This window comes from Prochlorococcus sp. MIT 1303 (assembly GCF_001631965.1).
Taxonomy (GTDB): domain Bacteria; phylum Cyanobacteriota; class Cyanobacteriia; order PCC-6307; family Cyanobiaceae; genus Prochlorococcus; species Prochlorococcus marinus_D.
On record NZ_LVHK01000043.1, the window covers coordinates 56,321 to 167,345 of the forward strand.

Genomic DNA, 111,025 nt, shown 5'->3' on the forward strand with positions numbered 1-111,025 from the left:
AATTGCTCACAATCAATCTCTCTCTCTTTAAAAGCATCATGGATGGATTCAATTGTAGACTCCTTAATCCCAAATTTCTGACTACCAAACTGGTTGGCCATAGACTTCTCAGCCATAAGACAAGTCATGCTCAGAGCAAGCGCAAGCCTTATGCCTTGATTAAATATTTTCGGCCCCTTCGAATGATTCATGTCCAATACTTAAGCAAAGAATTTTACTGCCCCTACTATACACACAGCAACATTCTCAAGAGCATTTCGTTATCGATAATTTTCAAATTGAAGCGGCACATCTAAATCATCTTCCTTGCTTTTGACTAACTGAATCGCTGCTTGCAGATCATCCTTGTTTTTACCGGTGATCCGCAAACTCTCTCCTTGAATCGCCACGGTCACCTTCTTGAGCTCATCGCGCACGGACTTACTCAACTTCTTGGCGATCTCCTGGCTTAAACCCTTGCGCAGCTTCACTGCCTGCTTCACCCGGCTGCCACCAACCGCCTCCGGCGTCTGAAAATCGAAGATTTTGAGCGAGAGGTTTCGTTTGGTGGCCTTAGCTCGCAGCACGTCCTCCACCGCCTTCAACGTCATATCGCTGGCAGTGGTGATCAACACTTCGCTCTCTGTTAACTCGATCTCAGTATTTGAATCCTTAAGGTCGTAGCGCTGTCCAACATCCCGACGGACCTGATCCAACGCATTCACCAACTCCTGACGATCAAAATCCGAGACAACATCAAAGGAATAGGTCGCCATATCTAGAAACGGTTCTGAGCTCAACCTACCCAACATCTCAGCAAGACCAGGCCCAACTCGGACTGATCTTGCTCGTATGGGCGAAAGGCTCAGGATTCTTTGCGGTTTGCCCCGATAGCGAAGCCTGCAACCAAGCCAATTCCAGCGCCACCCATCCCAGTCATCAACGCAAAACGATGCTGATCGGTCATCTGGCCAACGAAGTGAACACCAGCGGCAATCACTCCAAGTCCGCAGGCAACCACGAGAACCACATTCAAATTCGCGGGCTTCTTGATCACAGATGAGCCTCCTTCGCTGACCCTGCGGACCTTGGCCTGCGCTTCATCAATCTCCTGCTGGAATTTTTCCAGATCTCTCTTTGGGTCGTCCATCTCAAATCAAGCGAAGGAGGCGTTGGCGCTGCGGAATTCCGATCGCCCCAGGGATTGCAAGAAGTGGATCAATCCCTTCACCACTGCCTGATACACAGTCCGCTTCTAAACAGAGAGGTCTCTACCATCAATCAACCCAATAACGGTATTGACACAGCCTCGAGAACCTTTGTGTTGAGGAACTCAGCATTTTCCTTAGCGCAACTCCCTCCTCACCGTTCACCCGGTCGTTCTCGGTTGCTTGGCCAACATCCAGGCGAAGCGCATTACTGCTGAGAGCGATGTTTAAAACATCTGCCAGAGATAAGAAAGCCTGAGAACTAAGCCCAACAAAACAGCTTTTGCATCCTTCAGCCAACTCAATTGAAGCGCTCGAGAATCCCCCAGTGATCAGCCTGAGGTTTCCATTCTCCTGGAACCGATTGATCCCCATCACCCGGCCACGCAAAGAGAGTAGTGACTATTTAGGGATCTGTCATGCGCAAAAACACTGCTCATGGGGCTTCTTTTGCCACTAAGGCAAGTAACAACTACTACATATGGAGATGGTGAGAACTCTCGAACAGGGAGGGTTGAATGGCCCCTCACGATCCAATAACGAGAAAAAGTCCCCTCACCAAGGCCCGGCTTCATCAGCAAGGTTTTTTTGTTGCTTCTCATGATTTAGATCCTGCAGCAAGGGATGGCTGCTCTGCTTAAAACTCAAGGCAACCAGCACGCACACTCACAAAACACAACCCTTTGAACCGCATGACCAATAACCCTGACCTAGCCGAATGATTGAGAGCTAAACCAGCTAGCTAACAGCCATACCAAACTCAGCCATCTGATTTCTGAAAAGCCTTGAGTGCCGAAAGCAAAGCAGCTGGGCTTTGAGGATCAACCATCAAGACACTTCCTCCTGGTGCAGCAGCCATCTGCTCGCCCATAGCCATCCATTCTTTAGCCAACAAAAGCCTCAAAGCCTCCTCCGCTCTGGGGCTGGCCTCCAAAGCCCGAGCAATCTCCAGGGCGGCTTCCGCCTTGGCGCGAGCAAGGGTTGACTGCTGCTTTGCCTGGGCGTCAGCTTCTAGTAACAGGGCTTCCTGCTGGGCGCGAGCATCTAATACCAAGGCTTCAGCCTGACCACGAGCCTCATTGAGCTGAGCCTCTTTCTCGCCCTCGGAACGAAGGATGGCAGCACGTTTTTCCCGCTCTGCTGTCATCTGCTGTTCCATCGCTTGCTGCACCCCTCGCGATGGAACAATATCTCGCATTTCCACTCGCGTGACTTTGACCCCCCAGGGATCTGTGGCCTCATCCAACTCCTTAAGAAGGCATTCGTTCACTTCTGTACGGGTGGTAAATGTCTGGTCAAGGTCAAGCTTGCCCATCTCGGCTCGGATCTGAGTAAGAACGAGATTCACCATCGCCGCCTGCAGATTATCCACAGAGTAATAAGCACGAGAGTGTTCAAGTAGCTGCCAATAAACCACCGCATCCACCTCTATCGACACGTTGTCACGAGTGATGCATTGCTGAGGAGGAATATCCAAAACTCTTTCCTTCAACGACTCGTAACTGACCACCTTTTCAACCATGGGGAGAACAAAAGAAAGGCCAGGCTGCAGTTCACGATCGAACTTGCCGAGCCGCTCCACCAAGCGCGAGCTTCCACCACTCGTAATTTTGACACTGCCACTTCCCAACAAGGCAACTAGCAAGAGAGCTGGCAAACCAAGAAACGCTTCCACAATGTTCTTCCTGTGTAGTCAAAACCTAGGTCCGTAAACGAACAACGGCAAAGCCCTTCCAAACAGCTTTCTCTTCTCCAAAGTAGATAGAGAAAGCCCTGCGCCCTATCCCTTGCCTTCTCCCACCTGGATTCCTCTGATCTGGCTCGCCGTAGCTGGCCTACTCCTAGCCATTGAGCTGGCTCAACCGAGCTTCGATGGCCTGATGTTCGCAGCGCTTGGGGCCTTAGTGGTATCGATTTTGACTGCAATCACTCCAATGCCACTGATTGTGCAGATGATCTTCTTCCTGCTGATCACGGTTTTAGGGACTCTCTGGCTAACTCGTTGGTCAGCCCGCCGCAACCCCAGTCCAGGTGGGCTTCGCCAACGCGAGGATATCGCCGAAGTTCTGACGCCAATCAAAGCTGGAGGAGATGGGCGTGTGCGTTGGCATGGGCAAAGCTGGGCCGCCAGTTCGATCGACCTGGAGACTCCAATAAACGCCGGTGATCAGGTCGTGGTGATGGGCCGTGAAGGCACACAACTACAGGTTCTGCCACTGCCGCGTCGCTGAACTCAATCAAAGAACAAAAGACTCACAACCTTGCCCATATCCTCAGCACTGCGACAACTGGTCAATAACGTCTCACTGTCATGGAAAGCAAAGCAAATCAATTGATCACAACGACTGATGATCTCCTGATTGCAAAGACTGCTAGCCATCGGTAACGACAGCTCATCGTGCTCAGGTTTTTCGATGAGATGAAGCACAGAGTCGAGCTGATCGCGAATCTCAGGGGCCTGACGATCAAGGCTCTGGGGAAGCAACACAGTGAGGCAAGAGGCATCCGCCTCCAATACCCCACGGATCACCGCGGCATTCACCCCCTGTGAACCGGAGGTGATCAGAGAATGACCCTCTTGAGCAAGGGAGCGCGCCATCAATTCAACAAGATGAATCGCTACCACCGGCACATGGCGACTGCCGAGCATGGCAATGCGGCGCTTGCCCTTGTCCTGCAAGAGGGCCAGCTCTTGGGCAAGGGTATCGACCCGATCAAGGTCAGGGAGATCCAGAGACTGACTCAAGGACATCCCCATGACGATGGATCGAAGCTAGCAGTGGTCATCGACCCTGCATAGGCAATCCCAAAACATCAAACAAACGGTCCAAGTCACAGTGTTCTTCTACCAATCGGAAGGAATAGGTTGCTTTAACGGCCTCATGCAGTCGCACATGACCAAAGGCCTGCTCAATCACTTCCACGGTAGACAGTGTGTCGTGATCCACCTTGAGTAAAGGAACCTCAAGTTCTTCTGCCCTACTAATCAACTGCGGCAAAGGTTGCCCTGCACCGGTGAGGATCAAGCACTGAGTCGAAGCCTCGAGGGCCGCCAACTGAATATCAGTGCGGTCAGCACCAGTCACCACAGCCATGTTGCGACGACGACGGAAAAATTCCATGGCGGAATTCACATTCATGGCACCGATACTGAGAGTCTCAACCAGAAGCTCAAGTCGCTCAGAGCAACAGATCACCCGGGCTCCTAGGCGCCTAACCAACTCACCCACAGTCACGCTGCGCAAGAGTGGCGAATGGGGCATCACTCCGAACACCGCCAGTCCAAGGGCCTCCAGGGCAGGCACCACATTGGTTTCTAGATCATCAATTTCATCTGGTTTTACCGCATTCAAAACGATGCCCACCAGATGATCTCCAAGCTGTTCCTTCGCCGCTAACAAAGCATCGACGCTGCGGCTGTCCTGCCAGAGATGCACCAGCACGACGCGGGCATCCAAGCCATGGGCCAGCTGACCAAGACTGAGACCGTAAAGAAGGCCTTCATGCAAGCTACCCGCTGCTTCAAGAATGGTGAGGCCCTGAGCATGCAGATCGAGCTGTTTGCATAGGTCCTCGAATCCTTTGCCAGCATCCATTTGAGACATCGCCAAACGGTGATCAGCCGTTGCCTTTGCCAAGAGATGCAACGAGGGAATCAGCTGATGCTCAGACAAACCCAGGGTTGCACCAACAAAACGAACATCATCATCAATTAAAGGTTCGGGCAGAGGGGAAACTGCGGGATCCCATTCCACACTCGTGGCCAGAGGCTTCCCAAAGCGAATGGGCTGATTCGCCGCTATCAACTGGCGAGCGAGACCAAGAACCAACGCCGATTTACCACTGAATGGCTCACAAGATCCAATCAGCAAGGTCTTGCCCATCAGTGGACTCCGTGTTCCTATAGCTGAGCAATTTAGGCGTCACCCACAGACTCTTCAGAACCCAACAGCAGCCACTTCCAGAATCGATTGGGCAGGTCTCCCTGATCACCAAACTCAGGCCAGTCCATCAACCAATCCACAAGTTGATGCGTAGACACATCAAAGGTGTAGGTCAAAGCTTGGATGTCTGGGAAACACAACTGACAAGAACACAGCTCCAGTGGCGACCTAGCTCCCTGCCAACGAAAAGTGAAGCGATGAACACGACCACCTTGAAGAGGTCGCTCTCCTTTCAATGAACTCTGAGCCAAGAGCCGCAGGGCACGCTGCAGAGCAGCCTGCCTGGAAAGACCACCGCAATAGGGTGCAAACAAGGCCAACTGGGCCGCTTCGGAGGGAATTGGCAACGTCAGTCAACTTGAAGCTCACACCAAAGGATGCCCCAAGCTGAAGAAATGGGACAGATCACAACTCTCAACAACCGCTGGTCAAACTGCCGTATCGGCATCACTGGAGCCAGTGGAAGTCTTGGCAGGGCCCTAACCCAAAAGCTGCGCTCCAGGGGGGCTGTTGTGATCGGATTGACCCATGGACCGATTCCCTCCGCAGAGCCATCAGACGATGCACCCCAGGAATGGGTGCAATGGAAGTGCAGCCAAGAAGCATCCCTCAAAAGCACCCTTGTGAGCCTTGACGTGCTCGTGCTCAATCACGGCATCAACCCGCAGGGACGTCAGACACCGAAAGACATCAAAGCGGCCTTAGAGGTGAATGCTCTGAGCAGCTGGCGCTTAATGGAACTCTTTGAAAGCCTCGCCCTCAACGCAGAACCATCCATACGCCCCCGCGAGCTATGGGTGAACACATCAGAAGCTGAAATCCAACCAGCCCTCAGCCCCACCTATGAAATCAGCAAGCGGTTGATCGGTCAGCTGGTCAGCCTGCGCTGGAACAACCTCACCTCGAATCAACGCAAAGTCTTCAAAATCCGCAAGCTTGTACTTGGCCCCTTCCGCTCAGAGCTCAATCCAATCGGATTAATGTCTGCTGATCTAGTAGCCAGCCAAATTGTTCAACAAGCCGACCTTGGCCTCAATCTGATCATCGTCACCCCCAACCCTCTCACTTATCTACTGATGCCCCTGACCGAACTAGGGCGAATGATTTATTCCCGATTGTTAGGTAGTGGATCCACAGACAATCAATAACAAGTCAACTCCAGCATTTAGTCGCCCCGATCAGTGAGGATTTCGCAGCCATCAGAGGTGACCACGATGGTGTGCTCCCACTGAGCCGAAAGACTGCCGTCTTGAGTCACAACAGTCCAGCGATCTTTAAGTGTGCGGCAAGCCTTACTGCCAGCATTGAGTATCGGCTCGACGGCCAAAGTCATCCCTGAACGCAAAGTGATGTTGGGTAGGTCATCCGTGCGGAAGTTGAAAACGGAAGGCTCTTCATGCAAGTTGCGACCCACACCGTGGCCGGTGTAATCCTCCACCACGCTGTAGCCATGAGCCTTGACATGATCCTCAACGGCTCCTGCGATATCAAGAAGAGTGTTGCCGGCTCGAATCTTAGAGAGCCCTGCCATCAAGGATTCTTGGGCCACGCGACTAAGTTTCTGCCCAGATTCAGGCACCTCCCCAACGCAGATGGTGATGCAACTGTCACCGTGATATCCCTCGTAGTAAGCCCCGGTGTCGACCTTGAGAAGATCACCGGACTTGATCACTCGCTTAGGGCCTGGAATGCCATGCACAACTTCATTGTTGATGCTCGCGCAGATCGAGGCAGGGAAGCCGTGATAGCCCTTGAAGCTAGGGGTTGCGCCCATCTCACGAATCCTGCGCTCGGCATAAACGTCAAGATCAGCAGTCGTCTGGCCAGGCTCGGCCATCTCCATGATCTCGCGCAGAACCGTGGCCACGATGTGGCTTGCCTTGCGCATGATCGCCAACTCCCTTGACGACTTGATTTCCACCCCTCGACGCTGTTGAATTCGAGGCCCTGTAGCCGTTGCGCGCGCCTCTGAAGTTGAGGCGAGCAGATCAGCGAAGAGGTTCATAGGGCTGAAGAAAAACTGATATAAAAAATCAAGTGAACGGTTATCGGCTCTGCCCGACTTCCATCTTTCCATTGGTCACGCTATCAATCTCTCTACTAGGAACGGCGCGAATGAACCGCTTCAAGCAACCCTGTTAGCCGCATCGCTGGCTTACTGGGTCCATGAGTGGTGATTTCTTTGCTGATCTCAAGATGACTTCATGAAGCACATATCCCATGTTGCGGCACTGGCCAGAGATGTCCGATAAACAAACTCATTGGCTAGGAATGACCACCTTGAATAAAGATGAATGGCCTGCTCCAAAGCTGAGCTAAAGGAGGTTCTACGCCATGCCCTTTGATTGCTATGGATGCTGATCACAGGCGCAAGAATGCTGCTGAAGGCTTCCTGACTAAGTGAAATTCCCAAAAAGCTTGTGAGCCATCGCAATCGCCAAGCATCGACTGAGGAGCTTTCACCGCAAAGCAATGGCAAAACTACTCAAGGCAAGAATGATCAGCAGGTAGAGTTGTTGTTTGGCTAGTTAACCCGCAGCTGGGATGACGGCGGATTCAAAAGACACCTCCATGAGCGAAGACAACACTGAAACGGCTACAACAATTGAGAACAGCTCAGCCATGGTGACTGATGTAACAAGCAAAAGTGCCACAAAAGTCAGGCTCAGCGCTGACGCCCTGATCCAAGAGTTCGAAGCCACACAGCAGAAAAGTGATTTAAATGACATCTACGTGGGAGACACCGTCCGAGTAGGAGTACGCATCAGTGAAGGCAATAAGGAACGGATCCAGCCCTATGAGGGTGTTGTTATTGCAAAGCGCCACGGCGGAATTCATGAAACCATCACCGTGCGCAGGATCTTCCAAGGCATCGGTGTCGAGCGTGTTTTCATGCTGCATAGCCCTCAGGTGGCCTCGATCAAGGTGGAGCGGCGAGGTAAAGTTCGTAGAGCGAAGCTTTTCTATCTGCGGGAACGGGTGGGTAAGGCCACCCGCGTGAAGCAGCGCTTCGACCGCTGAGGTTTCGGCCTCGTTCAATCCAAATGCCATCGCCTCTGTGATGGTCGACGGGTCCATCGCCTTGCGCCGTTAGTTCAGTTGGTAGAACGCAGGTCTCCAAAACCTGATGTCGGGGGTTCAAGTCCTCCACGGCGCGTCCGATGGCCCATCCTGCAGTTTCCTCGTTCCGAGAATGGAGTTAGATCTTCAACCTGGTGATGTCGTCAAAGTGCTCGAGTCAGCCGCTCTTGGTTGGGTTCGTGCACGCGTCATTCGAGTCAAATCTGGTGGTCGTGTGGTCGTGCAAAGCGATCAGGGACGCGAATTCACAGCCCGCGGGAACCAAGTACGCCTAATCGAACCCGCAGGATTCCGTCCCTAACCAGAGGGACAGTGATTCCAACCTCTCGATTTGCTCTCTATCTGAGTTCCCTACCTTCAACGCCACTAGGGATGTCTTTATTTCCACATCGAAAACAAGCGACCCAAAAAGCAGATCCGAAGTCTTCAATTTCATTGGAATCAATCCATCCTCAAAAGGATCACAAGACCAACGCCAGCGAGTTGACGGCAGGCAGGGCAGAGGTTGATACTTTCTTGGTCGCATAAGCGACACAGGTCAGCTTCCATGCGGCGAGCTCCCGACTAGACCTGAGCTCATCTGGGACCGTAGTTCAATTGGTTAGAGCACCGCCCTGTCACGGCGGAAGTTGCGGGTTCGAACCCCGTCGGTCCCGTTCTTATTCCTAATCCTGAGAGTCATTGTGAAGGTGCGCGTTCGGCTGGCCCCGAGTCCAACAGGCACACTTCACATCGGCACGGCAAGAACGGCAGTTTTCAACTGGCTCTTTGCACGCCATCAGGGGGGAGAATTCCTCGTGCGCATCGAGGACACCGACAAAGAACGATCCAAGCCTGAATTCACGACCAACATCCTCGAAGGTCTGAAGTGGCTTGGCCTCAACTGGGATGAACAGCCCATCATTCAAAGCCAGCATGTGGATGACCATCGCGCAGCAATCCAAAAGCTGCTCGATCTTGACTTGGCCTACCGCTGCTACGCCAGCGAGACTGAACTGGAGGCCATGCGAGAAACACAAAAGGCCCAGGGCCAGGCCCCTCGCTACGACAACCGTCACCGAGATCTCAATCCCGAGCAAGAAGCCGCCTTCCAATCTGAAGGTAGAAGTGCCGTGGTGCGCTTCCGTATCGATGATGATGCGGCCATCAGTTGGAAGGATCTGGTGCGCGGTCCAATGCACTGGAGGGGATCAGATTTGGGCGGCGATATGGTGATCTCACGTCGGGCTCCAGCCAAGGAAATTGGCGACCCGCTCTATAACCTTGTGGTGGTGGTTGATGACGCCGCCATGAGTATCTCGCATGTGATCCGCGGCGAAGATCACATCGCAAACACGGCCAAACAACTGCTGATCTATGAGGCCCTTGGATTACCAATACCTCAATTCGCCCATACCCCGCTCATTCTCAATTCTGAAGGACGCAAACTCTCCAAGCGGGATGGAGTGACCTCGATCAGTGACTTCCAAGCCATGGGATACACAGCCGAAGCTATGGCCAACTACATGACCCTGTTGGGCTGGTCAGTCCCCGAAGGGACTGACGAACGATTCACTCTTCAGCAAGCTGCAACCGTCTTCAGTTTTGACCGAGTCAATAAAGCAGGAGCAAAGTTTGACTGGGACAAACTCAACTGGCTCAACTCTCAAGTGCTACATGACTTGCCTAAAGATCAACTGTTGCATGAACTCAAACCCTTTTGGTCTGATGCTGGCTGGGCTCTGCCAGAAGAAAACTGGTGTTTGGATCTAGCCGAGCTGCTTGGTCCATCGCTGACACTGCTCAAGGATGGTGTCGATCAAGCCCGCCCTTTTTTCGAAGAACCAACGCTGCAAACTGATGGCCTGGAACAACTTGCCGTGGAAGGAGCCAAGGCAGGCCTTAGCAATCTTCTCGATCAGCTGGATAGCACTTCCTGGGACGGTTTTGATGTCAAGCAAGCACAACAACTGCTAACGAATGCTGCTCAGGCTGCCAACGTCAAAAAAGGTGTGATCATGAAAAGCCTCAGGGCTGCGCTTCTAGGCCGCCTACAAGGGCCAGACCTAATCACAACTTGGGGATTACTGGCCAGGATCGGGCAAGACTTGAACAGGCTGCGTCGTTGTCTCTGAGCAGTCGTCTTCGTTTGAATCTTCTGGAGCGATTAAACCCAGAGCCTTGGCCAGCGGCTGGGCCGTGAGGCCTTGAATGCCAACCGTCATCAGGATGGTGAGAAAGACCAAACCTTGCAACCGACCGGCTCCTAAAACCCCAGCCTGCTCAAGGCGAATCGCAAACAAAGAGGCCACTGCGGCCGTAACAATCCCACGTGGTGCAAGCCAACCAAGAAACAATCGCTGCCTGAAATCAAGAGGCAAGCCAATCGTCGCCAGGCTGACAGCAACAGGACGCACAACCAACATAAGTACGAGCACACAACTGACCCCCCCCCAGCCAAGCGGACTTAGCTCACCCCAAGAGACATCAGCAGCCAAAAGTGGAAATAACATTGTGATGGCAAGACGGGCCAGCTCCCGGATCAACTCATCGAGCTGATCGGACTGGGTAACAGGCCTGCGACCGACCACCACCCCCGCTGCTACAGAAGCCGGCAAGCCCGACTCCGGCAACAACCATTCACAAACTGCGTACAAGAGGAACAACACACCCAAGGTGAGCTGCAACCTCAGCCCTACCGAAGGGTCCGGTTTTAAACGTCGCAATCCCTCTGACAGAAGCCAACCAGCAGCAGCCCCCATCAACACGCCTCCACCCAGGCGGGCCAGCAGCCCGAAGGCAACCTCCCGCCAACCATGCAAATCGCCCAGCAATAACTCAAGCAAAAGCAAGGCCAGCACAGCACCCACTGGCTCAAGCACCAATCCCTCTGCCTCAAGGACATCCCCCAGAGGAGAAGCTAAACGGATCTGCTGCACCAACGGGGTCACAACAGTCGGACCAGTAGCCAGCACGATGGCGCTGTAAACCGCTGCCACTGACCAACCCAAACCAGCCAGCCAATGCGCCGCCAACAGACCCGCGGCCAGTGAAATCACTAGTCGGATCAGCAAGATGCGCAGCACAGTTGACTTGATGGTGTCGCCAGGGAGGCGCAGATTGAGACCACCGTCAAAGAGCACAAGGCTCACCAGCAGACCAACGATCGTCTCAAGTCCTTGACCAAGATCCAGCGGTTCAACCAAACCAAGGCCCGATCGACCAATCAGCAGACCAGATAGCAACAACAGCACCACACCAGGAAGGCCAGAGAGAGCAGACAAAATCCGAGCTCCGGCACCTGCAAAGACGGTGATCCCCCAAAGCAGGCCTAACCGCTCAGGTGTCATCGAGGGCTGCGAACCGAGGTTCCACTCTCACACCGATCACAGCCTCTGGACGCACCACCAGATACTCGCCATCGAGCTCGCTAAGCGGTACGTTCACGAACCCCCCACTGCCTGAGGCGTTGACGATGCCCTGATACCACTGCTGAAACGTCTCAAGAGTAGGGAAATGAACCTCTTCGGTCTGCCCCCCGGAGAGATGGAGGTACACCGCATAGCGGCGTGGGGTGCGTGTCATCAGTGAACCGTAATGCCAAGGTCCATCAACTCAGGATGGCCGATAGTTGCCCCACTTGCCCAATTGAATGGTCGAAGGACCTCTTTGCCAGGCATGTAAAGGGGATGGCAGGGGTGCCCCTCACGCGTCAAACCAAGCGAGAGAGGGCCGCGAGCATCAGGAATGTTCCTGATGCGGTTCTGGCGATGACGCTCCAACAAAGCCTGGACGGCAAGATCACGTCGACGCAAAGTTCCACCGCACCCCCAACCAAACCAAAGGTCCCAATTAGGGCTCTCAGACCACTGGCGTGCCCGAGTCAAAAGCTGATCATCATTTGCATCACCAATCGGATCAGCACAGTGCCTAAGCAGCTCTGGGGATTGACTGATCCGCGCAAATAGATTCACAACAAGAAGGTGTCCATAACCCCAGGAGCGGCAAAACCCCAGCAACCGCCGCAAGGTTGGATCATCCTCTGACGCTGTAGCCGTGGAGGGATTCAAGCCAATGAAAAGCAACGTGCGCTCGCATTGCCCAAGGCTGCGCTTCAACCACCAGCGGTAGTGACCGCAAGAACTAAAGGCAGCCTCAGACGCCCAGGAATGCACAACTTGCCTCAAGAATGCGACCGCTGGCCTTACCGTCGCCGAAGGGATTGACAGCACGTGCCATCGCCTCGTAGGCGCTTGAATCATCAAGCAAGGAAGCTGTCTCAGTCACGATCATCTCCGGATCGGTACCAACCAGCTTGGCCGTACCCGCTTCAACGGCCTCTGGTCGTTCGGTGGTCCGTCTCAAAACCAAAACTGGCTTACCCAGCGCAGGAGCTTCTTCTTGGAGCCCACCAGAATCTGTGAGCAGAAGCGTGCAGGCCCTCATCGCAGCAACCAAACGGTCGTAATCGAGAGGCTCGGTGAGTACCACCCTCGGATGGTTCCCCAAAAGTGCCTGCATTGGTTCTCGCACGGTTGGATTGCGATGCAAAGGCAGAAGTAAAGCAGTGTCGGGATGAAGGTCAAGAACCCTTTTCATACCCTCGGCAATGTCTTGAAGCCGATCTCCCCAATTCTCCCGTCGATGCACGGTGGCCAAAATGACGCGATGATGTGCCCAGTCGAGACCATCAAATTCGATAGGCGGCGCCTGCTCAGCCATCAACAAAAGAGCATCAATCACTGTGTTGCCCGTAACAAAGATCTGACCAACAACCCCTGAACTGGTCAGATTGGCCTGAGAGCGAGGCGTTGGAGCGAAGTGAAGCTGGGAGATCTGAGAAATCAGGCGCCGGTTTGCCTCTTCAGGAAACGGATCCAAGAGGTTGTCTGTGCGCAAACCAGCCTCAACATGACCAACCGGAATCTGCTCATAAAAAGCAGCAAGGGCAGCTGCAAATGCTGTCGTGGTATCTCCCTGGACAAGCACCAGCTGGGGAGGGTAGGCCTTGAATTCATCCTTTAGGCCTTGCAATGCTGCACAGGTGACGTGAGTGAGGGTCTGCAGAGGGGCCATCAGATCGAGATCATGATTGGCTGAAAGACCAAATAGATCCATGACCTGAGCAACCATCTCGCGGTGCTGGCCAGTAAGCACAACTCGAGTCGTCAAAGCGTGACAGGCCTGAAACGCCTGGATCACCGGTGCCAACTTGATCGCCTCTGGACGGGTGCCCAGCACGATCGTGACGCGGGGCAAGCCAGCCATAACAAAAGAAATCTTGAACGGATCCTAAGAGTGCTTGTTGATCACCAAAAGAGCGCGCGGACTTGCCAAAAGCTTCGCCGCGACGAAGCTGAAGAGAGCGGCCACTTCCCCTCGTGAGTCAACCGATCTTTCCGCCCAACTTCCCCCCTCAAGCACCAAAGACAGCCTCTGAGTCGACGGCACCGATATCAAGATCATCTACAGAGGGATTAACCCCATTCGCTGAAGCCTCGCCTGGGGTCTCTCCCAACTTGGAGGAGATCGTACGAATCGCCTATCAAAAAGGACATTCCGATGTACACCTAGGCGTTGGCGAAGTGCCCCGTTTCCGAGATCGCGGCGAAATGCGAAGCACAGATTGGCCTGTAACCGATCCAGAAAGATTTCAGGGTTGGTTGCAAGAGATCCTCTCTGCGAATCAGATCGATGAGTTCTTTAGAAGCAAAGAATTCGACGGCTCCCATACCTTCTCCTTCGTCAGGGTGAGAATCAATCTGCTGGATTCCCTGCGGGGACCAGCCATGGTGCTGCGGCTGATCCCCCAGAAAATCCTGACTCTGGAAGATCTGAAGCTGCCGGATGTGCTGCGGGAGATGGCGGCAAAGCCAAAGGGCCTGATCATGGTGACCGGGCCGACAGGCTCTGGGAAAAGCACCACCCTTGCGGCGATGATCGACTGGATCAACCGCAACGAGAACCGCCATATCCTCACCATTGAGGATCCCGTTGAGTTTGTGCATGAAAGCAAGCAATCGCTTGTAAGGCATAGGGAAGTGGGGCAGCACACCCTGAAGTTCCATCACGCCCTGCGCGCCGCCCTCAGAGAAGACCCAGATGTAATCCTGATCGGAGAGATCCGCGATCAGGAGACCCTGGCCACCGCCCTGGAAGCCTCCCAGACCGGCCATCTGGTCTTCGGCACCCTGCACACCAATTCAGCGGTAAAAACCGTGGAACGGGTTCTGGGGATGTATCCACCTGAAGAGCAGGAGAGTGTGAGGCGTTCCCTTTCCGAATCACTGCTGGGGGTGATCGCCCAGGGATTGCTGCGCACGACTGATAACAAAAGGGCCGCCTTTCATGACATCCTGATTAATACTGATGCTTGCAAGGACTACATCCAGCGAGGAGCCCTTGATGAAGTGGAGGAGATCATGGAGAAGAGTGGGTTTGATGGCATGGTGACCGCCAATCAGTCACTTCTAGCCCTGGTCGAACAGGGCAAGGTTGAGCCAGAACAAGCTGTATCGGTGAGTCTCAAGCCCAATGAACTAGCCCAAAGCATTCGTGGGCGGAATTAAACGACACCTAATTCAGCCAGGCTCTGCAATCAGCAGGCATCCCTAGACGCAACAACAACAACACGCTGATCCCAATAATCAATCCCGCCATTGCCATTCGACCATTCCAGATCTCGGCCTGTGGAGTGAACCCTCGCCGCCAAGCGTTTAGCTCTTCACTACTGACAGGTTCAGCAGAGGTGTTGGAATCAAGTGGAGATTCAGAAGCCATCGCTGCCTAGCTGACACGCTCAAGCTAATTCGCTTCTTCAAAATGGGGGAGGTGAATGGTACAAATCCTCGGCTTTGTCCAATGGCCATCGGGCTGCAACTCCCAACTCAAGAGAGCTGCAACCAACCCCAGAAACCAATCGCTGCAAGGCCGCTGCTCCAATCATGGCGGCATTATCCGTGCAGTATCGAAGCGGTGCCGTGTGCACTTCAATCCCCTGTTCTTGTCCACGTTTGCTCATCAGTTCTCTTAGGCGGCGGTTAGCAGCGACTCCTCCAACCATCACCACGGTTTTTAGGCCCTGGTCATTGGCGCAGAGCAAGCTGCGCTCGACCAAAACATCTGCAACCACTTGCTCAAAACTGGCAGCAAGATCTGCTCGGGGCAGGTCTTCACAAGTCTCTGAAAGAGCCTGAACCAGGCGCAGCATGGCGGTCTTCAATCCGCTAAACGAGAAATCGTAGGGATGAAATCCACCACCAGGCTTAGAGACCCGTCCTTTTGGCAAAGAAAATCTGCCAGAGTCTCCAGCCACGGCCAGCGACTGAATAGCCGGGCCACCTGGATAAGCCAAACCGAGTAAACGTCCGACTTTGTCAAAGGCCTCTCCCGCAGCATCATCATGGCTACGTCCAAGACGCACCATCTCACTCTCTACCCCGACCCGAATCAACTCAGTGTGTCCCCCGCTCACCAGTAGCACCAGATAAGGAGGGCGTGGAGGATGCTCCGCCAGGCGCACTGAAGCCAAATGTCCCTCCAGGTGATGAATGCCAAAAAAAGGCAGCGCATGGAGAGCAGCCAAAGATCTGCCTGTCACGGATCCCACCATCAGTGCTCCGGCCAGCCCAGGGGTCACCGTTGCAGCTACAGCATCAAAGCGAGCCATCGACTGTCCCGCCTCCTGCAAAACCTCCTCTACAAGATGAGGCAGAGCCTCCACATGCAAGCGAGAGGCAACTTCCGGTACCACGCCTCCCCACTGGGCATGTTTCTCAACCTGAGAAGCAATTCGGCTAGCGATAACCTGCAAACGCCCGTTATTTAGACGTAGGACTGCGGCAGCCGACTCGTCACAACTTGTTTCGAGGGCAAGCACCGTCGGCATAGTTGTGGGAAGCCTCATTTACATTTTACTTGTGACATCCTGCCGTTCCGGAGCAGGTCTTACAGGAATCGAAACCGATGCGTCGTCTCTTCGCCGTTGTGCTCTCGGCTCTGCTGGTTCTCGGCTTTGCACCCGTTGCTAAAGCTGACATAGCTGGCCTAACCCCTTGTGCTGAGAATGCCCGTTTTCAGCAGCGAGCCAGTGCTGCAGACACTCCACAGGCCATTGCCCGCTTTGACCGCTACAGCAAATCCTTGTGCGGTGATGACGGACTCCCACACGCTCTAATCCCAGCGCCAGTTGAGCCGTTTGCGATGCCCTTTATTCGCGGCCATGAAGGCGAAATCATGATCCCAGGGGTGATTTTCATCTATATCGCTGGAATCATCGGCTGGGCTGGTCGTTCTTATCTCCAGGCCATCAAAGCCAAAGGCCACAAAGCAGCCTTAGACAATGAGATCCATCTTGATATAACCCTGGCGTTCAATTGCATGCTGAGAGCTTCCGCCTGGCCGTGGCTCGCTCATATTGAAGGCCAAAATGGCAGCCTCCGTGAGAGCGACGACAAGATCACAGTTTCACCACGCTGAGCAATATTCTCCTCTTAACAACCACCTCATTTCCCCTTTATCAAGATGAGAAAATTCTTCGAAAGCTGGCCAATGGCTGCCGTTCTCTGGGTATGGCTCACAGCGGGAATCATTGTTGAATTCAACCGCTTCTACCCAGATCTTCTCTTCCACCCAATGGGTCTTTGAAGAGCTGAAGAGCATCAACAACTACAGCCAAGAAACACATTAGCTTCTTGGCTAAACTCCTTCAAAAGCCCTCTAAAGGGGCTTTTTTTATTGGCCTATGTTGTCAAATAACACTTTAAGGTCAGGAAAAGTCTTCGCATCAACAGCTCAAACCCATCAAAGACTCCAGCTCAATCACAGCAACCTGCAGGTTGTCATTAATCACGACAGCATCAAACTCCTGCTGAGCCATCAGTTCCTCCTTCGCCCTAGCTAAACGTCGCTGAATTGCCTCTTCAGGATCAGTGGCGCGTCCGCGAATGCGTCGTTCAAGCTCCTCAAAGCTGGGCGGTGCCAAAAAAATCTGAAAAGCTTCAGGGAAACTGCGCCGCACCTGTCGGGCCCCTTCCAGTTCAATCTCAAGCAAAACCGGACGGCCTAATGAAAGCTGCTGCTCAACAGGTTGGCGTGGGGTGCCATAGCGATTGCCTGCAAATTCAGCCCATTCAAGACAACCGCCAGCTTGAACCAGTGCTGCAAAGCGATCACGGTTCAAGAAGAAGTAATGATCACCCTCAATCTCGCCTTGCCTGGCTTCACGCGTTGTCGCCGAAATAGACAGCCAGATCTCTGGATGGAGCTCTAGGAGTTGCTTCACCAACGAACCCTTACCAACGCCACTGGGCCCAGTAATCACCGTGAGCTTTCCTTCAGCGGCGGATGGAGCCATTGATTGCATTGCATTGAATCGGATCGCAGAGTAGGAAGGCTGCGTGCAATCCAGGTCCCGACTGAATCGATGGCCCCTGCTGCCCTCCAGGTCATGGACCTCTCCAGCTTGCGCGCTGTACTTAGCGAGCTCCGCAAGGAGGTGCTGCCAAGCCGCTTCGAAAAGGTCCAACAACCAGAACCTCATACCCTCCAGCTCGGGCTGCGCACACTCAAAGGTCTTGTGTGGCTGGAACTCAGCTGGCGTGCTGATTGTCCCCGATTGGTCAAGATCACCCCTCCTCCTCGCCTAGGCAGCGGCAGCACTTTGGCCCAGCAGATTCAACATGGCCTTCGACAGATGGCGCTCATTGAACTGAAACAGACAGGATTTGATCGCGTGGTGGAATGCGGCCTCGCCCACCGCCCTGGCGAACCTATCGAGCGCACTCTGGTGCTGGAACTGATGGGACGCCACAGCAACCTGCTTCTGCTTGATCGTCAACGCCAGGTGATCACCCTTGGACGCCAGGTACGCAACCATCAATCAAGAGTGAGACCAATCGGAACTGCAGACATCTATGTCGCTCCACCGCCGATGCAAGGCAAAGAACCAAGCTCAAAGGAATCCCTAAAACGCTGGAAAGACATTCTCTGCCTTGTGCCAACCAAGCTGCGTAGCGCTCTACAGCAGTGTTACCAAGGCATCAGTCCTGCACTCGCTTTGCAGCTGGTTGACGACGATGCAAAAAAAGCACATGCCCTGCTGGAGCTTTCAGTACTTGAGATCACCGACGAGCAATGGCAAAACCTTTACCACCGCTGGAGTCGATGGCTGGACTGCCTTGAGAAAGAGCGCTTCACGATGAGGTTTGACGGTCCAAGCAGCTACCGCGTCTGGGACTGTGACAACTCAACCTCCTTCACCGATGGGCTCAGCCTCACTCTCGGGAGTTATTACCGAAGGCATCTTGAAACCCAGTCACTCAATCAACTAGCCGAAGACCTCCAGAAAAGACTGTCTCAGTGGCGACAACGAGAGGAGCAGGCCCTTGGCGAACAACAGGATCGACTCAACGAAACCAGTCAAAGCAATTCTCTTCAACAACAAGCCGACGCCATGCTTTGCCTGCCTTCGCCGAGCAAGGATCTAATCAACCAAACCCAAAAGCTCTACCGAAAAGCTCAAAAATTCCGCCGCTCAGTGCCCGTGCTTAAAACACGGATTGAACATCACCAGCAAAGGCTGCAACTGATCCAAGGCAGTGAAATGTTTCTGGAAGATCTGCTTGGAACCAGCTGGGAAGGACGGCGAGAACGGTCGATAAGGCTGCAGGAGTTGCGGCAGGAGCTGGACGAGTTGCTGATCTCTCAATCCCGCAATCGCCAGAAGCGGGGCCGTCGCAATCAACAACCCCCAAGCCCCCTCGAACTGACCACTCCTGGTGGACTCGTCGTTCAGGTTGGTCGCAACCACCGCCAAAACGATTGGATCAGCCTTCGCCAAGCTCGCCCTGGTGATCTTTGGTTTCATGCCCAGGAATGTCCTGGCAGCCATGTCGTTCTCAAGGCCTCCAATAGCCATGCTGAGGAGGCCGACCTGCAACTAGCTGCAGACCTGGCCGCTCACTTCAGTCGTGCTAGAGGCAATCAACGTGTACCCGTGGTGATGGTGCCCACAAGCAACTTGCAGCGAATCCCAGGAGCAGGCCCAGGGACCGTGCGATACCGGGACGGAAACCTTTGCTGGGCTGAACCAGATCGAGGGCTTCAACACCTCTCTGCCTCAGAACTCTTAGTCTGATGAAAACCAAGCGGCGCCTGTTCTGACCAGTCCCGATCAGCCCACAGGTTCGGTTCTTCCACCCCCTGCCCCGATTCACGTCGAGCAGGGAATCAAGCACACCGAACCACCCCACGACGTGGAAATGCCTCTGGTTGATCACCTGGAGGAATTACGGCAACGGGTGCTGCGCAGTCTGCTTGCTGTTGTTTTAGCGGCAGGTGCTTGCCTGCTCATGGTGAAGCCGCTCGTAAGGCTGTTGGAAGCTCCGGCTGGATCCATTCACTTTCTTCAGCTGGCCCCAGGAGAGTTTCTATTCGTCTCAATCAAGGTGGCAGGCTACGCAGGCTTAACACTTGCACTGCCCTATGTGCTCTACCAAGGGCTTGGATTTGTATTGCCTGGCCTCACCCAACGGGAACGACGTCTGATCGCTCCAGCAGTAGCTGGATCAGCGATCTTGTTTCTAGCCGGCCTTGCCTTCGCCTGGTGGGCCCTAGCACCAGCAGCTCTTAAGTTTCTGGTGAGTTATGGCGCCGATGTAGTCGAACCACTGTGGTCAATTGAGCGGTATCTCGATTTTGTGCTTCTGCTGATGCTGGCTACCGGCCTGGCCTTTCAGCTACCTGTGCTCCAGTTGATATTAGGCATTCTGGGCTTGTTGCACTGGCAACCCATGTTGAGTGCCTGGCGATGGGTCGTGCTTGGTGCCGCCTTGGCAGGAGCTGTATTGACCCCATCAACTGATCCAATCACCATGTTGCTGCTGGCTGGAGCCATTACAGCCCTTTTCCTGATTGGAGTAGGCCTAGTGGCGCTAACTGATCAATTCAGGCCAGACATGCCTGCAAGCGAAAGCGACCAGCCTCCTACAGCCACAAATTGAGAAGCTTGATCTTTCGGTTGTGCGAGCCAGCAATTCCCAGAGGACATCTACCAAGCCCAGTCGAATGACCGCCTAAAGCGCCTCGCCGAGATGATTGCGATCAGCCTGTTGATCCAGAACATAAAGATTACTGCTCAAATACGCCCAGATCACCTGCAAGTACAGACTCTGGCGGCACACCAGCAAGTGCCTGGCTTAGGAAGCTTGCCGACAATTCCTTAAGCAAGAAATTCCCTCTCCGAGCTCTAGAGGCAACAGAGCATCGTCAAGGATTAGGCAAAGCACAGAATGATGCGACGATTGCACTGAAAAGCCCAGTCTTTGCAAAGCGTGACGGGCCCTTCACAGTCCATAATGGTCTCCATTCTGCGCAGATCGAACATCCGTCATGACACAAATGACCTCGAGTGATGTGCCCGGGATGGGTCGTCGGCAGTTCATGAACCTGCTCACTTTCGGGTCAGTGACTGGCGTTGCGCTTGGATCCCTCTATCCAGTGGTGAAGTACTTCATTCCACCTCGTGCCTCCGGGAGCGGAGGTGGCACGAGCGCCAAGGATGAACTTGGCAATTCGGTCACAGCAAGCGGCTGGCTTGCAAACCATTCAGATGGTGACCGCAGCCTTGTCCAAGGGCTGAAAGGTGATCCTACCTACCTGATTGTTGAAGGTGATGATGCCATTGGCAGTTACGGAATCAACGCGATCTGCACCCACCTCGGCTGCGTGGTGCCTTGGAACAGCGGGGTCAATAAATTCGTCTGCCCGTGTCATGGCAGCCAATACAACTCCACTGGAAAGGTCGTAAGGGGGCCGGCACCCCTCTCTCTCGCATTGGCCAACATCGCTGTCGAGAACGACAACGTCTTTGTAAGCCAATGGACCGAGACAGACTTCCGCACGGGCGAGAAGCCCTGGTGGACCTGAATCTGACAACCAAACGCACCATCGTCGTTCCAGCTCTCCTATCCCCTCGCATCATGCGTCGCCTCATCCCCATCCTTCTCGGCTCACTGGTTCTTAGTTTGTCGATTCTTGTTGCTCCAGCTGCCAGCTGGGCCTATCCCTTCTGGGCTCAACAGAACTACGACAACCCCCGAGAAGCTACTGGCAAGATCGTCTGTGCAAACTGTCATCTGGCCCAAAAAACCACTCAGGCAGAAGTACCTCAATCAGTACTACCCGACAGCGTCTTCAAAGCAGTGGTAAAAATCCCCTACAAGAAAGACACAACAGAGATCAGCTCCGATGGCAGTGATGTGCCCCTCCAGGTGGGTGCCGTTGTCATGCTTCCTGATGGATTCAAGCTGGCCCCACAGGATCGCTGGAGCGAAGAGATAAAAGAAGAAACCAAAGGAGTCTTCTTTACTCAATACAGCGAAGAGAAGGAGAACATCCTCCTTGTTGGCCCGCTTCCTGGTGACAACAACAAAGAGATTGTTTTCCCAATACTTTCACCTGATCCTGCGACTGACAGCAGTATTCAATTCGGCAAATATTCCATCCACGTTGGAGGCAACCGTGGACGAGGCCAAATATTACCTACTGGTGAAAAAACCAATAACAACGCTTTCACAGCAACTGAAGCTGGCACGATTACATCTATTAAGGCTGGTAAAAATGGGGAAAGCGACATCAAGCTCAAAACTGACAGCGGAAAAGTTATCAGTGAAACCATTCCAGCTGGTCCAAGCCTGCTGGTAAAAGTAGATGACAAAGTAGAGGCTGGCGCCCCCTTAACTAGCGACCCAAATAGTGGTGGCTTCGGACAACTCGATACCGAGGTTGTGCTCCAGAATCCAGTTCGAATCTATGGACTCTTGGCATTCTTTGTAGCAGTTTCTCTCGCTCAGATCTTACTTGTATTGAAGAAGAAGCAAGTCGAAAAAGTTCAGGCTGCTGAGGGGATCTGATCCCCATTTATCTCAACTCAGTGGACGCATTCATCGCGACCTTTACCTCTCCAGGGCCCGAGCTCTTTCAGCTCGGGCCCTTTGCCTTGCGGTGGTATGGATTGCTGATTGCTATCGCCGTACTGATCGGCCTCAATCTGTCCAGCAGCCTGTCCCGTAAAAGAGGCCTTGAACAGGGCTTGATCAGTGATCTGCTGCCCATTCTCGTATTAACTGCCGTTGTTGGAGCACGCATCTACTACGTCGCATTTGAGTGGAGGAACTACAGCGGAGACAATTTTTGGAGCTCGATCAATATCTTTGGACTCGCCATACCAATCCCAAGTGCCGTGGAAATTTGGGGTGGAGGAATCGCTATTCATGGAGCACTGCTGGCTGGCACCCTTGCAGTGTTGATCTTCTGCCGTTGGCGTCGCCAAGCCTTCTGGGACGTTCTTGATGTGCTTGTACCATCCATTGCCCTTGGCCAGGCAATCGGACGCTGGGGAAATTTTTTCAATAACGAAGCTTTCGGTGTCCCAATCAAGGGTGACCTTGCTTGGAAATTGTTCATCCCATTCGTGAATCGTCCACTTAATTATGCCAATAACGAGTTTTTCCATCCCACATTCCTCTACGAATCAATTTGGAATCTTCTAGTCTTCACAGTGCTAATTGTTCTTTTTCAACGCAGCAACAAAGGTCTACTGAAGCTCCCCGCCGGTGCGTTGAGCTGCATCTACCTGATCACTTACAGCCTCGGCAGGGTCTGGATCGAAGCACTTCGAACTGATCCCCTCTGCCTAGGCGCCTTACCACCTTCCTGTGAAGGGGGCCTGCGTATTGCCCAGCTGATGAGTTTGGCGATGATGGCAGTTGGAGGTTTTGGCCTCTGGTGGCTCTATGGTCGCAAACGAAAGCTACCGGACCCAGGTAGGCCTAAGTCATTCGCTTGATGAGCAGAATCTCCATCGTTGGTGCAGGTCCAGGCGCGACTGATCTGCTAACACTTCGTGCCGCAGAACATCTCAAGCAGGCTGAGGTCCTTGTATGGACCGATTCACTGGTTTCACCAGATATTGCAGCATTGGCACCTGAATCCTGTGAACGAATCCGCACCAGCTCAATGACCCTCGAGGACGTTCTTCCGCTTCTGGTGAACAGGGCTCAAGCAGGCAAGCGGGTGGTCCGTCTTCACGACGGAGACCCCTGCCTTTATGGGGCCCTGTCGGAACAGATCTGTGGCCTTGCTGACGCAGGGATTGAAGTAGAGGTTGTGCCGGGTCTGAGTGCTTACCAAGCGACTGCCGCAGCCCTAAAAGCTGAACTCACCATCCCTGGCCTTGTCCAAACCATTGTTCTCAGCAGAGCAGGAGGACGCACGGGTGTTCCCGAGCGCGAAAACCTCCAACATCTGGCATCAATTGGAGCCTCTCTATGCCTCTACCTCAGTGCACGCCATGTGGAGGAAGTACAAGCCACACTGCTGCAGCACTATTCAGCTGAAACACCAGTAGCTATTGGCTACAGGGTGAGCTGGCCCGATCAATGGTTAAGCGTGGTGCCTTTGAAGCAAATGGCTACGACCTCCCGTGAACACGAGCTGATTCGCACCACCCTTTATGTCGTCAGTCCGGCCCTAGCTGCAGGACGCCAACGTTCGAAGCTGTATTCTCCAGACCACAAGCATCTCTTTCGCCAAAAGGGCTAAAGAGAGTGTTTTAAAATCCAGTAGTGCGGGCGATTAGCACAGTGGTAGCGCACTTCCTTCACACGGAAGGGGTCGTGGGTTCGAATCCCGCATCGCCCATAAGTTTTAATGCCAAGCATTTGCTTGATCTGCTCATCATCAAAACCAGGTAACCCCATAGACATGGGAACAAATGATGCCTGACAAGCTCAGTGCTTCCAACTAAGGTCAAATGCATGCAGGTCAACACTCCTCTTCCTTAATGCCGGAGCACCCTCAGGACTTCTTGAGTGACCAATCCCACTCAGAGCAAATCTCCACACCATTGATTCAAGTTGGCGCGTTGCTCAGAGAAGCCCGCGAAAAACGGGGGTTTTCAATAGCAGAAATTGCGGGAAGTCTTCGAATAGGCAAAGAGCAACTAATAGCCCTGGAGAATGGAAACAAAGACCTACTACCTGAGCCGGTTTTTATTAGAGCCATGGTGCGCCGGGTCGCCGAGCGACTCAACCTCGATGCGACTGCCCTTGTGCAACAAATTCAGGTCATCATTCCATCAAGCTCCGAAGCCCTACGCCAATCAAAGAGCAAAGCGTCTCGTCCAAACCTAAAAGTGATACCTGCATTGGCCTTTTTGGGAGGGTTGATTGGATTGACTGCAGCAGGACTAGCCATCACCTATTACATCAACCCCAACACCTTTATCCGCATCCAAACAAGCATCAACAACGCAATCATTTCAATCAACAACACCGCCGAAGGCATGATCTTTGGGTCTTCAACTCGTTCAAATGATGTAAAAGATGAGCCTAAGGACACTGAGCCAATCTCTCAGCCTGCAGATGCAACACCTAGCCAAAATTTGCCATCAACATCTCCATCAGGGCTAAAAAAACCAAATAATAATAATCAACCAGCTTCAACTGAACAGCCAAAAACACAGCCAGGTAGCAACCCCAACCCCCAACAGTGAAGCTGAGATTATTTTTGAAGGCACCCTTTGCGAGCCGCTTAGCTATCCACTAGAGGAAGACCTAGAAATCCATACAGGGCATCCTGATCTGATTCATGGAACTCATAATCGAAAACCGCCTACTGCTCTGGGCACAACCAGAAAGATCCGCTGGCATCAATTAACCAACAACAACAATCTAATGCTGAACTAAGTTCATTCCTCAACGACAACTTTCATGGTTACTCCGCTTGCTTCTTTCACAACCGAAGCACAGCTCTTCAAGCTCCATTGTTCAAGGCTGAGGTTCTGATTCAATTCTTCCGGCACGAGTTCAAAGACAACCTGATCATCATCAGCGGACTCCACTCTGATTGCAGCCACCACTGGCTCAGGACGGCGATCAATGGCTGCTGCTAATCGCAACAACAAAGCCATCTCGGCAACGAGACGACGATGCTCCCGGGTGGCTAAAGCCTGCCATTCCAGATGACGCTTCTTGGGAAGACTGCGGCGGTGATAGCGCGCAATAGCCGCAACCATCAAATGCTCCGCTTCCGAATAGCCGAGCAACTCGCCATGACGAATCAGATACCAGGAATGTTTGTGATAAGCACTGAGATTGATGTGCTGACCACAGGCATGCAACATTGCCGATGCCCAAAGCAGATCCCGACCACCTCCATCATCGTGATGAAGAACACCATGTGTGTGGTCGTAAAGGCTGAGTGCATGGCTGGCTACACGCTCTGCACGGCGGTGATTCACTGCAAAACGCTGCACCTGATGAATCACGGTGCGCTGACGAATACTGCTCTGAAAACTAAAGCGATCCTCCAGTAGGCCATGTCGCAGCATCCAGTCAACGATCAAACCCTCCCTCAGAGCCCTTTCACTCAGCACCAGCTCATCAGCAGCGAGCATCTGCATGGCGGTTTGAAGAATCAGCGCACCCGGAACGATGATTTCGGAACGGCGATCATTAATCGGCGTCTGGATGCGACGCTGCTCAGGCGTCATCGCTATCAGCTTCTCAACCAGGCCATCAAGCCGCTGCCGTGAGAATCGATAGCCATGCAATCTCAACGGAGGGCGATCGTCTTCGCTAGCCAACAAAGCACCGATGGCCATGGCGGTTCCACTAGTGGCAACCATCACAGGGCTCTCCCCAGGCTTGATGCGACGGCAGACCTTATCAACAGCTGGCTCTAAAGAACCCTGGATAAATGTCTGCAAAAAGGAACGCCGTTGAGGGGGGATTGGTTCATGCTTGACAAAATCCCTCTGTAGCCGCACTGCACCAACCCGCGTGCTTGTCAGAGCCCGAGCATCGCGACCATCCGCGAGTATGAGCTCTGTGGAACCGCCACCGATATCGAGCAAAAGATGGGGACACTCCCCAAAAGGCATGCCAGACAAAACACCCAAATAGATCAGTCGTGCTTCCTCAGCACCGCTCAACAGATCCACCTCAAGGCCGAGCTGATCCTGAATCCGTTGCAAAAAATCCCGCCCATTTGAAGCTTCACGTACTGCGCTAGTCGCCGACGCAACCACCTGCTCAACCTGATGGCTGGCAGCTAGCTCCTTAAAACGTTTGAGTGTTTCAAATACCCGCTCCATAGCAGGACCCGTAAGCTCTCCAGAATCAGGGTCTCGCTCACCCAGTCTTGTGGTTGATTTCTCTGCAAGATCAACGCTGAAGGTGTGCAGGGAAGGATCAACCGACGCCACCAGCAGATGGGTGGAATTGGTTCCAATATCAATCGCGGCAACGTTGCGGAGCTCTCGCTCAGAACGGAGCTGACCAGCACTGGCGTACCTGGCCTCCTCCCGCTCGACATCAACCACACCGAAAGGCAATGGCTCGACACCTGGCATGAAGAACAGGAGCCTGGAACGAGACCACTTTGCCATCAGCCAACGATGTCTAGAGGTCCCTCCCTAGGGTTCTTCAAACCCAGAAACCCGTGACCAGCAGATCCGTCTCTAATGGCTTAAGACAATGGCTAGAGCTGCTGCGATGGCACAAACCCAGTGGTCGGCTCATCCTTCTCGTGCCAGCAGGTTGGAGCCTTTGGCTTACTCCGGATGCACCTCCTTTAGCAGGGCTTGTGAGTTTGATCGTCGTTGGAGGTCTGATGGTGAGCGGCGCCGGTTGCATTGCCAACGATCTCTGGGATCGACGCATTGATCGCCAGGTGGAGCGCACGAGGGAACGGCCACTAGCGAAGGGCAGCATTCGAATTTCCACTGCTGTGGGCTTATTGATTGTGTTGTTGCTGCTCAGTCTTTTGGTCGTGGTCTCCCTGCCAACGCAAAGCCGGGGCCTATGCCTTGCTCTAGCCATCCTGGCCTTGCCACCGATCCTGCTCTATCCCTCGGCCAAGCGCTGGTTTGCCTATCCACAAGCGGTGCTTGCCCTCTGCTGGGGGTTTGCCGTACTGATCCCGTGGGCAGCAAGCCAGGCCAATCTCAACGGAGGCTGGCCACTGCTGGGCTGCTGGTTGGCCACTCTGATGTGGACGTTCGGCTTTGACACGGTTTACGCCATGGCGGATCGTCGTGACGACGCCAACCTGGCCTTAAAAAGCAGTGCTTTGAGCTTGGGGAGCCATGCACTTAAAACTGTCGCGTTTAGTTATGCACTGGCCTGCACCTTTCTGGCTAGTGCAGCAATGAGCGCAGGAGTGGGCTGGGCCTTTTGGCCCTTCTGGCTCATCGCCAGCATCGGCATGCAAAAAGAAACGTGGACCCTGCGAGGTTCCAATCAACCAATGACGACCTACGGGCAGCACTTTCAGCATCAAGTTCTGCTAGGCGCGATGTTGCTGATTGGCTTGATCCTGGGGCGCATCAGCTGAATCATGGTTCAGCTCCGATCTGACCTGCTCACACCAGCGCTTCAACGTGGCGACGAGGTGATCACAGTGGCTGCGAGTTCAGCGCTAGAGGATGAACAATCATTGCTCGAAGGCCTCAAAGTCCTTGAAGAATGGGGATTAGTCTGCCGGTCTCAGGAAGTGAGTGAACGCCGCTGGGGGTACCTGGCGGGCAATGATGCCAGCCGCCAGCGCGATCTAAATCCTGAGTCCCCTGCTGCTCTGCTGGCTTGTGCTCGCGGCGGCTGGGGGGCTGCACGTTTACTGGAACACAAGCAAACCTGGCAACCAGGCTGGCTAATGGGGTTTTCAGATGTCACCGCCCTGCTCTGGGCACGTTTGGCGGCCGGGTTCGACGGCTGCGTGCATGGCCCCTTACTCACCACACTTGCCAAGGAGCCAACCTGGAGCCAAGCCCGACTGCATGATCTTCTCTTCGGCAAACACATCCCAGACCTTGAAGGGCAGCCCTGGGTGGGTGGAGTGGCAAGCGGGCCATTGGTGGTCGCCAATCTCACTGTGGCCTCCCATTTGCTAGGCAGTAGCCATGTACCCGATCTCAACGGTGCAATCTTGATTCTGGAAGATGTTGAAGAAGCGCCCTATCGCATCGACCGCATGCTGACCCACTGGCGCCTCGCAGGCCTACTACAAAGACTGGCCGGCCTTGGATTCGGCAGCTTTGAGAGGTGTGAAGCACCTGAACAGATTCCTGGGGATAAAACCTTCCAACTTGAGGAAGTCCTCAAAGAACGCAGTGTTGACCTCGGAATTCCTGTCGTCGGCCAACTCCCAGTTGGTCATTGCTGCGGCAATGCTGCCTTACCACTTGGACGACAAGCCCAGCTTGACGGCAGCCATGGCCGGCTCAGCTTGCTGAGCTAAACAAAGCTATTTCAGCGAAATAATCAAGACAATAAACATCTGCCATTAGTCGAATGCCATTAATACTCAAGCCTAAAAAACAAGAGCATCGGCATTAAACTTTTAATTAAAAGAAGAGGAGGCCTAACGGATATCACCAACAAAATTATCAACCGCTAATCATAAAGTGCTATCCCAATTGAGCTTTCAATGAATCACACAAGAGCATCATTCTCTACTCCCCAAATCGCCTGAAGAGCAGCAATATCCGCATCAGAAAACCAGTAGTCCCAACCATCAGGGCTAATGTTGTATGACATCACGGTGTCATCTGTATTCCAGTTCCCATTAAATGGATCGTTATTAGGATGAGAAAGACCAAGGGCATGACCAATCTCATGAACTATAGTATTTCCATCCAAATCATTCAATGAAAGGAGCCCATCGGTATCCCTCCAGAGAACATCCCACCACGCTCCACCACCACCGGCCAATCTTCCACCCCTAGGGATAGCCTGTCCTACCATCGGCTGATCTCCCCAAGCACTAACGTAGTCAACTGAATAAAAATCTATCTCTGTACCGTAATTTGTATATCGCCTTCTAAAGTCTAGATCGATTAGAGGGTCAAGCCTATTGAAGACATACTCAATGAAGGCTATATCTGTTGTCGAATGACCAACACTGTGAATTGCAGTATCAATCCAACCATCAGCATTCTCTAGATAGTCCCAACCAAATGACTTATCTATATAGTAATCGAGGGTTTCATCACCATCATTTAAAAGTGCATCAACTGTGTGATCATATAAATGAAATCTAGGCAGTCCAGGGATTTCAGCCAGAAGCCCATCAGGAGAAAGCCTCCTTGCTAGAGGCATGCAAGTAGTGCAACTACAACTTCCCTCGGGAAGTCCAGCCACCTCAGTCAGAAGCGAATCTAATAGAAGAGTCATTTTTTTCTTTCCAACAACTTAGATCATTAGCTAACCTTAGACATTAGCGCATATCTTATAATGAAATCGCCAGCAGCAGGCTAGCCCCGAAACTACATGAATGCGCGCAATCTCTTTCGCATAGTTATTATTACTTACAGGAATATCTCGAGAAGGTTGGCCAGATCAAATTATAAAAGGAATTAATTCCCCTAGAGCGGTGGCGACTTTTTGTTTTCATCCTTCACCGCTATCAATAAATTCACTCAACCTCTTTGAAAACGCAGTGACCTTTTTCAATGCAAGCGGTGAGCTTGAACACAAGAATCAAGAGCATATGCATTTTCTCTACAAGTAGAACCAACAACTGACATGAAGGAAGACACCCGCGTTGGATGTCCTCAAGCCCAGGAAAGGTTTTCAGGGTTGCGACGTCCTCGAACTCCTGAACTAGGTCTAACCAGGCAGAAACAAAGCGTCAGTAAACAACATCAATGTTCCTTTTTATCACCCAGCTCCTAAGAAAACCAACCTCTTGCCTGTGCTGCTGAAAGATTCGTCCTACGCAGTTTTTTCTTTTTCTTTTTTTGACCCGAACTAATTGCCCCCTGCTCCCACCAGTAGCCCGAACCCCCCACGATTTTCACTAATTCGACAACTGTCAATTCTTCGTTAGTCATTAGATTGAAATGTCTATATATAAGACAAAAACACCTTCTCTCGAATCAATGGCTCATGCGATGACCTCTGTCACTCGCCTCTGTGAGGTTGATCACTCCGAAATCACAGTGCTTTGAGACAGATCTCCATCACGCCAAGATCTGCTGCACTAGGATTGAATGCTTAAAAGGTCACTCATGATCTGGGATGTTTTTGGTTGCAGCTATCAGGCTACCTCAACTGCAGCAATTGATCTCTCCAGGCCAACAACGACTTCCTTGGGATTGGGATGTAAGAGTCAATCAAATACCAGAAGAGTGGCATCAAGTTGCCATCAAATCCCTTAGAGCCAATGGCATTGAAAATGGTAATCTTCAGTTCAGCTTTTGTTGGTTAACCAAAGAGATATAGACATTTATTAGAGGTGGGAAATTAACTGCTTTTACAATGACAAGGAGCTTAGACCAAGTGAAACACCAACCCATTGAACAGCTAGCTTAGCAATTAAAAGTTTTTGCAGTTTTAATCTGTCTCAAGGCAATAAAAGCACAATCATTGACAGCCAATCCAATATTGAAGCCATCAGCTATTGATCACAAACAGATTCCTATTTTGCTCTCAGTGCAATCACTGCCTCGGCCACCGTGAGGTCAAACGGTGTAGTCACCTTGATATTGGCAGGGCTGGCCTCCAACACCTGCACCGGCCATCCCAGGCGTTCATAAAGCGAGGCATCGTCAGTCACTGTCCAACCCTTGGCCTGAGCCTCAGCATGACCTTGCTTGAGCTGCTCCACAGCAAAGCCCTGCGGAGTCTGGGCTGCCCAAAGTTCCGCACGATCCGGTGTGCCCGTAATGATCCCTTGACCATCAACGCGCTTGATCGTGTCGGTAACCGGAGTTGCAGCAATCACAGCTTCGCCAGCCACCACCGCCTCAGCGCAGCGATTGATCAAAGCCGCTTCAGCTAAACACCTAGCCCCATCATGAATAAGAACATGCTGCGCAACTGAAGGCAACGCCTGTAATCCACGCTCTACGGATTCCTGCCTTGTGCTGCCCCCCTCAATCCAAACAACGGGTTTGACTACCTCAGCCAACAACTCCATGATCATTGCTCGGTCCACAGGTTGGCCAACAATGCCAACCCAAGTGATCGAATCGGCTTCCATCACCGCATCAATCGTCCAAGCAAGAACAGGGCGTCCTGCCAGAGGCAAAAGCAATTTGTTGCGATCCGCTCCCATACGGCTTCCGCTTCCTGCAGCGACAATCAACAGATGCATATGCGCCTCCTGCCGCAAGCAGGCTGAAACCTCCTCCATACAATCAGCTCGCAACGCCTCTGCCTCTGGATCGATGCGTGTTCTCGCCCTCAGTCCGGGTCCTTTAATCCAACAACTTCAGAGGCTTCCAGCCCTAGCAGCAGCAGCCAACCAGCTGAAAGGCAAACTGCAGCTGGCCTGCGATCCCACCCATCAAGCCTTGTGGAGTCTGTTGCCAGCGATAGAAAAGGTAATCCCAATCGCCTTTAACTCCAGCCCATCCCTCGCTGACTGGACCAATCTGCTCGGATCTGTAAGAGAAGGCGATTTTCAAGTTTGCTTCAACTTCGCCCAAGGGCAACAAGTGAATTTGATGCTCTCAATGAGCCACATCCCCATCAGGATTGCGGAACAAGGCTTTGCACGCACAGCCCTCGTTGAGCCCAGCAAAGGTTGGCCTGCCCAACAATTGGACTGCTACCTCCAAGCGATTGGCCTCACTCTTGACGCCGACAGCTTCCGGCTGTTCCTGCCAGACGACAGCCTTCAGAAGGTTCGTGATCAACACCCCACTGGAGAGGGCCCCCTCCTACTGCTGGCTCCAAATGGCAACGATGGAGACTGGCCAACTCAGCAATGGTTAACCCTTCCAAATGCAATCAAAGGCAAATTACCCAATCTCAGAAGCATCACGCTGCCTTTAAAAGCACCCCTAATCCATCGCGCTGCCGAAGTGGCCTGCGCTGATGTCGTACTCAGCAGCTGTCCAATCACCCAACTGCTTGCCGTTTATACAGGTGTTCCCTTAGTTGCCCTAGGCACTCCAGCCGACGCCTTACCGAAACGAGATGAAATCCGTTGTCTGGGTGCCAGTCATGCAGACATCAACTCAATCAACCAGCAGGAGGTTCTCAACGCACTGGGCTTCCAATGAAAAGTTGGTGGTACCCATTTAGACGAGGTCCGCTTGCAAGCCTGCCGTTGCGAGTGCTCGCCAAACCCTGGCTAGGGCCAATCCTGGCCCTAGCCGTGGTGATCTTGGTAGGAGCCTTGGGCTATCGCCTCACCGAAGGATGGGACTGGGGAGATTGTCTCTGGATGGTGCTCATCACCATCAGCACCATCGGTTATGGAGAGGTGGAGCCGCTCTCGCAAGCTGGGCGACTGGTCACTGTGCTGATCATTGCCGGGGGGGTGGTCGTGGTTCAGCTCACGATTCAACGGGCACTACGGCTGACAGAATCCGGCTACTTCCGCCAGCTGCGGGAGCTGAGGTTTCGCAGGGTCTTGCGGCGTATGCGTGATCACGTCATCGTCTGCGGTTACGGCCGCATCGGCCAAGAAATCGCCTCAAAACTGCAACTCGAGCAGGTCCCAGTGCTTGTCGTGGAAATAGATCCAGCCAACAAACAAGCAGCAGAAGAACAAGGCCTAAACGTTTTACAAGCTGATGCCACCTTGGATGAAACGTTGCTTGAAGCTGGCTTAGACCATTGCCGCAGCCTGGTAGCTGCTTTACCCAGCAATGCAGCAAACCTCTATGTGGTCTTAAGTGCCAAAAGCATGCGACCCAACTGTCGACTGATCTCACGGGCCGATAGTGAAGAAGCTGCCGTCAAGCTGAAACTGGCAGGTGCCAGCGTGGTAGTGAGTCCCTATGTGGCCGCAGGCCGCACCATGGCTGCCACAGCTCTGCGCCCCCTAGCTGTGGACTTCATGGATCTGTTGGCTGGATCAGATTATGAAATCGAAGAATTCCAACTCAGCCAAGACCCACTCAAGTTCAACAAACTGAGCCAGCGCAGCCTGGCAAAACTTCAACTGGGCCGACGCAGTGGCGCAATGGTGCTGGCCATCCGAGACGGCTCATCCCTGATGGCCAACCCCAGTAGCGAAGTCGAACTGGCCCCAGGTCAATTACTTGTCGTCCTAGGCAGTAAAGCTCAACTCATCCGCTTACGTGAATTACTCGGCGAAGCATTGGACACCATCGAAAGGATGGCTAGTTGAGAAGAACTGCAATGGGTCCGTACGATCCTGCGAGAACGAATCACGCCATGACCTCTCCTCCTCCCCTAACTGGCCAAACCGCCCTAGTCACAGGAGCCAGTCGCGGGATCGGTCGTGCTGTAGCCCTTGCCCTCGCAGAGGCAGGAGCAGAAGTGGTCGTGAACTACTCAAGCTCAGCTGATGCAGCAGAAGAAGTTGTTCATACGATCACCAGCAACGGTGGCTCTGCCTATGCCATCAAAGCCAATGTGGCAGAAGAAGACGCCGTAGACCAACTGATCAAAACCGTGCTTGAACGCAGCAGCAGCCTGAATATTTTGATCAACAATGCAGGCATAACTCGCGATGGCCTGTTGATGCGAATGAAAACAGAAGACTGGCAAGCCGTGGTCAATCTCAACCTCACAGGAGTGTTTCTATGCACGCGGGCTGTTGCTCGCACGATGCTTAAGCAAAAAAGCGGCAGAATTATCAATATCACCTCCGTGGTGGGCCTCATGGGCAATGCAGGCCAAGCCAATTACGCAGCAGCCAAAGCTGGAGTGGTGGGCCTCACGAAAAGTACAGCCAAAGAATTTGCCAGCCGAGGAATCACTGTCAATGCAGTAGCCCCAGGCTTCATCACAACAGACATGACAAAAGAGTTGGATGCAGAACCGATTCTTGCCGCTATCCCCTTGGGATCCTTTGGCACCCCAGAGCAAGTCGCTGGAGCTGTGCGCTTCTTGGCAGCCGACCCTGCAGCGGCTTACATCACTGGACAAGTGCTACAAGTTGATGGCGGCATGCTGATGGGCTGAAAAGCTACTGCTGGATCAGACGTTCAGGATTCCAGCGGCTGTCCCAGTTCATCTCGCAAGCGCCGGATGCGCTGAAGGAGTCTTAAACGTCTGCTCCTGGCAGTGACTGTCAGGAAGAGACGCAAGGGCACATACACCATAGCCATGATTCCGGCCAGGCCGGCCATGATCACGAAAAACAGCGCCCCAGTGTCATTCATAGCTGGACCATACCCAGCCAATCCCCTGCAAGCACACCCATAACAACAAGGATTCGGCTTTCCCCACTTATGCCCCCTCGCCCGCGGTGAACGTCCTATGGGACATTGACGGACGGGTACCAGCAGACCATGGCCAAACTCCTCAGTTTTTCGGATGACTCCCGCAGTGCTCTTGAGCGCGGTGTCAATTCCCTAGCCGATGCCGTGCGCGTCACCATCGGCCCCCGTGGCCGCAACGTGGTGCTTGAGAAAAAATTTGGCGCCCCAGACATCGTTAATGACGGAGTCACCATCGCCAAAGAGATCGAACTTGACGATCCATTTGAAAACCTTGGTGCCAAGCTGATTCAACAGGTCGCATCCAAGACAAAAGACAAGGCAGGGGATGGCACCACTACCGCCACCGTGCTTGCCCAAGCGATGGTGCATGAAGGCTTACGCAATGTGGCCGCTGGCGCAAGTCCAATCGAACTGCGTCGTGGCATGGAAAAGGCCGTGGCCCAATTGGTAAAAGAGCTTGCCCAGCTCAGTCAAGCTGTTGGAGGTAATGCCATCCATCAGGTCGCCACTGTCAGCTCAGGGGGAGACCAGGAAGTGGGCAGGATGGTGTCTGAAGCCATGGACAAAGTAAGCGCCGATGGTGTGATCACCGTTGAGGAATCCAAATCTCTCGCCACCGAACTAGAAGTCACTGAAGGCATGGCCTTCGACCGCGGTTACAGCTCCCCTTATTTTGTTACCGATGCAGACCGTCAGATCTGCGAATTTGAGAATGCCCTGCTGTTGCTCACAGACCGCAAGATCAGTTCAGTTTCCGATCTTGTGCCCATCCTGGAAAGCCTGCAGAAAAGTGGCTCCCCTCTCGTCATCATTGCTGAGGAGGTAGAGGGTGAGGCCCTTGCCACCCTGGTCGTCAACAAAAACCGAGGTGTCTTGCAGGTAGCAGCTGTTCGTGCACCATCCTTCGGAGATCGCCGCAAAGCTGCCCTGGCCGACATCGCAGTTCTAACTGGTGGAACTGTCATTAGTGAAGACCGCGCCATGACCCTTGAGAAAGTCAGCCAAGACGATCTAGGGCAGGTCCGACGAATCACAATCAGCAAAGACAACACAACTATTGTCGCCAAGGATGAGAACCGCGATGCCGTGAATGCCCGCGTGGCCTCTATCAAAAGAGAATTAGATGAAACTGACTCCGAATACGACCGCGAGAAACTCAATGAACGCATTGCCAAGCTGGCCGGTGGTGTAGCCGTCATCAAGGTTGGGGCCCCTACCGAAACGGAACTCAAAAACCGCAAGCTGCGCATTGAGGATGCGCTCAACGCCACCCGTGCTGCAGTTGAAGAGGGGATTGTGGCAGGTGGTGGCACCACGCTCCTGCGATTAAGCAAAGGGCTGAGCAAACTGGCCGAACAGCTCAACGGCGATCAACGCACCGGCGTAGAAATTGTGCAGCGAGCACTCTCCGCACCTGCACGCCAGATTGCTATCAATGCTGGCGAGAATGGTGATGTAGTGATCTCTGAGATGCAACGCCTTAACAAGGGCTTTAACGCCATCTCCAGCACCTACGAAGACCTTTTGGAAGCAGGTATTCTCGATGCCACCAAGGTGGTGCGCCTGGCACTTCAGGACGCAGTCTCAATCGCTTCGATGATGGTGACCACAGAGCTCGTGATTGCAGACAAACCCGAGCCTCCTGCTCCCGCCGGCGATGGCGGTGGTGACCCGATGGGTGGAATGGGTGGAATGGGTGGAATGGGTGGAATGGGTGGAATGGGTGGAATGGGTGGAATGGGTGGAATGGGAATGCCAGGCATGATGTAGTCCGGCCCCAAAGCTTTTCCTAGGGCTAGAAAAAGAACGCCGCCACAACGCATGGACAAGTCTCATGCGTTGTGCATCTGCATCTGCCTGGACAAGTCACGACCCAAAGCACGTCCCACAGTTCAGTTGATGCCAAAAAGCTTTGGAAGTTAAGCCGCCAATGTTCGGCAATAGTTTTCCACCTGCAGGTCGACACCGGTAATCGCTGTACCGACTACCACCATGTCTGCACCTGAAGACAATGCTTCTAGTGCTATCTGAGGAGAATCAAGCCCGCCTTCGCAGATGAGCTTGACATCTGAATAAAGCTGCTGCCGCAACGGCCCCAACAAACACAAACCTGGAGGCCGCTTAACAGCAGTCACTTCGGTATAGCCATAAAGAGTGGTGCCCACAAAGCTGCAACCAAGCTCTGCTGCACGTAAACCATTCTCGATCGTATCGACATCTGCCATCAGAGGGGCTCCCAAATCTTCCCGAACCCGACTCACAAGCTGCTCAAGAGTGATCCCCCCTGGCCGATGACGCTGGGTAGCATCGAGAGCCACGACATCTGCTCCCGCCGACCAGACAGCCTGAACCTCCTCCCATCCTGGCGTGATGTAGACAGCACTATCAGGGAAGGAACGCTTCCAAAGCCCAATAATCAAGGCATCCGGACAACGGCGTCGAACGGCACCAATGTGTTCCGGACTTTCCAAACGCACCCCAACCGCGCCATTGCAAAGACTGGCTTCAGCCATGGCCGCAATTACCTGAGGATGACGCATCGGTGAACCCTCGGGCGCCTGAACAGAGACAATCAACCCCCGTCTGAGAGTTTCAAAAGCAGGCAAAGACATGCTCAGAATGCCTTCGACAGCTTTGCATTCGTGATTGGCGAGCAATGATGCGGCAAATGGTTTAGAGCAAAAGCAGGGGAAGGTAGAACTGACAACGAGTTCAGGACCGTCGGGGCTTGCTCCGACAGAGGCTCCTGCCCTTGAACGAAAACCTCTAAACAGTTCTGAAATTCAAAGAACCATTGCATCTGCCAAAGGCTCAGCAATGTCGTGACGCAATAGCGATACACCTGCTGGACGTCAGGCATGGCAAGCAGTGGAGTGGTGCACGAAATCAGGCGAGTTTACGGTTCAACAAAGGACGAATCATCAGGAACAAGCCAACGGTGACCACCATCAACACGGTCAAACATCCATAACCACTCACAGTCCCGTAAGGAGCATCAAGTAGAACGGCACCAAGATCAAGCGGACCGGCATAGGCAGCTCGTATGGGCTCAATCGCAAAAGTAAGTGGATTTAGGGCCGCAAGCCAGCCAAGCCAATCAGGCATAAAAGACAGCGGCGCCAGAGCCGTGCTCGCAAACAACAAAGGCAAATTGGCCACAAAGATCACCGCAATCAATTCAATGTGACCTGGCAGAGCAAAAGCCAGTCCAAGGCTCAAGGCAGTGAACGCAAAAACCAGCAACAACAAGGTGAACAACACCAAGACCAGTCCCGAAACACCTGGCCAGCCGTAACCCAGTAAGGCAGCCGTTGCCATGATCGCCAGGCTCTGCAGAAGACTTAGAGATGTGATGTAGATCACAGAAGCAAGCACGATCGAGCTGCGACTGCGCAGCGGAGCCACCAGAAGACGGTTTAAAAAACCAAATTCACGATCAAACATCACTGGCAATCCAGCATTGAGTGCACCACTGAACGCTGTGAACACAATCACACCAGCCCCTAAGAACCTCCCGTAGCTCATGCCTCCTGGCAACAAACCCTCCGGAGCATTAGAGAACAAAGCACCAAACAACACCAACCAGATCAAGGGCTGAAGGATGCCAGCAATCAAGGTCGACGGGCGTCGCAACAGCTGCAAGAAAAGTCTGCGCGTGAGGGCCAAAGTTTCCTGCATAAGATCAACCAATGGCCCCTGCTCTGCAGCACGGGTAGTAACAGCGGCAACAGGGCTAGTCATGGAGTGACTGTCAACAGAACGAATGAGAAAAGGGTGGATTAAGGCAGATCCAACTCAATAAAACGAACGAAAGGGATCAACGCATCGCTTTTTTACGCTCCAGCTTTGAGTCTCGTTGACCAGCTACAGCTAACTCAGCGTCCATCAGGGTTCGGCCAGTGGCCTGCAAATAAACATCATCCAAGCTCGGGCGACTATGAGCGAGGGCAAAGACAGGCAGCTGAGCACCATCAAGTTGCTCTCGCAAACGAGGCACAACCGCTTCATTCTCTACAACAAGATTGAGGGAAAAACCCTGTACCCGATTGACCACCACCTGGCGCACACCATCCACACCTTGGAGAAGCTGCCTGACCTGCTCGGCCTCACGATCATCGCTGAATTCCTTCACACGCAGAGTCACCCGATCACCTCCAAGTTGCTGCTTGAGCTGATCAGGAGTTCCCTCTGCGATCACTCGCCCGTCATCAATGATCGCCATCCGATCAGCAAGGGCCTCAACCTCCTCAAGGTAATGACTACTAAGGAGCACGGTGGTGCCTTGAGCCCTCAACTCACGCAACAATTGCCAAATCGCTGAACGACTCTCGATGTCCAAACCAACGGTGGGCTCATCCAACACCAGCAACTGTGGTTGATGCAACAAACCTGAGGCCAGGTCTATCCGGCGACGCATCCCGCCCGAATAGGTGCCGCAACGTCGATCAATCCAATCCTGCATGCCAAGGCAATCAATCAATTCAGCAATGCGTCCATCCCTATCGCTAGATCGCAAGTGATACAAATCCCCCTGCAACTGCAACAACTCCCGACCTGTGAGGATCTTGTCGATAGCAACCTCTTGTGCCACATAGCCCAATTCGAGCCGGACAGCACGAGGATCACTTAAAGCATTGAGGCCAGCCACGCTGACCGTGCCTGAATCAGGAGCCAGAAGGGTGCAAAGAATCCTGAGGGTGGTTGTTTTGCCTGCACCATTTGGTCCAAGCAAACCATAAAGACATCCCCGAGGCACCTTGAGGCTGAGACCTTTTAGGGCTTGAACCGTTCCATAGGACTTCTCAAGCTGCTTCAGTTCAATCATCGGCATCAAGAGGGAACGTCGTACAAGTCTTAAAAATCTAGGCAGCTCTATAGAGCTACCAGACCCTCCAGGGGGTCTCTAGTGACTTCTGTTTAGATGAACTGCCCGCTGCTCGCCATCTGCTGAAGCAAAGACCAGGCCTGAAGATCAAAATTAGCCGCCATAGGCAAACGACTAACCACCAGAAGAAGGCAGATACCAAACATATAGAAGATCGACCAACGGAAGAGCCCCTTAGCTCGATCAACATTCTCCGGAGCAGCACCTAGCTGATGAACCATTTGCAGCAGACGAGCATTGAAAGGGATCAACAAAAGTCCGTAGAGCAAGCCCCCCTCCGGCAAGGCCCAGACACCAAAACCGCTGAGTAGAACCGTGGCCCAGCCATAACGAGAAATGGCTCTGACGGTGACCACAGGGCCCTTAACAACAGGAAGCATGGGTATCCCAACAGCTCTGTAGTCGTCTCGCAGCAACAGGGCCAGTGCCCAAAAATGCGCTGGGGTCCAAAGCATGACCAGGGCAAACAACCACCATCCACTAAGGCCCACATGCCCGCTGGCCGCAGCCGCACCCACGAGAGGGGGGATCGCTCCGGCAACCCCTCCAATGACAATGTTTTGGGGAGTGCGGGGCTTCAAGATTGCCGTGTAAAGCAGCACGTAACTGCACAGACCAAGCAAAGACAGGCCAGCCGCAAGGCAGTTCACACCACTCACCAACAGAGCCGCTGCCGCCAAGGTGCAAGAGATGGCACCGATGAACGCCGCAGTTGGAGACAAGCGTCCTGAAGGCAAAGCCCTACCACTTGTGCGTTGCATGCGCCCATCAAGATCCTGTTCCCAAATGCAGTTGAGAACACCAGCAGCAGCAGCAGCCAGAGCCCCTCCTCCTAGGGTGCAGGCCAGCCTGAGAGAAGGTAAGGGCCAACCTTCGGATAGCGCCATCCCACCAAGGGTTGTGGCCAAAAGCAGTGGAATTAAGCGTGGTTTGGCAATCTCCAACCAAGCTGGCAGCTTGATCCGCTTGCGAGAAGGCACGATCTGCTCACGGGTCAGCCCCCCCTGGAGCATCTCTGGCGTTGAACTAACCATGACAATGGTCTATCGAGGATGCATCACCAACGGCAGACACCGCCAAAGGTGATCCTTCCGGATTACGGAAGGTAAGGGCGGCAAGCAAGGCCACAAGCAGAGTTGCAACTAGCTGATGGCAAACCGTCACTGCAGGCTGGGATAGTCCAAGCTGCAAGGTAAGAAATCCAAGGCCTACCTGGGTCACAACAAGTCCTAAAGCAGATATCAAAAAAGGCCACTGGCGTCGAGGCCAGCCACCGACCAAGAGAGCAGTGCCAACAAAGATCACTACGCATGCTGCAACGGGTATGGCAGAAATACGGTGCCAATCCAGCCATTGACAGGCCTGTCCGCCATTCAGGCAACGCTGGGCCGCCCAGGCCGTGGCCATACGACCACCAAGAAGACACTGACCTATCACTGCCAACAAGGAAGCTCCACCCATCAGGCGCCACCACAAAGGCGGTGACTCAACAGAAAAGGACAACAAGCCCTGAGCTAGAGCACTCACCGCCGCCACAAGTGTGAGCGCAAATGCCAGATGCGCCGTCACCACACCAGAAGGCAAAAGCTGCAAGACAGTCAGGGCTCCAAGAGCTCCCTGGACTAAAACTAAAACCACCAGGCCGCCGCAGACCCAGGGAAGCCAAGCGGGCAACTGAGAACGCCAAAAAAAAGCAGCCCCTAATTGCGCTAACAGGGCAAGGCCCACCACAAAGGCATCAAGGCGATGAAACCACTCAAGAAAAACCTGGACATTCATCTGACGCCCAGGCAGAAGAGAGCCATAACAGAGAGGCCAATCCGGACAAGCCAACCCTGCCTCCATCACACGCGTTGCGCCTCCGATCACAACCAGCGCAATCAGGGCAACGACAAGATGAACAGCCAACTGCGCAAGACGCCAGCGGACCCGAGGCAGAGACGACATCATGCTACTATGCTAGAATGAAAGGCTGTAAATCGATGGAGAGGCTTTAATCGCAAAGGTCAGGCTTGTTATCTCTGAGAATGTAGAGATTGAATCATTAGATTCACCTTGTCTAGACGACTGCAACATCACCACTGGTCGCCAAATCACCCATCCCTGACAGAAGCGCTCAGGCAAAAAAACCTAACCTCATCAGACACCTTGCAAAATAAGGATTTCTTGCAAAATTTGCGACGACTTAATAATCACTGCATGTTGCTTTGGAGCGATCTCCATAGCCTTAAAAGATCCAAATAGATTCTGTGCGGACTCCCTTTGCCATCCTGACGCTGGCGTTGGTCATTGCCCTTGTACTTGGAGGCCTATGGATTGGCCAAAACGTCAATCTGCTCCCTGTTGATGCAAGTGCGAATGCACCCGTATACGACGAACTCTTCCGAGTCCTTTTCAGCATCGGAGCAATCCTTTTTCTCGGCATTGTCGGGTTGGTTGTATTCAGCCTGATTAAGTTCCGCAGACGTCCTGGTCAATTGGAAGACGGCCTCGCCATCGAAGGCAATCTCCCTCTTGAAATCTTTTGGACAGCTGTACCTGCTGTGGTCGTGCTGTTTGTTGGTCTTTACAGCTTCGACATCTACGACCGCATGGGCGGAATGGTTCCATTAGCCCATGACGCCCATGACCATCAGATGATGGACATGAAGGAACAAATCTGGGGAGGGATCGGTTCTGTCGCCGATGCCTCCAGTGCTGAAAACAGCCTGGCCGCATTAGCGGTGGAAGTCACCGCAATGCAGTATGCCTTCCTGTTCCACTATCCCCAAGGCGACATCATTTCAGGCGAGTTGCACGTGCCTCTAGGCCAACCTGTGACACTGCGCATGGAATCCAAGGATGTCATCCATGCCTTCTGGGTTCCCGAATTCCGCATCAAGCAAGACATCATCCCTGGTCAGCCCACTCTCTTGAACTTCACAGCAACCAAGCCAGGTCGCTATCCAATCATCTGCGCCGAACTCTGCGGTCCATACCACGGGAACATGCATACGAAAGTGATTGTCGAAGCGCCCGGTGACTACGACACCTGGTTCAGCAACAACGCCAAAACAACGGTTTCAGAAGCATGACGGTTGCTATCTCTCCTCCTAGCAAAAAGCAATCAGATGGTCTTCAACCAACTGGCTGGTTGCGTTACTTCAGCTTCAGCCTTGACCACAAGGTCATCGGTCTGCAGTACTTGGTTTGCGGATTCATCTTCTACCTAATCGGTGGAGTGCTTGGTGGCGCCATCCGCATCGAACTCGCCAGCCCCATCGCCGACTTCATGGCCAGGGATGTCTACAACCAGGTGCTAACGCTGCACGGCACGGTGATGATCTTCCTGTGGATCGTGCCAGTCGTGAACGGTGCCTTCGGCAACTATCTCATTCCGTTTTACGTGGGAGCCCGTGATATGGCCTTCCCTCGACTCAATGCCGTGGCCTTCTGGATGATCCCTCCAGCTGGCCTGTTGCTGATCAGTAGCTACTTCATTACCGGTGCTGCTCAATCCGGCTGGACGGCCTATCCACCGCTGAGTATCACCACCCCCGCCGCAGGACAGATCTTATGGATTCTCAGTGTTCTCTTGCTTGGCGGTAGCTCAATCTTTGGTGGCATCAACTTCATCGCCACCATCCTCAAGCTGCGGCAGCCCGGGCTCAAGCTGATGCAACTACCCATGTACTGCTGGGCGATGCTCGGCACAAGCATCCTGGTGGTGCTCTCCACGCCAGTACTGGCTGGAACACTGGTTCTTTTAAGTTTCGACATCGTTGCCCATACAGGATTCTTCAACCCCAGCCTGGGAGGAAACGCAGTCGTCTACCAACATCTTTTCTGGTTTTATTCCCACCCAGCTGTATACATCATGGTGCTGCCAGCCTTCGGATTGGTCAGCGAAATCCTTCCTGTTCACTGCCGCAAACCACTTTTTGGCTACACCTCAATGGTGTATTCAATCATGACCATCGTGATCCTTGGCCTCGTGGTTTGGGCACATCACATGTTCACCAGTGGAACACCTCCTTGGATGCGCCTCTTTTTCACCATTGCCACATCCTTCATTGCCGTACCAACAGGAATTAAGTTCTTCAACTGGCTGGCAACACTCTGGGGAGGGCGCATCTCTCTAAACAGTGCTGTGCTTTTCTCCTGTGGCTTCATTGTCAACTTTGTGCTTGGCGGCATTACTGGCGTAGCACTTGCACAAGTTCCCTTCGACATTCACGTGCATGATACCTACTTTGTTGTTGCCCATTTTCACTACATCGTCTATGGAGGTTCGGTGTTTGTGATCTTTGCCTCTATTTATCACTGGTATCCAAAATTCACAGGGCGCATGCTCAATGAGTCTCTGGGGCGGTTTCATTTTTTAATCACTTTCATCGGCTTCAATCTCTGCTTTGCCCCACAGCATTGGCTAGGCCTGAACGGCATGCCCCGCCGTGTAGCGGAATACGACCCGCAATTCACCGTAATCAATCAAATCAGCAGTGTTGGGGCCTTGCTGATGGCCATCAGCACGCTGCCCTTTCTCTGGAACGTCGTGCAGAGTGCATTGAGCGGCCCCATTGCCGGAGACAACCCCTGGAGGGCGCTTACTCCTGAATGGCTCACCAGTTCCCCACCACCAGTGGAAAACTGGAGCGGCAAAGCCCCTCTGGTAACAGAGCCCTATGGCTATGGCATACCTGAGGAGAAGCTCAACCCAGAAAAAACCAGCAATCTTGATAGTGATCTAGGGAGCAAAAGCCAATGACATCCCTTCCAACGATCGACCATGACTATGAGGAGCAGCCTGATCTAGCAGATGAACATGCTGAGCTTGGCGAGGAACATGCTGATCACCGCATGTTCGGCCTAGCCACCTTCCTAGTGGCTGATGGCATGACCTTCGCGGGCTTTTTTGTCGCCTATCTCACATTTCGGGCTGTCAATCCCCTGCTGCCTGATGCGGTTTATGAATTAGAGCTGCCCCTCCCCACCTTGAATACGGTGTTACTCCTCGTGAGCAGCGCCACTTTCCATCGAGCTGGACAAGCTCTGAAGCGCAACCAATCAGGCCAGTGTCAACGTTGGCTGTTCATCACTGCTGGCCTTGGGCTGGCCTTTCTAGCCAGCCAAATGGTCGAGTACTTCACACTGCCATTTGGCCTCACAGACAACCTTTACGCCAGCACCTTCTATGCCGTTACAGGCTTTCACGGGCTACACGTCACCCTAGGGACGATCATGATATTGATCGTGTGGTGGCAGGCGCGTTCACCAGGCGGTCGTGTTACCAGTGAAAACCATTTTCCCCTCGAAGCAGCTGAGCTCTATTGGCACTTCGTAGACGGCATCTGGGTGATCTTATTCATCATCTTCTACCTTCTCTAAAGCCAAGGCCCTACATCTCAATCAAGAGAAGTTCGAGCAATAACTTGCCACGGTCGGAAGAATTCGTCAGAATCAACACGAATAAACCTGGCGAAATGCTCGTCGGAAAAGAACTTCTAGACAAGGCCAGGTCACTCAGCAACCGTCCTGAGGATGAGATTGCTCGTGGCTGCGGATACGTGGGGCCAAGTGGACGTGTCTTGCGCAAGAGTTTCTATCGAGCTCTCGTGGAAGCCAAGGGTTACAAGCTTCCCTCCAGCAGTGGAGGGCCAGCGGCTTCCCGCGGTCGTCAGGCCGAGTTTCGCACTCGGGTCCACGGAAATGGCAACCTGCTTATTGGGCACGCCTATACACGCAGACTCGGCCTAGAACCTGGCCAAGAGTTCCGAATCGAAATCCACCGAGAATCAGGTGCTATCTGGTTGCTACCACTAGAGAATGAGGGTGACAAGAAGTAATTCGCCCCCTCCTTAATGCTTTGGTCTCTCCATCATCAACATCGCCTTAGAGACACCCGAAAATTAGCAATTGGCACGACTGAATAGATCTTTTTTAGCCATTTCAGGTGAGTGCAGGGGGCTGGTTGTCGTCGTGCATGGTTGAGCTAAAGGCAATCAAGTCAATGCCACTAAACAGAAAGCTGATTCCCACCAATACTCCGAGTACCCACGACAGCTGCCAAAACTTCATTGTCACAATCAACAAGCCAAGAATAAAAGTGATCACCCCATTGGCAATTGCCCAGCCAGACCCTGCGCGTTTTGCGTGCGCCAGTCCAGTACAGAAAGCCACGACACCCTCTACCAAAAACACGATGCCAATCGCCAAGGCAAATGTCGCCACCTGAACAGCTGCTTCAGCAGGGTTCTTCATATTGGAGATCATCGATGCGCCTGCTACCAAGAACAGTGTTGATACCACTAGACGCCAAAAACAAACCCAACGAGCCATTCGGGAAGAGCGAGCAAGGTTGCTAATCCAGCCAACGATGCCGCCCACCAGAAACAACACAGCAATCAACCCGGTCGTCCAACTTGCAGCGACCACCGGAAAGATCAAAGCCAACACACCAAGCACGATCAACACAATGCCTTCAGCAATCGCAAAGGCCTTGAAAGTGACCAAAGAATCCTGACGTTCATCAACGGTCATGAAATGTTCAAAATGAACAGCATCTGAACGCTATTGAGGGTCTCCTGATCCGGCCATGCTTTGTAAGATGCCTGTGCAAAAGACTTAGCGACTCAGCTCCACCCATGGCTGGCAAGCCACTCCGTTGAAATCTCTTGAGTGTTCCGGTTGCTTGCCATTGGTAAATGAGGCTCCCCTGCCAAAAGACGCTCGGTGTATTTGGCCAACAGATCGGCCTCCAGATTCACCACAGCTCCAACCTCCAACTGTTGTAAAGACGTGCTCGTCCAGGTATGAGCTATCACCGCTATCCAGAACCGACTGCCGTCTTCAACGCATCCCGCAACAGTGAGACTGATGCCATCTAAAGCAATGCTGGCTTTTTCGCAGACATAGCGTCCAAAGGCAGGATCTTGCCAGCAGACCTCCAGATACCAGGACGTTGAGCGAGCATCCAGAGCCACCACCTCTCCAGATCCATCAACATGGCCACTGACCAGATGGCCTCCGAGACGGTCGCAGAGGCGAAGGGCTGGTTCAAGGTTCACAACCCCACCGCGATCCGCCTTGGCCCCAAGGCTGGTTCGACAAAGCGTCTCCTCACTGACATCAGCACGAAAACCATCCGCAATCAATTCAGCCACCGTCAGGCAGACCCCATCAACAGCAACACTGTCTCCCTCTGCCAGAGGTGCTAATGGGGAACAGCCTTGCACCAACAAGCCCGACGCTCGACGCTGCACCCGTCCCACCGCCTGAACTAGCCCCGTAAACATGGCAGGCCGTATGTGGCAACATCACTGGCCATAATCGGACAAAAGGGAGATGGGGGGTCAGTGGTCGAGATGAGCGTTGCCGGTCTCGCACTCGACGCGTCCAGTCGCAGCCCAATCGTGCTGCTCAGGGATCCATCCGGACGAAGACAGGTGCCGATCTGGATCGATCAAGCCCAGGCGCACAACATCATGGCCGGAATTCAGGACTCACCTATACCAAGACCACTGAGCCACGACCTCATGGTGGCCCTGCTCAAAGCAGGAAATCTTCAACTTGAGAGGGTCATCATCCACGCGATTGAAGACAACACATTCCAGGCTGTACTCAAACTTCGTCTTAAGGCATCAGAGGAAGAACCGGAAGAAGAGAAGACTCCTGAGGAATCAACACTGCTGCTTGAAATTGATGCTCGTCCTAGTGATGCCATCGCCCTTGCAGTCCGCACCAAAAGCAGCATCTGGATGCTCGAGGAGGTCGTAGCAGAAGCCTCAATTCCTGTAGATGCCGAGGCTGACGCAGAAGATCAGAACGAATTCCGTCGCTTCCTTGATGAAGTAAGTCCTGCGGCTCTGGTCCGTCACCTCCAAACCCGTGAAAGTGAAACAGACGAACCCTTCAATTCTCCAGATCCCGATCCCGACCATCAGGAATGATGCCAATACGACGCCCCTTTGGTCGGGGACCGGCAGTGAGCCTGTTCACCCTTGGGACGATGAGGGCAATCGGCTCAGCCGAGCAAATGTATGGGGTTGTTAAAGCTGCCCAGGCCGCTGGCATTAACCACATCGAAACCTCCCCGGCCTATGGCCCGGCAGAAAGTTTTCTTGGCACTGCTCTGCGACAGCTGCAACAAAACCAAGCTGAACCTTCTGGAGGCTGGGTCATCACCAGCAAACTTCTGCCCGGGCTAAGCCTGAAAGAAGGGCAGTGCGAATTGCACAAGGTTTTGGAGCGACTTGGACGACCCAAGCTTGAAAACCTTGCTGTTCATGGCCTCAATCGCCCTGAGCACCTGGAGTGGGCCCTAAGGGGAGACGGCGCAGCGCTACTGCGTTGGGCTGAGGAAGAGGGTCTTGTTGTTCAAGTGGGATTCACTAGCCATGGCTCATTTCCCCTCATCAAGGAAGCCTTAGCAAGCGGTCGTTTTCAATTCTGCAGTCTGCATCTGCACCTACTAGATCCCGAACGTATTCCTCTGGCACAGGAGGCCCTTGCATCAGGCATGGGTGTGATGGCAATCTCCCCTGCTGATAAAGGAGGACGGCTTCAAGACCCAAGCCCAACCCTGGTTGAGGACTGCAGCCCACTCTCGCCTCTCCAACTTGCCTATCGCTTCCTGCTGGCTGCAAAGATCAGCACCCTCAGCCTTGGTGCTGCTCAGCCAGAGGACCTGACCCTTGCTGCGCAGTTGGCCAATGCCGGTGGGGCACTCAATCAACGCGAGCAAAGAGCTCTCAACCAACTTCGCCAACAAGGTGAGCGCCGCCTAGGTGAAAACCGATGCGGCCAGTGCAAAGCCTGCCTGCCCTGCCCAAATTCTGTACCCATACCAGATCTACTACGACTACGAAATCTGGCCGTAGGCCATAACCTTCAAGCTTTTACAGAAGAGCGTTACAACCTGATCGGACGAGCAGGACACTGGTGGGAAGGTATTGATGGCAGCGCCTGCGAGCGCTGTGGCGAATGCCTACCCCGCTGCCCCCAACACCTGCCGATCCCGGATCTCCTCGCTGACACACACCAACGCCTAGCGGCAGCTCCCAGGCGCAGGCTATGGGGTTGATTGGCGCCAACGCTGATCCAGCTCAATCTGCTGAACAGCTGTAAGCACTGGTAAGGACCAACAACGCGACCAGACCTCCTTGGATGGCAACACAATGGAGCGATAGGCCTTAGGAATTGCTCTTAAGGCAAGACGCAACTCTGCACGTGGCAACGGAGGGATCCAACCACCGGCAAGCAATTGTCCCAGCAGAGGCTCCTGCCAAGACTGCTCGACCCATTGCTGTGGCAATGGCTCCCGAGTCAAGGCAGACCGGACAAGAACAGTCCAGTTCAATGGGGCTCCACTGTTGGGGAGTACCACGCTGAGCCTTGGGTCACGACGCAAGCTCGGCAAGCAGCGCTGTAGCGGCAATACCGCGACCCGAGCTTTCCCTTGAATTAACCAGTTGAGACCCTGCCGATCATCAAAGGTGTAGGCCTGAGCACGCAGCTGCCGCAATCCATGAGCAACCTGCATCCTCTCAGCCAGAGACATCACAAGACGGGGGCTCTGGGGTAACACCACCCGCCCCTTAAGAGCCGGGTCTAACAAAACATGCCAGCCAGACCTTGCCTGTAATGCCCAAGGATCACCCTGACGAAAGAGCAACACCCAGGGGCTGACCCCAACAGGCAGAACTCGAGACTGAAGGGCTGGTCCCAGGCTGGCTTCAAAGGCCCTCGCCTGACCATCGAGCCGGTCTTGAAGCCCAGGCGCTTCGATCCGCTGCAAGGTTTTTGCGGGCAAGCTCGTCAGCCAACCATCACCAAGAGCCAACAGGTCATTGCCCTGCTCGAGTGCGGCGATGAAAGGGTTTCTACCTGCATCAACTTCAATCGGGTGATAGCTCCAAGGCACGGGCAAACTGCGTCGCCATTTCTTTGGCAACGTTTCCGGAGTTGCTCTCAACAAAGGGGCTGCTGAGGCACGTCCACAGCTCGCTAAGCCCATCAGCCCAGCCATCAAGCCCAGTTTTAGCAGCTCTCTTCGTCCAAGCTGCCTTTGTTCAAGCATGGCGCCACTCATCGATCAGACCCTACGGGGCGGAGAAAATCTCATGAGCAAGACGTCCCCAACAATTGGTTCATAGCTAGATCACACGCCTCCAACAGCTGCTCACAAGAAGCCCCTTGAAGCTGAGCCAATAGCGCCAGGGCTCCAGCACCAACACCTTCTTTGACATATCCAAGCTCATAATCCTGAAGAGCCCGATGCTGACTGTTATGGAAACGCAGCCCTGTGGCCAGGCCCAAAAGGCGAACACCGAAAAACCCCCCTACGCAATCGATCAGACACTCAAGTGCACCTGGCCTGCCATCTGAACGCTTAGCCTCCTCTGCCAGCCAAGACGTAGTACCCAGCACAATCCCATCAACCATCTCCTGGCGATGGGATGGTTCCGTAGCTGCCAAGGCCAGAGCCAGCACGGCCACCATCTGACTGCCACCGCCAAGCATGACAGGCTGACCAGCCTCTCTTGCACCAAGTAGCAGCCCAACCGCTACGGGCTGAAAAGGATCACCTAAGGCCGCAATCACTCGCTGAGGTGGAGGGTTAAACCCCAAGGCCGCTTTACTCAATCCACGATCAACCAACTCCTGTTTCAAGACCATCGGTGCCTCACGAGCACTACCACTGATCAGATCAGCAACCTGCAAGCCAAGCCCGGTGAGTACAGCCTGAGCCGTGGTCGTTCCTCCAGGGACACATTCGGCCAATACCAAAGGACGACGAAGACCTCGCCCAAGGCAAAAGCCACGCTGCCAGAGAGCATGCACACGCGACAGACCCATGGCCTCCCCAGTACTCAAACAAGCAGCCGGACCCATTCCCGACGCCTCCAGGCGCAGATGGGGGAATGGTGGCGACAGGGTTAAGCCCACCGCCGCCACCAATGGGTCTACGCCAATCCAACGAGCGGCAACATAACTAATCAGGGCCGGTGAGATCCCTGCAGGAAGAGGTGGAAGCGAGCACAGCCTTGGCCTATCAGGGCCCTTAAGCAGCAGTTCCGCATCTGCCACAGCTGTGTAGCGACGGGCTGCTGAGGTAGCACCTGCCGCCGAAATGCCTTCCACCTCGGCGGTACGCGTGCCAGCCAAAACCAACAGCAAAGAAAACCCCAGGCCCCCATCCCGCCAGGCCCTTAACCATCTCTCCTGCGCGGCTGGAGATGCACCTGCACCAAAGGCTTTACAAGCTAAAGGTAGACCTCTAGGAGGCGAACCCGGCTTGAAATCAGAGGGGATCCAGGGCAACGAGGCCATGCAGAAGTCTGGGGGGCTCGGGAATTGGTCCCTGCAGCCGAGGAAAAATCCAGAAGGCCAGCGCATGAAGAACAAGCACGTAGACCAACTCTTGAAAAACCACCAAAGCAAAGGCCATCAGCTGCACATGATTGAGATCTGGGGCCAGAGGCAGATTGAGCAGGTCCACCAATCGATCAAGCAGACCTGATCCTGCTCGGGTGATCACCACCCAAAGATTCTCACCCACCAAAAGCGACAGCACCACAACCCTTACAAGAAAACCCGCTGTTCCAATCACAACTCCACACCCCCAACTCACCCACCAGCTCAGCCCACGATGCCAACTCCAGCCAAGCCAGAACGCTAGAAGGCCATAAGGGAACAGCACCAAGGGACCACGAACAGGCCCCATCAAGGCAATCAACAAAAGCACCGCCAGGGCAACACCCTCTAGCCCTGCCTTAGAACCGCAACGCACATGCAACAGGGCCAAAGGCAACGGCAACGCCAGCCGAAATAGGGCTCCACCAACAGGGAGGTAATACAGCGCCACCCAGATCAGAGCTGAAGCAGCCGCAAGGTAAGAAGTCTCCATCATTCTCAGGGCCTGGCGACGGCTTATGGGTTGAGAAGATCTCGAACCCTTGCGCAAGCCACCAAACCAGATCAAGGCTGCGCTCCCATACCAGAAGGCGGCACTCTGATCAAAGACTGATCCTTGACCCGTTCAATTGTCTCCACCTCAAAAGTCACTCCAGCCATTCGTAATGCCTGAGTGACGGCTTCTGCGGGCGCCGAAGGATCGGCAGCGGACAACTTGATGGTGATGCGATAAGGCTGCGGGGTAACAGGGTTACTAGCCAACTCTGGCTTCTGCTCAACCTGTCTCGATGTCTGAGGATTAACAGCTTCCGGGTTGCTCACGTCCTGATCAGGAGCTCTTGGGTCAGATGCAGAGTTCGTGGGTTCTGAATCACTGGAAACAGGTGCGACAGGCACAGGCTCCTGCGTGGGAGCATCAAAACTGTTCGCAAGTTCCTGACCAAACGGCGTATTGGCGCAGGACTGCAACATCAACATAAGCAGCGGAACACACAGGCTTAACCCATCAGCAAGTAAGCCCCTTGCACTCACCTTGAGCATCAAACCTCACCAGGCTTGATGACCCGAACAGCACTGGCTCGCAACCGACCTGTCTTTGTAGTAGCAGGAGGTTTACGAGTTTTTGGTTTGCTTGCGGCGGTTTTTTTGCTGGTTGTTGAAGTGCTCTTTTTGCGTCGACTTGTCTTCTTACTTAAAGCCTTGGCAGCCAATAGCTCCACTGCTACATCAAGAGAAATGTCGTCGACGCCCTTCCCTTCAGGTAACGAGGCATTCACCTTGCCCTGCTTGACATACAAGCCATAGGGACCGTCAAAAACCTGCACCGTCTCCTCACTTCCCTCCGGGATGCCAAGGTCTTTCAACGCAGTCCGGCCGCCCCTACCCCGCTTGGGCATCGCCAAAAGCTCTAGTGCACGGCTCAGCCCCACCGCCAGCACGTCATCCTCCCCCTTAAGGGAGCGATAGTCCTTCTCTCCCTTGCTCTTATCCCAGACCACATAGGGTCCGAAGCGACCCAAACCCGCCTGAATTCGTCCACCATCGGGATGCTCTCCCAGTAAGCGCGGCAGACGCAGTAAGCCCAGTGCCTCATCAAGGCTGAGCTCATCAGGCTTCTTGCCTTTGGGCAAGGATGCCCGCTTCGGCTTGGGGTTGTCCTCACCCACCTGGCCTCGTTGCACATATGGCCCGTACTGACCAAAAAGGAGGTAAACCTGATCACCGGTTTCCGGGTCTTCCCCAATCGATTCCGGGCCATCAGCTTTCTGCTTGAGAATCAGCTCGGCTTTCTCTGCATCAAGATCAGCAGGGGTGATCTCTTGAGGGAGGGTGGCCTTAAGCGATTCCTCCTCGCCGTCATCACCCACTCGTTTGGCTTCCAAATAGGCCCCAAAACGACCGATGCGCACCACACAGGGCAATCCCTCCAGATCCACAGTGCGAGACACACTGGAGTCGATGTCACCTTCACGCTGATGAACCTGACTCTCAAGGCCCTTTTCGCCCTTGTAGAACCCTTCGAGATAAGGCAACCACTGCACCTTGCCCGTGGAAATCTCATCAAGCGTGAATTCCATCCGAGCCGTAAAGCTGGTATCGACAAGATCGGGGAAATGCTCCTCTAGAAGAGCGGTTACAGCAAAAGCAGTGAAACTGGGAGTAAGGGAGTTGTGTTGCAATGCTGCATAACCCCGATCAACGATGGTGCCGATGATGCTGGCGTAGGTGGAAGGCCTGCCAATGCCCTCCTTCTCCAGCATCTTCACCAGTGAAGCCTCGCTATAGCGAGCCGGCGGCTGAGTCTGGTGACCGAGGGCCTCCACATCCTGCAGCGTGGGCGAATCGTCAACCGCTAAGTCAGGCAGCAAAACTTCCTGGCCTTCCAAGGCAGCGTCAGGATCATCACTGCCCTCCACGTAAGCGCGAAAAAAACCTGGGAAATCAATGCGCTTTCCCGTGGCCCGAAATTTGGCATCAGCCACACGAAGATCAACTGCCAGCATGGTGAGTCGAGCCTCGGCCATCTGGCTGGCCACTGTTCGCTTCCAAATCAACTCATATAGGGCCATGTCGCGCCCTTCAAGTCCAGATTCACTTGGGGAACGGAAGCTTTCACCCGCTGGTCGTATCGCTTCGTGAGCCTCCTGGGCATTGCGTGACTTAGTGCTGAACTGACGTGGAGTTTTGCTCAGATAATCATCGCCATAGCGTGACCCCACGCAGCTCCGAGCAGCCTGAATAGCCTGCTCGGATAGATGCACAGAGTCAGTTCGCATATAGGTGATGAAGCCACGCTCATAAAGCCCCTGGGCACACCGCATCGTTTCCCTGGCCGAAAACCGCAACTTGCGATTTGCCTCCTGCTGCAAAGTGCTTGTCGTGAAAGGAGGCACCGGTTTACGTACCGTTGGCTTCTCTTCCACCGCCTCAACCCGCCACTGACTGCTGCGCACGGACTCGGAAAGAGTGAGCGCATCTGATTCGCCAAGCAGTCGAACATTTCTGCCAGCCTTTAAAGCGCCTGTCGCTTCATCGAAATCACTGCCGGTAGCAATCTTCTGGCCGTCCAGACTGGTGAGCTTTGCCTCAAATTGACCACCACCCTTATCAAGTTTGGCCTTTAGGTCCCAGTAGCTGCCGCTACGGAAAGCCCTACGGGCACGTTCCCGCTGCACAAGCAACCGCACTGCTACGGACTGCACCCGACCGGCGGAGAGTCCCCATGCAACCTTCTTCCACAACAGAGGCGAAAGCGTGTATCCCACCAAACGGTCAAGAATCCGTCGCGTTTCCTGGGCATGGACCAGCTCCATGTCGAGATCTCTGGGCTGATCAAGAGCCTTAGCAATGGCTTCTTTGGTGATCTCGTGAAACACCATCCGCTTGACAGGCACTTTGGGAGCCAACAGCTGCAGCAAATGCCAGCTGATGCTTTCGCCCTCTCGATCTTCGTCAGTTGCCAACAACAGCTGATCAGCCTCCTTCAAAGCTGCCTTCAGCTCCTTGACCACCTTCTTTTTGTCCTTCGGAACCACATAAAGAGGTTCGAAATCCGCGGTGGTGTTCACGCCGAGGTTGGCCCATTTCTGCCCCTTCTGGGCCGCAGGGATCTCACTAGCGTTGTTGGGCAAGTCGCGCACATGGCCCATGGAGGCCTCCACACGGAAGCCCTTGGGCAGAAACCCTCGAATGGTTCTCGCCTTGGTAGGGCTTTCGACAATGACCAGAGTGTTCGCCACAGACGATATGTAACCGTTCCAATCTTTATCGCACCGGCAAGCGAGCTGCATGATGCGATGTTCTCAATAAGGTATAGCAAGGCAGCACAGCTACAGTCACGCAAATTGGTCTGATCGTGCACGCGTCATGCCCGAAATGGGTGTATTTCTTCTCGCCACCCAGGCCATGGCAGCTCCAGGGGAGCTGCTCAACCTTGCACTGAATGCTGGTGCAATTGCCCCTGAAGGGGCTGTTCTCGTCGCAATGCTGGCGACCCTACTTGTGGACTTGGCCGGTGAGCAGGCTGCCACCCGCTGGGTCCCCCCCATTTGTTATGCCGGCCTTGGCACAGCACTCGTGCTCCTCGCCCAGCAATGGAATGCCCCTCTGGAACCCTCGTTCCTTGGAGCTTTTCTGGCTGACAACCTGGCCATTGCCTTTCGGGCCGTGGTGGCGCTCTCTACCTTGCTGTCACTACTGATCAGCTGGCGCTACGCGGAACAGAGCGGCACGCCAATTGGTGAATATGCCGCCATCCTTCTGGCCGCAACCCTCGGGGCAATGCTCCTTTGCGGCTCAACTGATCTTGTGAGCGTGTTCGTCTCACTCGAGACCCTCTCAGTGGCGAGCTACCTACTGGCTGGCTACATGAAACGAGATGCCCGTAGTTCCGAAGCAGCACTCAAATATCTGCTGGTGGGCTCCGCCGCGGCAGCAGTCTTTCTCTACGGCGCCTCTCTTCTCTACGGGCTCAGCGGCACCACCAGCTTGCAGGCTATTGGCATTGCTTTACTCACCAGCCCTACTCCACTGGCCGCACTATCACTGGTCTTCGTACTTGCCACGGTGGCCTTCAAAATTGCTGCGGTGCCTTTCCACCAATGGACCCCGGATGTCTATGAAGGGTCCCCAACTCCAGTGGTCGCATTCCTCTCAGTGGGGTCTAAAGCTGCTGGCTTTGCTCTTGCACTGAGGTTGTTGGTTGGTTGCTTCGGTGCCTTCGACAACCAATGGAAATTGCTTTTCACCGTGCTGGCTGTGTTGAGCATGACCCTGGGCAACGTCGTCGCGCTGGCGCAGACATCAATGAAGCGAATGCTGGCTTACAGCTCCATCGGCCAGGCAGGATTCGTGATGATTGGCCTGGTGTGCGGAACCGAAGACGGCTTCGCTGCAATGGTTCTCTATATGGCTGCCTATCTATTCATGAACCTGGGAGCCTTTGCCTGCATCATCCTCTTCTCGATCCGCACGGGAAGTGATCGAATTTCTGACTATGCAGGTCTCTATCAGAAGGATCCGTTGATAACGCTGGGACTCAGCCTCTGCCTTCTTTCCTTGGGTGGCATACCTCCGATGCTCGGATTTTTTGGCAAGATCTATCTTTTCTTTGCTGGCTGGGCCGACCATCAATACCTCCTCGTCGTTGTTGGCCTAGTGACCTCCGTAGTGTCGATTTATTACTACATCTCTGTCATCAAAATGATGGTGGTCAAAGAACCAAAAGAAGCTTCCGATGTCGTGAAGTCCTATCCATCGATCCAGTGGTCAACAATTGGCATGCCTCCACTTCGAATAGCACTAGTGGGTTGCGTTGTTGTAACAGCCGTTGGGGGGATCCTTTCAAATCCTCTCTTTCAATGGGCGAATAATGCCGTAGCCGGCACGCCGCTTCTCCAGGAAGCCATAGCTCTAGGCAGCCAACGATCCATTGGCTAATCCAACAGCAAGCAGCACACCCGTCGCCGTGCTGAGCGATGTCAGCAAGCTCTACGGACAAGGCGCTGGAACAGTAAAAGCTCTAGATCATCTCAATCTGATCGTGTATCAAGGGGATTATTTAGCCGTGATGGGTGCCAGCGGCTCGGGCAAGAGCACAGCCATGAACATTCTCGGTTGCCTGGATCGTCCCACCAGCGGCAGCTATCGGCTCAACGGGGTAGCCGTCGAAGATCTCGATGATGACGCTCTGGCGAATCTGCGTAATCAAGAACTGGGCTTTGTTTTTCAGCAGTTTCACCTACTCCCTCAGGCCACAGCCCTGGAGAATGTAATGCTGCCAATGATCTATGCCGGGGTGCCTGCTGTCCAGCGAAGAGAACAAGCTGAACAAGCTCTCGAGCGAGTAGGTCTCAGCAAACAAATGGGAAACCGCCCCAATCAACTCTCGGGAGGTCAGCAGCAGCGTGTTGCAATTGCCCGAGCAATTATCAACCAACCAGCTCTACTGCTAGCTGATGAACCCACGGGTGCTCTCGACTCAAGAACCACAGAAGATGTTCTCAACCTTTTCGATGAGTTGCATCATCAGGGGATCACTCTGGTACTGGTCACCCACGAAAACGATGTTTCCGAAAGGGCCGACCGAATGGCGCGCTTCCACGATGGTCAAGTCGTTCGGGACTGGAGCGGTGAGCTCGCTGCTACTGATATCAGATCAATCCAAGAATGAACCAAACCAATTCCCATAATCACATCGAAAAATCGGGTAAGACCCATCCTCTTACCGTGGCCATAGTGGATGACGATCCCAGAGTTCGTGAGTTGCTCAAGGAGGAAATTCAAGACGAAGGTCATCACGTCTTGAGCTTTGAATCGGCCGAAACCTTTCTTGACAACAGCTCTTTAGAGAGCATTGATTTAGTTCTGCTGGACCTGATGATGCCAGGCATGAATGGGCTGGAATGCCTGCAGCAACTGCATCGACAAGCTTGTCATGACAAATTGCCGAGGATTGTTGTTGTATCCGCCCTCAGTGACCCAAGCAAGCAGCGCCAGGTACTCGAGGCTGGTGCTGAAAGCTATGTCATCAAACCAGACCTCTTCGAGAGACTTCCCACCCTCCTAAATGGATCCACACCCTGAAAGAGGGGCCCACGCATAACCATTGATTGCACAAGGTCTAGATCCAGAGAAACTGCTTAAGTAGACACCAGGTTGATTGTATGAATGACTAACGCATCATCACCGAGAACCAGAGTCCTATTGGTGGATGATGAACCGAGGCTGACAGAACTTCTACGCCTAGAGCTTGATGTTGAGGGTTATGAGGTCAGCGTGGCGGAAGACGGAGCCTCAGGGTTGATCAAAGCTCGAAGTGATCCATCACCAAACCTAATCATTCTTGATTGGAACCTTCCTGATTTCACAGGTGTCGATATCTGTCAACGTATTCGTTCTAGTGGCATTAAGACACCGATCTTGATGCTCACAGGTCATGACGATGTTACCGATCGCGTCAAGGCACTGGATGCTGGAGTTGATGACTATCTAACCAAACCCTTCTCCATTGAAGAGCTCATGGCCAGATTACGAGCCATGCAACGCAGAGCAGAGAAATTCTCAGGAGACTCTGGCAACGAGCATCAACCAGAGACCATACAAGTAGCGGACTTAAAGATGAACACCAGCACAAGGGATGTAACGCGCGACAATCGCACGATTCAACTTTCCGTAAAAGAATATGAGCTACTACATTTCCTAATAGTTGGCGCAGGAAAAGTTCACGAACGTGACGCCATTATGAAAGCTGTATGGGGAGAGGATTTCTTCGGAGATGACAATCTTCTAGACGTTTACATCCGCTATCTACGCCAAAAGATTGAACAAAAAGGTGCTGCTACTTTGATTCACACAGTTCGCGGGGTTGGCTTTATCCTTCGAGCAGAATAATACATACAAATTACCTTCGGCTTTTATAATGAAAATGCCTGAAGCTATATTCTCATGAAGAAGGACCTCTTTCCCCAGCACATTTCCACAAAGGTATTTTTCTTTATAGACGACTTAGAAACTGTATCCGCAGAATAAATCTTCCTGCTTCCAGCCAGTATTCCTTGAGGTTGATTGGCATGGACAACTTTCAATCGTTTGCATTAAAATGCACATCTTAAGAGGTGCATAAAGATCAATCTTATTCTTTATTAAAACGTGTTGAATATCAAATTATCGAGCTTCATTTAGAGACGGAAGCGTAGACCAGCCTCAACTCCTAACGCACCCGAAGCATCAGTATTAACATTGTCAATTGTTTGGGGCGGAGCCCAACCATAAATAACTTGACCAAAGACATCAACTCCTTCAGAAGCTGCGTAAGTAACACCAATACCTCCACCGAAAGCACACGCTGCATCGTTAGTCTTATCTCCCCAAATTGGACCACCACCAGCGTGAAGGTAAGGCGTCCAATTCGAATTAGTGGGAATATCTAGAGCCAAACCTAAGCCGACTCTCCAAAATAATTATTCACATCAGAGTCATATTTATGACCACCTACGCTGAAGCTGTCTATATCATGCCATCTATGCGCAGATATGTCAGCCCGGATAGACCCAAAATCGTATCCAATGCCTATGCCGCCAACCAACATTACGTTCATCAGCAGATACACTTTGACCGTGAAGATCTCCATCCACTGTTTCACCTCATCCTATTCCAATCCCTATTTAGATGTAAGGAGCTAATTGAGATTCACTTGCCTATTTCTCCTCTGCACTAACAGGTTGAACTGAGCCTATTAGAAGAGAGAGTCCAATTGCCGATGATGGCACTGAAGCTTTGATTATGTTTTTCAATTTAGAATGAATGAATGAATGAATTTTCAATTATAAGCGCTCATCTTGCACTCTTCTCATGTCTGCAATTTATTATATAAAAGTGTGGCCTATGTGGACTCTTGAATGGTATTTGACTGTTGGGTTTTACGCAAATTGTATTCTCAATACTCAGAGTTCTTCCATTGGGAGAGATCAAAAGATTTCTTTATCCTTCGCGAAGAAAGGTATTCATTGATTAAGGCCGTTCGAGGCTCTCGATCAACTGACCGACCAACAGCGAAACCGGGTCGACACCTGAAGCCATGAGTGGATTGAGATCCAACTCACCGGGATCCATCGCCACCCAACCGCCACCCTGAGGGCGTCTCAATTCGAAATGGAGATGTGGACCAGTGCTTAAGCCGGTGCTACCAACCCGACCAATCACCTCCCCTTGACGAACCCGCTGACCCGGCCGCAGATAAATCTCTGAAAGATGCCCATAAAGCGTGCGCCTGCGAGGAGCATCATGTTCCAGTTCAACAGCAATGCCATAGCCCCCAGCTAGGCCGCTACTGACAACAGTTCCCGTTAATGCAGCCACCACCGGAGCACCTTCTGGTGCGGCTAGGTCTTTACCCGCATGCATCAACCAACGGCCAATCACAGGATGCAAACGCATGCCGAATTCACTACTGGTAAAAGCCCCACCAATGATCGGGAAAAGAAGCTGACGATCTCCATTTCCTCGCAGGGGCTTGGGCCTCGGAGTCACCGCAAACACTGAAGCCAAGCTGAAGCCACTCCCAGAGCCTGCCAACAATGCCGAAACCGGAACCGTAAGCGGCGGCAATGGCCGACCGCCAGGACCACGGCGCAGCAAGCTGAACTGGGAACGACCTCGACGCCCCCTGGAGCGAAGAGCAACGCCACTGGCACATTCCTTGGCTGACAGCGCACCACTACGACAGGCCTGCTGCATTCGAGGCACATCGATCGTCAAACCCACCGCATGCCCCTCCAACTGACGGCGTTCCGCTGAAGTGATCACCTTGTTGCGCTCCAGCTCTTCAAGAGATTGATCAAACCTTTGCGGCCGCTCAAGCTGACTAGCCTCACGCGCAGGCAACAAAGGTGCTTGCCGAACCGCTTGAGCAACAGGATCCATTGGCTTGGCAAGGACAGGCACTGAAAGCAGCCATGCAGCAGCGAACCAGCGAAACGGCACCCGATCGGATCCTCAGACGAGAAAAACTATAGAAAAAATCCAATTCAGTTATCACCAACGTGTCCAGCGCATGGTCCGAGAACCCTGGCTCAGCAAAAGCGACCCATCCAGTCCCAGTCCGATCACGTCCCAGAGTTCACCACCCTTCGGATCACGAACCTGCTTTGTCCAGAGGCGTCGCTCAGCTTCGGCGCAAACCCAATCCGCTCGACCAGCCAAATCCATAGTTCGATCAAGAGCGCATAGCACTTCTGCCATCCAGACCAAAGGCTGACACTGGCCTGATCGAAGCAACTCATCTAAGGCAATCCCTTCTCTGGGCACACGGTTGCAAACATTCAGGCCAAGACCAATGCGTGCCAGCCTGACGCGACTGCCACGGTGCACCAATCTCGGCAAGAGACCAGCCAATTTACGGTTCCCCACCATCAAATCGTTAGGCCACTTGATACTCACGGGCACTCCCCGCCGCTCGAGCCTTTCAGCCAGCGCCACAGCCACTGCTACTCCAAAAATACCGGCAGAGCACTGAGCATCAAACCAGGGCAAAGCGGCACTGATCCAAACCCCACCGATCGGTGACTGCCAGACCCGACCACGCTGTCCCCTCCCATGGGTCTGGCGATCAGCAAACAAGGCCCGAGGCTGCTGAGCTGAACAAGGCTGCTGCTTCAGCCAATCAGACAACATCAACTCAGTACTCGCACAGACCGGCTGCCAGCGCAACTGCCATGGCCTAGCCCCGCAAGACTGCCTACGCCACAAACGGGCAACCGCAGCAGCACCAGTCCATGACTCAGATGTGCGCATGCCACCAAGGCCACATCCGGGCAACTGCCGCCTCCAAATCTTCCACCGGATGGACCAGGGCCAGGCGCAGCCAACCATCCCCGCCGGAACCAAAACCTGATCCAGGCGTCAAGGCAACTCCAGTCTGATCCAAAAGATCTGCTGCCAAAGTCTCATCGTTGTAGTTCTGCTGTTTTGCCCAGGCTGGAATCGGCAACCAAAGATAAAGCGCCATTGATGGACAAGGAGCATGCCAACCCAATGCGTGAAGAGCTGCCAGGGTCCTGTCTCTGCGCTCCCGGTAAACCCCAAGAATCTCTTGAGGCCAATCTTGGGCATCGGTAAGGGCGACTATGGCGCCTCTCTGTAACGCCAAGGATTGGTTGAAATCCACGACACCCTTGAGCTCACGTAGGGCTGTAATCAAATGTTCAGCACCAATCGCAAAGGCCAATCGGAACCCCCCCAAGCACCAGGCCTTGGAGAAGGAGAAAAACTCAATCCCGCATTCCCTCCAACCAGGACAACGCAACAGAGCTGGCGCCTCACCGTCCAGTGCCAAATCCACATAAGGATTGTCGTGAGCAACCACCACTTGATGACGGATGCCCCGATCCATGGCTTCCGCCAACCAGCTCTGTTCTCCTACCTGGGCTGTGGGGTTATGAGGAAACCCAAAAACCATCATCCGCAACTGGTCCCACTGACTGTTGCTTAAAGCCTTGAAGTCAGGTCGCCATTCCTGCTCCGGTCGGAGCAGCAGTCGTTCAATACGGGCATCGGCCAAAATCAACCCACCCCGGTGTGAAGGATAAGCAGGATCCAGAATCAAGGCAGAATCCCCAGGATCCAAAACTGCCAAAGGCAGGTGGGCCGTTCCCTCCTGTGAACCGACCAACAACAACACTTCCCGATCTGGATCAACGCTGACACCGAAGCGCCTCTGACTCCACGCAGCGACCGCCTCCCGAAAGGGCCTCGTCGAAGCATGCAAGCAATAAGAAGAACTCTCAGGTGCCCTTAGAGCAACTTCAATAGCCTCAAGTGCCACCGCTGGAGGTGATAAGTCTGTGGACCCCAGTGACAAATCCAGCAGAGGCAAACTTTGAGGGCCTGCGTTAGCCAGGCGATAAGCCTGCTTACGGCGGTCATTGCGGTCAAAAACGCCACGACCCAATCTGCCTAGACGCCTTGAAGTCGCCATCAACGGAAAGCTAAAACTGTGTTTTGGTGATCGGTTACTACATCAAATAAGCAGCCGTTAAGAACTCCGCAAAGGAGGCAAGACATCTTGCAGCACAATGATCTGCCGATGAAATCCATCCCCTTTCAGAGCTTGTCGATGGCGCGCTTCAGTTCCTCCAACTCAGCATCCACCTCAGCCACCTTGACAGCCTCCACCTCTGGGCCATTGGCATCCTTACTCTCCTCAAGTGAAGACGTCTCCGCGGCGGGCAAAGCCACTGCCTCAGCCCCCCCCTCAAGACGCTGACGAAGAACAGATAGTTCATCATCGACATCGTTTCCACCTTCCAGAGCTGCAAACTGACTCTCAAGATCAGCACCGGCGAGCTCAGCGGCAGCCTGACTACTGGCTTCCAAGGCCTGGACCTTGTCTTCCATACGATCAAAGGCCGCCATTGCAGAGTTAGTGCCAAGATTGCCCACAGCGCTCTGTAATTGCTGCTGGGCCTTTGCCGCCTGTGCTCTGGCCTTGAGCATGTCCTTCTTGGTTCTGGCCTCGGCGATCTTGCCCTCAAGAGCCACTAGGCTCCGCTTGAGAGTCTCCACCTGCCCTTCCTGCCCTTTGAGCTGGTTGGTGAGCGCCGTAGAAGATTCCTGGAAACCCTTACGACGAGTAAGGGCTTCCTTCGCGAGATCCTCCTCACCCTTCTTAAGAGCCAGCTCAGCACGTTCGTACCAGGTTCTAACTTGACCCTCAGCCTGATCAGCCTGATTGCGAAGCCGCTTCTGACTGGCGATGGCTATAGCAACAGCCTGTCGCAACTTGACCAAATCGGCTTGCATGTCTGCAACCGATTGATCAAGGATCTTGACGGGATCCTCGGCCTTACTCACGAGATCGTTGAGATTGGCACGTAATAAGCGGCTTAACCGGTCAAAGAAGCCCATCGAGGCATTGAAAAGACCTCTCGGAGGCTAGCGAGCTGGAGCCAAGACTCCACTTAGGCTTTTGAGATGGCCATAGCTCCCGATCAGCAACGCAAACGGCTTGGTCGAGGAGAAGTGCTGCAAGAAGCGCCTCCCGCCCCAGTCACAGCCCTCTGCAACTGCCTTGAATCCATTAAGCGTGACTGGAAGCAACAAGGCTCCATGGCTGGTCTCTGGCAAGAATGGCCCCGACTGGCAGGCCCCCTGCTTGCCCCTCACTGCCGCCCACTCAACCTTCGCCAAGGGGTTTTGATCATCGGCGCCAGCCATCCTCAGTGGAGGCAGGCCCTGCTCTATAACCGCCCCCAACTCTTGGCAGCCTTGCGTGCCGCGGGCCATGACATCAAAGATCTCCGCATTCAACAACACCACCCCGGAAACACCCCAAAGCTGGAAAGTGAAGCCAGCATCTGGGCACGACATCCAAGCAGAATTGATGTTCATGGAATGGCCGCCTGTCAGGCCTGCGGTAGTCCTGCCCCAGCTGGAGAAATGGCCCTCTGGGGACGATGTGGTTTCTGTAGAAGACTTCAACTTGCTGAACCGCCCCAATCGGGAACAAATGCTTAAATCCTGCTCACGCACCATGCAAGACGTCTTGCTCGCATGGTGGTCCAAAAGCAAATGACAAGAGCAGGCCGAAGCACCCACTTCATCCTGCAATTAAGACAAGCAAAACATCAGAAACGCTCAGGTCGTGGTTGCCGCCAATCAGTTTGGAACCCTTCAGATTTGAGCTGATTCGCTCGCTTCTCAAGAGTCCGACGATCCAACCGCCAAACCCTATAGATCCCGAACTTGCCAAGCAGCTCAGGTTGAAGGTCCTGCCAATGCCTCCGCTGCGTTGTGCCCTGATCAATCACCAAGAGAGCGGTTGAAGATCCCATGGGCCCCTCAATAGGCAGACCTGACCATCCACTGCGCTCTTCTTCTCGTAATCGATCATCCAGGTTCACTAACGCCCCCGCAGAGCGCCCCTCATAAACCACCACCTGATCGGTATAGAAGTGAAGTGAAGGTTTGATTGCCCCAACCATCACCAAGGGTTCGCGAGACTTCTGAGAAGCGACCATCAGATGAGCAACTTGCCTTACAGGCAACTGGCGCACCTTGTCACCCAACGCCCACATCGGTAAGAACGAAAACAATTGGAAAGCAACCAATGGCCCTTGAAGGGCCAGCAATCGCCCAGGCCGTGGCCGCCAAGCCAACCAGATCCCAAGTAGCACCGAAAGACTGAAAAAGACTGCTGCCCTGAGTACAAGACGACTAGCCAGCAGTTCTGCCGCAAGGGTGGGCATCTCCGGGTCATAAATCCATTCAACCCAGAACGGTGAAGCCCACAGCCCTGCCGCTAACAATCCCGCCAAAACAACTGATCCGCCCCATGCCCAAACAAGACCTGGTCGCTGTTGAGGGGAAACACTTGCGGCCAATCCAATCAACAACGCGGCCGCCGGTGTCGCAGGCAACCAATAACTTGGCAATTTTGTGGCAGCGCAAGTGAATAGCAGCAACACAGCTAGCAGCCAACAGGCCGCAAAACTCTGCAGAGATCCCTCAGGCTCTCTCTGGCAAAGCGCACCGCCCTTCCTGACTGGAACGAAGGCCTGCAACAGCCCAAGGATCAGCAAGGGGGTAAATGGCAGGGAGGCAACCACCAAGACAGGCCCGAAAAACCACCAAGGCTGCAGGTGACTATTGACTACTGATGTGAAGCGTTGAAGGTTGTGATAGCCGAAGAAGCTATCCCAAAAAGGTTGTCCCTCCACAAGCAATTCCGCCACATACCAAGGCAGGCTGATCAGGGCAGTAATCAACAAACCAGGCAGAGGGCGCAACCGCTGCCAAAGGCTGGCCAGATTCCACTGCAGCAAAGCAAATAGAACAAGCACCATGCCAGTCAGCACGACAGCCGCTGGTCCTTTGGTCAGCACTGCTAAACCCAAAACAAGCCAGGCCAACCACCATGGCTGGGTACTCGGGGCAGCAAAGCGGCGCCACTGCAGAAGCAAACTCACCCCCAATGTGCTGCAAAACAAGGCATCGCTAACAGCAACCCGACTCCAGACCATGACCAGTGGCGAAAGAGCAAAGGCCAAGGCCACCGCAACACCTGTTCGGCGTGGACAAGCGTCATCCTTCTGGGGCCAACACATCACAGTGTCACCAAGGGCCAGCATCATCAAGACAGATGCAAGGGCAGAAGGAAGACGTGCCGCCCATGTCCCTAATGGGTCCCAAACCTCATGGCCGGGCAAGGCATAAACCAACCCCATTAGCCAATACACCAGAGGAGGCTTGTCGAAGCGAGGCAGACCATTAACCCTCGGCGTCAGCCAATCTCCTGTAGTACTCATGGCACGACCTGCCGCGGCAAAGAGAGGCGGGGTTTCATCAACCAAACCAGAGTCTCCTAACTGCCAAAGGCAGAGAGCTACCCCAAACGCCAGAATCAGCAGCAGGCCTCTACGCCGTTGAAGAGGAGACAGCAACACCGTCGCAGCAAACGTCAGCACCATCTAGTGATGGTGGCATCCCTGGCTATGTGCCTGAGCAGACCCAATATCTTCTGAAGTGCCATAGGGGCAGGCCAGCAGAGTGGACCATCTCCATCCAAGCGCAAGGAACGAAATAACATCAACCGATTTCCCCCGGCAACACATCCGAGTCAACTTCAACCGGTTCCCATAGTCGACGACGCTGACTCACAACAAGCACCGAAAGCAGGACCAAAGCCACCCCGAACCATTGCAGAGGCTGAAGCCGTTCTCCTAGCCAAACGCCACCAGCAGCAAGGGCAAACACCGGTGTAAGGAATGCCAGGGTGCTAAAGCTTGTGAGCTCCTCCCGATTGACGAGCCAAAAGAACAATCCATAGGCCAGGGCACTGCCAAACAGGCTGGCGTAAGCCATCAATCCCCAATCAAAGCCAGTCCAATCAGGCCACAAAGGCCATGTGCGATCAAAACTGTGCCAGAGCAGTAACGGCAAGCTGCCTAAGACCATGTGCCAACCAGTGACCGCAACGGGATCACTGCTCCGGCAGGCATACCTGCTCAGCACTGTGCCTAAGGCCATGGCGATGGCTGCTGCGAGCATCCAGCCTTCCCCTTGCTCCAACAAACTGGAACCAGACGCCTGTTCGCCTAGCAACCACCAATGGCGCAACAAATCCGGCGGGGCACCAAGGCAGATAATCCCGACCAAACCGAACATCAAACCCATCCATCCAACTGGGTTAATGGACTCTCCAAACAGGCTGCGTGCCAGCAGAGCTACCAGCAATGGCTGGGAGTCAATCAGCACCGATCCCATCCCTGCTCCGGTGTAGGCCAAGCCCTTGACCAGGAACATTTGGAAAAGGCATGCATCAACAACCGTAAAGACCAGGAACCAAATCCTGTCAGTTGAGGCGATAGCCCAGTGACGTCCCAGCGACGGCAAGGCCAGCAGGATGACAACTCCTGCTGGCAAAAGGCGCAGACAAGCGACGAGAAGCGGTCCGCCCGAAATCACCAGAGGTGTCATCGCAGCCATGGCCGTACCCCAAAGGGCAAAGGGCAGGACCATCAGCAGCCAGTGCCGTATTGACAACATGAAGGCAACAAGCAGGTTCCTTTTTAAGATCCAATCCTCTACGAAGAAATTGAATGGGCTGGCTCTGGCGACGCAAATCTCGCCGAAGGATCGCACACATCACCATTGACGGAGCAATCAGCGGTGCAACGCGCGAGCGGGTGCTGAAAGCGATCAAGGAAGTTGAAGAGAGAGAGTTTCCTGCTCTTCTGCTGCGCATCGACAGCCCAGGAGGAACTGTCGGTGACAGTCAGGAAATCCATGCGGCCCTGCTCAGGCTTAGAGAAAAGGGTTGTCATGTCGTAGCGAGCTTCGGCAATGTATCCGCCTCCGGCGGTGTGTATGTCGGGGTAGCTGCAGAAAAAATTGTTGCCAATCCCGGCACAATCACTGGCTCAATCGGGGTCATCTTGCGGGGCAACAACCTCTCCAAATTGCTGGAGCGAATCGGCATCCGCTTCGAGACAGTAAAAAGCGGCACCTACAAGGACATTCTCTCGCCTGATCGCGCACTCACAGCAGAGGAGCGTCAGCTACTGCAATCACTGATCGATAGCAGCTATGAGCAATTTGTGAACGCGGTAGCAGAAGGCCGCCATCTCAGTGCCGAAGAGGTGCGCAACTTCGCCGACGGCCGCGTGTTCAGCGGAGCTCAGGCCCATGAACTCGGACTCATCGATGAGCTGGGAGATGAAGAACATGCTCGAAAACTTGCGGCCAAGCTGGCGGACCTTGATGAAGCCAACACACAAACGCTCAAACTGGGACGCCCCAAAAAACGGCTAGCGGGATTTCTACCAGGCAGCAAACTCCTATCCAAACTTGCAGAGCTTCTCAACCTTGAGCTTGGCAATAGTGGTCAGGTGCTCTGGCTCTTTCTGCCATGACCACTGCCATCCCTTATGGAGGCCTCCACTTACACGGGCTCAGAGGTGCCACAACAAGCTCTGCAAACACGACCAAAGCCATCGAGGCAGCCGTCAGCGAGCTCGTGAAAGCGCTAATGCAACGCAATCAACTCAACCCTGCAGACATCGTGTCCATCACGTTCTCTGTAACGGCAGACCTAAACGCCTGTTTCCCTGCAGCGATCGCGCGCCGTCAAGCAGGATGGGAGTCGATAGCACTGCTGGACTGCCAGCAAATGTATGTCGAGGGGGATCTCAAACGCTGCATCCGCATGCTTGCCCATGCCTGGCTGCCCTCAGATCAGCCACCTCAACATCCCTACCTTGGAGAAACCTCGCTACTGCGTCCAGATCGATGCTGAATCACTTGCCGCACCAAAAGCTGCCAACTACTAGGCCGTCCTAGTCGTTGTGATTCATAGAGGAGAGCAAAGGAGAATCCATGTACTTTTTAGTGCTGGTGGTTACCAACACACCCGCTTTGATCTCATGGTTAAGCAGCTCTTCAAGTTTTGTATTCCAGGCACCCTTGCGTTAGGAGGCCTCACTGCCGGTTTGATCGGTTCCAGTGTGATGCTTGAAAGCATCACACCACCAAAGGCTCGAGCCCAGGCAACACCAGCGCTACTTGAATTTCGCTGGGAGAACTCTAAAGACTATAAAAAGCTCTATTACTGGCAAAGCTCAACCATCAGGCGTGACCGAGCAACCTATTACCTGATGCTGAAACCCAAGGACCGCAAAACTGCGATCCTCAAGCTAAGCATCACTGTCCCTGATTATTTCGATGCAAAGATCAAAACGAACAAGCTGAACCTTTGCCTTGTCCATCTAGGGGGCATGCTGTCACGCACCCGCTGCAAAGAAGAGGTTCCTGCGATTTTCGAAGTCTCTGAAGACCAAACAAGCATTGAAGTCTTCCCGGACACCCCCATCCCTACAGAAGGCACCTATGCGGTGGTCATGAAAATCTTTAACCCCGACCAACGTGGGATGTTCCAGTTCAATGCCCTTGCCCAAGCTCCTGGAGATGTGCCAATGGGCGGCTACCTTGGCAGCTGGCTGATTGACATCAACTGAACTGATAAGTTGGTCGACTGACAAAAGGCTGTAGGCCGTTCTCCTTCAATGACAAAAAGAACCTTTGGTGGAACCAGCCGCAAGCGAAAACGCGTCTCAGGATTTCGTGTGCGCATGCGAACTCACACTGGTCGAAGAGTGATCCGCAGTCGCCGAAAACGTGGCCGCACTCGTCTCGCTGTCTAATCCATAACACTGCTGGGTCAATCACTCAAAACACGCCACTTCCTCAGGAAGCCAACCTCAAATGGTGCTGCCAGCATCAATGCGATTAAGGGGAAGTCGATGTTTTGAGCGCCTTCAGAAGTGGGGCTATCGCTTTTATGGAACTTCAATGGTGCTCCGTGTCATCGAAGCAGATCCCCAACTGCTCAAATCACCCCATCGGCACCACAACTTCACGGCATGCCGTTGTGCCGTTGTGATCAGCAGCAAAGTGAGCAAACGGGCCGTCATTCGCAACCGTCTGCGTCGACTTCTGCACGATCACCTAAGAAGCAGGCTTGAGGTTGCACCCGAGCATTGCAATCACTGGGTGCTGATCAGCCTCAAGCCAGTCGCCTCCGCAATAGAGGCATCTCCATTGCTAGAAGAATGCGACAGATTGCTCCATCAAGCAGGTTTGTTGTCATGATCACAACCTCAGAAGAGGTCTTCTATGAGGGAGGCCCCGCTCAAAGCGATCTCATCATCAACCTATTGATGGGGCTAACACTGATTGGCCTTCCTTTCACCATTGGAGCTGTGATTCGAGCGTTGTGGCTGCGCTTTCGCATTACCAATCGACGCGTTTCGGTGACTGGGGGATGGCTGGGACGCGATAAGACCCAAGTCGTGTATAGCCAAATCAAGGAGGTGCGCTCAGTGCCCCGTGGCCTGGGCTCCTGGGGCGACATGGTACTGGTACTCAACGATGGTTCAAGACTTGAGATGCGCTCTTTACCTAGCTTCAGAGAAACCGAGAAATACATCAATGCGCGGATTAGCGCACGCAGGGCCAAAGGTTCACCCCAGGATCTAAAGGGCTTTGCGGCTTAAATAGACCCCAGCCTGTAACTCAGCCATATAGGTGCTGATGCACACTGGCATCACAGTTCCATCCACCCTCAGCAATCGATCGTGATCGGGTACATCTCCGACAACATTCTGCTCCCGATCCTGGATTTCTTCTACGGATTAGTGCCGAGCTATGGCCTCGCCATCGTCGCCCTCACAGTGGTCATCCGATTGGCACTGTTCCCCTTAAGTGCTGGATCCATTCGTAGCGCTCGTCGCATGCGGATCGCCCAGCCGGCGATGAAGAAGCGCCAGGATGAAATCAAGAGCCGTTATGCCAAAGACCCTCAGAAGCAACAGGAAGAACTAGGGAAAGTCATGAAGGAGTTCGGCAACCCTCTCTCAGGGTGCCTACCCCTATTGGTACAGATGCCAATTCTCTTCGCCCTGTTTGCAACCCTTAGAGGATCACCTTTTGCTGATGTGCCCTACTTGGTGAACCTCAAGGTGCTGCCTAGCGACCAAATTGCAGCCATTGAGCCAAAGCCATTTACCAGTAGCAAGCATTCGATTTTCATCAGTGAAACCAAGCATTTCCCAGTCATTGCCTCTCTGCCAAGCGGCACAAAATTAGGAGTAGGAGACAAGGCCCAAATCAAGCTGCAAACACTCACTGGCGAAAGCTTCACAAGCAGGCTTTCTGGCGTAGAAGGTGGAACCAAGTTCACGCCAACCTGGAGCGTCACCAAGGGGGATGATCTTGTCAAGGTATCTGAGGATGGCACTGTCCAGGCTTTGGCTGAAGGCGATGCCACTGTTCAAGGCAAAATTCCTGGCCTTGCTGCCCAAAGTGGCTTTCTATTCATTAAGGCCCTTGGTCAAGTTGGTTTCTACGTTGATGGGGAAATCAACTGGGATATCGCAATTCTGGTTGGTGGTTTCGGCTTGACGCTTTTGGTCTCGCAAGTCCTGTCCGGCAGGGGGCTGCCTGCGAACCCTCAACAATCAACAGCCAACAAGATCACGCCAGTGATGATCACGGGAATGTTTTTGTTCTTTCCACTACCAGCAGGTGTATTGCTGTATATGGTGATCGCAAACATCTTTCAAGCAGGGCAGACATTTCTGCTTAGTCGTGAAGCCCTACCTGAGAACCTGCAGAAAATCCTCAATGACCAGCTGTCCAAACCTGCATTAGCAACAGAAGCAATCGGTGGATCAGATCGTCTTCCCTTTGAACCAAAAAAACGTAGTAAATGATCCCAGGGCTCCAACCCATTTCATTGCAAGACCTAAAAGCCTTGGCTGCTCCTCGGCACTGGTCGATCGAGGGACATCTGGACGAGATGTCTTCTCTCACCCCATTGAGAGGCAGCATCAGCGCCGAGCATCAAGGCAGCATTCTTGAAGTGAAAGGAAAATTCCAAACCATCGTCACCCTTTGCTGTGATCGATGCCTAAGCGAATTCAATCAAACCCTCGCCTGTAACACCGAAGAACTGATCTGGCTGAAGGGCAATGGTCCAAACCCAAACGAACTCCATGGCTCAAGCCAATCCGAGGATATGGATGCCCTGATGGAGTGCCTTGACCCTCTTGGCAGCTTTGACCCAGAACGTTGGGTTTTCGAACAACTGAGTCTGCGGATGCCTTTAGTCAAACGTTGTGGGGCCGATTGTCCCGGTCCAGCTCAACTGCAGCCTTCAGCCCAAACCACTGCCGTGAAACCTGAGGGAACTGATCTCGATCCACGCTGGGCAGCACTACACAAACTCACCTCGCCATGACGAGCTGGGATAACCACCTGGATCTACTAATCAGAGCCAGAACACCTCTCCTTTGGATTCGCAGCAGCGAAGAGGAGCGTGTTGAAGTGCTGCTTGAGCAAGCCGCAAAACGACTACAACCACGTCGCCTTGCCAGCTGGGATTTTATTGGCGGCCTTAAAGGCGTGCTTAACGAAGAAGGGCTTGGGGCACGTCAACCGATGGCCGTCCTGCAATGGCTGCAACAACTTGATGCAAGTAGTCCAACCCTATTGCTAGTCAAAGATTTTTATCACTTCTGCGAAGACGCTGGTATCGCACGCATGTTGCGCAACTTATCGGTTCACTTGCGCCATCAACCCCACACTGTGGTTCTCTGCTCAGGGCCATGGACTCCTCCCAGCGATCTTGATGATTCCCTGACCATTCTCGATCTCCCGCTGCCGCAGGAACCAGAACTGCGAACACTGCTGGAGAACATTGCCCAAGCAAGCGGCTCCCCCCTTTCAGCAGACGTTTTAGAAGAGCTAACCCACGCTTGCAGCGGCCTCAGCGAAATGAGGGTGCGTCAGGTAGCAGCCCGTGCACTAGCACAGCGGGGCAAACTAGGTTGGGCAGATCTCGCCGAGGTGCTTGAGGAAAAGCGTCAGACCGTAGCCCGCAGCGAGGTTCTGGAGTACTGCGTTACAGAGGCCTCGCTTGCCGACATAGGCGGCCTCGATAGCCTTAAAGGTTGGCTTGAGCAACGCCATCAGGCATTCTCCGACGAAGCTCGTCACTTTGGCTTGCCACTGCCCCGCGGCGTTCTACTGATCGGCCCCCAAGGCACAGGCAAATCGCTCACCGCCAAGGCCATCGCCCATAACTGGTCGATGCCACTGCTTCGCCTCGATGTAGGCCGCCTATTTGCCGGGCTAGTGGGTGCTAGCGAGGCTCGTACCAGAGAGACGATCCAGCGGGCAGAAGCCATGTCTCCTTGTGTTCTCTGGATCGATGAGATCGACAAAGGTTTTGGTGGTGATGCCCGAAGTGATGGCGGCACCAGTCAACGTGTCCTTGCCAACGTGCTCACCTGGATGGCGGAGAAAACCTCCGCGGTGTTTGTCGTCGCTACGGCTAATGGCGTAGAGCGCCTACCTGGAGAGCTTCTGCGTAAAGGGCGTTTCGACGAAATCTTTTTGCTTGACCTGCCATTCAGCGAGGAACGCCGCAACATCCTTGAGCTCCATATACAGCGACGAAGACCGAACTTGAACCTGCCCCTGGCTGCGGTCATCGATCGAAGCGAAGGCTTCTCAGGTGCCGAACTCGAACAGACTGTGATTGAGGCGATGCACTTGGCCTTCGCCGAACGCCGAGAACTTGGAGAGACCGACCTAATTCTTGCTGCCAGCCAACTGGTGCCGCTCTCCCGCACAGCCCGAGAACAACTCAACGCCCTTAAGGAATGGGCCGCTAGCGGAAGAGCCCGAGCAGCATCTTCTGTTGCTTCCAATCTCGCAGGCTGAATAGGAGTAACCAAACAGGATTCATTTGCAAAGCCAACAACACTTAGGCTGCTGGCGCTGACTTCAAAACCCTCGTGCTTGACCAGCGCCTGGTGCGGGACAACCCCGACCTGATTGCCAACGAACTGGGCCGAAGGGGCATGACGTTAGATCTAACGGGCCTACAACTGATCGCTCAGCAACAAAGAAATCTCGAGGAACAGCGCAGCAGCCTCCAGGCAGAAGGAAATCGGATCGGCAAGGAAGTCGGTCAACGGATCCAGCAGGGAAGCGACCCAAAAGCCAGCGACGTGGCAGAACTAAGACATCAAGGCAACCTAATCAAGCAAAAGGTGGCCGTTTTAGAAGACGAGGAGAAACAACTATCAGCGCGATTGCGAGAGCAACTGCTGAGCTTGCCAAACCTGCCCTCCCCTGATTGTCCTGAAGGACGCGACGAGAACGACAACCAGGAAAGACACTGTTGGGGCAAGCCACGTGAAGGGAAAGACCTTCTTGAGCACTGGTCAATTGCCGAGCGGCTCAAACTTTTCGAAACAGAACGCTCTGTACGGATTGCCCAAAGTCGCTTCGTCACCCTGATGGGTCAGGGTGCACGACTGGAACGAGCACTCATCAACTTCATGCTCGACCTTCACACCTCAAAGGGATATCGAGAAGTGATGCCTCCGGTACTGGTGAATACCGCAAGCCTTACGGGCTCTGGCCAGCTGCCAAAATTCGCCGAAGAAAGCTTCCGCTGCGCTGAAGACGACCTCTGGCTAACACCAACTGCAGAGGTGCCGGTGACATCTCTGCACCGCGATGAAATCATCCCCGCTGAGCAACTGCCACTGCGATACGCCGCCTACAGTCCATGCTTTCGTCGCGAAGCTGGCAGCTATGGACGAGACACCCGTGGCCTGATCCGGCTGCATCAATTCAACAAGGTGGAACTCTATTGGTTCGTCCATCCAGACCATTCGCAGGCTGCCCACGCTCAGATCACAGCCGATGCCGAAGCCGTGCTGCAGGCCTTGGAATTGCCCTACCGCGTCATTGAACTTTGCACAGGTGATCTAGGGTTTTCTTCCTCACGCACCTACGACCTCGAAGTCTGGCTACCAGGAGCAGGCGCCTTCAGGGAAATTTCAAGTTGCAGTATCTGTGGAGACTTCCAAGCACGGCGATCTGCAATTCGCACCAAAGACGAAAAAGGTACCCGACTCATCCACACCCTCAATGGCAGTGGCCTGGCGGTAGGACGCACCATGGCTGCCCTTCTCGAAACAGGCCAACAATCTGATGGGAGTGTCCTCCTCCCCAAGGCACTTGTGCCTTATTTCGGCAACGATCGACTAGAGCCAGAATGAACCAATTACTAGAAGCTGAATGAACGTTTTTGCGGCGCTGACGGTTCTAGCCCTGCTGATCATCATTCATGAAGCTGGACACTTTCTGGCTGCCACTGCTCAGGGAATCCGTGTGAATGGATTTTCGATCGGGTTTGGACCGGCGCTGATCAAACGACAACGAAGGGGTGTCACATATGCGCTGCGAGTTCTGCCTTTAGGGGGCTTCGTTTCATTTCCGGATGACGACGAAAACAGCGACATCCCCCCTGATGATCCCGACCTACTACGCAACCGGCCGATCAGACAACGAGCCCTGGTGATCTGTGCAGGGGTCATGGCCAATCTTCTGCTGGCATGGCTGGTGCTAATGGGCCAAGCGGTCATGATCGGGCTTCCAAGCCAACCTGATCCAGGTGTCATCGTTGTAGCCGTTCAACCCGGAGAAGCCGCTGCTGCTGCAGGGCTAGCCGCTGGCGATCGAATCCTCAGCGTGGATGGCAAAGAGCTAGGGCGAGGTCAAGACGCGATCCAGGCCCTGGTGAGTCAAATCAAAGAGTCACCAGGCAGCAAAATTCACCTGGACAGAGTCCGTTCGGGTCAACGCAGCAAGATTGTGCTCATCCCCGCTGAGCAACAAGGCAATGGCAGGGTGGGCGCCCAATTGCAGGCCAACGTCACAGGCAAAACCCGCCGGGCCCACGGCCCCGGAGAGGTTCTGAACCATGTTGACAGCCAATTCATTTCCCTACTCAGTCGAACCGTTAAGGGCTATTCAGGACTCATCACCGATTTCGCAACCACAGCCCAACAAGTCAGTGGCCCTGTGAAGATTGTCGAAATGGGCGCCCAGCTAACCAGCCAGGGTAGTTCTGGCCTCGTGCTCTTCGCGGCATTGCTTTCGATCAATCTCGCCGTACTCAATGCCATTCCACTACCCCTACTTGATGGCGGCCAACTGTTGCTACTGCTTTTAGAAGGCGTGCGTGGGCGACCAATTCCGGAGCGCATCCAGATGGCTTTCATGCAATCAGGCTTTTTTTTATTGGTAGGTCTCAGTGTGGTGCTGATCGTTCGCGACACCACTCAACTATCGGTGGTGCAACAGCTGATCGGTCACTGATCTGCCCTATTTGCAAGAGCCTGAGCAGCTGAAAACTGGGCAAGCAAAACAATTACAGCAGTTGGAAGGTAAAGTTCGTTATCGACCCTCGCGCTTCAAAACTGCCGCATGGCTAAAAAGTCAATGATCGCCCGTGATGTAAAGCGCAAGAAGATTGTTGAGCGCTACGCAGCCAAGAGAGGGGCTCTAATGGCCGCATTCGATGCAGCCAAGGATCCAATGCAACGTCTTGAGATCCACCGCAAGATTCAAGCTCTCCCGCGCAACAGTGCTCCAACCCGCATCCGCAATCGTTGCTGGGCCACAGGAAAGCCAAGAGGCGTCTATCGCGACTTCGGGCTATGCCGCAACCAGCTGAGGGAACGAGCTCACAAGGGCGAACTTCCTGGAGTTGTCAAGTCGAGCTGGTAACTGTTAAACCATTTCTGCATCTACATCTATAGGAGTAGAGAGCTCTTACTCATTCGCAAGAGGGAATGAAGTCATCCATCCCTCTTTTTTATTGCTTAGCAACTGAACCAACAGGAATCAATTCCAAAATTCCACGAAAGTTGACTCGGCAAAGTGCCAGTATGGTGCTTGACAAAAAAAACATAAGAGCACGTGCAAGGTCAGACACAGTCGATCTCCTTTGATGGTCGGGAGATTCGGCTGACCACAGGGCGCTATGCCCCCCAGGCCGGTGGTTCCGTGATGATGGAATGCGGCGATACCGCTGTCCTGGTAACCGCCACCAGATCCACAGGCCGCGAAGGCATCGATTTTCTTCCCCTGATTTGCGACTACGAGGAGCGGCTCTATGCAGCTGGCCGCATTCCAGGCAGTTTCATGCGACGTGAAGGACGCCCGCCAGAGAGAGCCACACTGATCGCTCGTCTAATCGACCGCCCCATGAGGCCCTTATTCCCTAGCTGGATGAGGGACGACCTTCAGATCGTGGCAACATGCCTCTCTCTCGATGAACGGGTTCCAGCAGATGTGCTGGCCGTTACGGGAGCTTCCATGGCCACCTTGCTAGCAGGCATCCCCTTCCAGGGACCAATGGCTGCAGTAAGGGTAGGGCTTCTCGGTGATGATTTCGTTCTGAATCCCAGCTATCGAGAAATCGAACGTGGCGATCTCGATCTCGTGGTAGCTGGCACTCCAGATGGGGTTGTCATGGTTGAAGCCGGTGCAAACCAGCTGCCAGAAGGGGACGTCATCGAAGCCATCGACTTTGGCTATGAAGCCGTCTGCGAATTAATCAAGGCACAGCAATCAATCCTCAAGGATGCAGGGATTAAGCAGGTACAGCCGGAACCCCCCACTCAAGACACCAAGCTGTCGACTTATCTGGAAAAAAATTGCAGCAAGAGCATCGGGGAAGTGCTTAAGCAATTTGAGCAGACCAAAGCTGAACGCGATAGCAAGTTGGATGCCATCAAAGCGAAAACAGCTGAAGCCATTGACAGCCTCAAAGAAGACGATGCCGTTCGCAAGTCAGTGAATGCCAACAGCAAAGTCTTGAGCAACAACTTCAAGGCGCTCACCAAAAAATTGATGCGTGAGCAGATCATCAAACAAGGCAAACGCGTCGATGGTCGCAAGCTCGATGAGGTCCGCACCATCACTTCCGCCGCAGGCGTGCTGCCAAAACGCGTGCACGGATCCGGACTCTTCCAACGCGGACTCACCCAGGTGCTGTCCACCGCCACCCTGGGCACACCCAGCGATGCCCAGGAGATGGATGACCTCAACCCTGGACCTGAGAAGACCTATCTACACCACTACAACTTCCCCCCCTATTCCGTTGGCGAGACACGTCCAATGCGATCGCCCGGGCGCCGTGAGGTAGGCCATGGTTCCCTCGCTGAACGCGCCATCATTCCAGTACTGCCTCCCAAGGACACCTTCCCTTACGTGCTCAGGGTGGTGAGCGAAGTCCTCAGCTCCAATGGGTCCACCTCGATGGGCTCGGTCTGCGGCAGCACCCTGGCCCTCATGGATGCAGGTGTTCCACTGAAGGCTCCAGTCAGCGGAGCCGCCATGGGCTTGATCAAGGAAGATGCTGAGATTCGCATCCTCACTGACATCCAGGGAATCGAGGACTTCCTCGGTGATATGGACTTCAAGGTGGCTGGAACAAAAGATGGCATCACGGCTCTGCAGATGGACATGAAGATCACCGGCCTTCCTGTCAAAACCATTGCAGAAGCTGTCAATCAGGCCCGCCCTGCCAGGATCCATATCCTCGAGAAGATGCTGGAAGCCATTGACGCTCCTAGGACTAGCCTCTCTCCCCATGCCCCGCGCCTGCTGAGCTTCAGAATCGATCCAGAACTGATCGGCACAGTGATTGGACCGGGTGGTCGCACAATCAAGGGCATCACAGAACGCACGAACACCAAGATCGACATTGAAGACGGTGGCATCGTCACGATTGCTTCTCATGACGGGGCTGCTGCAGAGGCAGCCCAACGCATCATCGAAGGACTCACCCGCAAAGTAAACGAAGGGGAAGTGTTCAGCGGAACCATCACAAGGATCATTCCGATCGGGGCTTTCGTAGAGATCCTGCCCGGCAAAGAGGGCATGATCCACATCTCCCAGCTGTCAGAGGCTCGCGTGGAGAAGGTCGACGACGTCGTGAAAGTAGGTGATGAGGTGACAGTACGGATACGAGAGATTGACAATCGTGGCCGTATCAACCTCACACTCAGAGGCGTCCCTCAGAACGGCGAAGAGACTCAATCAGAGCCAGCTCCAACTCCTGTAGCCCCTCTCAACTGATGGGCTACAGGTCAATTCAAACCTGAAAGCCTGGGTCGATCTCTTGCATAGCCCGCGCCGCTGCTTCACAAAGGTGGGCGTGGGCTAGGCCATGGCTGGCGATCAAACATCCGGCCTGACGCACATCACCGCTGTTGTAAGCAAGCTGGCGTCCGTCAGCATGAGTGAAACATCCCCCTGCAGCCATCAGCACCGCCTCTGGAGCCGCCATATCCCAGTCTTTTGGAGCACTACGACCTGAAAGAGAGACATACAGATCTGTTTCTCCGCGCAGAATCGTGGTTACCTTGCAACCCACACTGCCCACAGCCTTGGTACCACCAAGAGCAAGACTCTCTAACAGCTGTTCAAGCCTGTTGTCGCGGTGGTTGCGACTCGCTACCAGCATCAACTCACCAAAAGCCTTGCGCTGACTAAAACGCACCGGCGAACGTTGTCCCTGCCGGTCTTCGCACCAGGCACCAGAACCGATCACACCGAACCAAAGCTCCTCGGCTTCTGGCAGGAGTACCACGCCAAGCACTGGTCGTTGACCATGCACCAAGGCAAGATGCACGGCGTATTCACCTGTGCCCTGCAAGAAGTCCTTTGTGCCATCCAAGGGGTCAAGGATCCACAACCATTCCGCCGCTAAGGGTTCGCCTGCAGTGAGTTGCTCCTTTGCCGTCTCCTCACTCAATAGAGTCCAATCTGCCAAGGGGAAATTCGCTTCTAAGCCATCCAGAAGCCAACGGTTCACTGCAAGGTCAGCAGCAGAGACAGGCCCCTCACCGCCATCGTCAACACTCAGAGCCTTAGAAAATCCATGCGGTGGCTGTTCTCCCCGGGCATAGGCCAGCAGGATGTCTGCAGCACCCCAGCTCAATCGCCTCAATTGCTGCAACAAAACCTCCAGGTCCACACCAACAGGGAGAAGAGGTGCGTTCGGCATCATGAATAGACACGTGCAAGCCTCATTTTGAGTCAGCGAGAGGAACCAGCACCAGGGGTGCTCTATGTGGTTGGGACGCCCATTGGTCACCTCGGAGATCTCTCCCCCAGAGCACGCTCTGTGCTCACGAATGTCTCGGCCATCGCCTGTGAAGACACACGCCATAGCGGCCATCTACTCAACGGCCTGGGCGCGCAGAGTCAACGTTTCAGCTTCCACCAACACAACACCAAAGCTCGCCTCCCCCAACTGCTTCAACTGCTCAACGAAGGGCAAAGCCTGGCTTTAATCAGTGATGCAGGGCTGCCGGGCATCAGCGATCCCGGCGAACAACTCGTCGCAGCCGCTAGGGCAGCGGGGCACCAGGTGATCTGTATTCCCGGCCCCTGTGCAGCAACAACAGCCTTAGTGAGCAGCGGACTTCCATCTGGCCGCTTTTGTTTTGAAGGTTTTCTAGCCTCCAGAGGCAAGGAACGGCGGCAGCAGCTAGCAGCGGTCGCCAGCGAGACCCGAACAACCATTCTTTACGAAGCGCCACACCGGCTGGTGCAACTGCTGAAAGAATTGGCGCAACTTTGCGGTAATGAGCGGCCTTTACAGGTGGCCAGGGAACTCACCAAACGCCATGAACAACAAGTAGGTCCAACGATCGCAGCAGCCCTACAGCATTTTCTTGAACACAAGCCTCTAGGGGAATGCACTCTTGTCCTAGGAGGTGCTCCAATTTCAGGACCAGATCAGCAAAGTGACGCGCATTGGCGAGCGGAATTGGCAGCGTTGATGGCCAGTGGAGCAAGTGCAAGCGATGCCGCTCGACAACTCGCTCAACAGTCAGGGCAATCCAGAAGGGCTCTTTATGCCCTTGTACACCAAATGGTAGAAAACGAGAGCGAGTGAACTCCTAGCAAGGGCAAACTAAGGGAACCATCGAAAACAGATCATGCGGCTGCGGCTGCTCACAACCAGTCTTGTCAGCGGCGGATTACTCCTGGTCGTGCTTTGCCTGGGAGCCCAAAACCTCAGTGATCGCCACAGTCTCAGGCTGGGTGATGCCAAAAGCGCAGAGCTCCCCACAGGTTTTCTGGTAGGGATGTCAATCGTCGCAGGTGTCATTAGTGGCGGCAGTACAGCCGCTCTGCTGCTGCCCAAGCCAAGAGCCTGAACGACTCTGACTCTGAAGCGACCAATCAAGAACCGTTCAGATCGATGGGGCCTGAGCATCAAGGGCAATCAGTGAACCCTCCAGCACCAAACGAGTGATTCCACGAGCCAACAGATAGGAGGTAGTGAGCTCAAAAACGCTTGTGTCAGGTACCTTGATCACCCTTTGACTACGTCCACACTGACGTTTGGCAGAACGGGGATTCGCAAACAAACAAAGAGCCCGTCTGTCTTGATCTTCATCGGCTAGCAAACCCAACTCTGAGAACTCCTTCAGCGGGCGTGCATCAAGTTCAACTGTCTTGTCGACAAGCATATAAACGCTACTAGGTAACAAACCAGGCAAGAGAGGCTTACATTTCACCTTTGGACGATCACTGAAAACACCAGAATCTGCGACTAAAGGAACCAGCTCGTGAAACACCTCGGACCCAGGGAGATCCCCCATGTCCGACTCGAGGTGATCATCTTCGCTGGAGTCCTCTTCCGGATCATGACCAAAGTCATCGGCATCATCGAGAGCAAGAACACCTGCAGCTTCGTCGTCCAACGCGAGCTCATCCAACTTCCCCTCTTCAAGCTTCACCTCATCAAGCGAATTCAGCGTCGATGAGCTCGACTCTGATGGCTCCTTAACGGTTGCTTCTCCAACAGCAGAGAGAGTCTTAGAGATCGCACCACGCTGGGCACGAGAGGCCTTCACCGCGACGTAGTCCTTCTCTGAAAGCAGCGTTTTAACGGTGCGCGTGACAGTATTAGGGCTGCAGCCGTAAGCCTTGGCAAGGCTTGCTGTGGCATCACCTGCCCTGTAACGCTCCACAAGCTCAGATTTCTGACTATCGCTGAGCCGGCTGGCCGCCATCGGATGCAAGTTCGCAGCCTCTAACCATAGGAGGCCAACTCGATGTTGACTGCCAAAATGCTGTAGTGCTCCCTTAGCTCAGCTGGATAGAGCAACTGCCTTCTAAGCAGTCGGTCGATGGTTCGAATCCATCAGGGGGCGTCAGTTACACCAAGGGATCACGAGTTTTCCGGGGTCCCTTTTTTAGTGGGAACAGGCGCCTGCTCCCACTTTGCTCTTGCTTGTGGTAGAACAAATTCATTGAGAGCAGAAAGCAATAGATAGCGACAACATCAGCGCCCCCCTGTTTTTCCCTTGCGGGTCTTGTATAGCTCTCAGTTAGAGCTTAGGCGCCGATATACAACAGAGAGCTAACTCAAATAACAACAAAATCTGACGCAACGAGTGTAGGCAGATCCTGGGCTTGACCGCCTAATACAGCAAATAGACCGCCATCGCCAAGCCCAGAATCCTTGCCGTTTTCATCGTAAAATAGTTCAACTTCAAACCCCTTGTTATAAGCAATGATATTTGAGCTTGACATCGCAGCTCTTCCAAACTTCATATCGTTGAACACATGCTCAAAATCAATATCTTCGAGGCCATTGAACTTCTTCCTCGAAAGCTTGATAGTGTCGCCTCTTGTCTGACTAAAGTTAGTTATTGTATCTGCATTTCCTGTATTGAATTTTTCTTCCTCATAAAAAGTAAATCTACCCGATTTGCTCTTATCTTGGTTCGTCATTTCTCCTGAACCGTCCTCAATGAGGACAGCGTAAGAGCCATGCTCTTCCTTGGATTGGATCCCAGTAATATCGGTATGCCTAGAATCATAGGGCAGGTCAATGACAAAGTTTGCAGGGTATTCATCATCGTTCCATGAATTAGCCAGAAGAACCATTACTGAAGCGTCGACATATGGCTTGACGCTCGGATCATTGATCTGATCACTAATAAAATTACCTAACCATTTCTTGCCTTCTTTGTCGCCTGTTTCTATCTGCTTTTTGACATTTTGATTAAAATCTGGGATAGGGTTGTGTACTCCAAGGAGGAAACCTAAAGTCTCATCCCACAATACAGAAAAAGGTTGAATGTACTGAGCGTAAAAGACATCCCAGAATAATGTCATATCTGGGTCAAAATCGAAGTCGGTAAATTCATACTCTCCAATATCAACCTTTAAGTTATATTCGTCGTATTTAATTGGGACATTTAATAATGACCGCATGTATTCTGGCAAGGCCTCGACTATACCCTCTCCATGAGTACTGAAATTGATGTCCGGGTTTTTCATTGCAAGTTCCCAAGTCTCAATGTTAATGGTTATGTCGCCCGAGAATGGAGCGCTTACATCTCCTGCTCCATGAAGTTTTAGACTTAAAGTCTGATTTGCTTCGGACTCAACGTCTAAAGTAGTAGGAGTAACAGTTTCAAATCCCCCTTTGACTATTTCGTCTTGCCCAAAAACTCTTCCTGTTACTGGCCACCAAAACTGAACTCTTGATCCGCTGTCTATATACTTATTTCCAAACATATCTTTTTTGTAATGTATATCTTCATATTTATAGCCACTATCTGGCGTCATTTCAAGATTAAAATCTCCGATGCTGCCGCTCCATCTAAGGCCGATATATTTTTCATCCTTGTTAAATACAGTCCCATCATCGCCTATGTCTAGGCTTGCAATATAGCCGCCAATTAAATCTGAGAAATTGTTTAATGCATTAACATCCCTTTCCAATGTATCCATGTCTAGAAATGGAGCGGTCATGGAGATGCAAGGAATGTTCAGAATAATTGTGGCTATAAAAACCTTCCGCGCGACTTAAATACGTTGTTTGTAGCAAAGGACCCGGAATCAGTGGCAGTTGCCTTCCGATTGGCGCTGGCCCACCTGACGCAAACCAGCAAGCGGTTGCAGATGGCCGACGTGATTCAGTCCGTCGAGGCGCAGGGAGCAACTGCCTCCAAGGCAGTCCGTCACCAGTGATGGCAGAGGGCTGCAGAGTCCGGAAGCAGAGCTGCAGAAAAGTGAGAGCGCTGCTCCCACTTTTACGGAATATCACGCTTGCAACGGATTGCAGCCGCTTGCACAGATCTGCGAAAATCCAGTCATAGACTCAAAAATGCCCATCACCACTGGGCTTAATCACTACCTTCTAAGCAGTCGGTCGATGGTTCGAATCCATCAGGGGGCGTGCAGTCAGAGGAAACGAGTTGAAGAATTCTCCAAACGCACCCCCGTTTTTTTTGCAATGAGCGCGCTTAATTTTTACTTTAGTGAAAAGCCATACATCATTTAGCGGATAACATCTTCTACCTCAGCTCGGTACTAGTGAGCCCCGCAACTGTGCAATTTGAAGATGTTCCGTGGCTCAGCGGACAATGACTAGAGGAGCTGTTCTTTTGAGTCAGGGAAAGTCTTGCGTGCATGTTCCTTTAGTCTGTTAGCAACACTTAAAATTAACTGGCCGAACAAGGATATTCATCCACTTGCGCTCGCCAAAAATGTTGGCCATCAATCCAAAATTAAAAAATCAATAATAAGTCAAGTAAAAATATTCCCTCAAGTAAGTTCAAGGGCAGCAGGTGTCGCACAAAATCACAAAGATCCACCAATGAAAGCTCAAGGCATCTCTGGAGATCAACATGTAATTATTGCTGAGTCAATTAAAAAGTAGCTGCATGAGAATGAGTAAGGATTGCAATCTATAGACGAATAGCGATCAATTCTTACACACATTGACTTATCTTATAAGCACTAAGACTGATTATTATTGCCTGTGTCTTCAACAATGCATTCATCAATGGCAGCTTCGTCGATTTCGCTGACTACTGCAGCAGAAGTCACATCTTCAGCTTTTGCGACTTCATCAATTCCCTTTGGTTCACGCTGAATGAGCTCTTTAACAAATGCCTCAAGAAGATTATATAATCTTACAAGTCTAACGAAAAGGTCTTTAATATCACCCCACATGCCCTCAAGAAGGGCTTTTATCTCCTCAGCCTTTGCACCTTTATTGAGCAGCAGGATTAAAGCCCCAACTCCTAAAACAATGCCCCCAAAAGAAAGAAGAATAAGCACAAAAATAACTAGAGCAGCCATGAACCCCCTTTTGACGCACTTAGACGATCACGCACATATCCATTAACGACAAGCAGCCTTCAATAAAATTCAGGAATCAAAAGCACTCATCTTTAATGGAGAAATGACTATTCCATTCGATTGACTCGGCTTGGGTGCTGAATGATGGGATGGCTAAGAGAACAGTCCTCCAAGCTGTGTCCATCGTTCAGAAGCTAGAGGTGGTCGCAAAGACTGACTTGCATAGGAACCAATATTCAGCGACAAAATAGCAATTCAGCTAATTTCATCACTGATGAGGTTTGGCCCCATGCCTACTGATGAGATCAACACTCTCGAGCGGAATAAGGGTCTTATCACGGTGATTACCGAAGGGCCCTTGGCCTTTCATCGCATCAGCGAGCCCCTGCAGCAACTCATCGAGCAACACGGTTACCGGGAGGGGGCTCTGGTGCTGGCCGGTCTGCACACCACCACAGCCCTGATCGTGAATGAATGGGAAGAACGCCTGCTTGAAGACATCAAGAATTGGCTCAATCAATTAGCCCCAGCGGATCTGACCTGGAAACACAACGACCTTCATCTTCGCCCCAATATCCCTGAGGATGAACCGCGAAATGCCCATGCACACTTACAGGCGTTGCTACTCGGAAATCACCTCACGGTTTCTGTCCAGGATGCCCAACTCGTGCTAGGTCGATATCAAGACGTCATCCTGGTGGAGTTAGACGGCCCACGACGACGACAGGTTGGCGTGAGCTTTCTGGGTGCTTAAAAGCTTAAAAAGATCCCTCAAAATCAACCAGCCCCCCCCCAATCTTTACACCATCCTTATTAACACCAACGCGATGAGCTAAGAGCCAAGCGTTGCTCCTGACCAGTGCATAACGAATGCAAGGCAAAAGAGTGTCAACAAGCAAAACACCTAGCCAAGACAAAAGATCAGATAGGTGCTCCAATGAAAGCGCTGCTGGAATGCCACCACAGTTGTTTTATCGAGGTCAATCACAGTCATCACTCGGGATAATTCTGAAAACCCCTGATATCCAGAAGCCAAACAACTTGGCACACTTGATTGAGCAGATTTCCTGTACGCATGAATTGGTTAGCAGTTAAAGCCAAACACGCCTGCATACAGACCTATCGACCATCAGGTGCTCCTAAATACAAATCGCTCCTCGCGACGACTGCTCAGCCAATACTCCTAGAAGGTGATCATTCGATTTTTGAGCAGTTCAATGAACATCGTAAAAATATATTCGCCATTGTGAGTCTCCTATCTACTATCACGAATCGACTTGGTCGGGTGATCATGAAGCTCAACAACTCCCTAACGATTGGAGCAGGAAGCCCTACCCAGCCAAGCCAGGAGTCTGCATACCTCTTGAGGATCTTGCTAGCGCGAGTATCCCATCACTGGCAATAGAGTTTGATATCCCTGCCGAAAATGGGTACTTAGGAAGTATTCCCCCCTGCGCAAGGTGTCACCTGTATTCCTATAGCAAATGGGTTTAAATTGTTTCGCCACTACCATGAAAAGTTTCATGTCTACTGAATATTGATCATCTAGATCGCCATCTGATTGGGAGCAGCCTTGCCAACTCAACCCAGGAAAATAAACACAACTGAGCTGTATCCAAGAGGATATTTGCTCTAATGTCTTTTTACTGTCAACACTCATGATGAACTTACTCGCCACTGCAGGGCCTTTCGGCATCTCGCCTTCAGCTGATCAGCTCATGGTGATCAACCTTTCCGCAATCCTGGTGGGCACCACATTCAATGCTCCCCAGAAGGTCATCAAATGGGGCGGGCTGGTCATCGCTGTCGTGACTGCAACCTGTGCACTCTGGTGCGGACACTAAGAACTGGGCAGCTTTCGGCTTGGGGGCAATATTGACCTCTTTAAAAAGCTAGCCATCAGGCAATGCACCAAGCTCATGAAAGGTCTCAATGTGCTCGTCCATCACGCTGACCGATCGCAGCAGCGACGATGGCAAGAAGAAAAACTGCTTTGTGTGACTACATCAATACCACCCTGCTTAACCAGAACGGCCAAGACTGTGAATGCGCTTGGTGATCCCTAAAGGTTCGTTTGATCTAATGCTGATAGCGCACCTGCTATTGAAGCCCCAGGTGTAAAAGACTTCAGCCTGAAGACAGTGAAAGCACTAGAAGCATGCTGAGCAATCAGCCATGAGATCAAACTCACCACTGATATTCAGCCAGCCCACTGCCTCTCAAATGAAGATGCAAGAACCTGCCAAAAGCGATGGATCACGAAAACAAAAAGTCGAAAACGCTATAGGGGAAAAACAATAAAAAAAGCCCAGCTTTAAAAGCTGGGCTTTTTAGTGATATCAACGCTAATTAAATCCAGTGATGATACTTCTGAAAGATTGGTTGATCCAATCAGTACCAATGAAAAGTGCCTATCAATTTAGATCTAACTGCTCATGCGAGCACCAAGAAGAAAATTGGCGAGCAATCAACCACCAGACCTAGAGAGTTGCCGACCCAACTGGTCGAGGACAAGCAATCCAAGGATCAGCATAAATAGGCCAACAGCCAAGGAGGGGCCAACCAGACCGCGAGCCACCTCTACCACCGTCACAACGCTAGCCAGTAGCACAATGCCGACCAGCCATGGAGTCCCTGTGCCCCAACCTCTCAGAGAGCCATACACCCCGGAAGAGGGCAAGATATAACCAGTGAGGATAAGGCCAACGATCACGAAGACACATACCAAATAGAACTGCCAACCGAGGGTCCCGGTAAGGACGATGACAGGGGAGCCGAAACTGCCAAGAACTGGAGGCATAATTTTTTAGCAGCCTTTACTTGAAGACGCCGAACCTTACCACATTTAGAAAAAATGAAGCTGGACTCAGCTAAAAATTACAACAGGCGCCATTCCTGACGAAATTCGTGATCGGACAATCTGATCAGTTTGATGTGATAGCAACAGATCTACCCAGATTTCCTTTCGCCATCTCTACATCAAAGCAAAAGCCTGCAAATGCTTGACTTCGAATTTAGCATGCATTTTATATCATCATTTCACAAGATTTACAGATCAAAAGCTATCTCTAAATTGCCAAGAGGATGAAGCTGGATCTGCGGCATTCTAGGGAGAATAGATGGATTGAGCAAGAGCAATAAATCAAACAATCATCACAATTCTAAGTCAATCTCTACTGGCTTATTAATACTTTTTCTATTTTCCAGCCACCTTGAAAAGGCTCTTAATGAGTCGCATAAATATTCGACTTCCGAAGAAGATATCTGGCCAATCGATTAAGTTGGGATGGCCGTCCTTACTTGTGAGGGCAGGCGTTGTTAATGGATGGAAGTCCATTGAGAAAGAAACCTGCACCAAAATTTGATTGTTCCAAGGCAGAGCTCGCATGCCAAGCTCTATCAACGACAGATCACGACTCAACAGCATGCGACTTGAACATGATCGCCATGCAGAGCATGATCTCTTTCAAAGGAGATGGCAGCTGCCAGTTAAAAGAATTCCTACCTTCAAGACGGGTGCCTCCAGCAATCGATACCAGATCCCCGATAGGGTCAGATCTCAAAACCTGATCAGATCATGAACCTGGCAGCGACCTATTTTGGTGCCAACGGTTGGTTACTTGAGTTTGGTGCCTGCAGGGTATTAGTGGATCCCTGGCTCACCGGCCAACTCTCCTTCCCACCAGGCCCCTGGTTGCTGAATGGCAGGCTGCCCCGCGACTGGGCTGTGCCTGACAACCTTGATCTGCTGCTTTTAAGCCAGGGTTTACCAGATCATGCCCACCCAGAAACCCTGCAACTTCTTCCCAGGGATCTCAAGATCGTTGGCTCCCCCTCGGCCGCAAAACTGGTTGGGCGCTTGGGGTTTACACAAGTGACGCCATTGCATTCTGGAGAGAGCACCAACATCGCTGGACTCACCATCCGCGCGACCGCTGGAGCCATGGTGCCCTCGATCGAAAACGGTTATCTCATCAGCAATGCTGACGGCAAGATCTACCTTGAACCTCATGGTTTTCTCGATAGCAAAATCGAATCACAATCCGTTGATGCGGTAATCACCCCGGTGGTTGATCTTGGTCTGCCTCTTGCAGGGGCTTTTGTGAAAGGCCGTCAAGTTCTTCCTGAATTGCTCAAAAGATTTGAGCCAAACACCGTCCTTGCTAGCACTGCTGGAGGGAATGTTCGCTTCGAGGGGCTGCTGAGCAGCTTTATGCAGATGGAAGGATCAGCAAAAGACGTTGCCGAAATGCTGCCTGCTCAGGTCAAGTTCATTGACCCAGAACCCGGCAAACGCTACGCCCTTACCTCCAAGCAATCTCTGGTTTCACCATCTAGCTGATGAGCCCCGTCAGCAAGCTCAAGAGAATCTCAAGCTGACGAGATTGAGGCCATGACCAAGAGAGAAGAAGGTGATGCTCGCAATCAATCGTTCTTTCAGGCCTGAGACTTCTGAAAGCTGTCTCGACTCCAGCGAAGCAAAGCAAGAATCTCTGGAGCATGTCCTGAAAACGAAGGGGTTATTTTGATCTGAGCTTTAACGCTGCGAAAACTGACTAAAGCGGAGACTGAGCATCGGCAAAGGGATAGACATGATTCATCTCATTCAAGTTTGCTTGCTCTGAAGATCACAATCCACATCAGGATTATGGTGTTACAAGCAAACCATTTTCTAAAAGGATTATCTGCTGTTCCTTTAACGTTAACGCAATTTTGATAGCCCATTTTGATTTTTTTGCCCGCACAAAAAAAGACCCGGATCAAAAATCCGGGTCTTTGAATACAAATTGACTATTCAAACTAGAGACTCAGCCACCGTGGCAGGAGAAGGCACCCATCAAGAAGTTGTGAACGCCTGGTACTGTGCGATCCAAGCCATAAATGAAGAGAGTCGACGCAAACAGAGTGGCCAATGTCTTCTGAGCCCAGTTGAGACCTGAACTTCTTGAGAGTGCAGAATTCATTGATCGCAAAAGCAAGCGTCAATCAACAATAGCGCCTTTTCATGCTTTCGCTGTTGCAAACATGAATTGAAGTACAAGCCTCATTGATGAGCCCCGCCCCGCAAAGCGCCAAGAAACCACAAGGGAACAGCTCGACTCAAGCCAGGCAAAGCATGGTTGGCGCGAGTGGCAAGCAGCGAAGGGTCACAAGGCTTGAACGGAAACAAACTCAGAACTTGTCTACAAGTGCATCGCCTGTGGATTGTTCAAGCGGATTGAAAGACCAGTGTTTTCTCCACAAGGCTGGTATCCACAAGAGGGATTAAGCTGCTTGCTATTCCGAAAAATTCCAGCTAATCAGCCCAATCGCTGTCAAGAACCAAAGCGCTACTACAAATGCGCCAAAAGCCCAACTCCCTCCCCTGCCAACGGCCCACAGCCAAACAAAGAGGCCGATGAACGCCAACACAATTTGAATCAAAATGTCTTGCTCAACAGGCAACGCAAGGAGCAGATCTCTGAACATGGATCAACAAATAGATCACAGCTTCCATCATTAACAAGTGTCGACGGTGGAAGGATGCAGGAAAAGAGTTTTAACCCTTAAAAGCTATTATAGCATCAGCTCACCAGACTTGAAAGTTCAGAACATTAGGGAGGGCCATGATTATCAGCGACCCGAGTATGCAAATGCCCTGGATTTTGCAGACATACGTTAAGTCATTAATCAACAAAATTATAGTTTTTCATAGAGCTAATCGCGGGCAAGAGGTTCAATACTGAAAGTCAATAGACAAGCAGGAAAGGTTCTTTAGAGCCACTGTCCTACTAGGTTATGCCCTGTGAACCATTGCATTGTCTCGATACAGGTCGATTAAAATCCACAAACTTAGATATTAGTCAAGCAGCAGTAAAAAATGTGATTACTCCAAAATCTGGTCATGAACTGCTTCCTATCTGCAACGAAATACAAAATAAAGTCTCCTGAGTTATAGCTCCAAGAATAAGAATCCCAATGTTTCTATGACCAGCTTTACCAAAGCCTTCTGCAAGGATCAATGAGCAAGGCTTGTGCTGCATCCGCCCTGGGCTATCAAGAAGCGCACGAGGGTCAAGAAAATATTGACGCTGACGGTCAGGGTTAACGGGGCAACAATGAAGACGATTAAAAGCAATTCAAGAGATCACTAGTTCTGCTCTCTTAGATCACAAACCTCGACAACTGTTGCTGACCTCCTCCAGCATGATCACAGCATCATCACCACGTCCAGCCTGAAGCTGACTCATGATCACATCGGCTTGCAAGCCAAGCAGCAAGGTCTGACAGGAATAGTTGCTCTGAGCTCCTGCACGTCTCTGCAGGGCTTCCGCCCGCAGCAACGCGGCTTGGCATGCGTTGAGCTGACCAGATTGAAAGCATGCGAGTGCTAGCGGCCTGAGGCCTTGAAGCTGAGTCGCTCTTACAGGAATCATCCCTAGTAGTGGAAGAAAGCCACAGAGCAGGAGCTGCAGCAACAGGCACCATCTCTGCGACTCCTGCCCTGAAAGCAACATGATTCCTTCGCAAGAACGGTGCTTATTTCAACGCAAATGCATGGGTCAATCACAAATGCTCAAAAGTAATTTGCATGTCGCTAATCAAGAAAGTGCCTTTTTCTTCAGTTGATGTGAGCAAAGCACAGCCTGATGCAAAGGCGCTGTCTGCATCGTAGAGATGAGGGCCAGCAGTGCCAACCAAAAGACTGCCTCAAGCTCTGCTCTACAACTCAGTTTTTAAAGCGATTTTGGATGAACTTTTAAGCGCTCAATCCCAGTGCTGAGTTCCCTCCGCCTGTCCTTATCGCTTGCTGCTGCTCTTGCCTTAGCTAGCACTCCCATCCAGCCATTTGTTGCTCAAGACGATGGCAGTGCAGCAGATCTCGGGGTGATGGAGATCAACCTCAAAGACGCTGTGCAGTTCAACTGGGGTTTTCAAGGAGCACTGCAAGGAGCAGGTACTCCTAATCAAGCCGGTATTGGAGCGTTTCTGCCGATTGCTGTTGGTGAGAACAGCGTTTGGTTTATTGATGCTTTAGCCAATGCCAACTTCTCTGACCGTGAGGGTGAAAGCAGCATCATCAACACAGAGGTTGCTGGCACCACGATCAGCACATCAACCAGGCTTGGCTACCGCTGGCTGAATGGTGATCGCATCTGGATGTATGGCATCAATGCTGGCTATGACAGCCGGCCAATGAATACCGGTGATGTTGATACCAGCATCAATGTCACAGACAAGCGTGATGTCTTCTTCTCGCAGGTTGCTGCAGGCTTAGAAGCAGTCTCAGACACTTGGAACTTCAATGCCTATGCACTGGTTCCAATTGGTGATGTCGAACACAGGCTGAACAGCCATTACGAAGCTGGGGCTTTAGATACCTACGGATTAGATGTTGGCTACAGCATCACACCTAATCTCAACGCCTCTTGTGGTTATTACTACCAGCAAGGTGATCTCGATGATGCTGATGGTTCTGGTGTCAAAGGAAGGCTTGCCTACAACATCAGCAATGGTTTAACTCTTGGTGCAAACCTCTCATATGATGAGGCTTTTGATACACGCTTTACGGCAGATATTAAATATCGCTTTGGCTCTAATGGCTATGGATCACCAAGCAAGAAACAACCAGCAGTAATGCCTGCGATTCAAGCGTTATCTGCAACACCAGCCAATCGAGATCTAAGGGTGCACGATTGCAAGAGAGTGTTGTGTGTGTTAGGTGTATGTACAGTTAACCCTTTTTGTGTGTAGGTGTATGGTGATTGAATGTTAGTGTGTTGTCCCTTATGACGATACCCTCCAAAAGCCCCTGCAAACGCCGGGGCTTTTTATTTCTTCAACGACTTCCCTATTCGCTTAAAACAACTTCCGATACCTGACACCATTGACTTGCAGAAAGTTGCCTTGATATCTTCTTTAGCAAGTAAAAGTCAGCAATAGCTTTTAGTATTCATCACAAATTTACCTTTAAATACTTTTGTCCTAAAACCAGTTATATCCTCAACTTAATCACCACAGCAACAGACGTTAATCACCATCATGGACGCCATTCGCTCTTCTAAATTTCTCCGCAACTTGATGCCAATTCTCAGGGATTTGGTTGAGGCGAATATCCCAATCCCATGGCAGTCGTTGTTGGCCTGGTGAAATCCTCTTCCTCTTACTTCTAGTTCTTGAATGACTGACTAGCCGTTTAAGCATGCGACTACCCCAGTGGCACTTGGGAGCAGCTTTGCTCTTATGGCGATAACGCTTACAAAAACGCTCATAGCGCTTGAAACATCAATCCAATATTAACGAAAGCTTTAAGAAGACTGAGTAACATTAACTGATTATATCTGTTTTCAGGCTGTCGTATCAGCTTCATTCAATTCAGTCGATTCTTAAACTCATCAGCTTTAGATTGAACTATAGAAGATTTATTAATCAAAATATGATGACAAAAAACGAACACTCTTCATACACTCACTTTTTCGTTGATTAAGAGCCCAATCAAGGAGTAGCATCGAAACACGACACTCCTCACACAAGTTTGTCGGTATGGGCGCTGCTCGATGAGGGCGCCTTTTTCATGGTTTTGACGTGCCTAGCCATGAGCCTTAGACGAGGGAGTGGCGTCAGGGGTCTGTTTAGTCTTGCTCTTCCTCTACAGCATCAAGTACACGCGATGCCCATATCGCATCAATGATCGCTAGCAGGGAACCGGATGCATAGAACACACGCCAGAACTGTTCATCAGACATGACCGAGAGGGTGAGCATGAGCACGCACAGCACGACATCGATCACAACCGCTCGCCAGATCATCCTTGGTTCCCAAAAGGGCTTTTTGTCCACTTAGTTCCTGTATTTGTTATCTGGGCTTACGGGGTTAACCACCTTGGTGTCACAGGTGAAACCTCCATCTGCGTTGGCAGTGCAGTTCTCTGCATCAATGCTGGTCTGTTCATTCACCAGCGGCTGGTTGCTCTTGCGCCGGAAGTACACCTCACTCTCTTGAGACTGTGAAACCAATTGCTCAGCCTGATTGCTGCATGCCATCGCAGGGGTGCAAATCAGAACTGCTGCCGCTGCAGCGGTTGTCAACGAGCGAACCATGTCTTGGTGATTGCGTCAGGCGCAGCCTAGTGACGATTCAACGGAGACGGAAAGGGGGCACAGTGTCAATTTTGGTCAGACAAAAGAACCAGAATCCTGTTAAAGGTCGTGACCAAACCGGCTGCCCCTTTGAGTGCACCCCCCTAATCGCTGCGCATCTCAGGGAAACAGCTGGTAATTCGGATCAGTTCCCTTACTTGCTCTTGATCGTATGAAGACAAGGTTGTCCCAGGTACCCCACTGCCTTCTACTAGCCCTGCCGTTTTCATTTTTTTCCTGATCAGAGCTTTCCTCTCAGAACTCGTCATCGCTTTGAAGCGTGCTCTTCTCTCTTGTTTACCCATAGGGTGTAGACCTCAGCAGTGACGGGAGACAGGTCTTCTCTCTGTATACGGTGGCATTCAAATCAAAAGGCTTCTCCTTCAGGCATCCCACACCAAACCAGTACCCCCGATAACGAATCGAGCGGGTAAGGGCTGGATTCAGCAGCCAGGATGGCATTGCATTGCTATATCTAGAAGTGCTGTTTAAGCATGGGTGAGCTGGATGATTCTCCACTACCTTCTTTTTGATATCCCTCCTTTCTTTTGGAACGTTCTTCTTGCAGGCTCAATAGTGTTATTTGGTGCAACGTGTTCCCGCATCCTGTATGTGAAGACAGCACACCTCTACCCACCAAAAAAGCAAAGGGCTTAAAGCCATTAGAAGAGTAATCGTTGAATACTAAGGTGGGTTGATGGCTAGATCAGGCTTAGCAGCCCACTGCAGCAAAACGAATTTCAAGAAAGCACCCTAGAGAAGTTCCTTAAACTCAACGTTTTTGCTTATACGCTGCTATTCAAAACACATAGAGGACCTTTGCCGGACCTCCTAAGTCACTTTTAACAAGAATGTCGCATCCATCTGAATCATCTGCTGCTCCCTGCATAACGACAGTCGATGAGTTTGAGAAGCTAGCGGATTATTCTCTGATGGATAGCTTAATTACTGACCCTGATTCCACGGTAGATGGTGATGATCACCTTGCCCGACAAGTTTTTTCTGGTCATTTCGTACCTGTAACACCAACGCCGCTTAAAAACCCAGAATATGTAACTCATAGCAGCATATTTTTTAATGAACTTGGCTTGAGCAACGAGCTGGCATTTAATGAAAAATTTTGCAAGTTATTTTCAGGTGATCTCTCTGCTACGCGTGAGCCTATGCGACAGGTTGGCTGGGCAACTGGTTATGCACTATCGATTTATGGCAGAGAATACACCCAACAATGTCCATTTGGCACTGGTAATGGATATGGCGATGGCCGAGCGATATCTGTATTTGAAGGAATCATTAATGGCAAACGCTGGGAAATGCAATTAAAAGGTGGTGGTCCAACGCCTTACTGCCGTGGTGCCGACGGACGCGCAGTACTACGTTCAAGTGTGCGTGAATTTCTAGCGCAAGAATATATGCAGGCTTTAGGTGTTCCAACATCGCGTTCGTTAACACTCTATGTTTCTAAATCTGAGACAATCACCCGGCCTTGGTATTCTAAACACTCTCAATCCACCGACCCTGATATTTTGGTGGAGAATCCTGTAGCAATTTCAACTCGCGTCGCAACATCCTTTTTGCGAGTTGGTCAACTAGAATTATTTGCGCGTCGCGCTCGCAGCAATACTCATCCAAGAGCATTAGAAGAGTTGCGCATGATTGTGTCACATTTAATTGAACGAGAATACAAAAATAACATCAATCAAACCCTTTCTTTTACAGTTCAATTGGTGGAGTTGGCGCGGCTATTTCTTGATCGCCTTACTTTATTGGTAGCAAATTGGCTCCGCATTGGCTACTGCCAAGGCAATTTCAACAGTGACAATTGCGCCGCGGGTGGCTTCACCCTCGACTATGGACCATTTGGATTTTGTGAAATCTTTGATCCTAAATTTCAGCCTTGGACTGGCGGCGGCAAACACTTTTCATACTTCAATCAACCAATCGCGGCGGAAGCAAATTATCATATGTTTTGGAAAGCTTTAAGGCCGCTACTCGAAGAAGATACTAAAGCCCTAAAAGAGTTTGACCAAGTTCGTGATGGCTTTGAACAAGCCATGGATAAACAAATCCAAAAAATGTGGGCAGCCAAGCTTGGTTTGAAAGAATACAACTCCAATCTATTTGAGGAATTATTGCAATTAATGATCAATTCAAAAGTGGATTACACGATCTTCTTTCGCGAGCTATCTCATATACCAAATGATTTATCAGCATTAAAAAAGAGCTTCTACATCCAAACTTCACAACAAATCGATGAGCAATGGCAATCTTGGCTGCAAAGCTGGCGCAACCTCGTGCTTAACAAAGGCAATTCAACGGAGACATCAAAAACCATGAAACTGACTAATCCAAAATATACTTGGCGAGAGTGGTTAATTGCCCCTGCTTATCAGCAAGCCGAAGAGGGCAACTATTCCTTAGTGAAAGAGCTGCAAGAAGTGCTAAGCCATCCTTATGATGAGCAATCAAAAGAAATAGAAGATAAATATTATCGCCTAAAACCTAAGGTATTCTTTAATACTGGTGGCATATCGCACTATAGCTGTTCATCTTGAGGTCGAAAAAAGCTGAACCATTGGAATAATAAATATTAGCCAAAAAGCTTTAGTCATTGACTCACAAAAAAGCAGTGACTTCATTATCAGTGCGCTGATGGATCGCGACCCAGAATTGAAAGGCTATTCAAGTCATTGATAGGTAGCCGCCCACAAGCAGAACATGAAATCTTCTGATCAATGAATCATCTAGCGGTAATCGGGCCAATCACGTTGCTATTAGTTCGATTCACATTTCCATCACTTGTAGAAACAGTCAGGACGGCCATCAGAGAACGTCCTAGATCGTCGCTTCCAAGCTGATAGGTGGTTTCAGAAGCGTTCGCTACAAGCTGCCAATGTCCGTTACCTTTGCGGCGATACCAGTGAATGTGAACCGATTCAATGGCGTCACCATCCAGTATCAGGTCCGCCTTCAGCAGTTCTCCTTCAAGAGCATCTCCTTCCAAAACAAAACGACTTAAACCCTCGATGTTTTGTTCGACCTGCTCTTCAGACTTTTGATCCTCTGAAATGCGGCCTTCTAAAACATGAATCTGCTCCTGAGGGGAAGCAGTGAGCCCAGGAACGCACTGAAGACTGCCATTCTCAAGTCGGCATCCGGGCAGCATGCCTTGTGCCTGAGCTCCCTGCCATCCCAGGCTTAAAGCCACCAAAGACATAAGGGAAACGCACTTTGTGCGAGAGGTGGGGCTCATTGATTCCAACTGAATGTCACTTCACGTTGGCAGCCCCAAGCCGATGGTCAATGCCTTCTCATCAACTGATGCCAGATGATTTCCCCGGAACCACATCACACCAACCAGCGCCCTCTGATTGAGCGAAGATCGAAAATCCAATGCCATCGCGACTCACCTGGCGAGGCACTCTTCTTCTTGCTTCTAGTTCTTTCTTGCAGTTGCTCACAAGCGTTTTGAAAATCCGGCCAACCTAGTGGCAATTAGAAACACCCTTGGCGTGCATAGAGATACCACTCGCTAAAGCCTTTAAAGCGCTTGATCGCTCCACTGAGCGTTGCCAATCACATCAAGAAACTAGAGCTCAATTGACTGAAGCTCTCAACTCATACTTGTCTTAATGCACAACATTGATGTATTGATCAACCTTCCCCTTTCTTAAGGGAGCTGCATAGTCTTAATCGCTTGCAAAAGCTTAAATAATCTCGATCAGCTCGCCAAAGGAGCAGCAATAGGAGTCTTGATCGTCTGCTCTGCTTGAAGATCTCCACCTGGAGACTGCACCACGGAACGAGTGTTCAGCTCTTCTATGACGCTCCCCTGGCCAAGACAGTCCAAGCAGGTACGAAACCTCAGGTGACTGATGCGTTGAATGCCACTACCTCCGCAGTTAGGGCAGATCGACATTGATTGCGCGCATTAAGTGGCCATTTATTTTCATACATTTTTGCGTTTGTGATCCCGAAGGCTTCGTTAAGAATTAGAGCCCTTGCGCCTTTAAGGTTTCAGCACGCTTTTCAAAACCCCCTCCTTCTTCTTCAACTCACTCAACAACTCCCTTGCCGTGAGTTCAGCACCAAAAGGGACAAGGCTCTGGCTAGCAGCAAGCAAGCCCACCACATGAGAAGGCCCCAGTCCCTCGGAACGCAGGCTGTCCAAACCAGCATGTCCCTCGCGCTTGGCCAACTTTCGGCCTTGGTCATCACACAACAAGGGCACGTGGCGATAGATCACAGGCCGCTCTGAAATCGCATTGATCAAAGCAAGCTGAGCATTCATGGCGTCAAGCAAATCTTCACCGCGCACCACCTCGCTAATCCCGAGCGTCAGTTCATCAACAACCGTCGCCAAGTGATAAGCGATAAAGCCATCAGCGCGCCGCAAAATCACGTCCCCACTGGTATGGGAAAACTCTTTGCTCACCCTTAAACGCCAACTGGGCAGCCTGCCCTCATGCCACCCCCAAAACAGCTCCAGATCTCGACACGTGCCTGGGTAAACCAAGTGCCGCCCAGCTGGTGCTGAGATATCAGCCAACATTCGCCGGCTACATCGACAGGCATACAACTTGCCCTGACGCCGCAGAGCCGAGAGGAAAGAGTTGTAAAGCCCACGGCGGCGGCTCTGAAACACCACGGGGCCATCCCAATCAAGGCCTAACCAGTGCAAATCCTGCTGCAGGCTCTCAACCGCTCCCACACGATTGCGAGGCTGATCCAGGTCATCCACCCGCAACAGCCAAGCCCCATTAGCCAAGCGCGCTTGCAACCAAGACACCAGAGCAGTGCACAGATTGCCCAGGTGTAATGGTCCCGTCGGAGACGGGGCAAACCTGCCCCGATAGCCCTGATTCCTAAGGCGCTGCCCCGCTTCCATCTGCTCATACAGATGATCAGGCAGTTCAGAGGACGTGGCCATTGAATCAATGGAAGGAGCCCTGACTCAGTAGGCCCACAAATAAAAGGCGGCCGTGACGACCGCCCGTCTGCAAACAAGGGCTAAACAATCAGCCCTGAACGCGATCTTTGAACATCTTTCCTGCGGTAAAAGCAGGCACACGCTTGGCAGGGATTTTGATCTTCTGCCCTGTCTTGGGGTTCAGACCCTGACGAGCGGAACGATCACGAGGCTCGAAGGATCCGAAGCCAAGGATCGAGACCTTCTTCCCCTCCACTACGGAATCGATGATGGTATCGATGGCAGCATCCACCACCAAGGAGACATCTGTTTTCGTTAGCTCAGTACGGGCTGCGACGAGGTTGACCAGGTCAGCTTTGTTCATAGGAAAGGGGTGATGGTACGGAAACTGTTCAGTGACAGAGCAGAAGACGAAATCCGTCCCTGCTATCCCGATTCGCGCTAATCGTATGGACTCAAGCCGCTGCCGGCAACCGAAAGGGACCGTGGCGCAACGCTTTATACGAAAATTGAACAATTTGATTCACTGATTTGCCTGCGATTTCCAGGCATCCCATGGGGCCAATTTCTCTCCTCGGAGGGGCCCAAGGGGAGCACCAGAAGCCAGTACAGGCCTTGAATCTGAAGGAATCCATTGGCGCAATTTTTGCAAGCTTCTGAGCTGGCGAGGCCAATGAAAAGTCCGCCGATGCGCCAATGGAGCCAATTGAACAAACGCGACAGGAATCAACAAACGTCCACAGAAAAGTACGTTCCAAGGATCAGGAGCAAAAACCACGCAGCTCCCTGGTGTTGGCCCAGGCGTCCAAAGCAGCCGCAGCCCCGCAGCGGTGGTGTGTTGATCAGCAAAGCTGTCCAGCGAAGTCAGCCCGGGCAGGAGATAAGCCTCCTGCTCCTGCACCAAGACAGGCCATCCGAGTGCATCCTGAAACGCACGCACCCTGCCATGCCCCTCTCGACTGGTCAGCAAGATCCGGGCCGTGCGCCCCGAGGCGAGCTGTTTTAGAACCTCAAGAGTGGTTGTCGTTAAAGGCGGACAGTCGATTAAGACGGGTTCGGGGTCACATCCCAGCCACCATGCTGTCCCCCCGTCACAGTCTCGATTGGGTGGGAAAACCCATAGGGGCCCGCTCAGCTGCTCTGGAGGATTGCCCGACTCCAATGCTTGGGACAACGTCATGACATTGTGAAACGGGCTGAACTTCTTCGCTTGTGCCCAATGCTTTCTGCCTCGCCGCAGACACAGCTGTAAGCAAGATGCATCTCGGCACTCCTTGGCCCCTGGGCAGCACGATCACAACACGAGGCGTCAATTTCTCTGTGGCCGCCCCAACTGCAAAGCGCGTGGAGCTGCTGCTGTTTGCCGATGCAAATGCCACGCAACCAGAACACATCCTCGAGCTCCAGCCTTGCCATCGATCCGGCGACTACTGGCATGTTGAGGTGGAAGGATTGCAAACTGGCTGCTGTTATGGCTATCGGATCTTCGGCCCCCACAACCCTGGCAGCGATAGCTTTCACCCCTCCAAGGTGCTGCTTGATCCCTGCACAAGAGCCATCACTGGCTGGGACATCTATCAAAGAGAACAGGCCAAGGGATCGTCGCCCAATATCCAATCCTGCCTAAAGGGAGTGGTGTGCGAACGAGAACATTTTGACTTCGCATCCCATCCACGCCCCAGGACCCCATGGAACCGCAGCGTGATCTACGAACTGCATGTAGGAGGGTTCAGCAGCGGCCCGAAGTCAGAAGTAACACCTCAGCGCCAAGGCACCTTCCTGGGACTCATTGACAAACTTCCCTATCTGCGACAACTGGGTATCACGGCCATAGAGCTGCTACCTATTTTTGCTTTCGATCCCTCTGATGCGCCAACGGGGCGGGACAACTACTGGGGCTACAGCCCTCTGAACTGGTTCACTCCCCATCCCAAATATGTTCATGGTGACGATCCATTGCAGGCTCGCCAACAAGTTCGCGAGCTGGTTGCGGCCTGTCATGACGAGGGTATTGAAGTCATCCTTGACGTGGTCTACAACCACACCACAGAAGGCAGCCTTGATGGCCCCACACTCAGCTGGCGAGGCTTCAGCGATGCTCTCTATTACCACCAAAACGACAGTGGCGAATACCTGGATGTAAGTGGTTGCGGCAACAGCATCGCCGCAAATCGTCCAATCGTGAGGCAGCTGATTCTCGAATCGATGCGTTGCTGGGCCATCGAACTAGGAGTCGATGGCTTCCGCTTCGATCTAGGGATCGCCCTGAGCCGAGGCGAAGGCCTAAAGCCGCTCGAACACCCTCCCCTATTTGAAGAGATTGAAGCTGATCCAGAGCTCAGCGATTTAAAACTGTTTAGCGAACCATGGGATTGCGGTGGCCTCTATCGACTCAGCGATTTCCCAGCACAACGAATCGGAACATGGAATGGCCATTACCGAGATGACCTACGTGCCTTCTGGAAAGGAGACGAAGACAGCGCCTGGAGGATGGGACAACGCCTAAGCGGAAGTGCTGATCTCTACAAAGGTGAACCAGCTCCGCTGGGACGTTCCCTGAACTTCATCACAGCACACGATGGCTTCACCCTCAATGACCTGGTGAGTTTCAACCACAAACACAATCTCGCCAATGGAGAGAGCAACCGCGACGGTGAAAATCACAACAACAGCTGGAACAACGGCATTGAAGGCCCCTGCAGTGACCATGCCGTGCAGGCCCTCCGCCATCGCCAGATGCGCAATCTGATCGCCACCCTGCTGCTTTCAAGAGGAGTGCCAATGCTTTTGATGGGAGATGAAGTGGGCCGCAGCCAGGGGGGGAACAACAACAGCTGGTGTCAGGACAACCCGCTCGGCTGGATGCTCTGGAACCCTGAACAATGCGATATGGATTTGCACCTCTTCGTCAGCAGACTGCTGATGATTCGCCACCAACTTTCGGAACTCTTCTCTCCCATCAATCACCCCCCTGAAGAAATGCCCGTACGTCTTCAGCAGAGTCCAGACGATCTCTGGCTGCAATGGCATGGTGTTGAGATCGACAAGCCCGATTGGGGCAGCTGGTCCCATACCATCTGCTACAGCCTGAATCGAGGCTTCAGCGGTGCGGTGATGTGGATGGGCTTCAACGCCTACAGCAAAGCCATGCACTTTGATCTGCCGGAACCGACTTCTGCCTGGCACCGCATCCTGGACACAGCACGTCCTAGCCCGGATGATCTACCCGCAAGACCTCATGCATGGACTTCAGAGGACATTGATCTGCAGAACCGCAGCATGTTGATCTTGCTGGCAGAGGAATACGCCTCAAAACTCAAGTTCTAAAAGACAAAATCAAAAAAGCGGGCGGCGGGAATCGAACCCGCGTCATCAGCTTGGAAGGCTGAGGTCTTACCACTACACAACGCCCGCACTAGTACAGCAGAACCATCGCGATTAACGAAGTGGGTCTGGGGTTCAGTGCCCCTGCATTATGACCTTGCGCATCCCCCTTTTTGCAGCTTGACGACATCCACAGCGCTTCAAGGGGGATCACGCCGCCGGCTGATGATCTCCTATGGCCTTGGCGATGCAGGAACCGGACTGGCAGCAACTCTGCTTGGGTTCTACCTGTTCGTGTTCTTTACCGGGACCGCCGGTCTGCCTGCAATTGTTGCCGGCTCACTGCTGATGGTGATCAAGCTCTGGGATGGGATCAATGACCCAATGATCGGCTGGCTGAGCGATCACACCCAAACTCGTTGGGGGCCAAGGGTTCCCTGGATGCTTGGCGGAGCACTGCCCCTCGGCATCAGTCTGGCCGCCATGTGGTGGGTTCCTCCCGGAGACGTTGCCCAGAAAACGACGTATTACATCGTGATGGCGATTCTGCTGATGACCGCCTACACCAGCGTCAATCTGCCTTACTCCGCCCTCTCCACAGAGCTCACAGAAGACACATCTGTGCGCAACCGTCTCAACGCCGCCAGATTCACCGGATCAATCATCGCTGGTGCAAGCGGCTTGATTGTGACGCCTCTACTGCTGGTCAACGGTGCCAACGGTTACTTGGCCATGGGCCGCATCACCGGCACAATCGCGGCTTTAGCTACCCTCGCCTGCTGCTGGGGGCTGGCCCCTTTCACAAAAACCGCCCGGAGCCCCCGTTGCCATCACGAGCCCCTAAGCCGACAGCTTGTGAGGATCATCAGCAACAGACGCTTCCTCAAAGTTCTGGGGCTTTACCTGTTGCTCTGGTGCGCTTTGCAGTTGATGCAGCCAGTTGCTCTGATCTACCTGGTCCAGTTGATGCGCGTACCCGCAGAACTGGCCACCTGGATGTTGCTGCCCTTCCAACTCTGCGCCCTGATCGGCCTTCAGGTCTGGAGCATGTATGCCAATCGCCATGGGCGAATCAGGGCCCTGTGCTGGGGTGGGTGTCTATGGATCGCTGCTTGTGTTGTTTCGATGCTGCTCCCCCCCCTCTCCGCTGATGCATCCCTCGCCAACCTCTGGCCTACAGCAGGCACTGATGGCCTGAGATTGATGGCTTTGTTGGCGACCATTGGCACGGTGGGATTTGGAGCCGCAACTGCTTATCTGATCCCTTGGTGTCTGCTACCAGATGCAATTGATGCTGACCCTGACAAGCCAGCAGGCCTCTACACCGCCTGGATGGTGCTGGTTCAGAAAATCGGTATTGGTGTGAGCATCCAACTGCTCGGCATCCTGCTTTCACTGTCTGGCTATCGCTCAGTAGCAGAAGCTGGCGGAGCACTGAGCTATTCGGATCAACCAGAATCCGCTCTGATCACCATTCGCATGTGCATGGGATTCATTCCCGCCGTGCTTGTGGCGCTGGGTCTTGTGGTGATGCGAGGCTGGCCCGAAAGGAACTCTCACAACCAGGCAGCCACGTCATGACGACTCCTCGCTGGCTGAAGCGACTGGGCAGCAGCCTCATCATCGGAGGCCAGGCAGTGGCCGCCACCGCTAGAGGTCATATCAACAAGGTCGACCTGTTCGATCAGCTGATGGAGGCCGGTCCAGGCAGCTTCCTGATTGTGCTGATCACAGGCTTAGCCGCAGGAACGGTCTTCAACATCCAGGTCGCCGCAGAACTGAGCAGACAAGGGGCTGGTTCCACGGTGGGAGGGATTCTCGCCATTGGTATGGCAAGGGAAATCGCTCCTCTGCTCACCGCCACGCTGCTGACCGGCAAGGTAGCCACGGCCTATGCAGCTCAGCTGGGCACCATGAAGGTCACCGAACAAATCGATGCCATCACCATGCTGCGAACCGAGCCTGTTGAGTACTTGGTGGTTCCAAGAGTGATCGCCATGGTGGTCATGGCACCGGTGCAATGCATTTTGTTCTTCGGCATAGCCCTCTGGAGCGGCCAGGTCAGCAGCACCAATCTTTATCAAATTCCACCAGAGGTGTTCTGGAATTCCGTGCGCACCTGGCTGACTCCGGATGACATGCCATTCATGCTGGTCAAATCATTGGTGTTCGGCCTACAGATTGCTGTTCTCTCCTGCGGATGGGGTCTCACAACGCGTGGTGGTCCAAAAGAAGTTGGCACCAGCACCACTGGCGCCGTTGTGATGACTCTGGTCACAGTGTCTTTGATGGATGTGTTGCTCACCCAGATTCTTTTCAGCTGATGTCATCAAGGCCCACAAACAAACGCGCAGCTATTGACAAATACTGCTTACTCCCATATCGCTCCTAAATCAGTGATGGGTCCAGATCGGCCCTCTCTCATCAACTCCCCAAACAGACCCAACATCTCTCCTGAGAGCAATACCACCACTGCCTGCCTGGTTCATGCCTGAAGCCGACCTCCCCCTCCGCAAACAGCCTCCCCCTGGGCAGACTTCTCCTGAACAGCCCTCTCCTGAACAGCTTGCGCCTGAACAGCCCTCGAATAACTCAGCAGACTCTCAATACGATCTCCTAGCTGCTCCTCAAGACAAACCAGATCTTGATCCACTCCTGCAAGTGGCCTTAACGGAGCTGCAGCAACGTCGCGATCAACTCGAAGCAGAAATCAAAGACCTCTCCAACCGCAAATCCCAACTGGAAAAGGAGCTCAGCAGTTCCTTCGCTGGTCAGTCCGATGCTATTGCCAGGCGGGTCAAAGGCTTCCAGGACTACCTCACAGGCGCTCTGCAAGACCTGGCCCAATCAGTGGAGCAACTTGAACTGGTTGTGCAGCCTGTTGTGGTCCAACCTTCTCCCCTAGACCAACCCAATTCAACGCCCGAGGCCGCCGCTCAGGGCAACGCCCTAGCTGTTGCTGACACCTTTAAACCAGACGAAAGCCTGATCCGTGAATGTCTGGAGCAATTTCTAAGTCAGCCAGACTTCTACGCCGATCCTTGGAAACTGCGACGCAGCCTTGATCCCAGGGACAAAGAACTTCTAGAAGACTGGTTTTTCAATCAGGGTGGGCGAGGAGCGCAGCCAAGCCTGAACAGCCGAACACGCAACATCCTTGTAGCGGCAGCCCTGATTGCCATCCTCGGTGAACTCTATGGCGACCGATTCCAAAGCCTGGTGCTTGCCGGCGAACCAGAGCGGCTTGGCGAATGGCGACGTGGCCTTCAAGATGCTCTAGGCCTCGCTAGAGAAGACTTCGGCCCGAGCAGCGGCATTGTTCTTTTTGAACGCGGCGAAGCTCTTGTAGAACGCGCCGACCGACTTGAGGGACGAGGGGAAGTCCCCCTCATCCTGATTGATGCAGCCCAACGCAGCGTAGAGATCCCCGTGCTTCAGTTTCCTCTCTGGCTAGCCTTTGCAGCTGGGCCGCAAGAACGGTTCGAAGACGAAGAACTGCTCTGATGATGTTCAACTCTCTATTTGGAAGTCTTCTCTCTCTAGTCATGGGATATCTGCTGGGTTCACTGCCCAGCGGATATCTTGCAGCCCAATGGTTGGCAGGAATCGACCTGCGTGAGAAGGGTTCTGGATCAACCGGGGCCACCAATGTGCTGCGCCAGGTGGGTAAAGGTCCTGCCCTGGCTGTGTTCCTTATCGATGTTGGCAAAGGCACAACCGCCGTACTGGTTGCCAGGGCACTTGAGCTGGATGATGGCTGGCAAGTTGCGGCAGGTCTAGCAGCCTTGGCAGGTCACATCTGGCCTGTGTGGCTGGGATGGAAAGGTGGCAAAGCTGTCGCTACAGGCCTGGGGATGCTGCTAGGCATCTCCTGGCCTGTAGGGCTGGCCTGTTTCGGCATCTTCCTCACTGTGCTGAGCTTCAGCAGGATCGTGTCGTTATCGAGCATCATCGCCGCCCTCAGCTTGCCGTTGCTGATGATCTTGCGCTTTCAAGGCAACTCACCGCCGGCTTACCTGGCTGTGGCCTTTGCCGCCATGGCAATGGTGGTATGGCGACACCGCTCCAATCTGCAACGCTTGCTGGCGGGCACCGAACCTCGCCTCGGTCAGTCAAGCTGACGCTGTTCAATCTCAAAGCAGCAGCTTGCAAACGCCTCTGCCGGATCAACAGCACGGGTAATCGGCCTGCCAATCACCAAACGGGAAGCTCCTGCATTCAGCGCCGCTGCAGGACTCATGACCCTGACCTGATCCGCCAATTCAGCCCCCGAGGGGCGAATACCAGGAGTCACCAACTCAAATGGCAAGGGATGAAGTCGGCGTAAGCCGCTGACTTCCCAGGGAGAACACACGCAGCCGCCCAACCCTGACTCCGCTGCCAACTCAGCCAACCACTCCACCCTGGCCTGAAGAGACTGAGGAATACACAGCTCATTCGCTAGACGCTTCTGATCCCAACTGGTGAGCACAGTGACGGCCAACAGCCGGGGGGCTGACAAGCCAACCTCCGCAGCCCCCTCACAAGCAGCAGCCTGAGCTTCAGTAAGGGCAGCACCGCCAGCACAGGCATGCACCGTGATCAACTCAGCCCCAAAGCTCGCCGCTCGGCGACAAGCTCCTGCCATGGTGGCAGGGATATCGTGAAACTTGAGATCAAGAAAAATCCGCAACCCTTGCTCCCGTAGATCAGCCAAGACCTCTGGCCCCGCACTAACAAACAGTTCCAGGCCCACCTTGACCCAACTGACCTCTGGCAACTTTGAGATGAATGCAAGGGCCTCAGCCCGCTCCATGCCATCAAGAGCAATGATCAGTTGATCGGCAGGAGTCAATGGCGAGGTCATCACAGCAGGGGTTGGTCCTTTACTCAACGCGTCAAACGACGAAAGGTTTTCTTGCCCACTTGCAGCACCTTGCCCATCAGCAGGCTGGAGTCAGTGAATTCCAAATTGGGATCGGTAATTTTTTCGCCATCCAGACGTACCGCACCACCCTTGATTTGACGCCGAGCCTCGCTACTGCTCGCACAAAGGCCAATCGCACTAAGCAGATAAAAGGCCTTGGCCGGAAAATTCACATCCGAAAGCAAAGCTTCTGGCACAGATGCCGCATCATCTTGAGAGCCGGAAACCAATCTGGCTGCATCATTCTGGGCGGCTTCAGCCGCCGCGATGCCATGACGGCTGGCCGTGACCGCAAGGGCCATGGCCTTCTGCCGTTCACGCGGATTGACAGGTAAAGCTTCAGGATCGAGATCGGTAAGCAAAACCACGTAACTGCTTACAAGGGCATCAGGAACCTTCTCCAACTTGGAATACATGGAAAGGGGGTCCTCATTCAGTCCCACAGTGTTAGAGAGGCTCTTGCTCATCTTCTGCACCCCATCCAGGCCAGCCAGAATTGGGAGTAGGAGCCCAAACTGGGGGCGCTGATCGAAATGACGCTGAAGATCTCGCCCCATCGCGACATTGAATTTCTGATCAGTCCCACCAAGTTCAACATCTGCCTGCACCGCTACCGAGTCGTAACCCTGCAAGAGGGGATAAAGAAACTCATGCAGAGCTATCGGAACACCTGAGCCATAACGATTGCCAAAGTCTTCTTTAGCCAGCATTTGCCCAACCGTGGCAGTGCCCAACAAACCAATCACCTCGGGCAAATCCAAGTCAGCCAACCACTCAGTATTACGTCGCACTTCCAGGCGCCCAGGGGTTGTGAAATCGAGCAGCGCTTTTTCCGCTGACTGCCCCTGACCCAGCTGGGAAAGATAGGTCGTCGCATTGGCCTCAATCTGCTCAGAGGTGAGCTGCACTCTGGTGCTGCTCTTGCCGGTTGGGTCACCGATTCGTGCAGTGAAATCGCCAATAATCAACACTGCTGTATGCCCCGCATCCTGAAAAGCTCTCAGTTTGCGAAACAGGATGCTGTGTCCCAGATGGATATCACGACCAGTGGGATCAATACCAAGTTTGACCCTCAGGGGTCGGTTTTGTTCTCGAGCCTCATCAAGACGAGTCGCAAGTTGCTGATCAGCATCCCCCCATTGGCCTGAAGGGAACAAGTCAACCATGCCCCGCTCCAACCAGGCCGGCATGGTGATCGGCGTCTCCGGCATCGTTAGAGGATCTCTAGCTGAGCGGATCGTACGGGTAGCGAGTCAGCCAGTCATCACTTTCATCGAGAGTCCTGCTCAAGCTCTCTCTTCATCCGGGTCAAGGTTTGATTCATCTGCTCAAACATCTGTTCAGGCGTCATCCCGAACTGGCCCAACTGAGTGCGCAGCTGTTCAACAGTCATCTTTGCTTGAAAATCCTCGGAGAGCTCAAAACGCTTCATAAACACGCGATAGCGCTGCATCAACTCCTCCATGGTGTCGATGAACTTTTTTTTACCCTCCCGATCAAACTTTCCATATTCAGAACCGAGTTGCATCAACTGTTGATAGTCGGTGAACAGCCGCTTGGCCTCCTCCTGAACAATCTCCGATTCAAAGAAGGCCATGAACGCCCTGGGCTTGTTGGTTGGAATTGTGCAAAATTCTCGACGTCAGAAACAGTGCGGATCAACGTAATCTCCACAATGAGGCTCTAACCGCTCCTGTTACCTGGTTGCAACCAGTGGACATCACTCCCCGGATCTCTTCTCTCCAGAAAACAAGTCAACAAAGCCATCCCCTACTACGTCGCAGTCGGACTGTTGTCGCCACAGCCGATCGCGTCTTAATCACAAGTTGGGTGGGCTGGTTTGATTGTCTGGGTCCCCTAGTGGGCGCTGCAACCGGTGAGGACGAGACCCTCAGTTGCCTGAAAAGCTCTAATGCAGATCTCCTGATCTGCACGGATCTACTGGAGAGCGGGAATGGCCCAAGCCTGGTCCGTAAAGCAAAACAGCTCAAGCCTGATCTCAAGGCCCTGATGCTGATTCAACGACCTGTCTTACGCACCCTGCTAGATGCAATCGAAGCCCATTGTGATGGCCTCTGTGCCCATGAGCTCGTCGGTAGTGGCACCCTGCTGGCAGCTCTAAGCGCAATCGAAAGCGATGGAACCTACTTAGACAGTGTGGTTGCAGGAGTTTTACGTCACGGTCGTCTCGGCAATGGCAAGAGCAGCAGCCAAATCGACAACCTCAGCTTGCGCGAGGGAGATGTGCTTCGAGGAATCTGTAAAGGGATGAGCAATCAGAACATTGCCGATGAGCTCTATCTCTCGATCGATACGGTCAAGAGCCATCTGCACAACCTGCTGCAAAAATTGCCAGCACGAGATCGCACCCATGCTGTGGTGGTGGCTTTTCGTGATGGGCTGGTGGAGTTACCTCAAAGACTGCCACGTTGGCAATAACGCTGCCTTCACTGACTCGGTAACGTCCGCCTGAATGAGCGATCCCCAAAGGGTGATTGGCATCTTGCACTTTGAGCCAACAAGCGCAGCTCCAAAGCTTCCGCAAAGGTGATCAATCGATGGAAACCGCGCGTGGTCAGGGCCACCTATTCCCAAACCAAGTTCTATCCACAGGGCTCACCCCCCGCCAGGAGCTCATTCTTAGCCGCGACCTTTTACAAAACTGGCAGAGGCGCATTCAAGGCCATCAAGCCGATCTCTTCCAAGGAGAGCCAGACATCGCTCGGCAGAGCTCGCTGTTTGGTAGCGATCACGAAACAGTCATCGACCAATTGAAGCCCCTGCAGCTCACCCCTCTCCCCCTGAGCTTCTGGCGCTGGCCTAACAGCCCTCACCATGGCCCAGCCGTTTATCTGGTGATGGACCGCCCAGCAGACCTCACCACTCCTTTATTGCTTTATGTGGGCGAAACGATTGCTGCAGATCGCCGCTGGAAGGGCGAGCATGATTGCAAGGCTTACCTGGCGGCCTATGCCGAAGCCCTTGCCAAGGCAGGACTACCAAGCCAGCTCAGCATCCGTTTTTGGAGCGATGTTCCCGAGAGCACCAAGGCCCGTCGACAGCTCGAGCAACAACTGATCCAGCGCTGGCTGCCACCGTTCAACAAAGAAACAAGAGCTCGCTGGAGCACCCCGTTCACAGCTGAATGCAGCTAAACGGCACGGCTAACATCGCGCCACCTCATCAACATCCCATGGAGATTTGCCTTTTTCCAGCAACCTTGCAGAGCTGGACTGGCGATGTGCTCATGGTGGGCATGTTTGAGGGAAAGATGGAGGAACGTTTAAACGAGCTGGAAACACTCTGCAAAGGCTCTCTGATGCAGAGCCTTGAGAAGCAGATGTTCAAAGGCAAATCCGGAGAAATCGCCACCGTTCAACTGCTCCAAAACAAGCCAAACCTGCTGGTGCTCGTAGGGCTCGGAGAACCCCAGAACACGAGGCTTGACGACCTTCGCAAGGCGGCTGCCTTGGGAGCGAAAGCAAGCCTCGGATGCAGTGGAACCCTGGGGATGATGCTCCCCTGGGAGCCCTTGGATGGGGCATCTGCCGCAAGGGCCGTCGCAGAAGCCGTTCGCCTTTCCCTCTATAAAGACCTCCGCTTTCGCAGTGCTCCTGAGCCCCGCTCTACGCCAACAAAACTGGAGCTCATTGGTCTGCCCGACTCAGCCGGCAAAGATCTTCAAGCCGTTCACCCCACCTGTGCGGGAGTGGAACTAGCAAGGCAGCTGGTTGCGGCTCCTGCCAACAGTCTTACCCCTGCGGCCCTCGCCCAAACAGCGATTCAACTTGCCCACGAACACGGCCTCGAGTGCACTGTGCTGGAGCGGTCTGACTGCGCCGAACGGGAAATGGGTGCCTACCTAGCTGTCTCTCAAGGTTCTGATCTGGAGCCAAAATTCATTCACCTCACCTATCGCCCTCAAGGACCAGTGCAACGACGAGTGGCCCTTGTAGGCAAGGGACTGACCTTTGATTCCGGTGGATACAACCTCAAGGTTGGAGCTGCCCAGATCGATCTGATGAAGTTCGACATGGGCGGCAGCGCAGCTGTACTTGGAGCCGCCCGAGCGATTGCAGAACTGCGACCCAAGGGAGTGGAAGTGCATGTGATCGTGGCAGCCTGCGAAAACATGGTGAATGGATCCGCTGTCCATCCAGGAGACATCGTGCGGGCCTCAAACGGCACGACCATCGAGATCAACAACACCGATGCCGAAGGGCGTCTAACCCTTGCCGATGCACTGGTATACACCTGCGGACTCGAACCAGACGCAATCGTGGATTTAGCAACCCTTACAGGGGCTTGCGTTATCGCACTTGGCGAAGAGATCGCTGGCCTTTGGACAAGTCATGATCCCCTGGCTGAGGGCCTAACCGCTGCCGCAGAGGCGGCCGGCGAAGGCCTTTGGCGCATGCCATTGCCAAGCTCCTATCGAGAGGGTCTCAAATCCAACCTCGCTGACCTCAAGAACACAGGACCTCGTCCTGGCGGATCCATTACCGCGGCCCTTTTCCTCAA

General features: G+C 52.9%; 122 protein-coding genes and 6 tRNA genes (2 of these 128 cut by a window edge). 67 read left to right on the plus strand and 61 right to left on the minus strand.

All coding sequences use genetic code 11. From position 1 onward, the window contains the following. From PMIT1303_RS08170 to PMIT1303_RS08190, 5 genes are all read right to left on the minus strand, one after another. On the minus strand, positions 1-191 hold the 5' end (the start) of the coding sequence (locus tag PMIT1303_RS08170) for an amidase (protein WP_063398298.1). Its footprint begins 1,588 nt before the window's first position; the window shows 191 of its 1,779 coding nt (coding positions 1-191); the start codon lies at positions 189-191; its stop codon lies off the left edge, out of view. A 69-nt stretch (positions 192-260) separates the two neighbouring features. After that, the gene (locus PMIT1303_RS08175) at positions 261-755 is read right to left on the minus strand and encodes a YajQ family cyclic di-GMP-binding protein (protein ID WP_063396407.1); all 495 of its coding nucleotides are present in this window, start codon (positions 753-755) and stop codon (positions 261-263) included. An 89-nt stretch (positions 756-844) separates the two neighbouring features. Continuing rightward, positions 845-1,129 carry a hypothetical protein gene (locus tag PMIT1303_RS08180; protein ID WP_063398299.1) on the minus strand — a complete coding sequence of 95 codons (285 nt, stop codon included), beginning with the start codon at positions 1,127-1,129 and terminating at the stop codon, positions 845-847. A 127-nt stretch (positions 1,130-1,256) separates the two neighbouring features. Then, complete coding sequence (locus tag PMIT1303_RS08185) at positions 1,257-1,562, minus strand: hypothetical protein (RefSeq protein WP_156486979.1); 306 nt, start codon at positions 1,560-1,562, stop codon at positions 1,257-1,259. 385 nt (positions 1,563-1,947) lie between these two features. Continuing rightward, positions 1,948-2,862, minus strand: a complete 915-nt coding sequence (locus tag PMIT1303_RS08190; protein WP_063398301.1) for an SPFH domain-containing protein — start codon at positions 2,860-2,862, stop codon at positions 1,948-1,950. Positions 2,863-2,974: 112 nt separating this feature from the next. Between PMIT1303_RS08190 and PMIT1303_RS08195 the strand changes: the two genes are divergently transcribed. After that, positions 2,975-3,418 (plus strand): NfeD family protein, encoded by a 444-nt coding sequence (locus PMIT1303_RS08195; RefSeq protein WP_011825355.1) that lies wholly within the window; start codon positions 2,975-2,977, stop codon positions 3,416-3,418. A gap of 2 nt (positions 3,419-3,420) precedes the next feature. On the opposite strand, the gene PMIT1303_RS08200 is transcribed toward PMIT1303_RS08195, so the two are convergent. The 3 genes from PMIT1303_RS08200 to ebsA are packed head-to-tail and all read right to left on the minus strand — an operon-like array spanning position 3,421 to position 5,478. Then, entirely contained in the window at positions 3,421-3,939 is a 519-nt protein-coding gene (locus PMIT1303_RS08200) for a DNA recombination-mediator protein A (RefSeq protein ID WP_041374719.1), read from the minus strand. 31 nt (positions 3,940-3,970) lie between these two features. Continuing rightward, positions 3,971-5,071, minus strand: coding sequence for a phosphotransacetylase family protein (locus PMIT1303_RS08205; protein WP_063398302.1), 1,101 nt, complete (start codon positions 5,069-5,071; stop codon positions 3,971-3,973). 32 nt (positions 5,072-5,103) lie between these two features. Continuing rightward, positions 5,104-5,478 (minus strand): type IV pilus biogenesis protein EbsA, encoded by a 375-nt coding sequence (gene ebsA, locus PMIT1303_RS08210; protein WP_082824471.1) that lies wholly within the window; start codon positions 5,476-5,478, stop codon positions 5,104-5,106. A gap of 30 nt (positions 5,479-5,508) precedes the next feature. On the opposite strand from ebsA, the gene PMIT1303_RS08215 reads away from it, so the two are divergent. Then, entirely contained in the window at positions 5,509-6,279 is a 771-nt protein-coding gene (locus PMIT1303_RS08215; RefSeq protein WP_063398304.1) for an SDR family oxidoreductase, read from the plus strand. Positions 6,280-6,296: 17 nt separating this feature from the next. Here PMIT1303_RS08215 and map read toward each other — a convergent pair whose 3' ends face one another. Continuing rightward, the gene (map, locus tag PMIT1303_RS08220) at positions 6,297-7,136 is read right to left on the minus strand and encodes a type I methionyl aminopeptidase (RefSeq protein WP_063398305.1); all 840 of its coding nucleotides are present in this window, start codon (positions 7,134-7,136) and stop codon (positions 6,297-6,299) included. Positions 7,137-7,675: 539 nt separating this feature from the next. On the opposite strand from map, the gene rplS reads away from it, so the two are divergent. The 5 genes from rplS to gltX all read left to right on the plus strand — a co-directional run bounded on the left by rplS (position 7,676) and on the right by gltX (position 10,326). Then, the gene (gene rplS, locus PMIT1303_RS08230; RefSeq protein WP_063398307.1) at positions 7,676-8,152 is read left to right on the plus strand and encodes a 50S ribosomal protein L19; all 477 of its coding nucleotides are present in this window, start codon (positions 7,676-7,678) and stop codon (positions 8,150-8,152) included. 63 nt (positions 8,153-8,215) lie between these two features. Beyond that, positions 8,216-8,288: transfer RNA gene (locus PMIT1303_RS08235), tRNA-Trp, on the plus strand. Positions 8,289-8,324: 36 nt separating this feature from the next. After that, positions 8,325-8,513: a hyperconserved protein Hcp gene (locus tag PMIT1303_RS08240; RefSeq protein WP_006043540.1), complete on the plus strand. Its 189-nt coding sequence runs from the start codon at positions 8,325-8,327 to the stop codon at positions 8,511-8,513. Positions 8,514-8,794: 281 nt separating this feature from the next. Further along, positions 8,795-8,868, plus strand: a tRNA-Asp gene (locus PMIT1303_RS08245). Positions 8,869-8,895: 27 nt separating this feature from the next. Further along, entirely contained in the window at positions 8,896-10,326 is a 1,431-nt protein-coding gene (gltX, locus tag PMIT1303_RS08250) for a glutamate--tRNA ligase (protein WP_063398308.1), read from the plus strand. Here gltX and PMIT1303_RS08255 read toward each other — a convergent pair. From PMIT1303_RS08255 to wecB, 4 genes are read right to left on the minus strand one after another with little or no spacing between them, the layout of a single operon-like run. Next, a complete protein-coding gene (locus tag PMIT1303_RS08255) occupies positions 10,276-11,541 on the minus strand; it encodes a sodium:proton antiporter (RefSeq protein WP_063398309.1) in 1,266 nt (421 codons plus the stop codon). The genes gltX and PMIT1303_RS08255 overlap by 51 nt on opposite strands. Further along, positions 11,531-11,776 (minus strand): hypothetical protein, encoded by a 246-nt coding sequence (locus PMIT1303_RS08260; RefSeq protein WP_063398310.1) that lies wholly within the window; start codon positions 11,774-11,776, stop codon positions 11,531-11,533. The genes PMIT1303_RS08255 and PMIT1303_RS08260 overlap by 11 nt, the downstream gene beginning before the upstream one ends. Further along, positions 11,776-12,423: a DUF1643 domain-containing protein gene (locus PMIT1303_RS08265; protein ID WP_063398311.1), complete on the minus strand. Its 648-nt coding sequence runs from the start codon at positions 12,421-12,423 to the stop codon at positions 11,776-11,778. Before PMIT1303_RS08265 ends, PMIT1303_RS08260 begins: the two co-directional genes overlap by 1 nt. After that, complete coding sequence (wecB, locus tag PMIT1303_RS08270; protein ID WP_063398312.1) at positions 12,347-13,459, minus strand: non-hydrolyzing UDP-N-acetylglucosamine 2-epimerase; 1,113 nt, start codon at positions 13,457-13,459, stop codon at positions 12,347-12,349. Before wecB ends, PMIT1303_RS08265 begins: the two co-directional genes overlap by 77 nt. Before the next feature lie 113 nt (positions 13,460-13,572). Here wecB and PMIT1303_RS08275 point away from each other — a divergent pair, with 113 nt between their 5' ends. Next, positions 13,573-14,760: a type IV pilus twitching motility protein PilT gene (locus PMIT1303_RS08275; RefSeq protein WP_063398313.1), complete on the plus strand. Its 1,188-nt coding sequence runs from the start codon at positions 13,573-13,575 to the stop codon at positions 14,758-14,760. A gap of 7 nt (positions 14,761-14,767) precedes the next feature. Here the strand turns inward: PMIT1303_RS08275 and PMIT1303_RS08280 are convergent, their stop codons facing one another. Next, positions 14,768-14,971 (minus strand): hypothetical protein, encoded by a 204-nt coding sequence (locus PMIT1303_RS08280; protein ID WP_063398314.1) that lies wholly within the window; start codon positions 14,969-14,971, stop codon positions 14,768-14,770. A 37-nt stretch (positions 14,972-15,008) separates the two neighbouring features. Beyond that, positions 15,009-16,079, minus strand: coding sequence for a tRNA (adenosine(37)-N6)-threonylcarbamoyltransferase complex transferase subunit TsaD (gene tsaD / locus PMIT1303_RS08285; RefSeq protein ID WP_063398315.1), 1,071 nt, complete (start codon positions 16,077-16,079; stop codon positions 15,009-15,011). 77 nt (positions 16,080-16,156) lie between these two features. On the opposite strand from tsaD, the gene PMIT1303_RS08290 reads away from it, so the two are divergent. Continuing rightward, positions 16,157-16,669, plus strand: coding sequence for a Photosystem I reaction center subunit III (locus PMIT1303_RS08290; RefSeq protein ID WP_063398316.1), 513 nt, complete (start codon positions 16,157-16,159; stop codon positions 16,667-16,669). 45 nt (positions 16,670-16,714) lie between these two features. Then, positions 16,715-16,837 carry a photosystem I reaction center subunit IX gene (psaJ, locus tag PMIT1303_RS08295; protein ID WP_011130685.1) on the plus strand — a complete coding sequence of 41 codons (123 nt, stop codon included), beginning with the start codon at positions 16,715-16,717 and terminating at the stop codon, positions 16,835-16,837. Positions 16,838-16,976: 139 nt separating this feature from the next. Here psaJ and gmk read toward each other — a convergent pair whose 3' ends face one another. Further along, complete coding sequence (gene gmk, locus PMIT1303_RS08300; protein ID WP_063398453.1) at positions 16,977-17,546, minus strand: guanylate kinase; 570 nt, start codon at positions 17,544-17,546, stop codon at positions 16,977-16,979. Positions 17,547-17,615: 69 nt separating this feature from the next. Between gmk and PMIT1303_RS08305 the strand changes: the two genes are divergently transcribed. The 8 genes from PMIT1303_RS08305 to PMIT1303_RS08340 all read left to right on the plus strand — a co-directional run bounded on the left by PMIT1303_RS08305 (position 17,616) and on the right by PMIT1303_RS08340 (position 24,746). Next, on the plus strand, positions 17,616-19,328 hold the full coding sequence (locus PMIT1303_RS08305; RefSeq protein ID WP_063398454.1) for an NFACT RNA binding domain-containing protein: 1,713 nt from the start codon (positions 17,616-17,618) through the stop codon (positions 19,326-19,328). 124 nt (positions 19,329-19,452) lie between these two features. Further along, positions 19,453-20,193 carry a twin-arginine translocase subunit TatC gene (tatC, locus tag PMIT1303_RS08310; protein WP_071818080.1) on the plus strand — a complete coding sequence of 247 codons (741 nt, stop codon included), beginning with the start codon at positions 19,453-19,455 and terminating at the stop codon, positions 20,191-20,193. Positions 20,194-20,581: 388 nt separating this feature from the next. Next, complete coding sequence (gene petC / locus PMIT1303_RS08315) at positions 20,582-21,118, plus strand: cytochrome b6-f complex iron-sulfur subunit (protein WP_011825335.1); 537 nt, start codon at positions 20,582-20,584, stop codon at positions 21,116-21,118. Positions 21,119-21,171: 53 nt separating this feature from the next. Further along, on the plus strand, positions 21,172-22,104 hold the full coding sequence (gene petA, locus PMIT1303_RS08320) for a cytochrome f (RefSeq protein ID WP_063396411.1): 933 nt from the start codon (positions 21,172-21,174) through the stop codon (positions 22,102-22,104). 20 nt (positions 22,105-22,124) lie between these two features. Next, positions 22,125-23,039 (plus strand): prolipoprotein diacylglyceryl transferase, encoded by a 915-nt coding sequence (gene lgt, locus PMIT1303_RS08325; RefSeq protein WP_063398317.1) that lies wholly within the window; start codon positions 22,125-22,127, stop codon positions 23,037-23,039. Further along, the gene (gene cobM / locus PMIT1303_RS08330; protein ID WP_011825332.1) at positions 23,039-23,794 is read left to right on the plus strand and encodes a precorrin-4 C(11)-methyltransferase; all 756 of its coding nucleotides are present in this window, start codon (positions 23,039-23,041) and stop codon (positions 23,792-23,794) included. Before lgt ends, cobM begins: the two co-directional genes overlap by 1 nt. 27 nt (positions 23,795-23,821) lie before the next feature. Next, a tRNA-Val gene (locus PMIT1303_RS08335) sits at positions 23,822-23,893 on the plus strand. Positions 23,894-24,035: 142 nt separating this feature from the next. Next, the gene (locus PMIT1303_RS08340) at positions 24,036-24,746 is read left to right on the plus strand and encodes a RodZ family helix-turn-helix domain-containing protein (protein WP_063398318.1); all 711 of its coding nucleotides are present in this window, start codon (positions 24,036-24,038) and stop codon (positions 24,744-24,746) included. Between the two features lie 195 nt (positions 24,747-24,941). On the opposite strand, the gene PMIT1303_RS08345 is transcribed toward PMIT1303_RS08340, so the two are convergent. Beyond that, the gene (locus PMIT1303_RS08345) at positions 24,942-26,642 is read right to left on the minus strand and encodes a Ppx/GppA phosphatase family protein (RefSeq protein WP_082824473.1); all 1,701 of its coding nucleotides are present in this window, start codon (positions 26,640-26,642) and stop codon (positions 24,942-24,944) included. A 53-nt stretch (positions 26,643-26,695) separates the two neighbouring features. On the opposite strand from PMIT1303_RS08345, the gene PMIT1303_RS08350 reads away from it, so the two are divergent. Together PMIT1303_RS08350 and PMIT1303_RS08355 are read left to right on the plus strand one after the other, a co-directional pair. After that, positions 26,696-27,589, plus strand: a complete 894-nt coding sequence (locus PMIT1303_RS08350) for a 4-hydroxybenzoate polyprenyltransferase (RefSeq protein ID WP_063398319.1) — start codon at positions 26,696-26,698, stop codon at positions 27,587-27,589. Between the two features lie 3 nt (positions 27,590-27,592). After that, positions 27,593-28,492, plus strand: a complete 900-nt coding sequence (locus tag PMIT1303_RS08355; protein ID WP_063398320.1) for an LD-carboxypeptidase — start codon at positions 27,593-27,595, stop codon at positions 28,490-28,492. A 194-nt stretch (positions 28,493-28,686) separates the two neighbouring features. Here the strand turns inward: PMIT1303_RS08355 and PMIT1303_RS08360 are convergent, their stop codons facing one another. The 3 genes from PMIT1303_RS08360 to ispD all read right to left on the minus strand — a co-directional run bounded on the left by PMIT1303_RS08360 (position 28,687) and on the right by ispD (position 31,351). Further along, complete coding sequence (locus tag PMIT1303_RS08360; protein WP_063398321.1) at positions 28,687-29,352, minus strand: hypothetical protein; 666 nt, start codon at positions 29,350-29,352, stop codon at positions 28,687-28,689. Positions 29,353-29,924: 572 nt separating this feature from the next. Beyond that, the gene (locus tag PMIT1303_RS13515; protein WP_156486981.1) at positions 29,925-30,086 is read right to left on the minus strand and encodes a hypothetical protein; all 162 of its coding nucleotides are present in this window, start codon (positions 30,084-30,086) and stop codon (positions 29,925-29,927) included. A gap of 587 nt (positions 30,087-30,673) precedes the next feature. After that, positions 30,674-31,351 (minus strand): 2-C-methyl-D-erythritol 4-phosphate cytidylyltransferase, encoded by a 678-nt coding sequence (gene ispD / locus PMIT1303_RS08370; protein ID WP_063398456.1) that lies wholly within the window; start codon positions 31,349-31,351, stop codon positions 30,674-30,676. 73 nt (positions 31,352-31,424) lie between these two features. On the opposite strand from ispD, the gene PMIT1303_RS08375 reads away from it, so the two are divergent. Genes PMIT1303_RS08375 through fabG form a run of 3 tightly spaced genes read left to right on the plus strand, consistent with a single transcriptional unit; the run spans position 31,425 to position 34,140 of the window. Continuing rightward, positions 31,425-32,264 (plus strand): glycosyltransferase family 9 protein, encoded by an 840-nt coding sequence (locus PMIT1303_RS08375; RefSeq protein ID WP_063398323.1) that lies wholly within the window; start codon positions 31,425-31,427, stop codon positions 32,262-32,264. Then, positions 32,261-33,340, plus strand: a complete 1,080-nt coding sequence (locus tag PMIT1303_RS08380; protein ID WP_063398324.1) for a TrkA family potassium uptake protein — start codon at positions 32,261-32,263, stop codon at positions 33,338-33,340. The genes PMIT1303_RS08375 and PMIT1303_RS08380 overlap by 4 nt, the downstream gene beginning before the upstream one ends. Positions 33,341-33,387: 47 nt before the next feature. Further along, complete coding sequence (gene fabG, locus PMIT1303_RS08385) at positions 33,388-34,140, plus strand: 3-oxoacyl-[acyl-carrier-protein] reductase (protein WP_063398325.1); 753 nt, start codon at positions 33,388-33,390, stop codon at positions 34,138-34,140. A 23-nt stretch (positions 34,141-34,163) separates the two neighbouring features. Here the strand turns inward: fabG and PMIT1303_RS13520 are convergent, their stop codons facing one another. Further along, positions 34,164-34,340 (minus strand): hypothetical protein, encoded by a 177-nt coding sequence (locus tag PMIT1303_RS13520; RefSeq protein ID WP_156486982.1) that lies wholly within the window; start codon positions 34,338-34,340, stop codon positions 34,164-34,166. Between the two features lie 129 nt (positions 34,341-34,469). Between PMIT1303_RS13520 and groL the strand changes: the two genes are divergently transcribed. Next, the gene (gene groL / locus PMIT1303_RS08390) at positions 34,470-36,170 is read left to right on the plus strand and encodes a chaperonin GroEL (RefSeq protein WP_063398326.1); all 1,701 of its coding nucleotides are present in this window, start codon (positions 34,470-34,472) and stop codon (positions 36,168-36,170) included. A 149-nt stretch (positions 36,171-36,319) separates the two neighbouring features. Here groL and PMIT1303_RS08395 read toward each other — a convergent pair whose 3' ends face one another. The 5 genes from PMIT1303_RS08395 to PMIT1303_RS08420 form a co-directional block, all read right to left on the minus strand. After that, positions 36,320-37,012: an N-acetylmannosamine-6-phosphate 2-epimerase gene (locus PMIT1303_RS08395; protein ID WP_063398457.1), complete on the minus strand. Its 693-nt coding sequence runs from the start codon at positions 37,010-37,012 to the stop codon at positions 36,320-36,322. A 274-nt stretch (positions 37,013-37,286) separates the two neighbouring features. Further along, positions 37,287-38,141 carry an ABC transporter permease gene (locus tag PMIT1303_RS08405; RefSeq protein WP_063398328.1) on the minus strand — a complete coding sequence of 285 codons (855 nt, stop codon included), beginning with the start codon at positions 38,139-38,141 and terminating at the stop codon, positions 37,287-37,289. A 76-nt stretch (positions 38,142-38,217) separates the two neighbouring features. Then, on the minus strand, positions 38,218-39,231 hold the full coding sequence (locus PMIT1303_RS08410) for an ABC transporter ATP-binding protein (RefSeq protein ID WP_063398329.1): 1,014 nt from the start codon (positions 39,229-39,231) through the stop codon (positions 38,218-38,220). Between the two features lie 86 nt (positions 39,232-39,317). Further along, positions 39,318-40,319, minus strand: coding sequence for a heme o synthase (locus tag PMIT1303_RS08415; protein ID WP_011825316.1), 1,002 nt, complete (start codon positions 40,317-40,319; stop codon positions 39,318-39,320). Beyond that, a complete protein-coding gene (locus PMIT1303_RS08420; protein WP_063398330.1) occupies positions 40,312-41,235 on the minus strand; it encodes a heme A synthase in 924 nt (307 codons plus the stop codon). Before PMIT1303_RS08420 ends, PMIT1303_RS08415 begins: the two co-directional genes overlap by 8 nt. Positions 41,236-41,534: 299 nt before the next feature. Between PMIT1303_RS08420 and PMIT1303_RS08425 the strand changes: the two genes are divergently transcribed. The 4 genes from PMIT1303_RS08425 (at position 41,535) to PMIT1303_RS08440 (ending at position 45,110) form a co-directional block, all read left to right on the plus strand. Beyond that, a complete protein-coding gene (locus PMIT1303_RS08425; RefSeq protein WP_063398331.1) occupies positions 41,535-42,359 on the plus strand; it encodes a cytochrome c oxidase subunit II in 825 nt (274 codons plus the stop codon). Then, a complete protein-coding gene (ctaD, locus tag PMIT1303_RS08430) occupies positions 42,356-44,032 on the plus strand; it encodes a cytochrome c oxidase subunit I (RefSeq protein WP_063398332.1) in 1,677 nt (558 codons plus the stop codon). Before PMIT1303_RS08425 ends, ctaD begins: the two co-directional genes overlap by 4 nt. After that, positions 44,029-44,652 carry a cytochrome c oxidase subunit 3 gene (locus PMIT1303_RS08435; protein ID WP_063398333.1) on the plus strand — a complete coding sequence of 208 codons (624 nt, stop codon included), beginning with the start codon at positions 44,029-44,031 and terminating at the stop codon, positions 44,650-44,652. The genes ctaD and PMIT1303_RS08435 overlap by 4 nt, the downstream gene beginning before the upstream one ends. A gap of 95 nt (positions 44,653-44,747) precedes the next feature. Beyond that, positions 44,748-45,110, plus strand: a complete 363-nt coding sequence (locus PMIT1303_RS08440; protein ID WP_011825310.1) for an AbrB family transcriptional regulator — start codon at positions 44,748-44,750, stop codon at positions 45,108-45,110. Between the two features lie 103 nt (positions 45,111-45,213). On the opposite strand, the gene PMIT1303_RS08445 is transcribed toward PMIT1303_RS08440, so the two are convergent. Both PMIT1303_RS08445 and PMIT1303_RS08450 read right to left on the minus strand, forming a co-directional pair. Then, on the minus strand, positions 45,214-45,804 hold the full coding sequence (locus PMIT1303_RS08445; protein ID WP_063398334.1) for an HdeD family acid-resistance protein: 591 nt from the start codon (positions 45,802-45,804) through the stop codon (positions 45,214-45,216). Positions 45,805-45,896: 92 nt separating this feature from the next. After that, complete coding sequence (locus PMIT1303_RS08450) at positions 45,897-46,559, minus strand: riboflavin synthase (protein WP_063398335.1); 663 nt, start codon at positions 46,557-46,559, stop codon at positions 45,897-45,899. A gap of 69 nt (positions 46,560-46,628) precedes the next feature. Between PMIT1303_RS08450 and PMIT1303_RS08455 the strand changes: the two genes are divergently transcribed. After that, complete coding sequence (locus PMIT1303_RS08455) at positions 46,629-47,213, plus strand: bifunctional nuclease family protein (RefSeq protein WP_011825307.1); 585 nt, start codon at positions 46,629-46,631, stop codon at positions 47,211-47,213. Further along, positions 47,210-48,346, plus strand: a complete 1,137-nt coding sequence (locus tag PMIT1303_RS08460; protein ID WP_063398336.1) for an aldo/keto reductase — start codon at positions 47,210-47,212, stop codon at positions 48,344-48,346. The genes PMIT1303_RS08455 and PMIT1303_RS08460 overlap by 4 nt, the downstream gene beginning before the upstream one ends. Here the strand turns inward: PMIT1303_RS08460 and PMIT1303_RS08465 are convergent. The 5 genes from PMIT1303_RS08465 to topA form a co-directional block, all read right to left on the minus strand. After that, positions 48,335-49,354, minus strand: coding sequence for an ABC transporter substrate-binding protein (locus PMIT1303_RS08465; RefSeq protein ID WP_063398337.1), 1,020 nt, complete (start codon positions 49,352-49,354; stop codon positions 48,335-48,337). The two genes, PMIT1303_RS08460 and PMIT1303_RS08465, sit on opposite strands and share 12 nt — an antisense overlap. A 29-nt stretch (positions 49,355-49,383) precedes the next feature. After that, the gene (locus PMIT1303_RS08470) at positions 49,384-50,595 is read right to left on the minus strand and encodes a nicotinate-nucleotide--dimethylbenzimidazole phosphoribosyltransferase (RefSeq protein ID WP_063398338.1); all 1,212 of its coding nucleotides are present in this window, start codon (positions 50,593-50,595) and stop codon (positions 49,384-49,386) included. Continuing rightward, positions 50,567-51,172, minus strand: coding sequence for a DUF2232 domain-containing protein (locus PMIT1303_RS08475; RefSeq protein ID WP_231901416.1), 606 nt, complete (start codon positions 51,170-51,172; stop codon positions 50,567-50,569). The genes PMIT1303_RS08470 and PMIT1303_RS08475 overlap by 29 nt, the downstream gene beginning before the upstream one ends. A gap of 71 nt (positions 51,173-51,243) precedes the next feature. Beyond that, positions 51,244-51,720, minus strand: coding sequence for a hypothetical protein (locus PMIT1303_RS08480; protein WP_063398339.1), 477 nt, complete (start codon positions 51,718-51,720; stop codon positions 51,244-51,246). Next, on the minus strand, positions 51,720-54,419 hold the full coding sequence (gene topA, locus PMIT1303_RS08485; RefSeq protein WP_197459804.1) for a type I DNA topoisomerase: 2,700 nt from the start codon (positions 54,417-54,419) through the stop codon (positions 51,720-51,722). Before topA ends, PMIT1303_RS08480 begins: the two co-directional genes overlap by 1 nt. A gap of 127 nt (positions 54,420-54,546) precedes the next feature. On the opposite strand from topA, the gene PMIT1303_RS08490 reads away from it, so the two are divergent. The 4 genes from PMIT1303_RS08490 (at position 54,547) to PMIT1303_RS08505 (ending at position 58,071) form a co-directional block, all read left to right on the plus strand. Continuing rightward, entirely contained in the window at positions 54,547-56,118 is a 1,572-nt protein-coding gene (locus PMIT1303_RS08490; RefSeq protein WP_063398341.1) for an NAD(P)H-quinone oxidoreductase subunit N, read from the plus strand. Next, the gene (locus PMIT1303_RS08495; RefSeq protein WP_063398342.1) at positions 56,111-56,851 is read left to right on the plus strand and encodes an ABC transporter ATP-binding protein; all 741 of its coding nucleotides are present in this window, start codon (positions 56,111-56,113) and stop codon (positions 56,849-56,851) included. The genes PMIT1303_RS08490 and PMIT1303_RS08495 overlap by 8 nt, the downstream gene beginning before the upstream one ends. After that, the gene (locus PMIT1303_RS08500; RefSeq protein WP_063398343.1) at positions 56,848-57,264 is read left to right on the plus strand and encodes a response regulator; all 417 of its coding nucleotides are present in this window, start codon (positions 56,848-56,850) and stop codon (positions 57,262-57,264) included. The genes PMIT1303_RS08495 and PMIT1303_RS08500 overlap by 4 nt, the downstream gene beginning before the upstream one ends. An 84-nt stretch (positions 57,265-57,348) precedes the next feature. Further along, positions 57,349-58,071: a response regulator transcription factor gene (locus tag PMIT1303_RS08505; protein WP_063398344.1), complete on the plus strand. Its 723-nt coding sequence runs from the start codon at positions 57,349-57,351 to the stop codon at positions 58,069-58,071. A 287-nt stretch (positions 58,072-58,358) separates the two neighbouring features. Here PMIT1303_RS08505 and PMIT1303_RS08510 read toward each other — a convergent pair whose 3' ends face one another. The 5 genes from PMIT1303_RS08510 to PMIT1303_RS08535 form a co-directional block, all read right to left on the minus strand. Further along, entirely contained in the window at positions 58,359-58,616 is a 258-nt protein-coding gene (locus tag PMIT1303_RS08510) for a hypothetical protein (protein ID WP_063398345.1), read from the minus strand. A gap of 574 nt (positions 58,617-59,190) precedes the next feature. Next, on the minus strand, positions 59,191-60,162 hold the full coding sequence (locus PMIT1303_RS08520) for a M23 family metallopeptidase (RefSeq protein WP_063398347.1): 972 nt from the start codon (positions 60,160-60,162) through the stop codon (positions 59,191-59,193). Positions 60,163-60,213: 51 nt separating this feature from the next. Beyond that, positions 60,214-60,972 (minus strand): biotin--[acetyl-CoA-carboxylase] ligase, encoded by a 759-nt coding sequence (locus PMIT1303_RS08525; RefSeq protein WP_063396231.1) that lies wholly within the window; start codon positions 60,970-60,972, stop codon positions 60,214-60,216. After that, positions 60,959-62,155 carry an aminotransferase class I/II-fold pyridoxal phosphate-dependent enzyme gene (locus PMIT1303_RS08530; protein ID WP_063398348.1) on the minus strand — a complete coding sequence of 399 codons (1,197 nt, stop codon included), beginning with the start codon at positions 62,153-62,155 and terminating at the stop codon, positions 60,959-60,961. Before PMIT1303_RS08530 ends, PMIT1303_RS08525 begins: the two co-directional genes overlap by 14 nt. A 125-nt stretch (positions 62,156-62,280) precedes the next feature. Beyond that, the gene (locus PMIT1303_RS08535) at positions 62,281-63,084 is read right to left on the minus strand and encodes a PspA/IM30 family protein (protein WP_063398349.1); all 804 of its coding nucleotides are present in this window, start codon (positions 63,082-63,084) and stop codon (positions 62,281-62,283) included. 66 nt (positions 63,085-63,150) lie between these two features. On the opposite strand from PMIT1303_RS08535, the gene PMIT1303_RS08540 reads away from it, so the two are divergent. After that, positions 63,151-63,693, plus strand: coding sequence for a DUF721 domain-containing protein (locus tag PMIT1303_RS08540; RefSeq protein WP_063398350.1), 543 nt, complete (start codon positions 63,151-63,153; stop codon positions 63,691-63,693). A gap of 110 nt (positions 63,694-63,803) precedes the next feature. Here PMIT1303_RS08540 and PMIT1303_RS08545 read toward each other — a convergent pair whose 3' ends face one another. Further along, a complete protein-coding gene (locus PMIT1303_RS08545) occupies positions 63,804-65,645 on the minus strand; it encodes a glycosyltransferase family 39 protein (RefSeq protein ID WP_063398351.1) in 1,842 nt (613 codons plus the stop codon). A 118-nt stretch (positions 65,646-65,763) separates the two neighbouring features. Further along, complete coding sequence (locus PMIT1303_RS08550; protein WP_063398352.1) at positions 65,764-66,723, minus strand: DMT family transporter; 960 nt, start codon at positions 66,721-66,723, stop codon at positions 65,764-65,766. Positions 66,724-66,776: 53 nt separating this feature from the next. On the opposite strand from PMIT1303_RS08550, the gene sppA reads away from it, so the two are divergent. The 13 genes from sppA to PMIT1303_RS08610 all read left to right on the plus strand — a co-directional run bounded on the left by sppA (position 66,777) and on the right by PMIT1303_RS08610 (position 78,183). After that, positions 66,777-67,589 carry a signal peptide peptidase SppA gene (gene sppA / locus PMIT1303_RS08555; RefSeq protein WP_063398353.1) on the plus strand — a complete coding sequence of 271 codons (813 nt, stop codon included), beginning with the start codon at positions 66,777-66,779 and terminating at the stop codon, positions 67,587-67,589. Further along, complete coding sequence (gene aroH, locus PMIT1303_RS08560; protein ID WP_063398354.1) at positions 67,586-67,972, plus strand: chorismate mutase; 387 nt, start codon at positions 67,586-67,588, stop codon at positions 67,970-67,972. The genes sppA and aroH overlap by 4 nt, the downstream gene beginning before the upstream one ends. Before the next feature lie 127 nt (positions 67,973-68,099). Beyond that, the gene (locus tag PMIT1303_RS08565) at positions 68,100-68,690 is read left to right on the plus strand and encodes a DUF2808 domain-containing protein (RefSeq protein WP_063398355.1); all 591 of its coding nucleotides are present in this window, start codon (positions 68,100-68,102) and stop codon (positions 68,688-68,690) included. Positions 68,691-68,738: 48 nt separating this feature from the next. Next, positions 68,739-68,876, plus strand: coding sequence for a 50S ribosomal protein L34 (rpmH, locus tag PMIT1303_RS12915; protein ID WP_011825283.1), 138 nt, complete (start codon positions 68,739-68,741; stop codon positions 68,874-68,876). A 61-nt stretch (positions 68,877-68,937) separates the two neighbouring features. Next, positions 68,938-69,324, plus strand: a complete 387-nt coding sequence (locus PMIT1303_RS08570) for a ribonuclease P protein component (RefSeq protein ID WP_063398356.1) — start codon at positions 68,938-68,940, stop codon at positions 69,322-69,324. Then, entirely contained in the window at positions 69,321-69,728 is a 408-nt protein-coding gene (locus tag PMIT1303_RS08575; protein WP_011130738.1) for a PH domain-containing protein, read from the plus strand. Before PMIT1303_RS08570 ends, PMIT1303_RS08575 begins: the two co-directional genes overlap by 4 nt. Before the next feature lie 81 nt (positions 69,729-69,809). Next, positions 69,810-70,946: a membrane protein insertase YidC gene (gene yidC / locus PMIT1303_RS08580; RefSeq protein WP_063398357.1), complete on the plus strand. Its 1,137-nt coding sequence runs from the start codon at positions 69,810-69,812 to the stop codon at positions 70,944-70,946. Then, entirely contained in the window at positions 70,943-71,473 is a 531-nt protein-coding gene (locus PMIT1303_RS08585; RefSeq protein WP_063398358.1) for a DUF177 domain-containing protein, read from the plus strand. The genes yidC and PMIT1303_RS08585 overlap by 4 nt, the downstream gene beginning before the upstream one ends. Beyond that, a complete protein-coding gene (locus PMIT1303_RS08590; protein ID WP_063398359.1) occupies positions 71,470-72,960 on the plus strand; it encodes an AAA family ATPase in 1,491 nt (496 codons plus the stop codon). The genes PMIT1303_RS08585 and PMIT1303_RS08590 overlap by 4 nt, the downstream gene beginning before the upstream one ends. 74 nt (positions 72,961-73,034) lie before the next feature. Beyond that, the gene (gene serS, locus PMIT1303_RS08595; protein ID WP_063398360.1) at positions 73,035-74,312 is read left to right on the plus strand and encodes a serine--tRNA ligase; all 1,278 of its coding nucleotides are present in this window, start codon (positions 73,035-73,037) and stop codon (positions 74,310-74,312) included. 19 nt (positions 74,313-74,331) lie between these two features. After that, entirely contained in the window at positions 74,332-75,414 is a 1,083-nt protein-coding gene (gene rseP, locus PMIT1303_RS08600; protein ID WP_063398361.1) for an RIP metalloprotease RseP, read from the plus strand. Positions 75,415-75,522: 108 nt separating this feature from the next. Next, positions 75,523-75,825, plus strand: coding sequence for a 30S ribosomal protein S14 (rpsN, locus tag PMIT1303_RS08605; protein WP_063398362.1), 303 nt, complete (start codon positions 75,523-75,525; stop codon positions 75,823-75,825). 192 nt (positions 75,826-76,017) lie between these two features. After that, positions 76,018-78,183, plus strand: coding sequence for a polyribonucleotide nucleotidyltransferase (locus PMIT1303_RS08610; RefSeq protein WP_063398363.1), 2,166 nt, complete (start codon positions 76,018-76,020; stop codon positions 78,181-78,183). A gap of 16 nt (positions 78,184-78,199) precedes the next feature. Here the strand turns inward: PMIT1303_RS08610 and PMIT1303_RS08615 are convergent, their stop codons facing one another. Further along, on the minus strand, positions 78,200-79,117 hold the full coding sequence (locus PMIT1303_RS08615; protein WP_063398364.1) for a 3'(2'),5'-bisphosphate nucleotidase CysQ: 918 nt from the start codon (positions 79,115-79,117) through the stop codon (positions 78,200-78,202). 24 nt (positions 79,118-79,141) lie between these two features. Between PMIT1303_RS08615 and rsmI the strand changes: the two genes are divergently transcribed. Further along, the gene (gene rsmI, locus PMIT1303_RS08620) at positions 79,142-80,011 is read left to right on the plus strand and encodes a 16S rRNA (cytidine(1402)-2'-O)-methyltransferase (protein WP_063398365.1); all 870 of its coding nucleotides are present in this window, start codon (positions 79,142-79,144) and stop codon (positions 80,009-80,011) included. 43 nt (positions 80,012-80,054) lie between these two features. Then, the gene (locus PMIT1303_RS08625) at positions 80,055-80,276 is read left to right on the plus strand and encodes a hypothetical protein (RefSeq protein ID WP_063398366.1); all 222 of its coding nucleotides are present in this window, start codon (positions 80,055-80,057) and stop codon (positions 80,274-80,276) included. Positions 80,277-80,312: 36 nt separating this feature from the next. Here PMIT1303_RS08625 and PMIT1303_RS08630 read toward each other — a convergent pair whose 3' ends face one another. Continuing rightward, positions 80,313-81,137 carry a hypothetical protein gene (locus tag PMIT1303_RS08630; protein WP_063398459.1) on the minus strand — a complete coding sequence of 275 codons (825 nt, stop codon included), beginning with the start codon at positions 81,135-81,137 and terminating at the stop codon, positions 80,313-80,315. Between the two features lie 67 nt (positions 81,138-81,204). On the opposite strand from PMIT1303_RS08630, the gene PMIT1303_RS08635 reads away from it, so the two are divergent. Then, positions 81,205-81,278 (plus strand) — tRNA-Arg (locus tag PMIT1303_RS08635). A 214-nt stretch (positions 81,279-81,492) separates the two neighbouring features. Here PMIT1303_RS08635 and PMIT1303_RS08640 read toward each other — a convergent pair. Together PMIT1303_RS08640 and PMIT1303_RS14265 are read right to left on the minus strand one after the other, a co-directional pair. Further along, positions 81,493-82,890, minus strand: coding sequence for a hypothetical protein (locus PMIT1303_RS08640; protein WP_063398367.1), 1,398 nt, complete (start codon positions 82,888-82,890; stop codon positions 81,493-81,495). A gap of 87 nt (positions 82,891-82,977) precedes the next feature. Further along, on the minus strand, positions 82,978-83,103 hold the full coding sequence (locus PMIT1303_RS14265; RefSeq protein ID WP_255359776.1) for a hypothetical protein: 126 nt from the start codon (positions 83,101-83,103) through the stop codon (positions 82,978-82,980). 144 nt (positions 83,104-83,247) lie between these two features. Between PMIT1303_RS14265 and PMIT1303_RS13530 the strand changes: the two genes are divergently transcribed. Next, positions 83,248-83,317, plus strand: a tRNA-Arg gene (locus PMIT1303_RS13530). A gap of 225 nt (positions 83,318-83,542) precedes the next feature. Further along, positions 83,543-83,800: a hypothetical protein gene (locus PMIT1303_RS08650; protein ID WP_063398369.1), complete on the plus strand. Its 258-nt coding sequence runs from the start codon at positions 83,543-83,545 to the stop codon at positions 83,798-83,800. An 80-nt stretch (positions 83,801-83,880) separates the two neighbouring features. On the opposite strand, the gene PMIT1303_RS08655 is transcribed toward PMIT1303_RS08650, so the two are convergent. Then, complete coding sequence (locus PMIT1303_RS08655) at positions 83,881-84,225, minus strand: hypothetical protein (RefSeq protein ID WP_063398370.1); 345 nt, start codon at positions 84,223-84,225, stop codon at positions 83,881-83,883. A gap of 289 nt (positions 84,226-84,514) precedes the next feature. Between PMIT1303_RS08655 and PMIT1303_RS08660 the strand changes: the two genes are divergently transcribed. The 3 genes from PMIT1303_RS08660 to PMIT1303_RS08670 all read left to right on the plus strand — a co-directional run bounded on the left by PMIT1303_RS08660 (position 84,515) and on the right by PMIT1303_RS08670 (position 86,069). Further along, positions 84,515-84,979, plus strand: a complete 465-nt coding sequence (locus PMIT1303_RS08660) for a secondary thiamine-phosphate synthase enzyme YjbQ (protein WP_063398460.1) — start codon at positions 84,515-84,517, stop codon at positions 84,977-84,979. Positions 84,980-85,279: 300 nt separating this feature from the next. Further along, on the plus strand, positions 85,280-85,630 hold the full coding sequence (locus PMIT1303_RS08665) for a hypothetical protein (protein WP_156486984.1): 351 nt from the start codon (positions 85,280-85,282) through the stop codon (positions 85,628-85,630). Between the two features lie 256 nt (positions 85,631-85,886). Next, positions 85,887-86,069, plus strand: a complete 183-nt coding sequence (locus PMIT1303_RS08670) for a hypothetical protein (protein ID WP_041384528.1) — start codon at positions 85,887-85,889, stop codon at positions 86,067-86,069. A 623-nt stretch (positions 86,070-86,692) separates the two neighbouring features. On the opposite strand, the gene PMIT1303_RS08675 is transcribed toward PMIT1303_RS08670, so the two are convergent. Then, positions 86,693-87,025, minus strand: coding sequence for a hypothetical protein (locus PMIT1303_RS08675; RefSeq protein WP_011825262.1), 333 nt, complete (start codon positions 87,023-87,025; stop codon positions 86,693-86,695). A gap of 777 nt (positions 87,026-87,802) precedes the next feature. Here PMIT1303_RS08675 and PMIT1303_RS08685 point away from each other — a divergent pair. Next, on the plus strand, positions 87,803-88,567 hold the full coding sequence (locus PMIT1303_RS08685) for an MBL fold metallo-hydrolase (protein ID WP_063398373.1): 765 nt from the start codon (positions 87,803-87,805) through the stop codon (positions 88,565-88,567). A 466-nt stretch (positions 88,568-89,033) separates the two neighbouring features. Here PMIT1303_RS08685 and PMIT1303_RS13835 read toward each other — a convergent pair whose 3' ends face one another. From PMIT1303_RS13835 to PMIT1303_RS08695, 3 genes are all read right to left on the minus strand, one after another. Next, on the minus strand, positions 89,034-89,189 hold the full coding sequence (locus PMIT1303_RS13835; protein WP_196757079.1) for a hypothetical protein: 156 nt from the start codon (positions 89,187-89,189) through the stop codon (positions 89,034-89,036). 313 nt (positions 89,190-89,502) lie between these two features. Beyond that, the gene (locus PMIT1303_RS08690) at positions 89,503-89,694 is read right to left on the minus strand and encodes a hypothetical protein (RefSeq protein WP_011825258.1); all 192 of its coding nucleotides are present in this window, start codon (positions 89,692-89,694) and stop codon (positions 89,503-89,505) included. A gap of 680 nt (positions 89,695-90,374) precedes the next feature. Continuing rightward, positions 90,375-90,722, minus strand: coding sequence for a hypothetical protein (locus PMIT1303_RS08695; RefSeq protein ID WP_063398374.1), 348 nt, complete (start codon positions 90,720-90,722; stop codon positions 90,375-90,377). Between the two features lie 259 nt (positions 90,723-90,981). Between PMIT1303_RS08695 and PMIT1303_RS08700 the strand changes: the two genes are divergently transcribed. Beyond that, on the plus strand, positions 90,982-91,959 hold the full coding sequence (locus PMIT1303_RS08700; protein ID WP_063398375.1) for a hypothetical protein: 978 nt from the start codon (positions 90,982-90,984) through the stop codon (positions 91,957-91,959). 878 nt (positions 91,960-92,837) lie between these two features. Here PMIT1303_RS08700 and PMIT1303_RS08705 read toward each other — a convergent pair. Continuing rightward, a complete protein-coding gene (locus PMIT1303_RS08705) occupies positions 92,838-93,044 on the minus strand; it encodes a hypothetical protein (RefSeq protein WP_041384534.1) in 207 nt (68 codons plus the stop codon). Then, the gene (locus PMIT1303_RS08710) at positions 93,045-93,305 is read right to left on the minus strand and encodes a hypothetical protein (RefSeq protein ID WP_063398376.1); all 261 of its coding nucleotides are present in this window, start codon (positions 93,303-93,305) and stop codon (positions 93,045-93,047) included. It abuts the gene before it with no gap. Positions 93,306-94,195: 890 nt separating this feature from the next. Here PMIT1303_RS08710 and PMIT1303_RS08715 point away from each other — a divergent pair. Further along, on the plus strand, positions 94,196-95,899 hold the full coding sequence (locus tag PMIT1303_RS08715; RefSeq protein WP_063398377.1) for a YdiU family protein: 1,704 nt from the start codon (positions 94,196-94,198) through the stop codon (positions 95,897-95,899). A 185-nt stretch (positions 95,900-96,084) separates the two neighbouring features. Here the strand turns inward: PMIT1303_RS08715 and PMIT1303_RS08720 are convergent, their stop codons facing one another. The 6 genes from PMIT1303_RS08720 to PMIT1303_RS08740 all read right to left on the minus strand — a co-directional run bounded on the left by PMIT1303_RS08720 (position 96,085) and on the right by PMIT1303_RS08740 (position 99,454). Then, entirely contained in the window at positions 96,085-96,597 is a 513-nt protein-coding gene (locus PMIT1303_RS08720; protein WP_063398378.1) for a hypothetical protein, read from the minus strand. Between the two features lie 61 nt (positions 96,598-96,658). Further along, positions 96,659-96,805, minus strand: a complete 147-nt coding sequence (locus tag PMIT1303_RS13535; RefSeq protein WP_156486985.1) for a hypothetical protein — start codon at positions 96,803-96,805, stop codon at positions 96,659-96,661. 260 nt (positions 96,806-97,065) lie between these two features. Beyond that, positions 97,066-97,263, minus strand: a complete 198-nt coding sequence (locus PMIT1303_RS08725; RefSeq protein WP_063398379.1) for a hypothetical protein — start codon at positions 97,261-97,263, stop codon at positions 97,066-97,068. Between the two features lie 90 nt (positions 97,264-97,353). Further along, a complete protein-coding gene (gene gluQRS, locus PMIT1303_RS08730; protein WP_063398380.1) occupies positions 97,354-98,274 on the minus strand; it encodes a tRNA glutamyl-Q(34) synthetase GluQRS in 921 nt (306 codons plus the stop codon). 88 nt (positions 98,275-98,362) lie between these two features. After that, complete coding sequence (locus tag PMIT1303_RS08735; RefSeq protein WP_011130763.1) at positions 98,363-98,638, minus strand: HU family DNA-binding protein; 276 nt, start codon at positions 98,636-98,638, stop codon at positions 98,363-98,365. 159 nt (positions 98,639-98,797) lie between these two features. Further along, entirely contained in the window at positions 98,798-99,454 is a 657-nt protein-coding gene (locus tag PMIT1303_RS08740; protein WP_063398381.1) for an MBL fold metallo-hydrolase, read from the minus strand. A gap of 77 nt (positions 99,455-99,531) precedes the next feature. Between PMIT1303_RS08740 and PMIT1303_RS08745 the strand changes: the two genes are divergently transcribed. Beyond that, positions 99,532-101,601: a glycogen-debranching protein gene (locus PMIT1303_RS08745; RefSeq protein ID WP_063398461.1), complete on the plus strand. Its 2,070-nt coding sequence runs from the start codon at positions 99,532-99,534 to the stop codon at positions 101,599-101,601. A gap of 16 nt (positions 101,602-101,617) precedes the next feature. Here the strand turns inward: PMIT1303_RS08745 and PMIT1303_RS08750 are convergent. Next, a tRNA-Gly gene (locus tag PMIT1303_RS08750) sits at positions 101,618-101,688 on the minus strand. 135 nt (positions 101,689-101,823) lie between these two features. Between PMIT1303_RS08750 and PMIT1303_RS08755 the strand changes: the two genes are divergently transcribed. From PMIT1303_RS08755 to plsY, 4 genes are all read left to right on the plus strand, one after another. After that, complete coding sequence (locus PMIT1303_RS08755) at positions 101,824-103,179, plus strand: MFS transporter (protein ID WP_063398382.1); 1,356 nt, start codon at positions 101,824-101,826, stop codon at positions 103,177-103,179. Next, positions 103,176-103,922: an ABC transporter permease gene (locus tag PMIT1303_RS08760; RefSeq protein ID WP_063398383.1), complete on the plus strand. Its 747-nt coding sequence runs from the start codon at positions 103,176-103,178 to the stop codon at positions 103,920-103,922. The genes PMIT1303_RS08755 and PMIT1303_RS08760 overlap by 4 nt, the downstream gene beginning before the upstream one ends. Positions 103,923-104,085: 163 nt before the next feature. Then, positions 104,086-105,102, plus strand: coding sequence for a DUF3086 domain-containing protein (locus PMIT1303_RS08765; RefSeq protein ID WP_063398384.1), 1,017 nt, complete (start codon positions 104,086-104,088; stop codon positions 105,100-105,102). A 2-nt stretch (positions 105,103-105,104) separates the two neighbouring features. Next, positions 105,105-105,719 (plus strand): glycerol-3-phosphate 1-O-acyltransferase PlsY, encoded by a 615-nt coding sequence (gene plsY / locus PMIT1303_RS08770; RefSeq protein WP_063396277.1) that lies wholly within the window; start codon positions 105,105-105,107, stop codon positions 105,717-105,719. On the opposite strand, the gene pyrF is transcribed toward plsY, so the two are convergent. From pyrF to PMIT1303_RS08785, 3 genes are read right to left on the minus strand one after another with little or no spacing between them, the layout of a single operon-like run. Next, on the minus strand, positions 105,707-106,444 hold the full coding sequence (pyrF, locus tag PMIT1303_RS08775) for an orotidine-5'-phosphate decarboxylase (RefSeq protein ID WP_063398462.1): 738 nt from the start codon (positions 106,442-106,444) through the stop codon (positions 105,707-105,709). The genes plsY and pyrF overlap by 13 nt on opposite strands. 23 nt (positions 106,445-106,467) lie before the next feature. After that, positions 106,468-107,715, minus strand: a complete 1,248-nt coding sequence (gene tyrS, locus PMIT1303_RS08780) for a tyrosine--tRNA ligase (RefSeq protein WP_063398385.1) — start codon at positions 107,713-107,715, stop codon at positions 106,468-106,470. Positions 107,716-107,774: 59 nt separating this feature from the next. Then, positions 107,775-108,101, minus strand: a complete 327-nt coding sequence (locus PMIT1303_RS08785; RefSeq protein WP_063398386.1) for a DUF1825 family protein — start codon at positions 108,099-108,101, stop codon at positions 107,775-107,777. A 116-nt stretch (positions 108,102-108,217) separates the two neighbouring features. On the opposite strand from PMIT1303_RS08785, the gene PMIT1303_RS08790 reads away from it, so the two are divergent. The 3 genes from PMIT1303_RS08790 to PMIT1303_RS08800 all read left to right on the plus strand — a co-directional run. Further along, on the plus strand, positions 108,218-108,943 hold the full coding sequence (locus tag PMIT1303_RS08790; protein WP_063398463.1) for a response regulator transcription factor: 726 nt from the start codon (positions 108,218-108,220) through the stop codon (positions 108,941-108,943). 119 nt (positions 108,944-109,062) lie between these two features. Next, a complete protein-coding gene (locus PMIT1303_RS08795; protein WP_156486990.1) occupies positions 109,063-109,659 on the plus strand; it encodes a GIY-YIG nuclease family protein in 597 nt (198 codons plus the stop codon). A 38-nt stretch (positions 109,660-109,697) separates the two neighbouring features. Then, positions 109,698-111,025, plus strand: the 5' portion of a protein-coding gene (locus PMIT1303_RS08800) for a leucyl aminopeptidase (RefSeq protein WP_063398464.1). The gene runs 145 nt beyond the window's last position; only the first 1,328 of its 1,473 coding nucleotides appear in the window; it begins with the start codon at positions 109,698-109,700; its stop codon lies off the right edge, out of view.

Coding starts and splice junctions, on each gene's coding strand:
- PMIT1303_RS08445 (WP_063398334.1), bottom strand. CDS start 45,804: ATGACCGTTGATGAACGTCAGGATTCTTTGGTCACTTTCAAGGCCTTT.
- PMIT1303_RS08695 (WP_063398374.1), bottom strand. CDS start 90,722: ATGTTGCTTTCAGGGCAGGAGTCGCAGAGATGGTGCCTGTTGCTGCAG.
- PMIT1303_RS08185 (WP_156486979.1), bottom strand. CDS start 1,562: ATGGGGATCAATCGGTTCCAGGAGAATGGAAACCTCAGGCTGATCACT.
- PMIT1303_RS13520 (WP_156486982.1), bottom strand. CDS start 34,340: ATGAATGACACTGGGGCGCTGTTTTTCGTGATCATGGCCGGCCTGGCC.
- PMIT1303_RS08415 (WP_011825316.1), bottom strand. CDS start 40,319: ATGGTTAGTTCAACGCCAGAGATGCTCCAGGGGGGGCTGACCCGTGAG.
- plsY (WP_063396277.1), top strand. CDS start 105,105: ATGTTCAACTCTCTATTTGGAAGTCTTCTCTCTCTAGTCATGGGATAT.
- PMIT1303_RS08395 (WP_063398457.1), bottom strand. CDS start 37,012: ATGTCTTTGCCTGCTTTTGAAACTCTCAGACGGGGGTTGATTGTCTCT.
- PMIT1303_RS13835 (WP_196757079.1), bottom strand. CDS start 89,189: ATGAATTCTGCACTCTCAAGAAGTTCAGGTCTCAACTGGGCTCAGAAG.
- PMIT1303_RS08795 (WP_156486990.1), top strand. CDS start 109,063: ATGGAAACCGCGCGTGGTCAGGGCCACCTATTCCCAAACCAAGTTCTA.
- PMIT1303_RS08440 (WP_011825310.1), top strand. CDS start 44,748: ATGCTCGTCGGAAAAGAACTTCTAGACAAGGCCAGGTCACTCAGCAAC.
- PMIT1303_RS08570 (WP_063398356.1), top strand. CDS start 68,938: ATGGTGCTGCCAGCATCAATGCGATTAAGGGGAAGTCGATGTTTTGAG.
- psaJ (WP_011130685.1), top strand. CDS start 16,715: ATGAGAAAATTCTTCGAAAGCTGGCCAATGGCTGCCGTTCTCTGGGTA.
- PMIT1303_RS08465 (WP_063398337.1), bottom strand. CDS start 49,354: ATGAGTGGCGCCATGCTTGAACAAAGGCAGCTTGGACGAAGAGAGCTG.
- PMIT1303_RS08755 (WP_063398382.1), top strand. CDS start 101,824: ATGATCTCCTATGGCCTTGGCGATGCAGGAACCGGACTGGCAGCAACT.
- PMIT1303_RS08505 (WP_063398344.1), top strand. CDS start 57,349: ATGACTAACGCATCATCACCGAGAACCAGAGTCCTATTGGTGGATGAT.
- ctaD (WP_063398332.1), top strand. CDS start 42,356: ATGACGGTTGCTATCTCTCCTCCTAGCAAAAAGCAATCAGATGGTCTT.
- rpsN (WP_063398362.1), top strand. CDS start 75,523: ATGGCTAAAAAGTCAATGATCGCCCGTGATGTAAAGCGCAAGAAGATT.
- PMIT1303_RS08590 (WP_063398359.1), top strand. CDS start 71,470: ATGACGAGCTGGGATAACCACCTGGATCTACTAATCAGAGCCAGAACA.
- PMIT1303_RS08215 (WP_063398304.1), top strand. CDS start 5,509: ATGCCCCAAGCTGAAGAAATGGGACAGATCACAACTCTCAACAACCGC.
- PMIT1303_RS08745 (WP_063398461.1), top strand. CDS start 99,532: ATGCATCTCGGCACTCCTTGGCCCCTGGGCAGCACGATCACAACACGA.
- PMIT1303_RS08625 (WP_063398366.1), top strand. CDS start 80,055: ATGCGGCTGCGGCTGCTCACAACCAGTCTTGTCAGCGGCGGATTACTC.
- PMIT1303_RS08260 (WP_063398310.1), bottom strand. CDS start 11,776: ATGACACGCACCCCACGCCGCTATGCGGTGTACCTCCATCTCTCCGGG.
- PMIT1303_RS13515 (WP_156486981.1), bottom strand. CDS start 30,086: ATGACTAACGAAGAATTGACAGTTGTCGAATTAGTGAAAATCGTGGGG.
- PMIT1303_RS08530 (WP_063398348.1), bottom strand. CDS start 62,155: ATGGCGACTTCAAGGCGTCTAGGCAGATTGGGTCGTGGCGTTTTTGAC.
- PMIT1303_RS08715 (WP_063398377.1), top strand. CDS start 94,196: ATGTCGCATCCATCTGAATCATCTGCTGCTCCCTGCATAACGACAGTC.
- cobM (WP_011825332.1), top strand. CDS start 23,039: ATGAGCAGAATCTCCATCGTTGGTGCAGGTCCAGGCGCGACTGATCTG.
- PMIT1303_RS08675 (WP_011825262.1), bottom strand. CDS start 87,025: ATGCCTCCAGTTCTTGGCAGTTTCGGCTCCCCTGTCATCGTCCTTACC.
- PMIT1303_RS08500 (WP_063398343.1), top strand. CDS start 56,848: ATGAACCAAACCAATTCCCATAATCACATCGAAAAATCGGGTAAGACC.
- petA (WP_063396411.1), top strand. CDS start 21,172: ATGCGTCGCCTCATCCCCATCCTTCTCGGCTCACTGGTTCTTAGTTTG.
- PMIT1303_RS08435 (WP_063398333.1), top strand. CDS start 44,029: ATGACATCCCTTCCAACGATCGACCATGACTATGAGGAGCAGCCTGAT.
- PMIT1303_RS08240 (WP_006043540.1), top strand. CDS start 8,325: ATGGAGTTAGATCTTCAACCTGGTGATGTCGTCAAAGTGCTCGAGTCA.
- PMIT1303_RS08460 (WP_063398336.1), top strand. CDS start 47,210: ATGATGCCAATACGACGCCCCTTTGGTCGGGGACCGGCAGTGAGCCTG.
- ispD (WP_063398456.1), bottom strand. CDS start 31,351: ATGCATCTGTTGATTGTCGCTGCAGGAAGCGGAAGCCGTATGGGAGCG.
- PMIT1303_RS08280 (WP_063398314.1), bottom strand. CDS start 14,971: ATGGCTTCTGAATCTCCACTTGATTCCAACACCTCTGCTGAACCTGTC.
- PMIT1303_RS08375 (WP_063398323.1), top strand. CDS start 31,425: ATGCGTGTTCTCGCCCTCAGTCCGGGTCCTTTAATCCAACAACTTCAG.
- aroH (WP_063398354.1), top strand. CDS start 67,586: ATGACCACTGCCATCCCTTATGGAGGCCTCCACTTACACGGGCTCAGA.
- rseP (WP_063398361.1), top strand. CDS start 74,332: ATGAACGTTTTTGCGGCGCTGACGGTTCTAGCCCTGCTGATCATCATT.
- PMIT1303_RS08785 (WP_063398386.1), bottom strand. CDS start 108,101: ATGGCCTTCTTTGAATCGGAGATTGTTCAGGAGGAGGCCAAGCGGCTG.
- PMIT1303_RS08760 (WP_063398383.1), top strand. CDS start 103,176: ATGACGACTCCTCGCTGGCTGAAGCGACTGGGCAGCAGCCTCATCATC.
- PMIT1303_RS08735 (WP_011130763.1), bottom strand. CDS start 98,638: ATGAACAAAGCTGACCTGGTCAACCTCGTCGCAGCCCGTACTGAGCTA.
- wecB (WP_063398312.1), bottom strand. CDS start 13,459: ATGGCTGGCTTGCCCCGCGTCACGATCGTGCTGGGCACCCGTCCAGAG.
- PMIT1303_RS08180 (WP_063398299.1), bottom strand. CDS start 1,129: ATGGACGACCCAAAGAGAGATCTGGAAAAATTCCAGCAGGAGATTGAT.
- PMIT1303_RS08470 (WP_063398338.1), bottom strand. CDS start 50,595: ATGGCCTCGTTGCCCTGGATCCCCTCTGATTTCAAGCCGGGTTCGCCT.
- PMIT1303_RS08380 (WP_063398324.1), top strand. CDS start 32,261: ATGAAAAGTTGGTGGTACCCATTTAGACGAGGTCCGCTTGCAAGCCTG.
- PMIT1303_RS08585 (WP_063398358.1), top strand. CDS start 70,943: ATGATCCCAGGGCTCCAACCCATTTCATTGCAAGACCTAAAAGCCTTG.
- PMIT1303_RS08475 (WP_231901416.1), bottom strand. CDS start 51,172: ATGGAGACTTCTTACCTTGCGGCTGCTTCAGCTCTGATCTGGGTGGCG.
- sppA (WP_063398353.1), top strand. CDS start 66,777: ATGGGCTGGCTCTGGCGACGCAAATCTCGCCGAAGGATCGCACACATC.
- PMIT1303_RS08360 (WP_063398321.1), bottom strand. CDS start 29,352: ATGCCTCTAGCAAGGAGGCTTTCTCCTGATGGGCTTCTGGCTGAAATC.
- PMIT1303_RS08200 (WP_041374719.1), bottom strand. CDS start 3,939: ATGTCCTTGAGTCAGTCTCTGGATCTCCCTGACCTTGATCGGGTCGAT.
- PMIT1303_RS08545 (WP_063398351.1), bottom strand. CDS start 65,645: ATGGTGCTGACGTTTGCTGCGACGGTGTTGCTGTCTCCTCTTCAACGG.
- PMIT1303_RS08655 (WP_063398370.1), bottom strand. CDS start 84,225: ATGGCTGCTCTAGTTATTTTTGTGCTTATTCTTCTTTCTTTTGGGGGC.
- PMIT1303_RS08420 (WP_063398330.1), bottom strand. CDS start 41,235: ATGATGTCGTCTCTGCCTCGGGTCCGCTGGCGTCTTGCGCAGTTGGCT.
- PMIT1303_RS08405 (WP_063398328.1), bottom strand. CDS start 38,141: ATGACTAGCCCTGTTGCCGCTGTTACTACCCGTGCTGCAGAGCAGGGG.
- PMIT1303_RS08205 (WP_063398302.1), bottom strand. CDS start 5,071: ATGGGCAAGACCTTGCTGATTGGATCTTGTGAGCCATTCAGTGGTAAA.
- PMIT1303_RS08290 (WP_063398316.1), top strand. CDS start 16,157: ATGCGTCGTCTCTTCGCCGTTGTGCTCTCGGCTCTGCTGGTTCTCGGC.
- PMIT1303_RS08490 (WP_063398341.1), top strand. CDS start 54,547: ATGCCCGAAATGGGTGTATTTCTTCTCGCCACCCAGGCCATGGCAGCT.
- PMIT1303_RS08575 (WP_011130738.1), top strand. CDS start 69,321: ATGATCACAACCTCAGAAGAGGTCTTCTATGAGGGAGGCCCCGCTCAA.
- PMIT1303_RS08765 (WP_063398384.1), top strand. CDS start 104,086: ATGCCTGAAGCCGACCTCCCCCTCCGCAAACAGCCTCCCCCTGGGCAG.
- PMIT1303_RS08540 (WP_063398350.1), top strand. CDS start 63,151: ATGGCCATAGCTCCCGATCAGCAACGCAAACGGCTTGGTCGAGGAGAA.
- PMIT1303_RS08535 (WP_063398349.1), bottom strand. CDS start 63,084: ATGGGCTTCTTTGACCGGTTAAGCCGCTTATTACGTGCCAATCTCAAC.
- PMIT1303_RS08640 (WP_063398367.1), bottom strand. CDS start 82,890: ATGACCGCTCCATTTCTAGACATGGATACATTGGAAAGGGATGTTAAT.
- petC (WP_011825335.1), top strand. CDS start 20,582: ATGACACAAATGACCTCGAGTGATGTGCCCGGGATGGGTCGTCGGCAG.
- PMIT1303_RS08355 (WP_063398320.1), top strand. CDS start 27,593: ATGGTTCAGCTCCGATCTGACCTGCTCACACCAGCGCTTCAACGTGGC.
- gluQRS (WP_063398380.1), bottom strand. CDS start 98,274: ATGGCCACGTCCTCTGAACTGCCTGATCATCTGTATGAGCAGATGGAA.
- tatC (WP_071818080.1), top strand. CDS start 19,453: ATGCCTCTGGTTGATCACCTGGAGGAATTACGGCAACGGGTGCTGCGC.
- groL (WP_063398326.1), top strand. CDS start 34,470: ATGGCCAAACTCCTCAGTTTTTCGGATGACTCCCGCAGTGCTCTTGAG.
- PMIT1303_RS08255 (WP_063398309.1), bottom strand. CDS start 11,541: ATGACACCTGAGCGGTTAGGCCTGCTTTGGGGGATCACCGTCTTTGCA.
- map (WP_063398305.1), bottom strand. CDS start 7,136: ATGAACCTCTTCGCTGATCTGCTCGCCTCAACTTCAGAGGCGCGCGCA.
- gmk (WP_063398453.1), bottom strand. CDS start 17,546: ATGGCTCCATCCGCCGCTGAAGGAAAGCTCACGGTGATTACTGGGCCC.
- PMIT1303_RS08550 (WP_063398352.1), bottom strand. CDS start 66,723: ATGTTGTCAATACGGCACTGGCTGCTGATGGTCCTGCCCTTTGCCCTT.
- PMIT1303_RS08410 (WP_063398329.1), bottom strand. CDS start 39,231: ATGCCGATGATTGAACTGAAGCAGCTTGAGAAGTCCTATGGAACGGTT.
- PMIT1303_RS08725 (WP_063398379.1), bottom strand. CDS start 97,263: ATGTCGATCTGCCCTAACTGCGGAGGTAGTGGCATTCAACGCATCAGT.
- PMIT1303_RS08175 (WP_063396407.1), bottom strand. CDS start 755: ATGGCGACCTATTCCTTTGATGTTGTCTCGGATTTTGATCGTCAGGAG.
- PMIT1303_RS08670 (WP_041384528.1), top strand. CDS start 85,887: ATGAACTTACTCGCCACTGCAGGGCCTTTCGGCATCTCGCCTTCAGCT.
- pyrF (WP_063398462.1), bottom strand. CDS start 106,444: ATGACCTCGCCATTGACTCCTGCCGATCAACTGATCATTGCTCTTGAT.
- PMIT1303_RS08740 (WP_063398381.1), bottom strand. CDS start 99,454: ATGACGTTGTCCCAAGCATTGGAGTCGGGCAATCCTCCAGAGCAGCTG.
- PMIT1303_RS08305 (WP_063398454.1), top strand. CDS start 17,616: ATGGCCCCTGCTGCCCTCCAGGTCATGGACCTCTCCAGCTTGCGCGCT.
- PMIT1303_RS08565 (WP_063398355.1), top strand. CDS start 68,100: ATGGTTAAGCAGCTCTTCAAGTTTTGTATTCCAGGCACCCTTGCGTTA.
- PMIT1303_RS08720 (WP_063398378.1), bottom strand. CDS start 96,597: ATGAGCCCCACCTCTCGCACAAAGTGCGTTTCCCTTATGTCTTTGGTG.
- PMIT1303_RS08345 (WP_082824473.1), bottom strand. CDS start 26,642: ATGGCAAAGTGGTCTCGTTCCAGGCTCCTGTTCTTCATGCCAGGTGTC.
- rpmH (WP_011825283.1), top strand. CDS start 68,739: ATGACAAAAAGAACCTTTGGTGGAACCAGCCGCAAGCGAAAACGCGTC.
- PMIT1303_RS08340 (WP_063398318.1), top strand. CDS start 24,036: ATGCCGGAGCACCCTCAGGACTTCTTGAGTGACCAATCCCACTCAGAG.
- PMIT1303_RS08630 (WP_063398459.1), bottom strand. CDS start 81,137: ATGGCGGCCAGCCGGCTCAGCGATAGTCAGAAATCTGAGCTTGTGGAG.
- PMIT1303_RS08660 (WP_063398460.1), top strand. CDS start 84,515: ATGCCTACTGATGAGATCAACACTCTCGAGCGGAATAAGGGTCTTATC.
- PMIT1303_RS08615 (WP_063398364.1), bottom strand. CDS start 79,117: ATGATGCCGAACGCACCTCTTCTCCCTGTTGGTGTGGACCTGGAGGTT.
- PMIT1303_RS08685 (WP_063398373.1), top strand. CDS start 87,803: ATGAACCTGGCAGCGACCTATTTTGGTGCCAACGGTTGGTTACTTGAG.
- PMIT1303_RS08690 (WP_011825258.1), bottom strand. CDS start 89,694: ATGTTCAGAGATCTGCTCCTTGCGTTGCCTGTTGAGCAAGACATTTTG.
- PMIT1303_RS08450 (WP_063398335.1), bottom strand. CDS start 46,559: ATGTTTACGGGGCTAGTTCAGGCGGTGGGACGGGTGCAGCGTCGAGCG.
- tsaD (WP_063398315.1), bottom strand. CDS start 16,079: ATGCCGACGGTGCTTGCCCTCGAAACAAGTTGTGACGAGTCGGCTGCC.
- PMIT1303_RS08455 (WP_011825307.1), top strand. CDS start 46,629: ATGAGCGTTGCCGGTCTCGCACTCGACGCGTCCAGTCGCAGCCCAATC.
- PMIT1303_RS08710 (WP_063398376.1), bottom strand. CDS start 93,305: ATGGTTCGCTCGTTGACAACCGCTGCAGCGGCAGCAGTTCTGATTTGC.
- fabG (WP_063398325.1), top strand. CDS start 33,388: ATGACCTCTCCTCCTCCCCTAACTGGCCAAACCGCCCTAGTCACAGGA.
- rplS (WP_063398307.1), top strand. CDS start 7,676: ATGACGGCGGATTCAAAAGACACCTCCATGAGCGAAGACAACACTGAA.
- PMIT1303_RS08525 (WP_063396231.1), bottom strand. CDS start 60,972: ATGCGCACATCTGAGTCATGGACTGGTGCTGCTGCGGTTGCCCGTTTG.
- tyrS (WP_063398385.1), bottom strand. CDS start 107,715: ATGCCGGAGACGCCGATCACCATGCCGGCCTGGTTGGAGCGGGGCATG.
- PMIT1303_RS08480 (WP_063398339.1), bottom strand. CDS start 51,720: ATGCTCAAGGTGAGTGCAAGGGGCTTACTTGCTGATGGGTTAAGCCTG.